We start from the raw sequence: 115,343 nt of genomic DNA, 5'->3' as shown, positions 1-115,343 counted from the left end.
GTGATGGATTCAGTGCAGCGCCTGCGCGCTATTGCCCAGCAGACCGGGACCCTGAAATCCACGCCACAGCAGAAAGTGATTGTCACCCCTGCCGCACCGGTTTCCGCCAGCAGCACGGCAGCAACGTCCACCACCCACTCGGCGGCGCCTGCGCCCACGCAGGTTATTAAAATAGAACCGACCAATCCGCAGGTGGTCTATGTTCCCAGCTATAACCCCTCCACCGTCTATGGTACCTGGCCAAACAGCGCCTATCCGCCGGTCTACCTGCCGCCGCCTCCCGGGGAGCAGTTTACCGATAGCTTCGTCAAAGGCTTCGGTTACAGCCTGGGCGTGGCCACTACCTGGGCGCTGTTTAGCAGCATCGACTGGGATGATGATGACCACCACCATCACGATGACGACTATCACCACGGCGATTACTCGCATAATGGCGATAACATCAATATTAATGTAAATAATTTCAATCATATAACGGGAGAAAACCTGCCGGGCAACCACGTTAACTGGCAGCATAATCCTGCCTATCGCGGTCACACACCGTATCCCGATAATACGGTTGCTCAACGCTTCCATCAGACCAACGTTTCCGGCGGACTGAGCGCTACCCAACATGCGCCAGTCGATCGCGAAGCGCAGCGCCAGGCAGCGATGACCCAGCTGCAGCATAACGTACCGGCGGCGACAGCGGGCAACCTGGCGGCAAACAACGCCTCACGCGATGCCCAGCGTCAGGCAGCTTCGGCGCAATTGAAACAAGCCACCCAGCGCAGCAACTATCGCGGTTACGACAGCACACCAACCTCGACCCAGCAGCAGCATCGCGAGGCGGCGAAAACGCAGTTGAAAAATCCCACGCCGCAACAACAGCAGCGTCGGGAAACCGTTAAGAGCCGCGAGCAGAACCTGACACCTCAGCAGCAACAGCATCGGCAGCAGATCCAGTCCGCCACGCCCGCGCAGCGTCAGCAGCAGGTTAGTCATTTACGCGCCAGCGCTCTTAGCGGCAACGAAAGCCGCGCCCCCTCCTGGCAAGCGCAGCAGGAACGGGGACTGCAAAGTCGGCAGTTTTCCGCTGTAAACCGCGAGGAGCGTGGCGGCGCCAGAGAACGTCTTTCCGAACACCATGAACTGCGCCGCCGCTGAGGATGAGCAGAATGAGAAACCTATTACCTATTGCCCTGTTCACATTGATACTGTCACCGTTAGCCGCCTTCGCCCAGCAGCAGTTTTCTACACCGGAACAGGCCGCGAGCGCGCTGGCTGAGGCGCTCAGCCAGCAAAATGAAGCGGCGCTGAGCAAGGTGCTCGGCGATAACTGGCAGCAATTTTTACCTACCGATGGGATCGACCCCAGCGCCGTCGACCGTTTTCAGCGCGACTGGCAGGTAAAACATGTCATCGTGCAGCAGGGTGATAACGCCTGGCTCGACGTCGGCAGCGAGGCATGGCGGTTGCCGGTGCCTATCGTAAAAACGTCTCAGGGCTGGCGCTTTGATATGGCCGCAGGCGAAGAGGAGATCCTCACCCGCGCCATCGGTCGCAATGAACTGTCAGCGATAGCCGCCATGCACGCTTACGTTGACGCCCAGCAGGATTACTACCAGCTTAATCACCGCTGGGCGCAGAAAATCATCAGCAGTGAAGGCAAAAAAGATGGGTTGTACTGGCCGACGTCGCCGGGTGAGACGCCCAGCCCGCTGGGGCCGGCATTCAGCCCGACGGAGCCCGGCGCCGGTTATCATGGCTATCGTTTCCGCATTATCGCAGGCCGCGATGACCAGGATGCGGCCTTGCTTGCCTGGCCTGTGGAATGGGGTGAAACCGGAGTGATGAGCTTTATGATCGATCTGCACGATACCGTTTATCAGGCTAATCTCGGCGAAGAGAGCGCCGCAAAAGCGCAGGCCATCACGCGCTTTGCCCCCGATGCTGACGCCGGCTGGCAGGTTGTCAAACCATAAAAAAACGCCAGGTTGCCCTCAAGCAACCTGGCGTTTCTATTCGCTTAGCCCTGATGGGGCATCAGAGACGGATCGCCAGCAAAAGTCGGCTTTGTGCTGGATAATGACGCTTCATCAGCGCTGATGCTTCCGGAGTTCGCTGCCCATACCCCTTCATTCGTCTTCGTCACCTGCTGATGCTGGGCATTCAGATCCTGCCCCATCGCCGCGATATGGGTCGTTTCCGTGCCACCGCTGTTGTCCGCCCAGGGGATGGTGGCGTCAGCCGCGCAGGCCACACCGGATAGGCACGTTGCAGCGACCAGCGCTGCGGTTAAAAAGCGTTTCATCTCACACCTCAACTATATCGTTAACTGCCTATAAGTTTATGGCGTGATTATTTTCAAAGTATGTATGAGGTGTAGCGGTTTATGAACGGAGACATAGTTCTAAACATCAGGCATAAAAAAAGCGGCTCCGGGAGCCGCTTATGCTTTTAGCCTGAAAGAAAAAGTTACTTTTTCTTCGCTTTGGCGTTTGGCAGATCGGTGATGCTGCCTTCGAAGACTTCTGCCGCCAGGCCAACAGACTCGTGCAGAGTCGGGTGAGCATGGATGGTCAGCGCGATGTCTTCAGCGTCGCAGCCCATTTCGATAGCCAGGCCGATCTCGCCCAGCAGCTCGCCGCCGTTGGTGCCGACAATCGCACCGCCGATAACACGGTGGGTCTCTTTGTCGAAGATCAGTTTGGTCATACCGTCTGCGCAGTCGGAAGCGATAGCACGGCCGGAAGCCGCCCACGGGAAGGTGGCGGTTTCGTAGCTGATGCCTTTCTCTTTCGCTTCTTTCTCAGTCAGACCAACCCATGCCACTTCTGGCTCAGTGTAGGCGATGGACGGGATCACTTTCGGATCGAAGTAGTGTTTCAGGCCGGAGATAACTTCTGCGGCAACGTGACCTTCGTGTACGCCTTTGTGCGCCAGCATCGGCTGACCGACGATATCGCCGATAGCAAAGATGTGCGGCACGTTGGTGCGCATTTGTTTGTCAACGCGGATAAAGCCGCGATCGTCCACTTCCACGCCCGCTTTACCTGCGTCGAGGTTTTTGCCGTTCGGTACGCGACCGATAGCGACCAGCACGGCGTCGTAACGCTGCGCTTCAGCCGGCGCTTTTTTGCCTTCCATGGAAACGTAAATACCGTCTTCTTTCGCTTCAACGGCAGTCACTTTGGTTTCCAGCATCAGGTTGAATTTCTTGCTGATGCGTTTAGTGAAGACTTTCACCACGTCTTTATCGGCCGCCGGGATAACCTGGTCGAACATTTCAACCACGTCAATCTCTGAACCCAGCGCATGGTATACGGTACCCATTTCCAGACCGATGATACCGCCACCCATGACCAGCATACGTTTCGGTACGGATTTCAGTTCCAGGGCGTCGGTGGAGTCCCATACGCGCGGATCTTCATGCGGGATAAACGGCAGCTGAATCGGACGGGAGCCCGCCGCGATGATGGCGTTGTCGAAGTTGATCACGGTTTTACCGTTTTCGCCTTCCACTTCCAGGGTGTTGGCGCCGGTAAATTTACCCAGACCGTTGACCACTTTCACTTTACGGCCTTTAGCCATGCCAGCCAGGCCGCCGGTCAGCTGAGTGATAACTTTTTCTTTCCAGGTGCGGATCTTGTCAATGTCGGTTTTCGGTTCGCCGAAAACGATGCCGTGTTCGGCCAGCGCTTTCGCTTCTTCGATAACTTTTGCCACGTGCAGCAGCGCTTTAGACGGGATACAACCCACGTTCAGGCAAACGCCACCGAGGGTGCTGTAACGTTCTACGATGACGGTTTCCAGACCTAAATCAGCGCAACGGAAGGCTGCAGAGTAACCTGCGGGGCCTGCCCCAAGTACCACGACCTGAGTTTTGATTTCAGTACTCATCATGACCTCTGTAATTTATATCCGGCGGGTCTGACGCTATTATTCTTACGCCCAAGTCCACCGGGACGTTCTATCCGCGTGTATTTTACAAAATTGTTAACAATTTTTAAACAACAAACGGCAAACGATTTTGTCCTTTGTTGCTGATAATCCCCAACAGCCTGAGGTTATCAGAAAAAAGCCGGCCGTCAGGCCGGCTTTTTCGATTACATCACCAGGCGGCGAATGTCGCTCAAGGTGTTGTTAATGATGGTAATGAAGCGGGCACCATCAGCACCGTCGATGACGCGGTGGTCGAAGGACAGAGAGATCGGCATCATCAGACGCGGAACGAACTCTTTACCATTCCATACCGGCTCCATCGCGGACTTAGACACGCCCAGGATGGCCACTTCCGGCGCGTTAACAATCGGCGCGAAGTGGGTAGTGCCCAGGCCGCCGATGCTGGAGATGGTGAAGCAACCGCCCTGCATTTCGCCAGCCGTCAGTTTGCCATCACGCGCTTTCTTCGAGATGGTGGTCAGTTCACGAGACAGCTCGGTGATGCTCTTCTTGTTCACGTCTTTAAAGACCGGAACCACCAGACCGTTCGGGGTATCCACCGCCACACCGATGTTGATGTATTTCTTCAGCGTCAGGCGCTGACCATCTTCGGACAGCGAGCTGTTGAAGCGCGGCATCTGCTCAAGCGCAGCGGCAACGGCTTTCATGATGAAGACCACTGGGGTGAATTTCACGTCCAGTTTACGCTTCTCAGCTTCGGCGTTCTGCTGCTTACGGAACGCTTCCAGATCGGTGATATCGGTTTTGTCGAAGTGGGTAACGTGCGGGATCATCACCCAGTTACGGCTCAGGTTAGCCCCAGAGATTTTCTGGATACGACCCAGTTCCACTTCTTCGATTTCACCAAACTTGCTGAAGTCAACCTTCGGCCATGGCAGCATGCCCGGGATACCGCCGCCAGCGGCAGCCGCCGGTGCGGATTCAGCGCGTTTAACCGCGTCTTTCACATAAGCCTGAACGTCTTCGCGCAGGATACGACCTTTACGGCCGGTGCCTTTCACTTTTGCCAGGTTAACGCCGAACTCGCGCGCCAGGCGGCGAATCAGCGGCGTCGCGTGAACGTAAGCATCGTTTTCAGCGAATTCAGTTTTGCCTTCTGCTTTCGCAGCCGGTGCAGCGGCAGGCTTAGCGGCCTGAGCCGGTGCAGCAGCCGGTGCCGGAGCAGCAGCCTGAGCCGGCGCGGCGGCAGGCGCAGCGCCTTCCACTTCGAAGACCATGATCAGGGAACCGGTTTTGACTTTATCGCCGGTGCTGATTTTGATCTCTTTGACGGTACCTGCGAATGGCGCCGGCACTTCCATAGACGCTTTGTCGCCTTCGACGGTGATCAGGGACTGCTCAGCAGCCACTTTATCGCCGACTTTAACCATCACTTCAGTGACTTCAACTTCGTCGCCGCCGATGTCCGGTACGTTAACGTCTTTCGCACCGCCAGCCGCAGCTGGAGCAGCCGCCGCCGGAGCAGCAGCCTGAGCAGGTGCGGCGGCAGGCGCAGCGCCCGCCACTTCGAAGATCATGATCAGGGAGCCGGTGGACACTTTGTCACCGGTGTTGATTTTGATCTCTTTCACGGTACCCGCGAACGGCGCCGGCACTTCCATAGAGGCTTTATCGCCTTCTACGGTGATCAGGGATTGCTCAGCGGCGATGGTGTCGCCCACTTTAACCATGATCTCGGTGACTTCAACTTCATCGCCGCCGATATCCGGGACGTGAACTTCTTTCGCTGCCGCGGCAGCTGCTGGCGCAGCCGCAGCCGGCGCGGCTTCTTTCTTCTCTTCCTGCGCAGGTGCAGCGGCTGCTGCACCCTCGGCGGAATCGAAAATCATAATCAGTTTGCCAGTCTCGGTTTTGTCGCCGACGGAGACTTTAATCTCTTTCACGACGCCAGCCTGCGGAGACGGGACTTCCATAGAGGCTTTATCGCCTTCTACGGTGATCAGCGACTGTTCAGCTTCTACTTTGTCGCCCACTTTGACCAGGATCTCGGTGATTTCAACTTCATCAGCCCCGATGTCCGGTACTTTGATTTCGATAGCCATTATTCTTTTACCTCTTACGCCAGACGCGGGTTAACTTTTTCTGCATCGATGTCGAATTTCGCGATAGCGTCAGCCACCACTTTCTTATCGATTTCACCACGTTTAGCCAGTTCGCCCAGCGCTGCAACGACCACATAGGAAGCATCGACTTCGAAGTGGTGACGCAGGTTTTCACGGCTGTCGGAACGACCGAAGCCATCGGTACCCAGTACGCGGTAATCATCAGCCGGTACATAAGTACGAACCTGCTCAGCGAACAGTTTCATATAGTCAGTGGATGCCACGGCCGGAGCGTCGTTCATTACCTGAGCGATATACGGCACGCGCGGGGTTTCCAGCGGGTGCAGCATGTTCCAGCGTTCGCAATCCTGGCCATCACGCGCCAGTTCGGTGAAGGAGGTGACGCTATACACGTCAGAGCCCACGCCGTAGTCTTTCGCCAGGATCTGCGCTGCTTCACGAACGTGACGCAGGATAGAACCGGAGCCCAGCAGCTGAACTTTACCTTTGCTACCTTCAATGGTTTCGAGTTTGTAGATACCTTTACGGATACCTTCCTCGGCGCCTTCCGGCATGGCCGGCATGTGGTAGTTTTCGTTCAGCGTAGTGATGTAGTAGTAAACGTTCTCTTGTTTCTCACCGTACATACGCTCCAGGCCATCATGCATGATGACCGCCACTTCGTATGCATAGGACGGATCGTAAGAGATACAGTTCGGGATAGTCAGCGACTGAATATGGCTGTGGCCATCTTCGTGCTGCAGACCTTCGCCGTTCAGCGTTGTACGACCGGAAGTACCACCGATCAGGAAGCCGCGAGCCTGCTGGTCGCCTGCCTGCCAGCACAGGTCGCCGATACGCTGGAACCCGAACATCGAGTAGTAGATGTAGAACGGGATCATCGGCAGGTTGTTGGTGCTGTAAGAAGTCGCCGCAGCCAGCCAGGATGCGCCTGCGCCCAGCTCGTTGATCCCTTCCTGCAGGATCTGGCCTTTCTCGTCTTCTTTGTAGTAAGCAACCTGCTCACGGTCCTGCGGGGTGTACTGCTGGCCGTTCGGGCTGTAAATACCGATCTGACGGAACAGACCTTCCATACCGAAAGTACGCGCTTCGTCGGCGATAATCGGCACGAGGCGGTCTTTGATGGATTTGTTCTTCAGCATCACGTTCAGGGCACGAACAAATGCGATAGTGGTAGAGATCTCTTTATTCTGCTCTTCCAGCAGCGGAGCGAAATCTTCCAGCGTCGGCAGCTCCAGCTTCTCAGAGAAGTTCGGCTGACGGCTCGGCAGATAGCCGTGCAGTTTCTGGCGCTGAGCGTGCAGATAGGTGTGCTCTTCGGAACCTTCCGGGAAGGTGACGTACGGCAGTTTTTCGAGATCGGCATCGGCAACCGGCACGTTGAAACGATCGCGGACGTAACGAACGCCGTCCATGTTCATTTTCTTAACCTGGTGGGCGATGTTCTTACCTTCAGCGGTGTCACCCATGCCGTAACCTTTAATGGTATGGGCGAGGATTACGGTCGCTTTGCCTTTGGTTTCCTGCGCTTTTTTCAGTGCAGCGTAAACTTTCTTCGGATCGTGGCCGCCGCGGTTCAGGGCCCAAATCTGCTCGTCAGTCCAGTCGGCAACCAGCGCCGCGGTCTCCGGATATTTACCGAAGAAGTGCTCGCGCACATATGCACCGTCTTTGGATTTGAAGGTCTGGTAATCGCCGTCAACGGTTTCTTCCATCAGCTGGATCAGCTTACCGCTGGTGTCTTTACGCAGCAGCTCATCCCAACGACCGCCCCAGATAACCTTGATAACGTTCCAGCCTGCGCCCGCGAAGATGCCTTCCAGTTCGTTGATGATTTTGCCGTTACCCGTTACCGGGCCATCAAGACGCTGCAGGTTACAGTTGATAACGAAGACCAGGTTGTCCAGCTTCTCGCGGGTGGCGATGGTGATCGCACCTTTAGATTCCGGCTCGTCCATCTCACCGTCGCCCAGGAAAGCATAAACGGTTTGTTTGGAGGTGTCTTTCAGACCACGGTGTTCCAGATATTTCAGGAATTTAGCCTGATAAATTGCCCCGATTGGGCCCAGACCCATAGAAACGGTCGGGAACTGCCAGAATTCCGGCATCAGTTTCGGGTGCGGATAAGAGGACAGACCTTTACCGTGAACTTCCTGACGGAAATTGTTCATCTGCTCTTCAGTCAGACGACCTTCCAGGAAAGCACGTGCATACACGCCCGGAGAGATGTGGCCCTGGAAGTACACCAGATCGCCGCCATCCTGCTCGTTGCGTGCGCGGAAGAAGTGGTTGAAGCACACTTCGTAGAAGGTTGCGGAAGACTGGAAGGAAGCCATGTGGCCGCCCAGTTCGAGATCTTTTTTCGATGCGCGCAGAACGGTCATGATCGCGTTCCAGCGGATCGCAGAACGGATACGACGTTCCAGATCCAGATTACCCGGGTATTCCGGTTCATCTTCAACGGCAATAGTGTTGACGTAACCGCCGGTCGATGCGCCAGCAGCCACTTTCACCCCGCCTTTGCGGGCTTCAGAAAGGAGTTGGTCAATAAGATACTGAGCACGCTCAACACCTTCTTCACGGATGACCGATTCGATCGCCTGTAGCCAGTCGCGAGTTTCGATCGGATCCACGTCATTTGGTAAACGTTCTGACATGGGGGGTATTCCTTATCTATCTAATCGTTGATTAATCTGGAACCTGTCCCATTGAACTCTTCGTTCTTCACCTTTGAACAACCAAAAATTCAATAAGACAGGTTCTGCGTTTAGTTGCCGCGCTCTAAAAATGGCGCTTAAGAACCGGAGTTCTCGTCCTTTCGTTGCTGTAAACGACGCAGTGAGCGCTCTCTACGACTCTGCTCACGGCTACGGTCCAGCAAAATTTCCTCAATGAACGCCAGGTGACGGTGCGACGCCTCACGCGCCTGCTCCGGCTCCCCGGCCATTATCGCCTCGAAAATGCGAGTACGATGGTTGCTGACCAACGGGAGCATTTCCCGGCGGGCATACAGCAATTCAAAGTTCTGACGAACGTTTTGTGCCAGCATCGGCTCCATACACCTTAGCAGATGGAGCAAAACCACATTGTGTGCCGCCTCGGTGACGGCGATTTGATACTGGACGACGGCGCCGGACTCAGCGTCCAGATCGCCCGACTGCTGCGCCCGTTCAATGGCCTGATGCAGCTCGCGGATACGATCGCGATCTTCATCATTGCTGCGCAGCGCCGCGTAATAAGCCGCGATGCCTTCCAGCGCGTGACGGGTCTCAAGCAGATCGAATTGGGATTCAGGGTGATCGGACAGCAGCTCGACCAGCGGATCGCTGAAGCTCTGCCACAGGCGGCTCTGAACAAACGTTCCACCTCCCTGACGACGAAGCAACAAGCCCTTGGCTTCGAGGCGTTGAATCGCCTCACGCAGCGAGGGGCGGGAAACGTCGAACTGCTTAGCCAGTTCGCGTTCGGGCGGAAGTTTTTCACCGGGGCGCAAGGTCCCCTCAAGGATCAGAAACTCCAGCTGCTGCTCTATCACATCGGATAATTTTGGTTGGCGGATTTTGCTGTAGGCCATATTCCCTGTCTCTGCCATTAGCCCGGAGTCAATTGGTCTTACCAATTTAAAGTTCGTAGCGCTAAAGTAACAAAGTATTCACCTTCTGTCCATACAGGTTTTGATTGAAATCAGTAAACCGCGGACATTTTAACAACCTTACAGAAATAACATTTCAGAAATGTAACCTTGCACAAATGTTACGTTTACTCACAAAGGGGTAGCGTTAACTTTATGGAAACGAAAAATTACGCTATCTGAACCGATTCAACTGCGCCATAGATGAATAAAAAATCAAATTAACAGAATAAATAACCACTCATGGGTAATACGATGGAATAATACTGAATGTGTCTATTGATGTCTTTTTAGACACATCGTCATCATCCCTTCATAAAGCAGGTGCATTCGGTCGCGCTTAACACTATTCTCCCTCAGACGAAAGGCTTTTTTTTGAATTACCACACCGCCTTCCGTAAACAAAACAATACAGAAACGGAAGTCGCTAAATACACAAACACAACAATATGTGCGCGCCATCACTCAGGTAAAAAGTGGGCCACTTCGCCCAAATTTTCGCTGGCTATGCTTTCTGGCAGGGACAGCAGAGAAGCAGCAACCTGACGGATGACGTACACAAAAAATAACCACACACGAGGTTTCATATGGAAGGTCAACAGCACGGCGATCGGCTGAAGCGCGGCCTGAAAAACCGCCACATTCAGCTTATCGCGCTGGGCGGGGCTATCGGCACCGGCCTGTTTCTGGGAAGCGCGTCCGTCATTCAGTCCGCCGGCCCGGGTATCATTCTTGGTTACGCTATCGCCGGCTTTATCGCCTTTCTGATCATGCGTCAGTTGGGTGAGATGGTGGTGGAAGAGCCGGTAGCGGGTTCGTTCAGCCACTTCGCATATAAATATTGGGGCGGCTTTGCCGGCTTCGCTTCCGGCTGGAACTACTGGGTGCTGTATGTCCTGGTGGCCATGGCGGAACTCACCGCCGTCGGCAAATATATCCAGTTCTGGTGGCCGGAAATCCCGACCTGGGCCTCGGCGGCGGTCTTCTTCATCGCTATCAACGCCATTAACCTGACCAACGTGAAAGTGTTCGGGGAAATGGAGTTCTGGTTCGCGATTATCAAAGTGGTCGCCGTGGTGGCGATGATTCTGTTCGGCGGCTGGCTGCTGTTCAGCGGCAACGGCGGCCCGCAGGCGACGGTACGTAACCTGTGGGATCAGGGTGGCTTCCTGCCGCACGGCTTTACCGGACTGGTAATGATGATGGCGATCATCATGTTCTCCTTCGGCGGTCTGGAGCTGGTGGGGATCACCGCGGCGGAAGCGGATAATCCGGAGCAAAGCATTCCGAAAGCCACCAACCAGGTTATCTACCGTATCCTGATCTTCTATGTTGGCTCGCTGGCGGTGCTGCTCTCCCTGCTGCCGTGGACCCGCGTGACCGCGGACACCAGCCCATTCGTCCTGATTTTCCATGAGCTTGGCGATACGCTGGTGGCAAATGCCCTTAACGTCGTGGTGCTGACGGCGGCTCTGTCGGTTTATAACAGCTGCGTCTACTGCAACAGCCGTATGCTGTTCGGCCTTGCCCAGCAGGGTAACGCGCCGAAAGCGCTGCTCAGCGTCGACAAACGCGGCGTGCCGGTGAATACCATCCTCGTCTCAGCCCTGGTGACCGCGCTGTGCGTACTGATCAACTACCTGGCGCCGGAATCCGCCTTCGGCCTGTTGATGGCGCTGGTGGTCTCGGCCCTGGTTATCAACTGGGCGATGATCAGCCTGGCGCATATGAAATTCCGTCGCGCCAAACAGCAGCAGGGGGTCACCACTCGCTTCCCTGCCCTCTTCTACCCGCTGGGTAACTGGGTGTGCCTGCTGTTTATGGCGGCAGTGCTGGTGATTATGCTGATGACCCCGGGGATGGCGATTTCCGTTTGGCTGATCCCGGTATGGATTGCGGTGCTGGGCGTGGGCTATCTGTTTAAACAGAAAGCCGCCGCCACCATAAAAGCACAATAATACATCTCATAAATATTTCTCTTTGCTCTGCGCCCCTCCCTGAATAACGGGCGCAGAGCATTGTTATCTGCTTCACACTTTCCCCTCCATAGCTGATATATCCATATCATTAACGAGTTCCTGCAACGTATTTCCCTCGATAGCAGCCAATAATTCTCTCCATACTGCAACGGAGAGACCGCACATGGCAGACAATAGACTATCAATAAAGGAAAAGATTGGTTACGGGATGGGTGATGCCGGATGCAATATCATATTTGGCGCCATCATGCTGTTTGTTAACTATTTTTATACCGATATCTTCGGCCTGGCGCCGGCGCTGGTCGGCGTACTGCTGTTGTCGGTGCGCGTCATCGATGCGGTGACCGATCCGATTATGGGCGCCCTTGCCGACCGTACCCGCAGTAAATATGGCCGCTTTCGTCCATGGCTACTGTGGATTGCCTTCCCCTACGCCCTGTTCAGCGTGCTGATGTTCACTACTCCTGAGTGGACCTATAACAGCAAAGTTATCTATGCGTTCGTGACCTACTTTCTGCTGTCGGTGACCTATACCGCGATTAACATCCCCTACTGCTCGCTGGGAACGGTGATGACCGCTGATCCGAAAGAACGCGTTGCCTGCCAGTCCTATCGTTTTGTGATGGTGGGTATCGCCACGCTGCTGCTGTCATTGACGCTGCTGCCAATGGCCGACTGGTTCGGCGGCGCCGATAAAGCGAAGGGCTACCAGATGGCGATGACCGTGCTGGCCTTTATCGGCATGTGTATGTTCCTGTTCTGCTTCGCTACCGTGCGTGAACGCATACACCCGGCGGTGCAGACGAATGATGAACTGAAAAAAGACCTCAAAGACGTGTGGAAAAATGACCAGTGGGTGCGCATCCTGCTGCTCACGCTGTGCAACGTCTGCCCGGGCTTTATTCGCATGGCCGCCACCATGTATTACGTCACCTGGGTGATGGGACAAAGCACCCATTTTGCCACCCTGTTTATCAGCCTCGGCGTGGTCGGGATGATGATTGGCAGCATGCTGGCGAAAGTCCTCACCGACCGCTGGTGCAAACTGCAGGTTTTCTTCTGGACCAACATCGTGCTGGCGATTTTCTCCTGCGCCTTCTATTTCTTTAATCCGCACGCCACCACGCTGATTATGGTGCTCTACTTCCTGCTCAACATCCTGCATCAGATCCCCTCTCCGCTGCACTGGTCGCTGATGTCCGACGTTGACGACTATGGCGAGTGGAAAACCGGTAAGCGCATCACCGGCATTAGCTTCTCCGGTAATCTGTTCTTCCTCAAGGTCGGCCTGGCTGTCGCCGGAGCAATGGTAGGTTTCCTGCTGTCATGGTACGGCTACGACGCCGGCGCGAAAGCGCAAAGCGCCTCCGCCCTCAACGGCATCGTGCTCCTATTCTCGGTCATCCCCGGCGTCGGCTATCTGATCACCGCCGGCGTGGTGCGCCTGCTGAAGGTTGACCGCACCCTGATGCGCCAGATTCAAAGCGATTTAGAGAAGCGCCGCAGCAACTACAGCGAGCTGAACGAATACCAGGAACTGAAAACCAGTGAACACGTAAGGAAAGCCTGATGAACAACTGGCCAAACCCCTTTATTGAACAGCGCGCAGACCCCTTTATTCTGCGCCACCTTAATCACTACTACTTTATTGCCTCGGTACCGGAATATGACCGGCTGGAGATCCGGCGCGCGGCCACCCTTGAAGGATTGCGCGATGCTGAGCCGGTAGTGGTCTGGCGCGCGCCACAAAGCGGGCCGATGAGCCAGCTGATTTGGGCGCCGGAGCTGCATGAAATAGACGGTAAGTGGTATATCTATTTTGCCGCCACCCATACTCACGATCTGGATGCGCTGGGGATGTTCCAGCATCGCATGTTCGTTCTCGAGTGCGCCGACAACGATCCGCTGACCGGTCGCTGGCAGGAAAAAGGCCAGGTGGTCACGCCTTTCGATACCTTCGCCCTCGATGCCACTACTTTTATCCATCAGGGCAAACGCTGGTATCTGTGGGCGCAAAAATCCCCGCATATCGAAGGCAACTCAAACTTATATCTTGCTGAAATGGCCAACCCGTGGACGCTAAAAGGCGAGCCGGTCATGCTGAGCAAGCCGGAGTTCGACTGGGAGTGCCGGGGATTTAAGGTCAACGAAGGTCCTGCGGTGCTGGTGCATGGCGATAAGCTGTTCATCAGCTATTCCGCCAGCGCCACCGATGAAAACTACTGCATGGGGTTACTCTGGATCGATCTGCAGGCCGATCCGCTGCAGCCGACGAACTGGCATAAAGCCCCGCAGCCGGTCTTTCGTACCAGCTATGAAAACCGCCAGTATGGCCCGGGCCATAATAGTTTTACCCAAACGCCGGCAGGGGAAGATGTGCTGGTGTATCACGCGCGGAATTACACCGAGATAGAAGGCGATCCACTGTATGACCCCAATCGCCATACGCGGTTAAAACTCGTCAGCTGGAGGGAGGACGGGATGCCCGACTTCGGCATCCCGCCGGCGGATACGCTGTAGCGGTTCGGAATGAAGCCCGCTGACGCGGTTCTGCAGGCCGGGTCAGGCGAAGCCGCCACCCGGCAGCAAGAGTCCCGCAGGTGCATGCATCGTGGCAGGCTGAGCGCGGGCTCAGGCCGTTAAACCAGGGTGCCGTAAATCGTCAGCAGCGCCATGATCACCACCACCACCAGCGAGGTTTTCTTGGCCATCGACACCGCGGCCTTCGGGGTCGCCACTTTATCCACGTGCGGTTCACGAGCCAGGGAATACTGCGCCAGGCGGGTCAATACCTGATACTGCGATGAATGGCGGTCGCCTAACGATGCAAACCACGCCGGGAGCGCTTTCTCTCCATGCCCCACCAGAGCATAGACAACCCCCACCAGACGCACCGGCAGCCAGTCCACGATATGCAAGAGACCATCGATTCCAGACTGCAAACGATGATGCGGCGTCTGGTAGCGCGCCAGCCACGTCTGCCAGGCACGCAGGACGCTATAAGCGATAAGCGTCAGCGGCCCCCACGCGCCCCCCACCACAAACCAGAAAAGCGGCGCCAGGTAATATCGATAGTTAATCCACAGCAGCGCATTTTGCAGCTCACTCAGATATTCACGCTCATCGCAGCCCGGCGGTACGCCGTGGATCAGCGTCAGCTCGCTGGCCATGGCATCGCAGGCGCGACTGTCATTGCGCGACGCCGCTTTCAGATAGGCATGATAATGCAGCCGAACCTTGCCTGCCCCGATGCACAACAGGCCCAGCAAGATCCAGAACACCAGCAGAGGTACGTTAAATAGCTGCCCCTGCAGCAGGCGCTGAATGAGATACACCACCGCGACAGCCACCACCGTCATCAGCAGCGTGCCCAGCAGCGAAAAATGTTTTATCCGGCGGAACACCACCTCCAGCCGATGATCAAGCTGCCAGTGTTCGCCCAGCTTAAACAGCCGTTCGGCGATAAGCACCAGCAGCGTCGTAAACAGCGTCATGATGTCTCCTTATCTGACGGCGCACTGAGTAGCGCCCGGAATTTTATCCAGTCAAAGGCCGGTCCTGGATCGGTTTTCCGCACGGGCGCGATATCGCTGTGGCCCGCGATGTTTTCGGCGATAGCCGGGTAAATCGTGATCAGTAGTTCCGTCACCGCCGCCAGCTGCTGGTACTGCGCATCGGTATACGCCAGGGTATCCGTGCCTTCCAGCTCAATGCCAATGGAAAAGTCATTGCAGCGTTCTCGCCCCTGATAGCAGGAGACCCCCGCATGCCACGCACGCTTATCGAAAGGCACATACTGCACGATTTCGCCATCACGGCGAATCAGACAATGTGCCGAAACGCGCAGATGAGCAATCTCGGCAAAGAAAGGATGCGCATGGGGATCCAGGGTGCCAGTGAACAGCGCATCAATCCACGGACCACCAAATTCACCCGGTGGCAGGCTAATGTTATGCACCACCAGTAAGGAAGGGGCTTCTTCATCCGGACGGCAGTCATGGTGCGGCGAGGGAACCCGACGCGCGCCGACCAGCCATCCCTCGTTCAACTGCATGCGGGATCTCCTTTCGCGAACTCATGCTTCCGGGCCACACGCCGGCCCAAAGGATGAAGTGTGTATGGTACTGAAACGTCGTTCAGGTTAGCATGTTTCCCACTTCTGAATCTTATCTATCTGGAGCTTTATCATGTCGCCTCGTCGTTACAACCCCGACCGCCGCCGTGACGTGCTGCTGGAACGTATTAACCTCGATATTACCGATGCTGTCGCACACTCCCTGCGGGAAGATTTGGGCGGCGAAGTCGACGCCAACAACGATATTAGCGCGCAATTATTGCCGCAGGATGCACGCTCCCATGCGGTGGTCATTACCCGCGAAGATGGCGTCTTCTGTGGCAAACGCTGGGTGGAAGAGGTCTTTATTCAGCTCGCCGGTGACGACGTGAATATCACCTGGCACGTGGCCGACGGCGATGCGGTCAAAGCCGACCAGCCGCTGTTCGAGCTGGAAGGCCCGTCGCGTATTCTGCTCACCGGCGAACGCACGGCGCTGAACTTTGTGCAAACTCTCTCCGGCGTCGCCAGCGTCGTCCGTCGCTACGTCGACCTGCTGGCCGGCACCAAAACCCAACTTCTGGATACCCGTAAAACGCTGCCAGGGCTGCGTACCGCGCTGAAATACGCGGTACTCTGCGGCGGCGGCGCCAACCACCGCCTGGGCCTGTTCGACGCTTTCCTGATTAAAGAAAACCATATCATCGCCTCCGGCTCGATCCGTCAGGCGGTGGAAAAGGCGTTCTGGCTACATCCTGATGTGCCGGTGGAAGTGGAAGTGGAAACCCTGGATGAGCTGGAGCAGGCGTTAAAAGCCGGGGCGGACATCATTATGCTCGATAACTTCACCACCGACCTGATGCGCGAGGCGGTGAAAATCACCGCAGGCCAGGCGGCGCTGGAGGTCTCCGGTAACGTCACCTTCGACACCATCCGCGAATTTGCCGACACCGGCGTCGACTATATCTCCGTCGGCGCCCTGACCAAACATGTGCAGGCGCTCGACCTGTCGATGCGTTTTCGCTAAGAAATTGGCCTTCACGCTTCCGGGCGTGAGGGCCTGAATTTGCGAGCCGACTCGCAGCCGTTCATGCCCACCATGTAAGCAAAGTAAAAACCCTGGAATCTGGTTTCCCGGATCGTTTTCGCCTTCTCGCCTGACATCCCGAATCCCGTCACAGTGCTCCTGTCACAACAAGGAGCGACTTATGGATAAACAACGTGGTTTCACCCTGATTGAACTGATGGTGGTCATTGGGATCATCGCTATTCTCAGCGCCATTGGCATCCCGGCCTACCAGAACTACCTGCGTAAAGCCGCCCTCACCGACCTGCTGCAGACCTTTGTCCCCTATCGGACGGCCATCGAACTTTGCGCGCTCGATCATGGCGGCCTGACGCCATGCGACGGCGGCAGCAACGGCATTCCCTCGCCGACAACCACACGCTACCTCTCCGCTATGAGCGTGGCCAAAGGGGTCGTCACCCTCACCGGCCAGGAAAGCCTGAACGGACTGGGCGTCACCCTGACGCCGACCTGGGATAACGCCGAGGGCGTCACTGGCTGGCAGCGCGTCTGCACTATCACCGGCAACAGCGCCCTTCAGCAGGCCTGCGAAGACGTCTTCCGGGTGAAGTAAGGGCAAACACATGAAAACAGAACAGCTGATCCCTCTCTGTCGCCGCTATCACGCCATGTTGCTGCATAGCGACGAGCAGACGATATCCATTGCGGTGGTCGATACCCCACCGGCGGAGCTGATGGAGGCGCTGCGCTTCGCGACACAAAAGCGAATCGATATTGAATGCTGGAGCCAGGAACAGATGGACAAGCGTCTGCAGGCCCAGGAAAAGCAGGCGCAACTGGCGCAAAACGCGGGGCCAGAGAATATCGCCGAACGGGTCAACCAGATCCTCGAACAGGCTCTGCGTCAGCGGGCGTCCGATATTCATATCGAACCCACGGAAACGCATTTACGCATCCGCCTGCGGGTCGATGGCGTCCTCCATGCCCTGCCGTTGCTGGCCCCCGAGCTGGCGGCACCGGTTATCGCGCGACTCAAGGTCATGGCCAGTCTCGATATCGCCGAGCATCGTTTACCACAGGATGGTCAGTTCGCGCTGAACCTCGGCGGACGACCGCTCTCCTTTCGCATCGCCACTCTACCCTGCCGCTATGGCGAAAAAATTGTCCTGCGTCTTCTGCATCAGGTTGACCAGGCCCTGGATCTGGAGGCCCTCGGACTCTCCTCTTCCCAGCTGGCGGCTTTTCGCCAGGCGCTTAATCAGCCGCAGGGTCTACTGCTGGTCACCGGCCCGACCGGAAGCGGTAAAACGGTGACCCTCTACAGCGCCCTGCAGGCCAGAAACCGGGAGCAAGTGAACATCTGTAGCGTCGAGGATCCGCTGGAGATCCCCATCGCCGGGATGAATCAGACGCAAATTAATCCGCGTTCCGGGCTCACCTTTCACAGCGTACTCCGCGCCCTGTTACGCCAGGATCCGGATATTGTCATGGTAGGCGAGATTCGTGACGCCGAGACCGCTGAAATAGCCCTGAAAGCCGCCCAGACCGGCCATCTGGTGCTTTCCACCCTGCACACCAACTCCACCAGCGAAACCCTCACCCGCCTGCAGCAGATGGGCATCGCCCGCTGGATGATATCTTCAGCGCTCTCGCTGGTTATCGCCCAGCGCCTGGTCCGCAAGCTGTGCCCCCACTGTCGGCGCAATGTCGGTAGCGCCGCCGACCTGCCGCACAGCCTGTGGCCACGCCCGCTGCCGCGCTGGCAGGCGGCTGGCTGCGATCACTGTTATCACGGTTATCACGGCAGGCTGGCGCTGTTTGAGGTCATGCCTGTCACCCCCGGGTTACGCCAGGGAATAGTCCAGGGGCTGAATGCCATTGAAATTGAATCTCTGGCGCGAGCCGCGGGGATGATGACGCTTTTTGAAAGCGGTTGTCAGGCTATCGAACAGGGGCTGACCAGCCTTGAAGAGGTGGTGCGGGTGCTGGGGATCCCCCATGGCGACTAAGCGTCTCTGGCGCTGGCGCGGTATCGATGCGCACGGCGCCCCTTGCCAGGGGATGCTATGGCAAGCCAGTCGTCTGGAGGTGCTGCACGACCTTCAGCAGCAGCGCGTCATGCCGCTGGCCGTGCGCCGCTGTGCAGTGAAGCTGAATCTCTGGCACCCACGCTACAGTAGCGAAACGATCCGTCAGCTCGCCACCCTGCTGCAGGCCGGCCTGCCGCTGGCGGACGGTTTATCTCTGCTGGCGCAGCAGCAACCACACCCGCAATGGCAAGCGCTGCTTGAGTCCCTGGGCCGCGAGCTGGCTCAGGGCGTAGCTTTCTCTACCGCGCTGGCGCAGTGGCCGCAAGCCTTTCCGCCGCTTTATCTGGCGATGATTAGCACCGGCGAACTGACAGGCAAGCTTGATATCTGCTGCCTGCAGCTGGCCAACCAACAGCAGGAGCAGCAGCGGCTCGCCGGCAAGGTCAAAAAAGCGCTGCGTTACCCGCTGATCGTACTCGCCCTGGCGCTGCTGGTGGTGCTGGGAATGCTCTATTTTGTCCTGCCCGAGTTCACCGCCATCTACCAGACGTTCAGTACGCCGCTGCCGCTGTTGACGCGGATGGTCGTTGCGGCAGGCGACATGCTAAGTCGCGGCTGGCCGCTACTGCTGGCCCTTTTCCTGAGCCCGCTGCTGCTCAACCAGCTGGTCCGGCGGCGTAGCGACTGGTTGCTGCGTCGCCAGCGATTGCTGAACGCGCTCCCTCTCATCGGCCCCCTGATCGGCGGCCAACAGCTGAGCCTGATCTTTACCATCCTGGCGTTAACCCAAAGCGCCGGTATTAGCTTTCTGCAGGGTTTGCAAAGTGTTGAAGCAACTCTGTCGTGCCCACTCTGGCGCCAGCGCCTGGCGCAAGCCCGTACGCTGATAGCCCAGGGGGAACCGATTTGGCAGGCGTTAAGCCGGTGCGGCGGTTTTACTCCGCTGTGCCTGCAGCTCATCCGTACGGGTGAAAGCGCGGGGGCGCTGGATCAAATGCTGGAAAATCTGGCGCACCATCATCGAGAGCAAACGCATCAGCGAGCCGACAGTCTGGCTGCGCATCTCGAACCCATCATGCTGGTGATAACCGGTTCACTGGTCGGCATTCTGGTGGTGGCGATGTATTTGCCCGTTTTTCATCTGGGCGATGCCATTGGCGGGGCGGGAGGGTGAGAAACGCTGGCGCAGCACAGGCGCCAGCGAAGCCGCTTACAGGCTATTGAATATCCGGTTCTCTTGTTCCTGAACGCGGATAAAGGTCGTCCGTTTGGTCAGCTCTTTCAGACGCGACGCGCCAACATAGGTGCAGGCTGAACGCAGGCCGCCAAGGATATCGCGAGCAGTATTATCCACCGGGCCACGCAGCGGTAGCTTAACGGTTTTACCTTCCGCCGCGCGGTATTTCGCGACACCGCCAACATGGCGCGTCATCGCCGACTCGGAGCTCATGCCATAGAACAGCATGAATTTTTCCCCGTTCTCTTCAACGATGGTTCCGCCGCTCTCTTCATGGCCCGCCAGCATGCCGCCGAGCATCACGAAATCGGCGCCGCCGCCGAAAGCTTTCGCCACATCACCCGGCATGGTGCATCCCCCGTCGCTGATGATCTGGCCGCCCAGGCCGTGCGCCGCATCAGCGCACTCGATCACGGCGGAGAGCTGCGGATAGCCGACGCCAGTTTTGACGCGGGTAGTGCAGACGGAACCCGGGCCAATCCCGACTTTCACAATATCGGCGCCGGAGAGGATCAGCTCTTCGCACATTTCACCAGTGACCACGTTTCCGGCGATAATGGTTTTCTGCGGCCAGGCTTCACGGGCTTTCGCCACAAACTGCACGAAGTGCTCAGAGTAGCCGTTAGCCACGTCGATGCACACAAATTTCAGTTGCGGATTCTGAGAGAGGATCTGTTGCGTCTTTTCGAAATCCGCATCGGAAGTGCCGGTGGAAACCATCACATGCTTGAGGACATCTGCGGACGCGCCCTGTACAAACGCCTGCCATTCCTCAACGGTGTAGTGCTTGTGTACCGCAGTCAGAATACCAAAAGTGGCCAGCGCTTTCGCCATACTGAAGGTGCCGACGGTATCCATGTTGGCCGCAATAATTGGCACACCGGACCAGGTCTGGCCTGAATGTTTGAAAGTGAATTCACGTTCCAGCTCAACATCAGAACGGCTTTTGAGAGTAGAGCGTTTCGGGCGGATAAGAACGTCTTTGAAACCAAGCTTCAGATCTTCTTCAATACGCATGTGCGAATTCCTGGGGTTAATTGCATTATTGTGAGAGCACAACTCCAGTGACGTTATCATACGCACGAATCAGGCCTGCGCAAGACTGCGATTTTCACTTTTTTTACGCTACAATCGTATAAATTTACCTGGTGAATGGAGAAAAAAGCACTTATGCCTTTCCCCGCCAGCGTATTATTTTTAACCATTTGATTTGCTTAATTAAAAGAAACAGAATAGCGGGCGGCGATCCCGGTTGACACGTGACTATCACGATATGATCACTATCACCTCTCCGACGTGCGGCCAGTCATCGCTGTCTGAATGCAAAAAATACGAGCAATCCGTTTCAGGGTCAGAAGATATGGGGTACACAGTCGCGTTAACAGGTGGGATCGGCAGCGGTAAAAGCACGGTCGCCGACGCCTTCGCGCAGCTCGGGGTTAACGTTGTTGATGCCGATGTTATCGCCCGCCAGGTAGTCGAACCTGGCACCCCGGCGCTCCAGGCTATCGCCGGCCACTTTGGGCCGCAGATGATTGCCCCCGACGGCGCGCTGAACCGCCGCCTGCTGCGGGAAAAAATTTTTGCTCACGTGGAGGATAAAGCCTGGCTTAACGCGCTGTTGCATCCGCTGATCCAGCAGGAAACGCGCCGCCAGATGCAGGCTGCTACCTCCCCTTATCTCCTCTGGGTCGTACCTTTGCTGGTCGAAAACCGCCTGTCCGGTCAGGCCGATCGCGTACTGGTCGTCGATGTGCCAAAAGAAACGCAGATCGAACGCACCATGCTGCGTGACAAGGTCAGCCGCGAACATGCTGAACATATTCTTGCCGCTCAGGCCACGCGCGAGCAGCGCCTGGCCGCCGCGGACGATGTTATTGAAAACACTGGCACGCCGGATGCAGTGGCATCGGATGTTGCCCGCCTGCACGAAAAGTATTTAATGCTGGCATCGCAGGCCGCCTCACAGGAAAACTCGTAATGCATACCCCCGTTCTGTTTGAACATCCTCTTAATGAGAAAATGCGTACCTGGCTGCGCATCGAATTTCTGATCCAGCAAATGGCTTTCCATCCGATGATTGCCACTCATGCCGATGCGCTCCATTTTTTCCGTAACGCCGGCGATCTGTTGGATGTGCTGGAGCGTGGCGAGGTGCGTACCGACCTGGTTAAAGAACTGGAGCGCCAGCAGCGCAAGCTCCAGTCCTGGGCTGAAGTACCGGGCGTCGATCAGGAGCGCATTAACGAACTGCGCCAGCAGCTGAAGCAATCCTCCAGCACCCTGATGGCCGCGCCGCGTATTGGCCAGTTTCTGCGTGAAGATCGCCTGATTGCGCTGGTGCGTCAGCGCCTGAGTATTCCAGGCGGCTGCTGCAGCTTCGATTTACCGACCCTGCATATCTGGCTCCATATGCCACAGGCGCATCGGGACGAGCAGGTGGCCAGCTGGCTCGCCAGCCTCGATCCGCTGATCCAGTCCCTGAACCTGATCCTCGACCTGATCCGTAACTCTGCGCTGTTTCGCAAACAGACCAGCCTCAACGGCTTTTACCAGGATAATGGCGAAGATGCCGATCTGCTACGTCTGCGTCTCGATCTGGCTCACCAGCTGTATCCGCAGATCTCCGGCCATAAGAGCCGTTTCGCTATCCGTTTCCTGCCGCTGGACAGTGAGTATGGGATCGTGCCGGAGCGCTTTGATTTTGAACTGGCCTGCTGCTAAGGAGATAACATGTCTGAAGAGACCATCGTCAACTGCCCGACCTGCGGCAAAAACGTGGTGTGGGGTGAGCAGAGTCCCTTTCGTCCATTCTGCAGCAAGCGCTGTCAGCTGATCGATCTGGGAGAATGGGCCGCAGAAGAGAAACGCATCCCCAGCGCGGGCGATCTCTCCGACAGCGATGACTGGAGCGAGCAGCAGCCCTGATTTACCGGCACGCTAACCCGATAATTATCGGGTTAGCGTTGTAGCCTGACGCTCAGCCCAGGCCGATAAGTTTGTTGATAACCGGTTCATTCGCCGGGGGGAACGCCTCTGGATCCAGTGTCTGACCCGCCATCCACCGTCCCGGTTGCCCTTCTTTACCCCATGGCTCGCCTTGCCAACTTTCCACAAGGAAAAACCACAGCGTTATATGGCGGTCAGGGAACTGATACTCCAGCTTATCAAATAGCGTTGCAGACCTTACCGTAATTCCAACCTCTTCCTGCAGCTCGCGAATTAGCGCCTGCTCCGGCGTCTCATCAGATTCAATCTTCCCGCCCGGGAACTCCAGCTTATTCGCCATATGGGCATCAGCGGCGCGCTGGGTAATAAAGATTTCGCCTTGCGGATTGCGAATTATCCCGACGGCGATTTGCAGTTTTTTCATTGAATCAGCTCCATAAAAAAGGCGCAGAACTCTGCGCCTTTGTTTTTTTATCAGGCCTTAGCTCAGACGGCCGTGGCACTGTTTATATTTTTTACCGGAACCGCACGGACAGGGATCGTTACGCCCCACTTTACGCTCGCCGGTTTGTGCCGCCAGATCCTCGGCAGCGGCCTCATCGTCGCTCTGATGGCTGAGCTGCTGCATCTGCGCCAGGCGCTCGGCTTCTTCACGACGCTGTTGCTCCATCGCTTCGACTTCTTCCGGCATACGCACCTGGACTTTGCTCAGGGTGCTAATCACTTCATACTTCAGTGACTCCAGCATCGCAGCAAACATAGAGAACGATTCGCGCTTGTACTCCTGCTTCGGATCTTTCTGCGCATAGCCACGCAGATGGATACCCTGACGCAGATAGTCCATCGCTGCCAGGTGCTCTTTCCACAGGGAGTCCAGGGTCTGCAGCATCACGCCTTTCTCAAAGTGACGCATCATCTCGGCACCGACCACTTCTTCTTTACGCTGGTAAGTTTCTACCGCGCTCTGCAGAATACGTTCACGCAGGGTCTCTTCATGCAGCTCTGGCTCTTTATCCAGCCACTCTTTGATCGGCAGCTCGAGGTCGAAGTCGTTTTTCAGACGCTCCTGCAGGCCTTCAATATCCCACATCTCTTCCAGAGACTGCGGCGGAATATGCGCATCGATAGTCGCTTTAAAGACGTCTTCGCGGATGCTGTTGATGGTTTCGCTGACATCAGACACGTCCAGCAGTTCGTTACGCTGAGTGTAGATCGCGCGGCGCTGGTCGTTAGCCACATCATCATATTCCAGCAGCTGCTTACGAATATCGAAGTTACGGCTTTCCACTTTACGCTGAGCGTTGGCGATAGCCTTAGTTACCCACGGGTGCTCGATGGCTTCACCCGGCTTCATCCCCAGTTTGCGCATCATGCCGGACACACGATCGGAGGCGAAGATACGCATCAGAGCATCTTCCATCGACAGGTAGAAGCGAGACGAACCGGCATCACCCTGACGACCCGCACGGCCACGCAGCTGGTTATCGATACGGCGTGATTCATGACGCTCAGTACCGATAATGTGTAGACCGCCTGCGGCCAGAACCGCATCATGGCGCACCTGCCAGTCCGCTTTGATTTTTTCAATCTGTTCCGGCGTCGGATTTTCCAGCGCGGCGACTTCCGCCTGCCAGCTACCGCCGAGCATAATATCGGTACCACGACCCGCCATGTTGGTGGCAATGGTCACCGCTGCCGGATAACCCGCCTGGGCGACGATATCCGCTTCGCTGGCGTGGAACTTGGCGTTCAGTACGTTGTGCTTGATGCCGGCTTTGGTCAGCTCGCGCGAAACTACTTCGGATTTTTCGATCGAGATAGTCCCCACCAGCACCGGCTGGCCGGCAGCGGTGCGGGTTTTAATATCTTCGATAATCGCCTGAATTTTTTCCGCTTCGGTCATATAGACCAGATCCGCCATGTCCTTACGGATCATCGGACGGTTGGTCGGCACGACAACGGTATCCAGCTTATAGATAGAGCTGAATTCGAAGGCTTCGGTATCCGCTGTACCGGTCATCCCCGCCAGTTTCTCGTACAGGCGGAAGTAGTTCTGGAAGGTGATAGAGGCCAGCGTCTGGTTCTCGTTCTGGATCTCCACGCCTTCTTTGGCTTCTACCGCCTGGTGCAGACCATCGGACCAACGGCGGCCTTGCATCGTACGGCCAGTGTGCTCATCGACGATGATAACTTCGCCATCTTTAACGATGTAGTCAACGTCGCGGGTGAACAACGCATGGGCGCGCAGCGCGGCGGTCACATGGTGCATCAGCATGATGTTGGTCGGGGAGTACAGCGACTCACCTTCTTCCATAATGCCTTCCTGCACCAGCAGCTCTTCGATGAGCACCAGACCGCGTTCGGTCAGGTTAACCTGGCGGGCTTTCTCATCAACAGAGAAGTGGCCTTCACCGGTAAAGGTATCCGAATCCTCTTTTTCCTGACGGATCAGGTGCGGGATGATTTTGTTTACCTTACGGTACATTTCAGAGCTGTCTTCCGCCGGACCGGAAATGATCAGCGGGGTACGCGCTTCGTCGATCAGGATGGAGTCCACCTCATCCACCAGCGCATAGTGCAGTTTACGTTGAACGCGCTCTTCCGGGCTGAAGGCCATGTTGTCGCGCAGATAGTCGAAGCCGTATTCGTTGTTGGTGCCGTAGGTAATATCGGCAGCGTAGGCTTCACGCTTCGCCGGCGCCGGCAGACCGGACATATTGATGCCCACGCTCATACCAAGGAATTCGAACAGCGGACGGTTGTTTTCGGCGTCACGCTGCGCCAGATAGTCGTTGACGGTCACCACGTGGACGCCTTTACCGGTCAGCGCGTTGAGGTACGCCGGCAGGGTCGCGGTCAGCGTTTTACCTTCACCAGTACGCATCTCGGCGATGCAGCGATCGTTAAGCACCATACCGCCCAGCAGCTGGACGTCGAAGTGGCGCATGCCGAACACACGCTTACTGGCTTCGCGAACGACGGCAAAGGCTTCCGGGATCAGGTTTTCCAGCACTTCGCCTTTTTCCAGGCGCGCGCGGAATTCAGCAGTTTTCGCTTTCAGCTCGTCATCAGAGAGTTTTTCCATCGCCGGTTCCATACCGTTGATGATATTGACAACTTTGCGCATACGACGCAGCGTACGGTCGTTACGGCTGCCGAAAACCTTAGTTAACATTTTAATAAGCATAATAAAATCTCAAACGCCCCGCGGTGCGGAGTCACAAAAAATAGGATGGTCCGTGGTTATTTTCAGCTGAGACGTTGAGGTCCTGCGCGGATCCCCGCCACCTGGCTAATCCAGGCGCTCACGCGGAAGGCAGAATATGAGGAAGAGATGTAAGCCACCTGGCGGATCACCACCGGCGGCGTGCTGTCCTGGGTCAGCAGCGCGCTGAGCGTATCAAGCAGCGCCAGATGTTGGGCCTGCAGCGGAGAAGTTTCTTCCGCCACTGGCAATGCCTGTGGCGCCATCGCGAAGGAGAGATGACGAATAACGGTGCGAATGGCGTGCTGATGCCAGTAGTCGACGGTAAAGTTCGGCCGACGATTACTCTCCAGCAGCGCCAGCTGAGAGAAGTTAACTTTGCTCGGATTATGGTTGCTGGACGTTGCCTTCGCCGGCGTCGCGGTTTCGTGGCTGTTGCTAAGCGCGGGCAGGCCGAAGCTGGCCGCGACCATCCCCAACAGGAGATGCGGCCAAAAATACCGTCTGCCAAACTGTCGCCAGCGCGTCAGCAATCCACTCACTTTCATTACCTTTCGTTGGTATACCCGTCGTCGTTCAGGCTGCCTCTTAATTAGCGTTTTTTGCAGGACACCCTGACATCCACGGGGTAAAGCAACCCGGAGAAATAATTTTGCGCTCAAATACTAACATTATTACCGCGCTGAGGCAGCATGAATGAAGGCGATTGCCCGGGGAAAACGCTTAATAAAACAGCGAACGCGCGCTAATTATTGCCCGACAATCACTGCGAAAAATAACTGGAAGGGGTTATAAAAGAAAAACGACTGGTTCCCTGGTCGGAGAGAGTACCAGGTTACCAGTCGAATTTACTGAATGGTCAGGCTTACGCCAGAACCATCGACGGTGCGCGGAACGCCATAGGCAGTTTTGCGTCGTCTTCGAAGGTCACATACTCCCAGGCTTCCTGTTTTGCCAGGACCGCCTGCAGCAGTTTGTTATTCAACGCGTGACCCGATTTGTACGCCGTGAATGCGCCGATAATGTTGTGACCACACATAAACAGGTCACCGATCGCATCCAGCATTTTGTGGCGAACAAATTCGTCTTCAAAGCGCAGACCGTCTTCGTTCAGTACGCGATAATCGTCAACAACGATGGCACAATCGAAGCTGCCGCCCAGGCACAGGCCGCGGGACTGCAGATATTCGATATCGCGCATAAAACCGAAGGTACGCGCACGGCTAATCTGACGCATGAACGCATCGGCCGAGAAGTTCAGCGTATAGCGCTGGGTGCTGGCATCAATCGCCGGATGGTTAAAATCGATGGTGAAATCCAGCGAAAAACCATTGTACGGTTTGAATTCAGCCCATTTGTCGCCATCTTCGACGCGAACCGTCTCTTTGATACGAACAAATTTCTTGGCGCAATTCAGTTCATCGATGCCGGCGTCCAGCAACAGATAAACGAACGGAGCCGCACTGCCGTCCATAATCGGGATTTCCGGTGCGTCGACTTCAACAATAATGTTGTCGATACCCAGGCCAGCCAATGCGGCGTTCAGGTGTTCAACCGTAGAAATCCGCACGTCATGCTCATTAACCAGGCAAGTACAGAGCATGGTATCACGCACAGATTTGGCATCAGCCGGAAAATCTACCGGTGGATTCAAGTCGGTGCGACGATAGATGACCCCGGTATTTGCCGGCGCAGGGCGTAACGTCAGTGTGACTTTCTTGCCGGTATGCAAACCGACACCAGTCGCCTGAACGATACGTTTAAGAGTCCTTTGTTTGATCATCGTATAATCTCGCCAATTTACCTATCCAACCGAAGTGTACACCACTATCGGGAGGCCAGTTTAGCACAAAGAGCGCAGATGCCCAACTTCCAGTCGATTCTTAATCGGCTTGCTTACGCAGGAAGGCTGGGATATCCAGATAATCCGGCTCTTTCGCGGTTTGCGGCGTATTGTCGTTCACCACTTTTGCTGCCGGCTTCTGCTCTTGCGTCAGCGGCGACATACCGTGCTGCTGGTAGCGATCCATCACCGGCTGCTGAACCTGTTTGTTGGTCACCAGGGTAATTTCCGGACGCTTGTCCATGCCGATACCAGTCGCCACCACGGTCACGCGCAGCTCGTCGTTCATATCCGGGTCCAGAGAAGTACCGATAACCACGGTCGCGTTATCCGACGCAAAGGCACGGATGGTGTTACCCACGGTTTCGAACTCATCCAGACGCAGGTCGAAGCCCGCAGTAATGTTAACCAGTACGCCGCGCGCGCCGGACAGGTCGATATCTTCCAGCAGCGGAGAAGAGATAGCCATTTCAGCCGCTTCTTCCGCACGGTCTTCACCACTCGCCACGCCGGAGCCCATCATCGCGTAGCCCATTTCTGACATCACGGTACGGACGTCCGCGAAGTCGACGTTCATCAGGCCCGGACGCGTAATCAGTTCGGCGATACCCTGCACCGCGCCTTTCAGTACATCGTTTGCCGCGCCGAACGCGTCGAGCAGAGAAATACCACGGCCGAGTACTTTCAGCAGCTTGTCGTTCGGGATGGTGATCAGTGAGTCAACGTGCTTGGACAGCTCGGTGATCCCCTGCTCAGCAAACGCCATGCGCTTCTTGCCTTCGAAATTAAACGGCTTCGTGACCACCGCAACGGTGAGGATACCCAGATCCTTCGCCACTTCCGCAACCACTGGCGCCGCACCGGTACCGGTACCGCCGCCCATACCTGCCGCGATGAACACCATGTCTGCGCCATCAAGGGCCGCACGCAGCGCTTCGCGGTCTTCGTCCGCCGCATTGCGGCCGACTTCCGGGTTCGCGCCCGCACCCAGACCTTTGGTAATACCGCTACCGATCTGGATAGTCTGGCCAACAGCCGTTTTACGCAGCGCCTGCGCATCGGTGTTCACCGCGAAGAATTCAACACCCTCAATGCGCTCGCGCACCATGTGTTCAACGGCGTTACCGCCGCCGCCACCGACGCCGATGACTTTAATCACCGCGTCGTTGGTCAGTTCCATAGGTTCAAACATAGTTTCTCTCCGTCTTGTGCCTGTCGCCTGAGAACGCTAATTGTCTGCGTTCTCTTAAAAAATTAAAACTCTTTTCGCAGCCAGCTGTTGAGTCGTTTAATCCACGAGCCCACTGACGCCGTCACGCGTTTTTCGACTTCCGCTTCACCACTCAAATGTGACTCTTTGCCGTAGTGCAGCAGCCCAACCGCCGTCGAATAATACGGCTCCTGGGCGTAATCCGTTAAACCAGTAATGTTCAGCGGCGCGCCAATACGCACCTGGGTATGGAATACCCGCTGCGCACAGGCCGCCAGGCCTTCAATTTGCGCCGCGCCGCCGGTTAACACAATCCCTGCCGCCAGATGATGTTTGACACCCTGCTGGCGAAGCTGTTCCTGCAGCTGCAGGATCTCTTCGTTGACCAGATTAAGCAGCTCGGTATAGCGCGGTTCAATCACCTCTGCCAGCGTCTGACGCTGCAGGCTGCGCGGCGGACGTCCGCCTACGCTCGGGACTTCGACGTTTTCGTCTTTACCGACGATGGAACCTAATGCGCAACCGTGACGAACCTTAATCGCTTCGGCATCGCTCGGCGGCGTACCAAAGGCATAGGCGATATCGCTGGTCACCACGTTCCCGGCGTACGGGATCACTTTGGTGTGACGCAATGCGCCGCCGGTGTAGACGGCGATATCCATTGTACCACCGCCGATGTCCACGACGCAGACGCCCAGCTCACGTTCGTCTTCTGTTAATACCGAATAACTGGCCGCTAACCCGGCGAAAATAAGTTGGTCAACTTTCAGACCGCAACGTTCCACCGCTTTAACAATGTTTTTCGCCATATCGTTATGGCAGGTAATCAGATGCACCTTCGCCTGCATACGCACACCAGACAGCCCTACCGGATTTTTAATCCCTTCCTGGTAGTCGATGGCATATTCCTGCGGAATCACGTGCAGGACGCGATGTTCATCGCGGACGCGAACCGACTTCGCGGTGTGGACCACGTTCTCAACGTCATCCAGCGTCACTTCTTCTTCCGAAATCGGTACCATCCCGATTTCATTCTGACAGCTTATATGTTTACCCGAAAGTGCCAAATAAACTGATGAAATCTGGCAATCCGCCATCAGTTCGGCCTGGTCGATGGCGCGCTGTACGCATTTCACCACCGACTCGAGGTCGTTCACACCGCCTTTATCCATACCACGTGATGGGCAACTGCCCACGCCGATGATATTAATCATGCCGTCGGGCAGAACTTCCCCTACTAAAGCGGCCACCTTAGCGGTGCCAATCTCCAGTCCAACTACCAGTTTTCTGTCCGTCGCCTTGATCATTGTTGTTCTGCCTGTGCCTGATTCTGTTGTTGATTAGTTTCCTCTACGGGAGCAGGTACCCAGCCCACTGCCGCACCCGAGTCATAACGCAAATCAACGTAGCTAATCCGTTTGCCGTCGGTCTGCGCCTGCTGCTGGAGAACCGGGTAGAGTTCCATAAAGCGCTGAAGCCGTTTCATGGTATCGCCACGGCCAAGGTTGAGCTTAATGTCATTATTAAGCGTCAACTGCCAGGAGCGACGGGCGGTCATCGCCGCCACTTTCAACGTGAATTTATCCTTTGCCAGCACCTGCCCCATGTCACGATACCCTTGCAGCACTTCGTTCTCGCTGCCTTCCGGGCCGTATAACATCGGTAAATTCTGTTTGCTGGTGCGATCCGCCGGTACGCTGAAGGCATTTCCTTCTGCATCCACCATATGTTGATCATTCCAGCGCGCAATCGGCACATATTCAACCAGATGAATCTTCAATTCATCGGGCCACTGCTTACGGACGCTCGCCTGCTTAATCCACGGCAAGCGTTCAATTTGACTCTGAATAATGTTCACATCCTGAGTCATGAAAGTACCCGGTGAACCCAACGCCAGAATCGCCTGGCGGATGTCATCATTGCGCGTATAGTGACGCTCGCCGGTCACCACCATCTTCGACAGCGGCAAGCGCTGCGCATCTTCCATCCAGCCAAGAACCATCCACCCGCTGACCAGCACGGTAAACAGCACCGCCAGCAGGAAAACGATCCCTGCCAGCCGCGTTCCATTACTCCGACGCGAAGAAGAAACGTCCTCTTCATGGTTCCGCGTATTCAGCGCAGCCTGCGACATATCACCCCGCCAGGTCCAGAATTCGTACAACAAGCTGGGAGAAGCTCATTCCTGCCTGACGCGCCGCCATCGGTACAAGGCTATGGCTGGTCATGCCCGGGGAAGTATTTGCTTCCAGCAGATAAAACTGGCCATCGCTGTCCAGCATCACGTCAATACGGCCCCAGCCTTTACACCCCAGAACATTCCAGGCTTTAAGCACCAGGCTCTGGATGTCTGACTCACGCGCGGGATCTTCAAATCCAGGGCAGAAATATTGCGTCTCATCAGACAGATACTTCGCCTCATAATCATAGAAGGTTCCCGCGGCCTGGATACGTATTGACGGTAAAATTTCTTCACCGACGATGGCGACGGTAAATTCCGGCCCACTAAGCCATTTTTCGACCAAAACTTCATCATCATGCTGAAAAGCCAGCGCCAATGCACTCGGTAAATCACAGCTTTCGCTGACTTTCGACATCCCGACGCTGGAGCCTTCACGGCTCGGCTTGATGATGACCGGCAGGCCCAGCGCCGCAATCTGTTGTTCAACGGCAGCAGAAAGTCCTGCAGTAAACTGGGCGCGGGTCAGCGCGACCCACGGCGCGACCGGCAATCCCGCCCCCTGCCACAGCCATTTGCTGCGCAGTTTATCCATCGACAGCGCAGAGGCCATCACCCCGCTGCCGGTATAAGGCAACTGGATCAGATCCAGCAGCCCCTGCAATGTGCCATCTTCCCCGCCGCGGCCATGGAGGGCAATAAACGCTTTCTTAAAGCCCAGATTTTTTAACTGGGTAATATCGATGTCGCGCGGGTCGACCGGATGGGCATCCACCCCGCCTTCACGCAGCCCGGCCAGCACCGCGGCGCCTGAATTCAGCGACACTTCACGTTCAGCGGAGGTTCCACCGAAAAGCACCGCGATTTTATCAGCCATGGCGCTCTTCCTCCGTTTTTTGCGGAGCCAGTTTGATTTCAGCCAGGTGACGGGCAATTTTTCCGATATTGCCCGCGCCCTGCACCAGCACTAAATCGTTACCGGTCAGCACCGACGCCAGCATCTCCGCGGCCTGGGCCGGGTCAGAGACCAGGATTGGGTCAACTTTACCGCGACCGCGGATCGTACGGCACAGTGAGCGGCTATCGGCGCCCGGGATCGGCGCTTCGCCCGCCGGATAGACATCCAGCATCAGCAGCGCATCGACCTGGGTCAGCACGTTGGCGAAATCGTCATACAGATCGCGGGTACGGGTATAACGGTGCGGTTGGAACAGCATCACCAGATTTTTATCCGGCCAGCCAGCGCGCGCGGCTTTGATGGTGGCGTCCACTTCCGTCGGGTGGTGGCCGTAGTCATCGATCAGCATCGCGCTGCCCGGCTTGCCGTTGACTTCCGCCAGCGGAAACTCGCCAAGAAAATCAAAGCGGCGTCCGGTTCCCTGGAAACTTTCCAGCGCGCGCAGGATCGCCTGGTCGTCAATTCCCTCTTCCGTCGCCACGGCCACCGCCGCCGCCGCGTTCAGCGCGTTATGGCGACCCGGGGCATTGAGCGTGACCTGCAGGATCTCTTTATCCTGACGCACCAGGCGAAAATGGCCTTGAGCCCCAAGCTGACGGTAGTCCTCGACGCGAACGTCGGCGTCGTCGCTAAAACCGTAGGTGGTGATCTGCCGGCCTACGCGCGGCAGCAGTTCACGAATAACCGGATCATCCACGCACATCACCGCGCGTCCGTAGAACGGCAGGTTGTGCAGGAAGTTAATAAAGGTCTGCTTCAGATTTTCGAAGTCGCCATGGTAGGTATCCATATGGTCGGCTTCGATGTTGGTCACAATCGCGACCATCGGCTGCAGATGCAGGAACGACGCATCGCTCTCATCCGCTTCCGCAATCAAATAACGGCTATGGCCGAGACGGGCATGCACGCCCGCCGCTTTCACCAGCCCGCCGTTGACGAAGGTCGGGTCGAGCCCGGCTTCGGCGTAAATACTGGACACCATCGCGGTGGTAGTGGTTTTGCCGTGAGTTCCGGCAATCGCAATCCCGTGGCGGAAGCGCATCAGCTCCGCCAGCATTTCCGCACGGCGGATCACCGGAATGCGCGCTTCGTGTGCGGCAACGATTTCCGGGTTATCCGCGGAAATCGCGCTGGAAACGACCACAACGCTGGCATCGCGCACGTTTTCCGGGCGATGGTTGAAATAAATAGTGGCGCCAAGCTGCGACAGCTGTTGGGTCACCGGATTCGGCGCCAGGTCGGAGCCGCTGATCTGGTAACCTTCATTAGCCAACACTTCGGCAATACCGCCCATACCGGCACCGCCGATGCCGACAAAGTGAATGTGCCGGACGCGACGCATCTCGGGCACTATGGAACGCAGTTTTGCCAAATCTTGTGTATTCATTCTTTACGCCATCAACTTCTGTCATTCGGGCGGTGAAAATCACCGCAATTAGCGCGCCAAAGCTACGGCGCTGACCTCTTCTGCTACTCGCTCGGTAGCGTCCGGAATCGAAGCGCCACGCGCTCGTTCCGCCATATCCAGCAACGTTTCCCGATCCCAGCTCGCCAGGGTAGAGGCAACCGCCTCTACCGTGAACTCAGGCTGTTCAAGAATTTTCGCCGCGCCGGCTTTCTCCAGCGGCAGCGCATTCCAGTACTGCTGACGATCTTTGTGCTGGAAGGGTACAAACAGCGCCGGTAAACCTGCAGCCGCGATTTCGCTGACCGTCAGCGCGCCGGAACGGCAAACCACGACATCAGCCCAGGCATAGGCAGCGGCCATGTCATCAATAAATTCCGTCACTTTATGCTGCGGCTGCCCCGCAGCGGCATAGGCCTGTTGCACGGTTTGCTGGCCACCTTTGCCGCTCTGATGCCAGATGGTCACCGCATCGCCGAGCTTCGCCGCCACCTGCGGCATAGTCTGGTTCAGGACGCGCGCGCCCTGAGAGCCACCGACCACCAGCACGCGAATCGGTCCATGACGCCCCACCAGACGCTGACCCGGCAGCGGCAGCGCCAGTACATCGGTACGCACCGGGTTTCCGACCACGTCCGCATGCGGGAACGCGCCGGGAAACGCCTGCATCACTTTCTTCGCAATCTTCGCCAGCCATTTGTTAGTCAGACCGGCAATACCGTTTTGTTCGTGGAGGACCACCGGGATCCCCAACGACCACGCCGCCAGACCGCCAGGCCCGGAGACATAGCCGCCCATGCCCAGCACCACATCCGGCTGGAAACGCTTCATGATCGCTCGCGCCTGACGCCAGGCGTTGAAGATACGCACCGGCGCCAACAGTTGCGCTTTTATCCCTTTGCCACGCAGGCCGGAGATACGGATAAAATCAATCTCGATGCCGTTTTTCGGCACTAAATCCGCTTCCATACGATCGGCGGTACCCAGCCAGCGAACCTGCCAGCCCTGGTCCATTAAATGGTGCGCGACCGCCAGCCCCGGGAACACATGCCCGCCGGTACCGCCCGCCATCACCATCAACCGCTTTTCCTGACCGCTCATCGAACACCCCGTGTAAACGCCTGGGCTTTTTCCAGACGCGTTTCATAATCTATTCGCAACAACAACATGATGGCCGTCGACATAATCAGCAGACTGGAACCACCATAACTGATCAGCGGCAGCGTCAGACCTTTCGTCGGCAGCATCCCCGCCGCCGCCCCGACGTTAACTAACGCCTGGAAGCTAAACCAGATACCAATCGCACAGGCGAGGAAGCCGGAGAAGCGATGATCGATCTCCAGCGCTTTACGGCCAATCGACATGGCGCGGAAAGCGACGAAGAATACCATTAAAAGCGCCAGTACCACACCGATATAACCGAGTTCTTCGCCGATAATGGCGAAGATAAAGTCAGTGTGCGCTTCCGGCAAATACTCCAGTTTTTGCACTGAGTTGCCGAGGCCCTGCCCCCACATCTCGCCGCGGCCAAAGGCCATCAGCGACTGGGTCAGCTGGTAACCACTGCCGAACGGGTCTTCCCATGGGTTCCAGAAGGAGGTCACGCGGCGAATACGGTACGGTTCGGCGAGGATCAGCAGGACCACCGCCGAGATACCCATGCCGATAATGGCGATGAACTGCCACAGCTTCGCGCCAGCAAGGAAGAGCATCGCCAGCGTGGTGACGAACAGCACTACCACGGTACCGAGGTCAGGCTGCGCCAGCAGCAGGATCGCCAGCACGAAAATCACGCCCATCGGTTTTAAGAACCCGCGCAGGTTGTTACGCACTTCATCCGCTTTACGCACCAGATAGTTGGCGATATAGCAGAACAGCGACAGCTTGGTGAACTCCGCCGGCTGAATACGCAGCGGGCCAAGGGCGATCCAGCGCGATGCCCCGTTTACCGAGCTGCCCACCACCAGTACGATCAGCAGCATCACAATTGAGGCAATCAGCATCGCGGTACTGTGGCGCTGCCAGAAATCCATCGGCAGGCGCAGCGTCACCAGCGCGAGGACAAAGGCCAGCACAATGTACAGGCCGTCACGCTTGGCAAAGAGGAAAGGATCGTTCGCCAGGCGCTGCCCCACCGGCATCGACGCCGAGGTCACCATGATAAAGCCGATCGCCGCCAGGCCGAAGGTCAGCCATAGCAGCATCCGGTCATACATCACCAGACTGTCGTTATCTTTCGGGCGCGAGCCCATCACCCAGCCTTTTAGCGCGGCGAACAGCCAGGCGAAGATAAACATCCCCGGCAGTCGCGGCAGTCTCAACCGAGGCAAGCTCAGCTGCGGCATTCTCAGGCGTGGGAGAGAGAAACGCATCAACCTAACTCCTTCGCCAGACGGGCAAACATATCGCCCCGTTGTTCAAAATTCTTAAACTGATCCAGGCTGGCGCACGCCGGCGACAGGAGCACCATGTCGCCCGCTTTCACCAGGGGCGCTATCTGACGCATCGCCTGTTCCATGGTTTCAGTTTGTACCGCCACGTCAGGACGCAGCTCGGCGAGCTCGGCGCCGTCGCGACCAAAGCAGTACAGACGGATACGATCGCCGCCGAGGTAGCGCTTCAGCGGGGTGAAATCAGCGGACTTGCCGTCGCCGCCCAGCAGAAGATACAGCGTGCCATCCAGCTGCAGGCCGTTCAGCGCCGCCTCGGTGCTGCCGACGTTGGTTGCCTTCGAGTCGTTAATCCAGCGTACGCCGTTGTGATCCAGCACCAGCTGAAAGCGATGGGCCAGGCCAGTAAAGGTGGTTAATGCCTTGAGGCTACTGGCCCGCGGCAGGCCCGCGGCATCGGCCAGCGCCAGTGCCGCCAGGGCGTTGCTGTAGTTATGCTGACCGGTGAGAGGCATCTCTTTCACATTGAGGACTTTCTCACCTTTAACGCGCAGCCAGGTTTCGCCCTGCTGACGGTTAAGGTGGTAGTCACCGACATCGACACCAAAGCTGATGCAGCGATCGTCCGCCCCGCGTACCGGCATCGTGAGCGCATCGTCCGCGTTCACCACGCAGGTTTTTGCATTCTCGTAAATCCGCAGCTTCGCCGCGCGATACTGCTGCAGCCCCAGCGGGTAGCGGTCCATATGGTCCTCAGTCACGTTGAGGATGGTTGCCGCCACCGCCTGCAGGCTGGAGGTCGTTTCCAGCTGGAAGCTGGAGAGCTCCAGCACATACAGCTCACGATCGGTGTCCAGCAGCATCAGCGCCGGCAGGCCGATATTACCGCCCACGCCGACGTTAACCCCGGCCGCTTTCGCCATCTCGCCCACCAGAGTAGTGACAGTGCTTTTGCCGTTAGAGCCGGTAATGGCGATAATCGGCGCCTGCGCCTCGCGGCAGAACAGTTCGATATCACCAACGATCTCTACGCCTGCATCGGCTGCCGCGCTCAGTGAAGGATGGGCCAGCGCGATGCCGGGACTGGCGACAATCAGATCCGCCGCCAGCAGCCAGGTATCATTGAGTCCACCGACATGGCATTCGACCGATTCGGGTAATTTATCCAGCCCCGGAGGCGCGACGCGGGTGTCCATCACGCGCGGCGTCACGCCGCGCGCCATGAAAAAGTCCACGCATGACAGGCCGGTCATACCCAGCCCAATAATGACGACTTTTTTACCCTGATAATCTGCCATGATTAACGTACCTTCAGCGTCGCCAGGCCAATCAGCACCAGCATCAGCGAAATAATCCAGAAGCGCACGATAACGCGCGGCTCCGGCCAGCCCTTCAGTTCATAGTGATGGTGAATCGGCGCCATACGGAAGATGCGCTGACCGCGCAGCTTAAAGGAGCCAACCTGCAGGATCACCGACAGAGTCTCCACGACGAAAACGCCGCCCATAATCACCAGCAGGAATTCCTGACGCAGCAGCACGGCGATAATGCCCAGCGCGCCACCGAGCGCCAGCGAACCGACGTCGCCCATAAAGACCTGCGCCGGATAGGTGTTAAACCACAGGAAGCCCAGACCCGCGCCGACAATCGCCGTACAGACGATCACCAGCTCGCCAGCATGGCGCAGATAGGGAATGTGCAGGTAGTTGGCGAAGTTCATGTTGCCGGTAGCCCATGCCACCAGCGCAAAGCCGGCAGCGACGAAGACGGTCGGCATAATCGCCAGGCCGTCGAGGCCATCGGTCAGGTTGACGGCGTTGCCGGTACCGACGATAACGAAGTAAGCCAGCAGGATATAGAGCAGGCCCAGCTGCGGCATCACGTCTTTAAAGAATGGCACCACCAGCTCGGTCGCCGGGGTGTCTTTCCCGGCCAGATAGAGCGCGAACGCCACGCCCAGCGCGATCACCGACATCCAGAAATACTTCCAGCGGGCGATCAGGCCTTTGGTATCTTTGCGCACGACTTTACGGTAATCATCAACAAAGCCGATGATCCCGTAGCCGATTAATACCGTCAGTACGCACCAGACGTACGGGTTGGAGGGGTAAGCCCACAGCAGAACGGAGACGGTGATCGCAGTGAGGATCATGATCCCCCCCATGGTCGGCGTGCCGCGTTTGCTGAAATGGGACTCCGGACCGTCGTTACGTACGACCTGGCCGAAGGAGAGTTTTTGCAGACGGGCGATCATGCGCGGGCCCATCCACAACGAGATGAACAGCGCGGTCAGCAGGCTGACGATGGCGCGAAACGTCAGATAAGAAAAGACGTTAAAGCCGGAATAATATTTGACCAAATGTTCGGCCAGCCATACTAACATGTCCCAGTCTCCTGTAATGCGCGTACTACCTCTTCCATGGCGGCACTACGTGAACCCTTCACTAAAATGGTCATTATCTTGTGCTCCGCCAGCAGCTCGCGCAGGCGAGCCACTACTGCGGCTTTATCATTAAAATGTTCGCCCACGCCGCTGGCGCGGCTGATATCCGCGCTCAAGGTGCCGACGCTGAGGACGCAATCCAGCCCCGCCGCTTTCGCTGCCTCGCCGACTTCGCGATGGCAGGCCGCGCTTTCCGCGCCAAGCTCCGCCATATCGCCGACCACCATCGCCCGGAAGCCGGGCATCTCTGACAGTACCTGCACTGCCGCGGTCATCGAACCAACGTTGGCGTTGTAGGAGTCATCCAGCAGCAGCTGGCTCTCCGTCAGCCGGATCGGGAACAGACGCCCCGGAACGGCCTTCAGCTGCGCCAGACCGGCTTTTACCGCCGCCAGATCGGCGCCTACCGCCATCGCCAGCGAGGTCGCCGCCAGCGCGTTAGCGATGTTATGGCGTCCCGGCAGCGGCAGCAGGACGTCAACGTTGCCGGTTGGGGTCTGCAGCGTAAATTCGGTACCGTGGCTGGTGATCTGCACGTTGGTCGCCGTGAAGTCGCTGTTGGCCGCATTCGGTGAGAAGCGCCACACTTTGCGATCGCCAATCACCGCCTGCCAGTTCAGCCAGTCGTTGTTATCAGCATTGAGAATGGCGATGCCGTTTTCCGGCAGACCGGTATAGATTTCGCCCTTCGCCTTCGCCACGCCCGCCAGCGAGCCGAAACCTTCGAGGTGCGCCGCAGCAAGGTTGTTGACCAGCGCGGCTTCCGGACGCGTCAGGCTGACGGTCCAGGCGATTTCGCCCTGGTGGTTGGCGCCGAGTTCGATCACCGCGTACTGATGCTCTTTAGTCAGGCGCAGCAGCGTCATCGGTACACCGATATCGTTGTTCAGGTTGCCAGCGGTATACAGTGTGTTGCCGCACTGGCTAAGGATCGCCGCGGTCATCTCTTTGACCGAGGTTTTACCGGACGAGCCGGTCAGAGCGACGACGCGGGTCGGTACCTGCTGACGCACCCAGGCGGCTAACTCGCCGAAAGCCTGGCGGGTATCTTTCACGATCACCTGCGGGAGATCGCAGGCCAGCGGACGGCTCACCAGCAGCGCGCCGGCGCCAGCTGCTTTCGCCTGTTCGGCAAAATCATGAGCGTCGAAACGCTCGCCTTTCAGCGCCACAAACAGGCAGCCCGCCGTCACTTTACGGGTATCGGAGGTCACCTCGTCGATAGCGATGTCGCTACCCTGCCGTTCGCCATGGGCGATCGCGGCGAGCTGGCTTAACGTAAAGCGAATCATGCTACCGCTCCCAGCAGACGCGCGACGGTGACGCGGTCGGAATAATCCAGACGGCGATTGCCGACGATCTGGTAATCTTCATGGCCTTTACCCGCCACCAGCACCACGTCGTTCTCTTTCGCCTGCATCACGGCGTTGGTGACCGCTTCCGCGCGGCCTTCCATCACCTTCGCATGACCCGCATCGAGCATGCCGGCCAGAATATCGTTGATAATCGCCCGCGGCTCTTCGGTGCGCGGGTTGTCATCAGTGACCACCACGATGTCGGCAAATTCTTCAGCGATAGCGCCCATCAGCGGACGCTTGCCTTTGTCACGGTCGCCGCCGCAGCCGAAAACGCACCACAGCTTGCCGCTGCAGTGCAGGCGCGCGGCCTGCAGCGCTTTTTCCAGCGCGTCAGGCGTATGGGCGTAATCCACCACCACGGCCGGTTTACCGGGCGCGCTGAACACTTCCATACGGCCGCATACCGGCTGTAAACGCGCTGCGGTTTTCAGCAGATCGGCCAGCGGATAGCCCAGCGCCAGCAGCGTCGCCAGCGCCAGCAGCAGGTTGCTGACGTTAAAGGCGCCCATCAGGCGGCTTTCGATTTCACCGTTGCCCCAGCTGGAGTCAAACTGAATGGTCGCGCCGCTGTCGTGATAGTTGACCGCGGTGGCCTTCAGCCAGCGGCCGTGGCAGTTCGGATTGATATGATCTTCCATCGACACCGCCACCGCATCCGGCAGCTTCGCCAGCCAGCGACGCCCCACTTCATCGTCAGCGTTGACGATGGCCTGGCCGCAATGGTGGGTCGAGTACAGCAGCCATTTCGCCGCTTCGTAGTGCTCCATGTCGCCATGGTAGTCGAGGTGGTCGCGGCTCAGATTGGTAAACACCGAGGCGGCAAACTGCAGCGCCGCCACGCGGTGTTGCACCAGACCGTGGGAAGAGACTTCCATCGCGCCGAAGGTTGCCCCCTGCCCGACCAGACTGGAGAGCACATGCTGAACATCTACCGCAGAACCGGTGGTATTTTCGGTCGGCACGACTTTATCCAGCAGGCCGTTGCCAACGGTCCCCATCACTGCGCTGGTTTCGCCGAGCAGCTTCGCCCACTGCGCCAGCAGTTGAGTGGTGGTCGTTTTACCGTTAGTACCGGTGACGCCCACCAGACGCAGCTGCTGCGACGGCTGATGATAAAAACGCCCGGCCAGCGCCGATAAGCGTTCGTTAAGCTGGCTCAGGTAAATAACCGGCACGCCGTGCATTTCACGGATCTCACCGTCTTCAGCCTCGCCCTGCGCTTCAGCAATAATGGCAGCCACACCTTGCGCTATCGCCTGCGGGATATAACGACGCCCGTCCGCCTGATGACCCTGTACCGCGATAAAGAGATCGCCGGAAGCAGCCACCCGGCTGTCCAGCGTCATCTCTCGCAGAATGCGCTCCGGTGCGTTTGGCACCCACGGAGCGAGTAGGTCGCGCAAATTACGATCTGCCACCTGTTCCCTCGCCTTGATTAATTACAAATTCACTTTTTTCGCCCGTTGCCAGCGCATCCGGCTCAATGTTCATGGTGCGCAATACGCCGCCCATGATGGCACCGAAGACCGGCGCGGAAACGGCGCCACCGTAGTATTTACCTGCCTGCGGGTCGTTGATCACCACCACCAGCGCGAAGCGCGGATGGCTGGCGGGCGCAACGCCTGCGGTGTAAGCAATATATTTGTTGATATAGCGGCCATCCGGCCCCACTTTTTTCGCCGTACCGGTTTTAATCGCGATGCGATAGCCTTTGATCGCCGCTTTCACGCCGCCGCCGCCGGGCAGCGCCACGCTTTCCATCATATGAACGACGGTACGAACGAGTGATTCCGGGAAGACGCGCTCGCCCGGAACCGGTGGATCAACCTTGGTAATTGACAGCGGGCGATAGATGCCATAGCTGCCAATCGTTGCGTAGACTCGCGCTAACTGTAACGGGGTTACCATTAGCCCGTAGCCGAAAGAAAAGGTGGCCCTCTCTATGTCAGACCACCGTTGTTTTTGAGGATATAAGCCACTGCGTTCTCCGACCAACCCCAAATTGGTCGCCTTTCCAAGCCCAAAACGTGAGTAAGTATCTACTAACGCTGAGGACGGCATCGCTAACGCCAGTTTAGAAACACCGACGTTACTCGACTTCTGTAGCACCCCGGTCAGGGTCAATTCGCTATAACGCGCCACGTCTTTGATTTCGTGGCCGTTAATTCGATAGGGAATGGTATTCAGCACGGTATTTTCGTTGACGATACCGCGTTGCAGCGCCGTCATCACCACCATCGGTTTCACCGTCGAACCCGGTTCGAATACGTCGGTGATAGCGCGGTTACGCATGGTGTCTTTCGCCGTACCGGCGAAGTTGTTCGGGTTATAGGAGGGGCTGTTGGCCATCGCCAGCACTTCCCCGGTGTTAACGTCCACTAACACGGCGCTGCCCGACTCGGCTTTGTTAAAGGCCACGGCGTTGTTCAGCTCGCGATAGACCAGCGCCTGCAGACGTTCGTCGATGCTCAGCGCCAGGTTGTGCGCCGCCTGGCTGTCGGTAGAAGAGATATCTTCAATGACCCGGCCATAGCGGTCTTTACGCACGATACGCTCGCCCGGCTGGCCGGTAAGCCATTTATCAAAGCTTTTTTCGACCCCTTCAATCCCCTGGCTGTCGACGTTGGTAAAGCCAATGAGGTGAGCAGTCACTTCTCCGGAAGGGTAATAACGACGGGACTCTTCACGCAGATGAATGCCCGGCAGCTTTAGCTTTTTGATGTAGTCGGCCATGTCAGGGTTTACCTGACGCGCCAGATAGATAAAACGCATCCGCGGATTGGTATTGATGCGCGTTGCCAGCTGATCCAGCGGCATATTGAGGGCGTCCGCCAGCGCCTTCCAGCGCGTATCCAGGGTGACCCCCCCGGCATCATGCAGCTCCTTCGGATCGGCCCAGATAGCCTTCACCGGTACGCTGACCGCCAGCGGCCGCCCGGAGCGGTCGGTAATCATCCCGCGCGCGGTAGACACTTCCTGGACGCGCAGCGAGCGCATATCGCCCTGACGCACCAGCATGTCGGGGCTGACCACCTGGAGCCAGGCGACACGACCCAGCAGGAAAGTCAGCGCCAGCAGAATACAGCCGCACAGCAACGCAAAACGCCAACTGATAAAGTTGGCCTGTTCTTCCTGACGCTTTGCTTTTGGCGTTTTTGGCGCTGCTTTCATCCGTCGCAATAATCCTTATTTCTGTACAACGATATTTTCTTGTGATGGATCGACGTGTTGCATCTGCAACTTCTCGGTCGCGATCCGCTCAACCCGACTGTGATCGCCGAGCGCGTTCTCTTCGAGGATCAGGTTGCGCCACTCGATATCCAGGGCGTCGCGTTCCAGAACCAGTTGTTCACGCTGCGCGGTCAGCAGGCGCGTATGGTGCGCGGTGGTGACCACGGTAATCGCCGTAATAATGATGCAAATGAACAGGCAGAGTGGCAGTTTCCCAAACCGCAGAAGGTCGTCCCCGATCACGCCAGGCAAAGCATGGCGCTCGTTGCTTCCAATCGACCCTTTAACCTTGCTTAAGGCCTCTGTCACTCTGCCGATCATGCGTTCGTCCTCTCTGCAATACGCAGCACTGAACTACGGGCACGTGGATTCTCTGCCACCTCTTCTTCGCCCGGCATCAACTTGCCTAGTGCTCGTAACTCACGGCCGCCCAGTTTTTTGAGCTGCGCTTCGGTCATCGGTATTCCCGCCGGAACCTGCGGACCGCGGCTTTGTTCACGCATAAAGCGCTTCACAATGCGATCTTCAAGCGAATGAAAACTAATGATCGATAGCCGCCCACCCGGGGCCAGCACGCTGAGCGAGCTTTTTAGCGCCTGCTCTATCTCCTCCAGTTCACTGTTTACCCATATGCGCACCGCCTGGAAGGTACGGGTCGCGGGATGTTTATGCTTATCTTTTACCGGCATCGCCGCAGCAATGACCTCCGCCAGCTCTTTGGTGCGGGTCATCGGTTCAATACGGTTACGTTCGACGATCGCGCGGGCGATACGTTTACCGAAACGCTCTTCGCCGAAGGTTTTAATCACCCAGGCGATATCGGCTTCTTCTGCCGTCTGCAGCCACTCGGCCGCGGACTGACCGCGCGTCGGATCCATGCGCATGTCCAGCGGCCCGTCGCGCATAAAGGAAAAGCCGCGTTCCGCATCGTCAAGCTGCGGGGAAGAGACGCCGAGATCGAGCAGAATGCCGTCGATCTTACCGGTAAGATCACGCTCGTCGACGTAGTCAGCGAGCTGTGAAAAAGGACCATGTACGATGGAAAAGCGGGGATCATCGATGGTTTTCGCGACGGCAATCGCCTGTGGATCGCGATCGATTGCCAGCAAGCGTCCTTCCGCTCCCAGCCGGGAGAGGATCAGGCGCGAGTGACCACCGCGGCCAAAAGTACCATCAATATAGATACCGTCTGGACGAATATTGAGGCCGTTGACGGCTTCATCCAGAAGTACCGTAGTATGTTTATAATTTTCCATCATTTTTATAAGGACAAATCCTGCAGGCGCTCCGACAGTTCACCGGTCGCGGACTGCTCAGCGTCGATATCTTCCTTGACCCGTTGATACCAGGTCGTTTCATCCCACAGTTCAAACTTATTAAACTGCCCGACCAGCATCACTTCTTTTGTCAGCCCGGCATGCTGCCGTAACACCGGCGCAATGAGCAATCGTCCGGCATTATCCATCTGACATTCGCTGGCATGACCCAGAAGCAAACGCTGTACGCGCCGCTCAACGGGATTCATGCTCGATAAACGCGACAATTTCTGCTCGATGATTTCCCATTCAGGCAATGGATAAAGCAGCAGGCACGGGTGATGAATGTCAATGGTGCATACCAATTGACCGGCAGCGTCCTCGATCAGCCCATCGCGATAGCGCGTTGGCACGGCCAGGCGGCCTTTGCTGTCGAGATTGACCAACGTTGCTCCACGGAACATGCCAGCCTCACCCCTTTTCGCCACTTTATCCCACAAATTCCCACCAGAAGGAGTTTACGGAGCGGAGGAAAAGCTTGTCAAGCCAGCACGGATGCCAACAGAGCTCAAAAACCCATTATTTACAGCCGACATTAGCCCTGATGAAAAAATCATCAACAGGCGAGGCAAATTAACGTTATGAATACGTGTAAGAAAATAACCAACAAACTCGTAACAGTTATAAACAACAAAATATCTTCGGCGGGAAAATATAAAGTGTCAGTTTGCGACGCGAGCGGCATTTTAGGCCATTATGCCGGTCGTTAACAGTACCTGTTGCTGGCTGAGGGGCGGACCAGACGCGGGATAGGGCAGAAGAGAAAGGCTGGGGCGTACAAAATGAGTGTTAATTCAGCAATTAACCTGGTGAATGTAACAAAATAATACAATTAAAGCCTGCGCAATCATTTTTTGTGTCCCGTTTTGAGTAACAAAACGATTGCCAGCGAATTAAACAAAATAACACGTAAAGAAGTTTAGGGATTTGTCTGAAATATATTCAGTTTTGCATTTTGGACGTCAATTGCCTGATTAATCGCCAAAGGCCTGCTTTCCGGCAGGCCCGCCAGGAATATTCCTGGGCTCTGGCGATATTGCGCGCTTAGCGGCGATTCAGGCTACCACGACGATAGAGATTACGGCGAATACGGCTCAGGCCCGGCTTTGGCTTGCGCGGTTCATCGAGGCTGGCGAGGACGATCTCCAGCACCCGCTCAGCGACATCGCGATGGCGCTGAGCCACCGCCAGCACCGGGCACTGCAGAAAATCGAGCAGCTCATTATCGCCGAAGGTGGCGATCGCCAGCTCGGAGGGCAGTTTGCCCTCACGGCGCAGCGTCACATCCATCACGCCCTGCAGCAACGGGAAAGAGGTAGTAAACAGCGCCTGAGGCATCGGATGGGTTTCAAGCCATTTCTCAAACAGCTGAGCCGCCGCTTCGCGCTCATAGCTGTTGGCATAGAGATAATGCACCTCGCGCGGATCGTCCTGCCAGGCTTTGCGGAAGCCCTGCTCGCGCAGGAAGCTCACCGACAGTTCCGGCAGCGCGCCGAGATAAAGTACCGTTTCGCCAGGGAAGGTCCGCAGCTCGGCAGCGAGCATTTCAGCGTCATCCTGATCAGCGCCGACCACACTGGTGAAATGCTCGCGGTCAAGGGCGCGGTCAAGCGCGACAATCGGAAACGGATCGTTAGCCCAGCGTTGATAGAAAGGGTGCTCCGGCGGCAGCGAGGTAGAGACAATGATAGCGTCCACCTGGCGCTGCAGCAGATGCTCAATGCAGCGCATCTCGTTATCGGGTTGATCCTCAGAACAGGCAATCAGCAGCTGATAGCCGCGCTGACGCGCCTGACGTTCGAGATAATTTGCAATGCGGGTATAGCTGGTATTTTCGAGATCCGGGATCACCAGACCGATAGATCGTGTGCGTCCTGCACGCAGGCCAGCGGCGACCGCATTCGGATGATAGTTGTACTCTCGCACCACAGCCATCACCTTTTCGACCGTTTTATCGCTTACGCGGTACTGCTTCGCTTTGCCATTAATCACATAGCTCGCGGTGGTTCTTGAAACACCGGCCAGCCGGGCGATTTCATCCAGTTTCACAATTGCCCCTTGGGTAAGAAGTGCCAAACATAACCATTATTCAGGTATGGAACCCTTTTTATAACATCTAAGCGCAGAATAGTTAGCGCAGCAACCGCTTTCGCTTACAGTTCCTACTGATTTCGCAAAAAAAAAGCCCGACAGTCGCTGCCGGGCTATTTTTGCATCAGTTCCCGATCCTCAGCGCATGATTTTATCACCGCGAGACAGGCCGACCACTCCGGAGCGAGCCACTTCCACGATCCGAGCGACATCGCGCAGCGAAGCCAGGAAAGCATCAAGCTTATCACTGGTTCCGGCGAGCTGAACGGTATAGATAGAAGGCGTCACATCGATAATCTGTCCGCGAAAAATTTCGGTGTTGCGTTTCACTTCTTCACGGCCATAGCCGCTGGCCTGAACCTTCACCAGCATGATTTCGCGTTCGACATGGGCCCCCTGCCCCAATTCGCTGACCCGCAGCACATCCACCAGCTTGTGCAGCTGCTTTTCAATCTGCTCGATCGCTTTTTCATCGCCCACGGTCTGGATGGTCATTCTGGAGAGCGTAGGGTCGTCCGTCGGCGCCACAGTCAGGCTTTCTATATTATAGCCACGCTGGGAAAAGAGGCCGATAACGCGGGACAATGCGCCCGATTCGTTTTCCAGTAATACCGATAATATCCGGCGCATAATCAGGTCCTCTCCGTTTTGCTCAACCACATCTCATCCATGCCGCCGCCGCGGATCTGCATGGGGTACACATGCTCACTGCCGTCGACGGTGACATCGACAAACACCAGCCGGCGCTGACGCACCTGCTCCAGCGCTTCAGCAAGCTTTGACTCCAGCTCCTGCGGCTCGCTGATGCGGATCCCGACGTGACCGTAGGCTTCCGCCAGACGCACAAAGTCCGGCAGCGATTCCATATAGGACTGGGAGTGGCGCCCGGAATAGAGCATATCCTGCCACTGCTTCACCATCCCGAGATAGCGGTTGTTGAGGTTAAGCACCAGGACCGGTAACTCATACTGCAGCGCAGTAGAGAGTTCCTGAATGTTCATCTGGATACTGCCGTCACCGGTCACGCAGACCACCATTTCGTCCGGCAGAGCCATTTTGACCCCCAGCGCAGCCGGTAGGCCAAAGCCCATGGTGCCGAGACCACCGGAGTTAATCCAGCGCCGTGGTTTGTCGAAGGGGTAATACAGGGCGGCGAACATCTGGTGCTGGCCCACATCGGAAGTGACGTAGGCATCGCCCTGGGTCAACCGCCAGATAGTTTCAATCACCGCCTGCGGTTTGATTTTATCGCTCTGGTCGTCGTAGCGCAGACAATGGCGGGCACGCCACTGCTCGATCTGTTGCCACCAGTCGCGAATGTCGTCCAGCGGCTGCTGCGTCTCTTCCTGGTCCAGTAGCTCCAGCATCTGCTCCAGTACCAGCCGGGCATCGCCGACGATCGGCACATCTGCCGGCACGGTTTTCGAGATCGAGGTCGGATCGATATCAATATGCAGCACCGTCGCGTTCGGACAGTACTTGGCCAGATTGTTGGTGGTCCGATCGTCAAAGCGGACGCCGACGGCGAAAATGACGTCCGAATGGTGCATGGTCATGTTGGCTTCATAGGTGCCGTGCATACCCAGCATCCCCAGCGCCTGCGGGTGCGTCGCCGGGAAAGCGCCAAGCCCCATCAGGGAGGAAGCAACCGGCAGCTTCAGCTTTTCCACCAGTTCACGCAGCTGGGGTTCGCAATGCGCATTGATCGCCCCGCCGCCGACGTAAACGACCGGCTTACTCGCCGCCACCAGGGTCTGCAGGGCGCGTTTAATCTGTCCCTTATGACCGCTGGTGGTCGGGTTATACGAACGCATACTCACCGCCTCCGGCCAGGCGTACGGCAGCTTTTTCGCCGGATTGAGAATATCTTTCGGTAGATCGACCACCACCGGTCCGGGGCGACCGCTGGCCGCCAGCCAGAAGGCTTTCTTCAGGACACCGGGAATATCTTCGGTCTGCTTCACCAGGAAACTGTGCTTCACCACCGGACGGGAAATCCCCACCATGTCGCACTCCTGGAAGGCATCGTAGCCGATCAGCGATGTCGCCACCTGCCCGGAGAGGATCACCAGCGGAATGGAATCCATATAGGCCGTCGCGATACCGGTGATGGCGTTCGTCGCCCCTGGTCCAGAGGTGACCAGCACGACGCCAACCTCGCCGGTCGCCCGCGCCAGGCCATCCGCCATATGCACTGCCGCCTGCTCGTGGCGAACCAGCACATGATCGATACCGCCAAGGGTATGTAACGCATCATAGATATCGAGGACTGCGCCTCCGGGATAGCCGAATACTTGCTTGACGCCCTGATCGACAAGCGATTGGACGACCATCTCGGCTCCTGACAACATCTCCATGGTTTGCCTCCAGGCTTATTGTTTTACGACAGCGGAACTCAATTTCCGCGCGCTCGCACGATGCGGAGGAGAGACCCTCCGCACTGAGGTGAATGGACTGCATGCCACTACCATAACTGCTCGCCAGCAGGCAGGCAATTCGCCGCAGGGGATGTGTTATCCCCGTAATAAGAAGAAAAGAAAGCGGAGAAGTGAAAATATGGTGGATTGCTTCAGAGATAAGAAAAGGGAATGGTAAATACTCGGAGAAAAGGCGTGATAGCAGGAATTGATCCATTTTTCACGAACCCAACGAATGCCTCGAACAGGTCAAACAGAACAAAATTCTGCATTATCGAATTTACATCATATAAAAAAAGGAGCCGAAGCTCCTTTTACCCTCGTTGCCATCGGCTCAGCGCTTGCAAATATCCACCAGCAGCTCTTCCATCCACTGATGGCCTTTATCGCGGCCAGCCGCTTCATGCCACGAGAGATAGCAGGTCCGGCTGTTAACCTTCAACGGCAAAGGTAATATTTGCAGGGCTAATTTATCGGCAAACTCATTGGCCAGCCAGCGCGGGGCAATCGCCACCATCTGAGTTTGCGATACCACGTTTAATACGCTGACCATCGCATTACCCTGATAGGCGATACGCGCCTGTTTATCGGCCGTGTCATACCACGGTAAACTGAATGAGGCATACCGATCGAGAGCCACCGTAGCATGCTCCTCACGATAAATATCCGCCTCCATCACCGGCCCGGAAATACGGGGATGGTTGCGACTGGCCACCAAAACCATTTCGTCTTTGAATAACGGGACGCAGGCAAACTCAGGGCGACGGAACTCTTCATAACCGATCACAAATTCCGTTTCCTGATAACGTAACTGATGTTCCGTATTTTGATTCAGCGCGGATTTAAAGACCAAATGAATATTGGGTGCGATCTCCGCAACTTTATTAAAAATAACCGACGTCAGGATGTTATCCAGCGGGCTGCAGACGCACAGATGGAAAACGCGCTCACTGCTTAGCGGTTCAAAACCGGAGCCCGGCAATTCGTTTTGGACCAGCTGCAGCGCCTGGCGCACAGAACCAAAAAGCTGATAGGCCCGCGCCGTCGGCTGAATACCGCGGCCATAGCGCACAAACAGCTCATCATTAAACATCACTTTCAGACGTGAAACCGCGTTACTCACCGCGGGTTGAGACATGCCGAGCGTATGGGCGGCACGGGTGATATTCTGCTCTTGCATAACCGCATCAAAAACGGTGAGCAGATTGAGATCAACCATCCGTAGTTGAGGTTTAACGACTTCCTGTCCGGGGGCTGATTTATATTCTGGAGTGTCAATTAACATATCTAATTCCGCCGTCACGATGAATTCCCTTTACTAAACCGCTATAATTAGCGTCGAAAATATCATTTATCATGCAAATGACATTTGCAAAATAGCAAAGGAGATTTTTAGGAATATATCAAGGCTATGAGTGGCAGTGAAAAAGCGGGACTACCAGGAAAATGAACCGCTCAAACCATACCGGTTACTTAATGATGATGAGTGTACCCATAATCCGTAAAAATAAAAACAACACCACTAGTTAACTGTAACTTAAGCAATAATAAAGTATTTTATTTTTAACCTCATAAAATTAACAACTGCTTATCATTGAAAAATAATCCGCTAATGAGCAAATACATTCATAAGGAAAATAAATATAATATTTTCATTCAGATAGCTTTTTTTGCCGCCTCGTTCACGGTTCATCGTGGCCGATGCGTTGAATGCAAAGCACTTTTTCAAATGAAACAATTGAGGACGCGCCTCCCTTTGTCCAAAATAGGATCTTCGGCAAAACAGGGCTTGCATCAGCACAATTTGCTAATTCACATCGAGAGCCAATAACGCTTTTTCCGTGCCAGGGGTTGACTTTAAAACGGCTATCCAGTAACTCTAAAAGCATAACGATTTCATCTGGAGTTTGACGCAATGATTCGCACCGCTCGTATCACCAGCCTACTACTACTAAACGCATGCCATTTGCGCGGTAGGCTGTTGGGCGACGTTCAGCGTTAAGTCATCTTCCAGCAAGACTATAAAACCCGCGCCTTGGCGCGGGTTTTTTTATGCTCGTCAACAAGGCGCCAGGACACAGACTAAGGATCCAAACCATGAGCCAGCAAGTCATTATTTTCGATACGACCTTACGTGATGGCGAACAAGCGTTACAGGCAAGCCTGAGTGTCAAAGAGAAGCTGCAGATCGCTCTGGCCCTTGAGCGTATGGGGGTCGACGTAATGGAAGTCGGTTTCCCGGTCTCTTCCCCGGGCGATTTTGAATCGGTGCAAAGTATCGCGCGCACCATCAAAAACAGTCGTGTTTGCGCTCTGGCGCGCTGCGTTGAGAAAGATATCGATGTGGCAGCAGAATCCTTAAAGGTGGCTGAAGCTTTCCGCATCCATACCTTTATTGCAACCTCGCCGATGCATATCGCCACCAAACTGCGCAGCACGCTGGATGAAGTGATTGAGCGCGCGATCTATATGGTGAAGCGGGCGCGCAACTACACTGACGATGTCGAATTCTCTTGTGAAGACGCCGGCCGCACGCCGATTGCCGATCTGGCTCGCGTCGTCGAAGCGGCGATCAACGCTGGCGCCACCACCATTAATATCCCGGACACCGTCGGCTACACCATGCCGTTCGAATACGCCAACATTATCAGCGGCCTGTATGATCGCGTGCCGAATATCGACAAAGCGATTATTTCCGTCCACACCCATGATGACCTGGGCATCGCCGTCGGTAACGCCCTCGCCGCGGTCCACGCCGGTGCGCGCCAGGTAGAAGGCGCGATGAACGGTATCGGCGAACGCGCTGGCAACTGTGCGCTGGAAGAAGTGATCATGGCGATCAAAGTGCGCAAAGACATCATGAACGTGCACACCAACATTAATCATCATGAAATCTGGCGCACCAGCCAGACCGTCAGCCAGATCTGCAATATGCCTATCCCGGCCAACAAAGCCATCGTCGGCACCGGCGCCTTCGCCCACTCCTCCGGCATCCACCAGGACGGCGTACTGAAGAACCGCGAAAACTACGAAATCATGACTCCGGAATCCATCGGCCTGAACCAGGTACAGCTGAACCTGACTTCCCGCTCCGGTCGCGCGGCGGTGAAACACCGGATGGAAGAGATGGGTTACCAGGAGAGCGATTACAACCTGGATCATCTGTACGACGCGTTCCTGAAGCTGGCGGACAAAAAAGGCCAGGTCTTCGATTACGATCTGGAAGCGCTGGCGTTTATCAACAAGCAGCAGGAAGAGCCGGAGCATTTCCGCCTGGACTACTTCAGCGTCCAGTCTGGCTCCAGCGATATCGCCACTGCTTCAATCAAGCTGGTCTGCGGGGATGAAATCAAAACCGAAGCCGCTAATGGCAACGGTCCGGTCGACGCCATCTACCAGGCTATTAACCGCGTGACAAACTACAACATTGATTTAGTGAAGTATGGCTTAAGTGCGAAAGGCCACGGCAAAGACGCCCTGGGCCAGGTGGATATCGTCGTTGACTACAACGGCCGCCGTTTCCACGGTGTTGGTCTGGCCACAGATATCGTTGAGTCGTCAGCAAAAGCCATGGTTCACGTGCTGAACAACATCTGGCGCGCCGCCGAAGTCGAAAAAGAATTGCAACGCAAAGCTCAGAATAAAGAGAACAATAAGGAAACCGTGTAATGTCGAAGAATTACCATATTGCCGTTTTGCCGGGTGATGGCATTGGCCCGGAAGTGATGAACCAGGCGATGAAAGTACTGGAAGCCGTGCGCCAACGTTTTGCCATGCACATTACCACCAGCCAGTATGACGTCGGTGGGGCGGCTATTGACCGTCAGGGGACTCCCCTGCCGCAGGCGACCGTCGCCGGATGCGAACAGGCGGATGCGATCCTGTTCGGCTCCGTCGGTGGTCCGAAATGGGAACACCTGCCGCCCGCCGAGCAGCCAGAGCGCGGTGCGCTGCTGCCGCTGCGTAAGCACTTCAAACTGTTCAGCAACCTGCGTCCGGCCAAACTGTACCAGGGGCTGGAGGAGTTCTGCCCGCTGCGCGCCGACATCGCTGCCAACGGCTTCGACATTCTCTGCGTTCGCGAACTGACCGGCGGCATCTACTTCGGCCAGCCAAAAGGCCGCGAAGGCAGCGGTCAGCATGAGAAAGCCTTTGATACCGAGGTGTATCACCGCTTTGAAATCGAACGTATCGCGCGCATCGCTTTTGAATCCGCTCGTAAGCGTCGTCACAAAGTGACCTCCATCGATAAGGCCAACGTCCTGCAGTCGTCCATTCTGTGGCGCGAAATCGTCACCGAGATCGGCAAGGAGTATCCGGACGTTGAGCTGGCGCATATGTATATCGATAACGCCACCATGCAACTGATTAAAGATCCGTCCCAGTTCGACGTGCTGCTGTGCTCCAACCTGTTTGGCGACATCCTCTCCGACGAGTGCGCGATGATCACCGGCTCGATGGGTATGCTGCCATCCGCGAGCCTTAACGAACAAGGTTTTGGCCTGTATGAACCAGCGGGCGGCTCGGCGCCGGACATCGCGGGCAAAAATATCGCTAACCCGATCGCGCAGATCCTCTCTCTGGCCCTGCTGCTGCGCTACAGCCTCGACGCTGACGAAGCGGCGACCGCCATTGAAAGCGCCATCAACCGTGCCTTAGAGGAAGGGGTTCGTACTGGCGACCTGGCGCGCGGAACGGCGGCGGTCAGTACTGATGAAATGGGCGATATCATTGCCCGCTATGTCGCAGAAGGGGTGTAATCATGGCGAAGACGTTATACGAAAAATTATTTGATGCGCACGTAGTGTATGAGGCGCAGAACGAAACCCCGCTGCTGTACATCGACCGCCATCTGGTGCACGAAGTGACCTCCCCGCAGGCGTTTGACGGCCTGCGCGCGCATGGCCGCCAGGTGCGCCAGCCGGGTAAAACCTTCGCGACCATGGATCACAACGTCTCGACGCAGACCAAAGATATCAACGCGTCCGGCGAGATGGCCCGTATCCAGATGCAGGAGCTGATTAAGAACTGTAAAGAGTTTGGCGTTGAGCTGTATGACTTAAATCACCCATACCAGGGTATCGTCCACGTCATGGGCCCGGAGCAGGGCGTCACCCTGCCGGGGATGACCATTGTTTGCGGTGACTCCCATACCGCCACCCACGGCGCGTTCGGGGCCCTGGCGTTCGGTATCGGCACCTCCGAAGTGGAGCATGTGCTGGCGACCCAGACCCTGAAACAGGGCCGCGCGAAGACCATGAAAATCGACGTGCAAGGCAAAGCGGCGCCGGGTATTACCGCTAAAGATATCGTGCTGGCCATCATTGGTAAAACCGGTAGCGCCGGCGGCACCGGCCATGTGGTTGAGTTCTGCGGCGAAGCGATCCGCGATCTGAGCATGGAAGGGCGTATGACCCTGTGCAACATGGCGATCGAGATGGGCGCCAAAGCGGGCCTGGTCGCGCCGGACGAAACCACCTTCAATTACGTACGCGGCCGTCTGCATGCGCCGAAAGGCAAAGATTTTGACGATGCCGTCGCGTACTGGAAAACCCTGAAAACCGACGATGGCGCGACGTATGATACCGTGGTGACGCTGCAGGCGGCGGAGATTGCCCCGCAGGTGACCTGGGGCACCAACCCGGGCCAGGTGATCTCAGTGACGGATAATATCCCCGATCCGGCGTCATTCAGCGATCCAGTGGAACGCGCCAGCGCCGAAAAAGCGCTGGCCTACATGGGCCTGAAATCCGGGATCCCGCTGACGGATGTGGCTATCGATAAAGTGTTTATCGGCTCCTGCACCAACTCGCGAATCGAAGATTTACGCGCCGCGGCGGAAATCGCTAAAGGGCGTAAAGTGGCGCCGGGTGTCCAGGCGCTGGTGGTGCCGGGTTCCGGTCCGGTGAAAGCGCAGGCGGAAGCGGAAGGCCTGGATAAGATCTTCATCGAAGCCGGCTTTGAGTGGCGCTTACCGGGTTGCTCGATGTGTCTGGCAATGAACAATGACCGCCTGAATCCGGGCGAGCGCTGTGCCTCCACCAGCAACCGTAATTTTGAAGGCCGTCAGGGCCGCGGCGGACGCACGCACCTGGTGAGCCCGGCAATGGCCGCAGCGGCAGCTGTTACCGGTCATTTCGCCGATATCCGTAATCTGAAGTAAGGAGACCATCATGGCAGAGAAATTTACCCAACATACCGGCCTGGTGGTTCCGCTGGATGCTGCAAACGTCGATACCGACGCGATTATTCCCAAGCAGTTTTTGCAGAAAGTGACTCGCACCGGCTTCGGCGCCCACCTGTTTAACGACTGGCGCTTTCTCGACGATAAAGGCCAGCAGCCGAACCCGGATTTTGTGCTGAATTTCCCGCAATACAAAGGGGCGTCAATCCTGCTGGCACGTGAAAACTTCGGCTGCGGCTCCTCGCGCGAGCACGCGCCGTGGGCGTTGACCGATTACGGCTTTAAGGTCGTGATTGCGCCAAGCTTTGCCGATATCTTTTACGGCAACAGCTTCAATAACCAGCTGCTGCCGGTGACCCTGAGCGACGAGCAGGTCGACGAGCTGTTCAAGCTGGTGCAGGCCAACCCGGGCATGACGTTTGAAGTGGATCTGGAAGCGCAGGTGGTTAAAGCTGGGGATAAAACCTACAGCTTTAAGATCGACGACTTCCGCCGCCACTGTATGCTCAACGGCCTGGATAGCATCGGCCTGACGCTGCAGCACGGAGAGGCGATTTCCGACTATGAACGCAAGCTGCCGGCGTTTATGAATTAACCTTCGGGCCCGGTCATTTGACCGGGCTTTTTAATTTTATCGCGGCGGAAATTGCGATCTCACGCACAAAAACCAATATTGATTCGCTGATTGTCAGGCCTTGACCCCACCCTGCCCCACACCATAAAGAAGAATCATTCCGCTTTCCTTCTCTTCCTCTTCGTTGTTTATGTATTATCCCTTCACTGCAAGTAAAAATAAGGCACGAGTGTTTAATATAAAAATATAAGAATGTGAAAGAAGCGTTAATCTCATAGAGAACCCCTATAGCTCAGAACAAAAAAAAACATTATTTTTCGATTTTTCCCCTCGCTATCTTTGCCCACAGAGAAATATTAACTAAGGACACGCCCGGGCCCCCGCATATCGGCCTCCCGGCCTCCTGTGGAGAGAAGAGATGAGCCACTATCCGCACCTTTTCAGTCCGTTGACCATCAACGGCATGACGCTAAAAAACCGCATTATCATGCCCCCTATGGGCACCAATATGGCCACGCTCAACGGCGAGGTCTCGCAGGAACAGCTGGAATACTATGAACTGCGGGCCAAAGGCGGCACCGGACTTATCACCATCGAAAACATCTGTATTGATTTTCCCTTTGCTTCCAACGGCACCACGCAGTTACGCATCGATAACGATCAATATATTCCGCGACTGTTTAAATTAACCGAGACCCTGCATAAACATGGCGCCTGCGTATCCATTCAGTTAAATCATGCCGGCGCTTCGGCGTACGCCTACCGCCTTGACGGCCAGACGCCACTCTCTTCCTCCACGACGCCCTCGAAAAAGCACGGAAATATTCCACGCCCGATGACGCATGAGGAAATTTATCATGCGGTAGAAAAATTTGGTGATGCCGCGGAGCGCGTTCGTCGCGCGGGTTTTGACAGCGTTGAAATTCATGCCGGTCATTCCTATTTAATTAGCCAGTTTTTATCGCCATTATTTAATAAGCGCACCGATGAATTTGGCGGCAGCGTCGAAAACCGCACCCGGATATTAAGTCTGATTATCGATAAAGTGCGCGCCTGCGTGGGGCCGCGTTTTCCGGTCAGCCTGCGCATCAGCGCCGACGACTTCCTCAAGGGGGGCAATACCCTCGAAGATTCCCTGCGCATCCTTGAACTCTGCCAGGATAAGGTCGATATCATCAACGTCTCTGCGGCGCAGAATGACAACCTGAATCTGCAAATCGACCAGATGTCGCTGGAGGATGGCTGGAAGCGCTACCTCTCCCGCGCGGTGCGCGATAAATTCCATAAGCCCACGGTCATCGCCGGCAATATTCGCTCACCACAGGTGGCCGAGGATATTCTCGCCAGCGGCGATGCCGACCTTATTGCCATTGGCCGCGGCCTGATTGCCGAGCCGGAGTGGGTGCAGAAGGTGCAAGGCGGTAAAGAGCGCCTGATGCGCAAATGCATCTCCTGCAATATCGGTTGCGCTGACCATCGTATCGCCCGCTCGCGCCCGCTGCGCTGTTCGATTAACCCGGACATCATCCACGGCGATGCCTACAAAATGCGCCGCGTCAGTCGCGAAACGAACGTGGTGGTCATCGGCGCTGGCACCGCCGGGATGGAAGCCGCCTGCACGGCGGCGGAAGTCGGTTGCCATACCTGGCTGCTGGAGGCGAAAAACCACGTCGGCGGCCTCGCCAGCGAAATCTCCCGCCTGCCGGAGAAAAAACGCATCGCTGATTTCCCGCAGTTTATGAAAAATCGCATCGCCTCGCTGGACAACCTGATGCTGCAGGTCGGCAAATGTGCCGACGTGGCCTCAGTTTCCGCCCTGCATCCGCATCTGATTGTCAACGCCACCGGCTCAACGCCGCTGCTGCCGCCCATTGAGGGCTTGCGGGAAAACATTGATACCGCGGACGGCAAAGTCTTTTCCATTACCGGCATGATCGACAACCTGGCGAAATTTACCGATATCGAGGGTAAACGTATCGCCGTCGTCGGCGCAGGCGCCGTTGGCCTCGACGTTATCGAATACTTTACGGCGCGCGGCGCGCAGGCGGTATTAATCGAAATGCAGGACGCCGCCGGTCGCGACCTCGACATCATTACCAAAAATGCCATGTTGACCATGCTCGACGAGCACCAGGTCGAACAGCACATGAATACCCAACTGATGGCAGTCGCTGCCGACCATTTCCGGGTGAAAAATACACAGCAAACCTTCGATATCCCCTTTGACTACGGCTTTGTCTGCCTGGGGATGCGCGCCAACCGGACGGGTCTCGACGAGATCGAGCGCTGGGCCAATGCCAATAACGTCAAAATCATGAATATCGGCGACAGCCTGATGGCGCGGCGCATTATCGACGGCATCCGCGAAGGCCGCAACGTGCTGGATACCCTGGAAGACATGGGTGCGCTGGGCAGTCGCGAAGCACAACGAATTCCCTTTCTAACTTATTGAGGATTTTTGTCATGGCAGAACGTATTACTGGACACACTGAGCTGATTGGCCTGATCGCCACCCCGATTCGCCACAGCATGTCACCCACCATGCATAACGAGGCTTTCGCCCATCTCGGGCTGGACTATGTTTATCTGGCTTTTGAAGTCGGTAATCAGGAGTTGAAGGACGTTGTGCAGGGCTTTCGGGCAATGAAGCTGCGCGGCTTTAATGTCTCTATGCCGAACAAAACCGAAATTTGCCAGTATCTCGATAAGCTGTCGCCGGCGGCGCAGCTGGTCGGGGCGGTCAACACCGTGGTCAACGACGATGGCGTACTGACCGGACATATCACCGACGGCACCGGCTATATGCGCGCCCTTAGCGAAGCGGGTATCGATATCATCGGCAAGAAGATGACCGTCCTCGGCGCCGGCGGCGCGGCGACCGCGCTCTGCGTCCAGGCGGCTCTGGATGGCGTGAAGGCGATCTCCATCTTTAACCGCCGCGATAAATTCTTCGCCAACGCCGAAGAAACGGTAGCTAAGATCCGCAACAACACCAACTGCGAGATCCATCTGTTCGATCTCGACGATCATGACAAGCTGCGCGCCGAAATCGACAGCAGCGTGATCCTGACCAATGCCACCGGCGTTGGCATGAAGCCGTTCGAAGGCCAAATGTTGCTGCCGAACGACAGCTTCCTGCGCCCGGATCTGATCGTCTCTGACGTCGTCTACAACCCGCGTAAAACCCACCTGCTGGAAGTGGCGGAGAAAAAAGGCTGCCGCACCCTGAACGGTCTGGGGATGATGCTGTGGCAAGGCGCGCGCGCGTTCGAAATCTGGACGGGTAAACAGATGCCGGTTGATTACATCAAGAGCATTCTGTTCTAAGAGGCGAATGATGAAAAATAAATACATCCCTACTGCGGCAGGGCTGTATCTCAACTACCTGATTCACGGCATGGGGGTGCTCTTAATCACCCTCAACATGGCCCATCTTCAGGAACAGTGGGGAACAGACGCTGCTGGCGTATCCATCGTTATCTCCTCGTTAGGTATCGGCAAGCTGGCGACCATTGTGACCGGCTTTTTGTCGGATCGCTTTGGCCGTAAGCCTTTTATTTATCTGGGGATCCTCAGCTATCTGATCTTCTTCGTCGGCATCCTGCTGACTAAAAATATCTATCTGGCCTACGCCTTCGGCATTATGGCGGGCCTGGCGAATAGCTTCCTCGACTCCGGAACCTATCCGGCGCTAATGGAGTCTTTCCCGCACTCCGCCAGCCGGGCCAACGTGCTGATCAAAGCCTTCGTTTCCGCCGGGCAGTTCCTGCTGCCGTTCATTATCAGCTTCCTGATCTGGGCGAATCTGTGGTTCGGCTGGTCGTTCGTCATTGCGGCGGGACTGTTTGTCCTGAGCGGCATCTACCTGCTCAAAATGCCATTCCCGGATAGCCAGTCGGCGAAAAAAGAGGAGGCCCCTACGGCGCAGGCGGAAGCAACTGCCCGGCCGCAGGCTAATAAGCTGGATATGGTGATCTTCACCCTGTACGGCTACATTGGCATGGCAACCTTCTATCTGGTCAGCCAGTGGCTGGCGCAGTACGGTCAATTCGTGGTCGGCCTGCCCTACGCCTCGGCGATTAAACTGCTTAGCATCTATACCGTCGGTTCGCTGGTCTGCGTCTTCGTGACCGCCGCCTTCGTCAAAGAGGTGTTCAGCTCAGCCATCGCCATGATCATCTATACTGGCCTGTCGATGATTTCGCTGCTGCTGGTGTGCCTGTTCCCGACGCCGATGATGGTCACCGGCTTCGCCTTTATCATCGGCTTTGCCGCCGCCGGCGGGGTACTGCAGTTGGGAGCAACAATCATGGCAATGAGTTTCCCGAACGGAAAAGGCAAAGCAACCGGGATCTTCTACACCGCCGGCAGTATCGCCAGCTTCACGATCCCCCTGATCACCGCAAAGCTTTCGCAGATCAGTATTGCCAGCATTATGTGGTTTGATTTTGCAATCGCCGTGATCGGCTTTGTGATCGCCCTGTACATCGGCTATCGTCAACTGCAGGCTCGGGCGGCGCAAAAAGTGTCCCGCACCGCAGTCACCGCCTGAGGTTCAACGCGAACAATAATGGATACCTACATGACAAATGCAGTAACCGTAAAGAACATCACCTTTCAGGAAGGGGAAACCCTCATTTGTGTACCGCTGATCGGCAAAACCCTCGATGAGATACTGGGTAACGCCCATGGTCTGGTCGATGCCGGCGCCGATATTATCGAATGGCGCGTTGACCACTTTACCCAGGTCAGAGACATGACCCAGGTGATGGCCGCGCTGGCGGAAATCCGTGGCGCGCTGAAAGCGCTCCCGCTGCTGTTCACCTTCCGCAGCAAGAAAGAAGGTGGCGAAACCGAGATCAGCGACGAAGCGTACTTCGCGCTCAATCGCGAAGCCGCGCGCAGCGGACTGGTTGATGTTATCGATATCGAGCTATTCAATGATGAAGCGCAGATCCGCGCGCTGGTTGACGATGCGCATGCCGCGGGCGTCAAGGTGATCATGAGTAATCATGATTTCCACAAGACTCCCGCTCAGGAAGATATTATCTATCGCCTGCGCCGCATGCAGGATCTGGGCGCCGACCTGCCGAAGATCGCGGTGATGCCGCAGTCGCCGCAGGACGTTCTGACCTTGCTTGCCGCTACGCTGACCATGAAAGAAAAATATGCCACTCGCCCGCTGATTACCATGTCGATGGGCAAATCCGGTGGCGTTAGCCGGGTTACCGGGCGCTTATTCGGCTCGGCGATGACCTTCGGTACCGTAGGACAGGCTTCTGCGCCAGGACAGATCGCCATCGCCAAACTACGTGAAGTGATGGATATTCTCTCCTGATGCCCGAATGGCCCGGAGGCGATCTCCGGGCCATCCGCTAACAGAGATTCTGGCTGTCGTGGATAACCACATTTTTAAATGACTGTAGCGCCGGGGAAAGTAACCGATCTTTCATTGTCGCCAGATAGATATAGCGTGGGGGGATGGTGTTTTTAATCTTCAGGATGTGAACGTTGTAATAGGAGAGCGCGGAGATCCGCGGCATAATCGCGATCCCATAGTCAATACTGACCAACCCGGCCATCGCGGTATCCTCATCCACGTAGCAGGCGATCTCCGGCACCAGCTTTTGCTGCATAAACACATTATCGATAAATGGACGTAAACCGCTATTCTCTGAAAAATAGATATAGGGATAATGAATCGTCTCTACCAGATCGACCTCATGTTCATACAGGCGGGCCAACGGATGATCCTTCGCCGTGACCACCACCAGCTCCTGCTGAATAACAGGAATAAAATCGATATCCGGCTCATCCGCAATATAAGAGCAAATCGCCAGATCGACTTTGCCAGCTTTCAGCTCCTGCAATAGGGTCAGCGATGTCCCCTGAGTAAAAGAAAAAGTAACGTTGTGACATTCAGGTGAAAGAGAATATTGATTAATTAACTGCGGAACAACATATTCGCCCATCGTGTAAATAAAGGCGATGCGAATATTCTCTTTATTCTCGGCGCCATTTTTTTGTAATGTCATCCGGCCATTCTCCAGCGAAGCCAGCGCATCTTCGACATACGGCAAAAAACGCTTGCCGTTTTGCGTAATTTTAACGTTCCGTCCCTGTCTGGCGAACAGCGCGACCCCTAACTCCTTCTCCAGCTCCGATATCGCATGGCTTAGCGAGGGCTGGGTGATGCACAGACTGGAGGCGGCTTCGGTGTAATGTTCGGTTTCAGACAGACGTTTAAAATAATAAAGTTGCTTTAGGTTCATTATTTTTGCCCGTATAATATAAGAATAAATGCACTGACGCTAATATACCATGCAAGCCACCAATAATGTGCGGGAGCGGGTAAATATCGGCGTTACATCAAATATTCTTTTGTGAAGCGTATGAATGTGCAACAAAGCGTTGCCATTCATAGATACTATCTATAGTTCCTGGAGATGTTTTTGCATGTGCGAATATATGCAAAAATATTTTAAACTTTAAAGGAACTCGCTATGAGTATGTCAAACTCTCAGGAAGTCCTCACTTCCTCATCGGGGACGAAAAAAAGAAGCCGCGTTCGGATAGTTATTTTACTGCTGTTGTCCGTCGGAACGATGATCAATTATCTCGATCGCACCATCCTGGGTATTGTCGCCCCACAATTAACCCAGGAAATTCATATCGATCCAGCGATGATGGGCATCATTTTCTCCGCCTTTGCCTGGACCTATGCGCTGGCGCAGATCCCTGGCGGGGTATTTTTAGACCGTTTTGGTAACAAGCTCACCTATGCCCTGTCTATTTTCTTCTGGTCGCTGTTTACTCTGCTGCAAAGTTTTACCCTCGGGCTGAAAACCCTGCTCCTCCTGCGCCTGGGGCTTGGCGTCAGCGAAGCGCCCTGCTTTCCGGCCAACAGCCGCATCGTCAGCACCTGGTTTCCCCAGCATGAGCGCGCGCGGGCGACGGCAACATATACAGTTGGCGAATATATAGGGCTGGCCGCTTTCTCGCCGCTGTTATTTTTAATCCTCGAACACCATGGCTGGAGAACGCTGTTTTTTCTCACCGGCGGATTAGGTATTTTATTTACGTTGGTGTGGTGGCGTTTTTATCACGAACCGCATGAATCACGCACGGCTAATAAATCAGAGTTGGATTACATCGGCGCAAACAACATTAACAATAAAATCCAGAACGTTCCATTTAACTGGCGTGACGCCAGGCGTCTGCTGGGCTGTCGTCAGATCGTAGGCGCCAGTCTGGGCCAGTTTGCCGGGAACACCACGCTGGTGTTTTTTCTGACGTGGTTTCCCAGCTATCTTGCCAACGAGCGCCATCTTCCCTGGCTTCACGTCGGATTTTTCGCCACCTGGCCCTTCCTCGCCGCCGCGATCGGCATCCTCTTCGGCGGCTGGATCTCGGACCGGTTGCTGAAGCGAACCGGCTCCGTCAACATCAGTCGAAAGTTACCAATAATTTCCGGTTTACTACTGTCCAGCTGTATTATTGCGGCAAACTGGGTAAGCGCTAACAGCACCGTAATCATTATTATGTCGGTGGCGTTTTTTGGCCAGGGAATGGTCGGTCTGGGCTGGACCTTAATTTCTGATATTGCCCCGGAAAATATGGCAGGCCTCACCGGCGGCATATTTAATTTTTGCGCCAATATGGCATCCATTATTGCGCCACTGATAATTGGCGTGATTATCTCCGCAACGGGTAATTTCTTTTACGCGCTGATCTACGTCGGCCTGACGGCGCTGATCGGCGTGATTGCCTACATTTTTATCATCGGCGATATCAAGCGTATCGTCCTGGAGTAGTCAGCTTGCCCCGGCGACGCGGCTCGCCGGGGCAAGGCAGATTGTCAGTTATCCTTCACCTTGCTGGTCAAAAACAGCGTCACCAGCGAAATCGCGGCGATCGTCCAGTAGACGCTGGCGTGGCCATAACTTTGCGACAGCGCCCCCTGCATCACGCCGGCGAGGATCACGCCGGTGGAAATACTGTTGGTGAACAGGGTGGTCGCCGCCCCCGCCCGACCCGGCATTAAGTCCTGGAACCACAGCATACCGATCCCGGCGATAATACCGATAAAGACCGCGTTAAATAGCTGCAGGGCCAGCAGCGCCGTACGGCCATGAAACAGAATCAACCCGGCATAAAACAGCACACCGGCCGCGACCGCCGCCACCATCATTTTACGTTTACCAAAGCGCTTCACGTAGTAACCGGCGAGGATCATCGCCGGTATCTCCAGTCCGGCGGCAGTGCCCATCAGGATCCCGGCCAGGCTATCGGGAAGGCCGAGATCGCTACTGATCCACAGCGGCATATCAATGATATACATCGTGTTGCAGGTCCACATCAGCGTGGAGGCGATAAACAGCATGCGCACGTTCTTATCCTGCCAGCCGCCGGCCTGCACCAGCGCTGCCGCCTCTTCCGAAGGCTGTTCCACCCGCGGGACCGAGGGCAGCTTGATGGCAATCAGCGCCAGGCTAATGACAAAGATGCCCGCCGCAATGGAAAACATGGTGGTAAAGCCATAATTGAGGGCCAGCATAAAGGCCAGCGGCGGGCCAATCACCCACGCCAGCGACAGCTGGGCACGCATGATCGAACTGAACATCACCACTTCCCGCGCCGAGCTGTCGGCATACTCCCGCGCCAGGGCGAAGAGCTGCGGCATGGCGGCATTGGCGATGGACGCCAGCATCACCCCGCAGGTAATTAACGTCAGGTAGTGACGGTTGAAGGCAAACAGCAGCGCATTGCCCACCGCCATCAGGCAGCAGAGCATAATTAACCGCCGCCGATCGCCGCGGCTATCAGAGCGCTTAGCCAACGCCAGACTCACCAGGATCCCGGCAATGGCATTTACCGTGTAGAACAGGCCCACCCAGAACGGCTGCGCCCCTACTTCGCGGCTGAGAAACAAACTCAACGTCGGCGCCTGCAACGCGCCCGCCACGCCCATCATAAAAGCAACCAGCATAAAGGCGGCATACACGCCGTTTAGCCGTCGTCCCATCGTCATCAACCACAGCATGGAATGTCCTTAACACACGCGAAGTAAACGAAAAAAGCCAGCAGAGGATTTCTGCTGGCGGGTGATTCTATACTCTATGGGTTTCATGTTGCAGGACAAAACGGTTAACCGTTTTGCACAGCGCTTGTGCTGGCCCTGAAAGGGTGAGCGTGGCCAGAACGTCAGGCCCTGAGCGCATCGACAGCGAAACGAGCGGTCGCGGCCAACGCCCCTGCAGCGTGAAAAACGACGAGTATAACACCAATACTCAGTCACACATGATGTCTGCAAGTCAATGATCAGAGGCCTTTGACGTCACTCCCCACTGCATCAGTTCTCCCAGGATTTCCTGTTGTCGTCCTGCCATCAGGCGGGCCAGCCAGGACGCATCCTGCGTCGCAGAAAAATAGCGCTGGTAGAACGATTTTGCGGTAGACCTCATCATATTCACCTCCTCGCTTCATCGGGATTCATTATTGGCTTAATATGGGGAGTAATAAATTGCTGAGTTTTGCGCAGGAGTTCCCCTTTTATGTCTTCCAGCCGTCTGCAACAACAGTTCATCCGCTTATGGCAGTGCTGCGACGGCAAGTCGCAGGAGACCACCCTCAACGAGCTGGCGGAAATGCTGAGCTGCTCGCGTCGCCATATGCGCACCCTGCTCAATATGATGGAGTCCCGCGGCTGGCTGGCCTGGGAGGCGGAGGCAGGCCGCGGCAAGCGTTCACGGCTAACCTTTCTCTATACCGGCCTCGCCCTGCAGCAGCAGCGTGCCGAAGATCTCCTCGAGCAGGATCGCATCGATCAGCTGGTGCAGCTGGTCGGCGATAAGGCCGCCGTCCGCCAGATGCTGATCTCTCATCTTGGCCGCAGCTTTCGCCAGGGACGCCATATCCTGCGCGTGCTCTACTATCGTCCGATGAAGAATTTACTGCCCGGCAGTGCGCTGCGGCGTTCGGAAACGCATATTGCCCGGCAAATTTTCAGCGCCCTGACGCGGGTAAATGAGGAAAATGGGGAACTGGAAGCCGATATTGCCCACCATTGGCAGCAGCTGACCCCCACCCACTGGCGCTTTTTCCTCCGCCCGGGCATCCATTTTCACCACGGCCGTGAGCTGGAGATGGCGGATGTGATCGCCTCTCTGCAGCGCAGCAATGCCCTGCCGCTCTATTCACATATCGAACGCATCGAATCGCCCACCGCCTGGACCCTGGATATTCATCTGCGCCAGCCCGACCGCTGGCTGCCCTGGCTGCTGGGCCAGGTGCCGGCGATGGTGCTGCCGCAGGAGTGGCAGACCATGAACCACTTTTCCTCCATGCCGGTCGGCACCGGCCCTTATGCTGTGGTGCGTAACAATCAGAACCAGCTCAAGATCCATGCCTTTGAAGACTATTTTGGCTACCGGGCGCTGATCGATGAGGTGAACGTCTGGGTGCTGCCGGAAATTAGTGAAGAGCCCAATGGCGGCCTGACGCTGCAGGGCAATACCGAAAGCGAAAAAGCGGTGGAGAGTCGCCTGGAAGAGGGCTGCTATTACCTGCTGTTCGACTCGCGAAGCCCGCTGGGGGCCAACGACGCGGTGCGTCGCTGGTTAAGCTATCTGTTTCAGCCCGCCAACCTGCTCTACCATGCGGGCGAACACTACCAGGGCAACTGGTTTCCCGCCTACGGCCTGCTGCCGCGCTGGCATCACGCCAGCAACCACGCCTGCGAGAAGCCGGCGGGGCTGGAGACCGTCACCCTCACCTATTACCGCGATCACGTCGAACATCGGGTGATCGGCGGGATTATGCGCGACCTGCTGGCAGCGCATCAGGTAAAACTGGAGATCCAGGAGCTGGAGTATGATGCCTGGCATCGCGGCGAGGTGGTCAGCGATATCTGGCTTAACAGCGTTAACTTCACCTTACCGATCGAATTCTCACTCTTCGCCTATCTGTACGAAGTCCCGCTCATTCAGCGCTGCATCCCCATTGACTGGCAGGCAGACGCCTGCCGCTGGCGCGCGGGAGAGTTTAATCCGGCCACCTGGAGCCAGCGGCTGCTGGCCGGGCAACATATCGTGCCGCTGATCCACCACTGGCTGATGATTCAGGGGCAGCGCAGTATGCGCGGCGTACGGATGAACACCCTCGGCTGGTTCGACTTTAAATCCGCGTGGTTTGCGCCGCCGGAGCCGTAAGCGCTTTCCGTCATCTGACAAAATCATTACACTAAGGCCGTTCTCAACGGGGTGCTAATAAACATACGCAATATCATTCACGTTGCATCAAGGCAGCAAGCGGGTGAATCCCCTGGAGCATAGATAACTATGTGACTGGGGTGAACGCGCGAAGCTAACGCAGATGCGGCTTGAAGGATGAAGCGTATGGGCTGAGAAAATACCCGTCGAACCTGATCCGGATAACGCCGGCGAAGGGATTTGAGGCTCACTCAAAATCCTTTGCCACCCCTTTTTTCTGAGGTGCAAAGTGTTGAAAAAATTACTCCCGCTGCTGGCGCTGGTCGCCATGCCCGCTCTGGCTAAGCCTGTCCTCACCGTCTATACCTATGACTCCTTCTCTGCCGACTGGGGCCCCGGCCCGGCGGTCAAAAAAGCCTTTGAAGCGGACTGCGGCTGCGAACTGAAGTTCGTCGCCCTGGAAGATGGCGTTTCGCTACTGAATCGCCTGCGCATGGAAGGCAAGAACAGCAAGGCCGACATCGTGCTTGGCCTGGATAACAACCTGCTGGAAGCCGCGGCGCAGAGTAAACTGTTCGCCAAAAGCCACGTACCTGCCAGCGCGGTCAGCGTGCCAGGCGGATGGGATAATGACACCTTTGTCCCCTACGATTACGGCTATTTCGCCTTCGTCTATGACAAAAATAAACTGGCTAACCCGCCGAAAAGCCTGAAAGAGCTGGTTGAGAGCCCGCAGAAATGGCGCGTCATCTACGAAGATCCCCGCACCAGTACCCCGGGGCTGGGCCTGCTGCTGTGGATGCAAAAGGTCTATGGCGATAAAGCACCCGAGGCCTGGCAGAAGCTGGCGGCGAAAACGGTCACCGTCACCAAGGGCTGGAGTGAAGCCTACGGTCTGTTCCTGAAAGGGGAAAGCGACCTGGTCTTAAGCTACACCACCTCGCCGGCTTACCACATTATTGAAGAGAAGAAAGACAACTATGCGGCGGCGAGCTTCGCCGAAGGCCATTATCTGCAGGTCGAAGTTGCCGCGCGTACCGCCGCCAGCAAGCAGCCGGCACTGGCGGAGAAGTTCCTCAAATTTATGGTCTCGCCTGGCTTCCAGAACGCCATCCCCACCGGGAACTGGATGTATCCGGTGACTCAGGTCGCGCTGCCGGCCGGGTTTGATACCCTGGTGAAGCCGCAGACCACCCTGGCGTTTACCCCGCAGCAGGTCGCCAGCGAGCGTCAGACCTGGATTAGCGCATGGCAACGCGCCGTCAGCCGCTAAACCTTCGCGGGCTATTGCCGGGCCTTTTTGCCGCCACCCTGCTCTGCGCCGTCGCGCTGGCGGCGTTTCTGGCGCTGTGGTTTAGCGCCCCCGGCGCGGGCTGGCAATCGGTCTTCAGCGATAGCTACCTGTGGCACGTGGTGCGCTTCTCCTTCTGGCAGGCGTCGCTGTCAGCGCTGTTCTCGGTGGTGCCGGCCATCTTTCTCGCCCGCGCCCTTTACCGGCGTCGCTTCCCGGGCCGCACACTGCTGCTGCGCCTGTGCGCGATGACCCTGATCCTGCCGGTGCTGGTGGCGGTGTTCGGCATCCTCAGCGTCTATGGCCGCCAGGGCTGGCTGGCCTCGCTGTTTCACGCGCTCGGCTGGCAGTGGGATTTCTCGCCCTACGGTCTGCAGGGCATCCTGCTGGCGCACGTCTTTTTCAATATGCCGATGGCCACCCGCCTGCTGCTGCAGGCGCTGGAGAGTATCCCTGGTGAACAGCGGCAAATTGCCGCCCAGCTTGGCATGCGCGGCTATGCCTTCTTCCGTCTCGTCGAATGGCCGTGGATGCGCCGGCACATTCCCGCCGTCGCTGCGCTGATTTTTATGCTCTGCTTCGCCAGCTTCGCCACCGTGCTGTCGCTGGGCGGCGGCCCGAAGGCCACCACGATTGAGCTGGCTATCTACCAGGCGCTGAGCTTTGACTACGATCCGGCGCGAGCGGCAATGCTGGCGCTGATCCAGATGCTTTGCTGCCTCGCGCTGGTGCTGCTCAGCCAGCGCCTCAGTAAAGCGGTGGCTATCGGCGTCAGCCATGTCCGCGGCTGGCGCGACCCTGACGATCGTCTGCACAGCCGCCTGAGCGACGGACTCTTGATCGGCGCCGCCCTGCTGCTGCTGCTCCCGCCTCTGCTGGCGGTCATCGTCGACGGGATCAACCGCAACATGCTGAACGTGCTGGCGCAGCCGGCGCTCTGGCAGGCATTGAGTACCTCTCTGCGCATCGCCATCGCCGCCGGGCTGTTGAGCGTAACCCTGACGATGATGCTGCTGTGGAGCAGCCGGGAGCTGCGCGCCCGCCAGCGGCCGCTGGCCGGGCAGGCGATGGAGCTGAGCGGCATGTTAATCCTTGCCATGCCGGGGATTGTGCTGGCCACTGGCTTTTTTCTGCTGCTCAGTAACAGCGTCGGACTGCCGGAGTCCGCCGACGGCATCGTCATCTTCACCAATGCCCTGATGGCGATCCCCTACGCGCTCAAAGTGCTGGAAAACCCGATGCGCGACGTGACCGCTCGCTACAGTATGCTGTGCCAGTCGTTGGGGATTGAAGGCTTCACGCGGCTGCGGGTGGTTGAGCTTCGCGCCCTCCGGCGCCCGCTGGCCCAGGCGCTCGCCTTTGCCTGCGTGCTGTCGATTGGTGACTTCGGCGTGGTGGCCCTGTTCGGCAACGAGGCGTTCCGCACCCTGCCTTTCTATCTCTACCAGCAGATAGGCGCCTACCGCAGCCAGGACGGGGCCGTCACCGCCCTACTCCTGCTGCTGCTCTGTTTCTTATTATTTACGCTGATTGAAAAACTTCCGGGGCGTGATGCTAAAACTCAATGATGTGACCTGGCTGTACCAGCATCTGCCGATGCGTTTTACCCTCGACGTCGCGCGCGGCGAGCGTATCGCGGTGCTCGGCCCCAGCGGCGCCGGAAAGAGCACCCTGCTGAATCTGATCGCCGGTTTTCTACCGCCCGCCAGCGGCAGCCTGCGGATCAATGGCGAGGCGCATAACGCGACGCCGCCGGCGCAGCGTCCGGTCTCGATGCTGTTCCAGGAGAATAACCTGTTTAACCATCTCACGGTTCGGCAGAATATCAGCCTCGGGATCCACCCGGGCCTGAAACTGAGCCGCGAGCAGCAGGCGCAGGTGGCGGCGATGGCCGGACAGATGGGAATTGATGCGCTGCTGGAACGCCTGCCGGGCGAGCTTTCCGGCGGTCAGCGGCAGCGCGCGGCGCTGGCCCGCTGTCTGGTGCGCCAGCAGCCGGTGCTGTTACTGGATGAACCCTTCTCAGCGCTTGACCCGGCGCTGCGTCAGGAGATGCTGTCCCTGGTCGCCGATGTCTGCGAGCAGCAGCAGCTCACTCTGCTGATGGTCTCCCACAGCGTGGAAGATGCCGCGCGCATCGCGCCGCGCTCGATAGTGGTCGCCGAAGGGCGGATTGTCTGGGATGGCGCCACCGCCGAGCTGTTAAGCGGCAACAGCAGCGCCTCGCATCTGATGGGCATCAGCGCGCAATAACCTTGTGCAGGATCGCCAGATAGACCGGCATCAGCGGATGGCGGCAGACCAGAGTCAGCGCCGTCGCGGCGACCACCACCATCAGCGGTGACAGCCACAGTAGTCGGCCGCGCGGCAGCCAGCGGGTCAGGCGATCGCCTGAGGTTTTCGCGCTCCGCCACAGCCGCCAGCACAGCCACCCTGCCAGCCAGGCCAGCAGCGCCGCCCCCAACAGCAGCCATTTAAAGCTGGCGCTGTTTTCATCGGCCGGAATATCAATCGCCGCCCCGGCGAGAATGCCGGGCAGGAAATAGAGCGGCGGCCAGAGCAGGCAGCCGATAATATTCGGTAGCACAAACTTCGCCACCGGCAGATCGAGCATCCCGGCGACCATCGGCACCAGCGGTCGCGTCGGCCCAACAAAGCGGCCGATCAGAATGGTGATCATGCTGTGCTGATGCAACGCATGCTCGGTCTTCTCCAACAGGGCACGGTTTTTCTTCATAAACGACCAGCGGTGCAGCGGCTTTTTAAAGCGCCAGCCGAGCCAGAATGAGATCCAGTCGCCCAGCAGACAGCCGACAATCCCCGCCAGCCACGCCTGCCAGAAGTTAACCTCACCGCTGCCGATAAGCGCCCCAAGGCCGGCCATCATCACCGTTCCGGGTAAGATAAGCCCCACCAGCGCCAGCGACTCGAGAAAGGCCACCAGCATCACGGCTAACAACGAGTAGACCGTGGATTGGGTGATAAAGTGTTCCAGCAATGCTTGCATAATGTACCCGGTTAAAAAACGAAGCCCGGATTCTCCGGAGCCATCGCGCCCTCGTCAAGCCACCAATTGTCTTAATAGTTTACTGGCTGTGATATTTAAGCGGGTCATCATTTCACTTTCTTTACTTTTTATTCACATCCTGCACGGAATTCGCTCGGGCTGGCGCCGGTGCATTTTTTAAATACGCGCGAAAAATAGAGCTGATCTTCAAAGCCAACGTTGCGCCCGACGGTGGCGATCGGCATCCGTGTCGTGCTCAGCAGCAGTTTGGCCTGGCTGATGCGCTGATCTTCCCGCCAGCCGAGCACACTGATCCCCAACTGCTGGCGGAACAGGTGCGACAGACGCGAGGGCGACAGGCAGACGTGCTGGGCGACGCTGGCAATATCAAAATGGCTGTCCGCCAGATGGTCGCTGATGTACTGGCAGGCGTCGCGCACCCGGTTATCCAGCGGCGGATGCAGCGATTCGTTGATCGCCTCCATGCGCCGCAGCAGCAGCTGTTCCAGCAGATTTATCGCCAGCAGTTCGGAATAGCGCCCCGCCCCCTGCCCGGCATCGACGATCTGGCCGAACAGTTCGCCAAAGCGCGCCTGCCACTGTTCATCCGGACGGAAAAAGCCGGTCTGGGCGAAGATCGTCGGCCAGTTGAGCCACTCGTGCCAGTAGGCGCGTGGCCGGAAGTAGACCCACTGGTGATACCACTCGCTGGCGTCGGGATGGCGGCCGTAGTGATGGATTTCCCCTGGCGGGAACAGCAGCATATCACCCGGCCGGCAGACGAACTGCTCGCCGTGGTTGTTGATAACACCCTCGCCGCGGATCGTCAGGTTGAGAATATAGCCTTTCATGCCCAGCGGGCGGTCGATAAAGAAATCCAGGTATCCCTGCGCCTCAATCGGCGTGAGGCCGGTGACCAGATGAGCGTTAAAAGAGTAGCCCGGCAGCAGCGGATCGTTTTGCGTTTCGGCCATACGCGTGGTTCTCCCCGAAGGTATTAGTGACACCAATTGTCCATATTCATCATTTTATCGCTCTCGGCCCTGTCGCGACTGCGACGGCGGTGGGAATTTCGCTAAAAAGCCGCACGGTAAGCGAAAAAGCGCCAGCAGCGTGCATTCCACCGTGATATACCGGGTAACAAAAGTGTCTATAAATACGGCAGGAAAGTCCACATCGAATATTTGCACGGCGTCACACTTTGCGAGGTGACAGCAAAATAATCCATAAGATTAGCGAATCCGGCCTGACGGATTTTGCCGGGGATATCTACTGTTGCTGCATGAATGATTTCTGCATGGAGTAACAAGATGGCAATTGCGATTGGCCTCGACTTTGGTAGTGACTCAGTCCGCGCCCTGGCGGTGGAATGCGCGTCCGGCGCAGAGCTGGCGGCAAGCGTAGAGTGGTATCCGCGCTGGCGGGAAGGACAGTATTGCGATGGGGCTAACAACCGGTTCCGCCACCACCCGCGAGATTACATCGAGTCCATGGAAGCGGCGCTGAAAAGCGTGCTCGCTTCGCTGAGCGCCGAACAGCGCGCCGACGTCGTGGGCATTGGCGTCGACAGCACCGGCTCAACCCCGGCTCCCGTTGATGCCGAGGGCAACGTGCTTGCGCTGCGCGAAGAATTCGCTGACAACCCTAACGCCATGTTTGTCCTGTGGAAGGATCACACCGCGGTCGAGGAAGCCGAGGCGATCACCCGCCTGTGTCACCAGCCGGGCAAAGAGGATTACTCGCGCTATATCGGCGGTATCTACTCCAGCGAATGGTTCTGGGCCAAAATCCTTCACGTCACCCGCGAAGATAGCGCCGTCGCCCAGGCTGCCGCCTCGTGGGTAGAGCTTTGCGACTGGGTACCCGCCCTGCTCTCCGGCACCACCCGTCCGCAGGATCTGCGCCGCGGCCGCTGCAGCGCCGGACATAAATCGCTGTGGCACGAAAGCTGGGGCGGTCTGCCGCCGGCCAGCTTCTTCGATGAGCTTGATCCCATCATTAACCAGCATCTGGCCTGGCCGCTGTTCACCGATACCTGGACGGCCGATGTGCCGGTCGGCACGCTGAACGCAGAGTGGGCCCAGCGTCTGGGTCTGTCGCAGACCGTGGCCATCTCCGGCGGCGCCTTCGACTGCCATATGGGCGCCGTTGGCGCCGGGGCGCAACCTAACGCGCTGGTGAAAGTCATCGGCACCTCCACCTGCGACATCCTGATTGCCGATAAAGAGAGCGTCGGCGAGCGCACGGTAAAAGGCATCTGCGGGCAGGTTGACGGCAGCGTGGTTCCGCACTTTATCGGCATGGAGGCAGGCCAGTCCGCCTTCGGCGATATTTACGCCTGGTTTGGCCGCATTCTCGGCTGGCCGCTGGAACAACTGGCTCAGCAGCAGCCGGCGTTGCGCGAGCAAATCAAAGCCAGCCAAAAACAGTTACTGCCGGCGCTCACCGAAGCCTGGGCCAATAATCCGTCCCTCGATCACCTGCCGGTGGTGCTCGACTGGTTCAACGGCCGCCGCACGCCGAATGCCAACCAGCGTCTGAAAGGGGTGATCACCGATCTTAACCTGGCGACCGACGCGCCGGCGCTGTTCGGTGGCCTCATCGCCGCCACCGCCTTTGGCGCCCGCGCCATTATGGAGTGCTTCACCGAGCAGGGGATCCCGGTTAACAACGTGATGGCCCTCGGCGGTATCGCACGGAAAAACCAGGTCATCATGCAGGCCTGCTGCGATGTGCTGAACCGCCCGCTGCAGATTGTCGCCTCCGATCAGTGCTGTGCGCTGGGGGCGGCTATCTTCGCCGCCGTCGCCGCCGGCGTCTATGACGATATTCCCGCCGCCCAGCAGCGGATGGCAAGCCAGGTGGAAACCACCCTGCAGCCACGCCCGGCGCAGGCACAACGTTTCGAACAACTCTATCAGCGCTACCAGCAGTGGTCGGTCAGCGCTGAACAACACTATCTCCCTTCGGCTGCAAAGGCGGAAAAAGCCCCGCAATCTCAGGCAGCGCTCACCCATTAAGGATACGAAAATGACGATTTTTGATAACTATGAAGTATGGTTCGTTATTGGCAGCCAACATCTGTACGGCCCGGAAGCCCTGCGCCAGGTGACGAAGCATGCCGAACATGTGGTGAACAGCCTGAATGCGGAAGCCAAACTGCCTTGCAAACTGGTCCTTAAGCCGCTGGGCACCACCCCGGACGAGATCACTCATATCTGCCGCGACGCCAACTACGATGACAAATGCGCCGGGTTAGTGGTCTGGTTGCATACCTTCTCGCCGGCAAAAATGTGGATCAACGGCCTGACCATCCTCAACAAGCCGCTGCTGCAGTTCCATACGCAATACAATGCCGCGCTGCCGTGGGACAGCATCGATATGGACTTTATGAACCTGAACCAGACCGCGCACGGCGGCCGCGAGTTCGGTTTCATCGGCGCCCGTATGCGCCAGCAACACAGCGTGGTCACCGGCCACTGGCAGGATAAAGAAGCCCACCAGCGCATCGGCGGCTGGATGCGCCAGGCGGTCTCCAAACAGGATACTCGCCATCTGAAAGTGTGCCGTTTCGGCGATAACATGCGCGAAGTGGCGGTGACCGACGGCGATAAAGTCGCGGCGCAGATCAAGTTTGGCTTCTCAGTGAACACCTGGGCGGTCGGCGATCTGGTGCAGGTGGTCAACAGCATCAGCGACGGCGATATCAGCGCGCTGGTCGATGAATATGAAAGCAGCTACCGTCTGACCCCGGCGGCGCAGGTTCACGGCGAGAAGCGCCAGAACGTGCTGGACGCCGCGCGCATTGAGCTGGGGATGAAACGCTTTCTCGAGCAGGGCGGGTTCCACGCCTTTACCACCACCTTTGAAGATCTCCACGGCCTGAAACAGCTTCCGGGTCTCGCCGTGCAGCGCCTGATGCAGCAGGGCTACGGCTTTGCCGGTGAAGGCGACTGGAAAACCGCCGCTCTGCTTCGCATCATGAAGGTGATGTCAACCGGTCTGCAGGGCGGCACCTCCTTTATGGAGGATTACACCTACCACTTCGACAACGGCAACGATCTGGTGCTCGGTTCGCATATGCTGGAAGTGTGCCCGACGATCGCTACCGCTGAGAAACCGATCCTCGACGTCCAGCCGCTGGGTATCGGCGGCAAAGCGGATCCGGCGCGTTTGATCTTCAATACCCAGACCGGCCCGGCGATTGTCGCCAGCCTGATCGATCTGGGAGATCGCTTCCGTCTGCTGGTCAATACCATTGAAACCGTCCCGACGCCGCACGATCTGCCGAAGCTGCCGGTGGCCAACGCTCTGTGGAAAGCGCAGCCGGATCTGCGTACCGCTTCGGAAGCCTGGATCATCGCCGGTGGCGCGCACCATACCGTCTTCAGCCATGCGCTGAACCTCGACGATATGCGCCAGTTCGCCGAGCTGCACAATATCGAGCTGACGGTCATCGACAACGATACCCGTCTGCCGTCCTTCAAGGACGCGCTGCGCTGGAATGAAGTGTATTACGGTTCAAAACGCTAAGAGGCCGTCCCCTCACCCTTTCCCTCTCCCCGTTGGGGAGAGGATACCGTCAGGGCGCCATGCCGCCTTTTTCCCTCTCCCGCCGGGAGAGGGTCGGGGTGAGGGATACCCGACTCGCCTGCTATTCGGAGCACACTATGTTAGAAGATCTTAAACGCCAGGTTCTGGAAGCCAACTTAGCGCTGCCGCAGCATAATCTGGTGACCTTAACCTGGGGCAACGTCAGCGCCGTCGACCGCGACCAGGGCGTTCTGGTTATCAAACCCTCCGGCGTGGATTACCGCGTGATGACCGCCGACGATATGGTGGTGGTCAGTCTGGAGACTGGCGAGGTGGTGGAAGGCAACAAGAAGCCCTCGTCGGATACCCCTACTCATCGCCTGCTGTATCAGGCCTTCCCGACGCTGGGCGGTATTGTGCATACCCATTCGCGCCACGCCACCATCTGGGCGCAGGCCGGGCAATCCATTCCAGCGACCGGCACCACCCACGCTGACTATTTCTATGGCCCGGTTCCCTGCACCCGGTTGATGACCGATGCGGAGATCAACGGCGAATATGAGTGGGAAACCGGCAACGTGATTGTCGAAACTTTCCGTCAGCAGGGAATCGACCCGGCGCAGATGCCCGGCGTGCTGGTGCATTCCCACGGCCCGTTTGCCTGGGGTAAGAATGCCGAAGACGCGGTGCATAACGCCATCGTGCTGGAAGAGATCGCCTATATGGGCATCTTCTGTCGCCAGCTGGCGCCGCAGCTGCCGGATATGCAGCAGACGCTGCTAGATAAGCATTATCTGCGTAAGCACGGGGCCAAAGCCTACTACGGCCAATAATCACCCTGCTCGCCACCGTCTGGTAGCCCGGATAAGGCGCAAGCCGCAATCCGGGGCCACCTTAGCGCCGAATACCTGTATAAAACCCCAGCATCCATCATGAAACCAGGCTATAATCAGGCCTGGTTTTTTATCGGCGAGAATACCCGTGACCCAGCCACGAGCAGGTTTTTTACTCACCCGTCACTGGCGGGACACCCCGCAGGGCAGCGAGCTCTCCTTCTGGCTGGCCACCGACGACGGCCCGCTGCAGGTCACGCTGCCGCCGCAGGAGTCCGTTGCCTTTATCCCCGAAGCGCAGCAGGCGCAGGCTGAACGGCTGCTGCAGGGGGAGAAAGGCTTCCGCTTCGCTCCACTGACCCTGAGAGATTTCCACCGGCAGCCGGTTGTCGGCCTTTACTGTCGCGCCCATCGTCAATTGATGCGTCTGGAGAAGATGCTCCGCGACAGCGGCGTCACCGTCTACGAGGGTGATATCCGTCCGCCGGAGCGCTACCTGATGGAGCGCTTTATCACCGCCCCGGTGTGGGTAGAAGGCGAAACGCGCGGCTCACAGCTGGTCAACGCGCGCATGAAACCGAACCCTGACTATCGCCCGCCGCTGAAATGGGTGTCGCTGGATATCGAAACCAGCCGCCACGGCGAGCTGTACTGCATCGGTCTGGAAGGCTGCGGCCAGCGGGTGGTCTACATGCTGGGCCCCGAACCGGAAACGCCGCCAGACGTCGACTTCGAGCTGGTCTTCATCGCCAGCCGTCCCCTGCTGCTGGAAAAGCTCAACGCCTGGTTTGCCGAACACGACCCTGACGTGCTGATCGGCTGGAACGTGGTGCAGTTCGATCTGCGGGTCCTGCAAAAGCACGCCGAGCGCTATCGTATCCCGCTGCGTCTCGGCCGCGGCAACAGCGAGCTGGAGTGGCGTGAGCACGGTTTTAAGAACGGCGTCTTTTTCGCCCAAGCCAACGGGCGGCTAATTATCGACGGCATCGACGCGCTAAAATCCGCGTTCTGGAACTTCTCCTCCTTTTCACTGGAGGCCGTGGCCCGCGAACTGCTGGGTGAAGGTAAAGCCATTGACAACCCGTGGGATCGGATGGACGAGATCGATCGCCGCTTCCATGAAGACAAACCGGCGCTGGCGATCTATAACCTGCAGGATTGCGAGCTGGTCACGCGGATCTTCCACAAAACGGAGATCATGCCGTTTCTGCTCGAACGGGCGACGGTTAACGGTCTGCCCGCCGATCGCCACGGCGGATCGGTGGCCGCCTTCAGCCATCTCTATTTCCCACGCATGCACCGCCTGGGCTACGTGGCGCCGAACCTCGGCGACGTCCCCCCGCAGGCCAGCCCCGGCGGCTACGTGATGGACTCCCGCCCCGGTCTGTATGACTCGGTGCTGGTGCTGGACTACAAAAGCCTGTATCCGTCGATTATTCGTACCTTTCTAATCGATCCGGTCGGCCTGGTGGAAGGCCTGGCGCAGCCCGATGATCAGCACAGCATCGAGGGCTTCCTCGGCGCCCGCTTTTCGCGCGACAAACACTGCCTGCCCGGCATTGTCAGCCAGATCTGGCACGGCCGCGATGAAGCCAAACGCCAGCATAATAAGCCGCTCTCCCAGGCGCTGAAGATTATCATGAACGCCTTCTACGGCGTGCTGGGCACCAGCGCCTGCCGCTTCTTCGACCCGCGTCTCGCCTCGTCGATTACCATGCGCGGTCACGCGATCATGCGCCAGACCAAAGCGCTAATTGAAGCCAAAGGCTACGACGTTATCTACGGCGATACCGATTCCACCTTCGTCTGGCTGAAACGCCCGCATAGCGAAGCACAGGCAGCGGAGATCGGCCGCGAGCTGGTCAGCGACGTCAATGCCTGGTGGGCGCAGGAGCTTGGTAAAAGCCAGCTGACCAGCGCCCTGGAGCTGGAGTATGAAACCCACTTCTGCCGCTTTTTAATGCCGACGATCCGCGGCGCCGATACCGGCAGCAAGAAGCGCTATGCCGGGATGATTCAGGAGGGCGATGCCCAGCGCATGGTGTTCAAGGGGCTGGAGACGGTACGCACCGACTGGACGCCGCTAGCCCAGCAGTTTCAACAGGAGCTGTACCTGCGCATCTTCCGCAACCAGCCGTATCAGGATTATGTGCGGGAGACTATCGCCAGACTGATGAATGGCGAACTCGACAAGCAGCTGGTTTATCGCAAGCGCCTGCGCCGACCGCTGGCCGAGTATCAACGTAACGTGCCGCCGCACGTGCGCGCCGCGAGGCTGGCGGATGAACACAACGTGAAGCTTGGGCGGGCGCAGCAGTATCAGCAGCGCGGCACCATCAAATACGTCTGGACCACCAGCGGCCCGGAGCCGGTGGATTACCAGCAGTCGCCGCTCGATTACGATCACTATTTAACAAAGCAGTTGCAGCCGGTGGCGGAAGGGATACTGCCCTTCGTCAACGATGACTTTGCTACAATAGTGACAGGACAGCTGGGGCTATTTTAATTTTTTCTCACTCATTCCGCAGGCACAAAAGCCGAAAAATGAAGGGTGCGGAGGAGGTGACGAACGTTCCTCCATCCAGTAATATAGCGCCCTTTCCATTCCTGGCCCCAATTTTGACGCATCTCCGATTATTCATGGAGATGATCAACTATTGCCTGCAATTAAAGAACAAAGAGCCGAACACATATGCCTTTTACACTTGGTCAACGCTGGATTAGCGACACAGAGAGCGAACTAGGATTAGGGACGGTGGTAGCGCTGGATGCGCGCATGGTCACTCTCCTTTTCCCCGCCATCGGCGAAAACCGTCTGTACTCTCGCAACGATTCCCCGATCACCCGCGTGATGTTTAACCCGGGCGACACCATTACCAGCCATGAAGGCTGGCAGCTCCACGTTGACAAAGTGAATGAAGAGAACGGGCTGCTGTCCTACACCGGTACTCGCCTGGACACCCAGGAAGCGAACGTGACTCTGCGTGAAGTGCTGCTCGACAGCAAACTGGTGTTCAGCAAGCCGCAGGACCGCCTGTTTGCCGGTCAAATTGACCGTATGGACCGCTTTGCCCTGCGCTACCGTGCGCGTAAGTTCCAGAGCGAGCAGTACCGCATGCCGTGGAGCGGCCTGCGCGGCCAGCGCACCAGCCTGATCCCGCATCAGCTGAACATCGCCCATGACGTGGGCCGTCGTCACGCGCCGCGCGTACTGCTGGCCGATGAAGTGGGCTTAGGTAAAACCATCGAAGCCGGGATGATCCTCCACCAGCAGCTGCTCTCCGGCGCCGCCGAGCGCGTGCTGATTGTGGTCCCGGAAACCCTCCAGCACCAGTGGCTGGTGGAAATGCTGCGCCGCTTCAACCTGCGCTTCTCGCTGTTCGACGACGAACGCTATGCCGAAGCGCAGCACGATGCCTACAACCCGTTCGAAACCGAACAGCTGGTGATCTGCTCCTTAGACTTCGTACGTCGCAGCAAGCAGCGCCTGGAGCATCTGTGCGATGCCGAATGGGACCTGATGGTGGTCGACGAAGCGCACCACCTGGTGTGGAGCGAAGAGGCGCCGAGCCGTGAATATCAGGCCATTGAACAGCTGGCCGAGCGCGTGCCGGGCATCCTGCTGCTGACCGCGACGCCGGAACAGTTGGGGATGGAGAGCCACTTTGCGCGCCTGCGTCTGCTGGATCCAAACCGCTTCCACGATTTTGCCCAGTTTGTTGAAGAACAACAAAACTACCGCCCGGTCGCCGATGCCGTCGCCCTGCTGCTGGCGGGCAACACGCTGAGCGATAGCGAACTCAATACCCTTGGCGATCTGATCGGCGAGCAGGATATCGAGCCGCTGCTGCAGGCTGCCAACAGCGACCGCGAAGACGCTCAGGCCGCGCGCCAGGAGCTGGTCTCGATGCTGATGGACCGCCACGGCACCAGCCGCGTGCTGTTCCGAAACACCCGTAACGGCGTGAAAGGCTTCCCGAAGCGCGAGCTGCACACCATTCGTCTGCCGCTGCCGACCCAGTACCAGACGGCCATCAAGGTCTCTGGCATCATGGGCGCCCGCAAAACCGCGGAAGAGCGCGCGCGCGACATGCTCTATCCGGAGCAGATCTATCAGGAATTTGAAGGCGATACCGGCACCTGGTGGAACTTCGACCCGCGCGTCGAGTGGCTGATGGGCTACCTGACCAGCCATCGCTCGCAGAAGGTCCTGGTGATTTGCGCCAAAGCCGCCACCGCGCTACAGCTGGAGCAGGTGCTGCGCGAGCGCGAAGGCATCCGCGCCGCGGTGTTCCATGAAGGGATGTCGATTATCGAACGCGACCGCGCCGCGGCGTGGTTTGCCGAAGAAGACACCGGCGCGCAGGTGTTGCTGTGCTCCGAAATCGGCTCCGAAGGACGTAACTTCCAGTTCGCCAGCAACCTGGTGATGTTCGACCTGCCGTTTAACCCGGATCTGCTGGAGCAGCGTATCGGCCGTCTCGACCGTATCGGTCAGGCGCACGATATCCAGATCCACGTTCCATACCTGGAAAAGACCGCGCAGTCGGTGCTGGTGCGCTGGTATCACGAAGGGCTCGATGCCTTCGAACATACCTGCCCGACCGGCCGCACCGTCTACGACAGCGTCCATGATGAACTGATCAACTATCTTGCGGCGCCAGAATCCACCGACGGCTTTGACGATCTGATCAAATCCTGCCGCCAACAGCATGACGCCCTGAAGGTGCAGCTGGAGCAGGGCCGCGACCGTCTGCTGGAGATCCACTCCAACGGCGGCGAGAAAGCGCAGGCGCTGGCGGAGAGCATCGAAGAGCAGGATGACGACACCAGTCTGATCGCCTTCTCGATGAACCTGTTCGATATCGTCGGCATCAACCAGGACGACCGCGGTGAAAACCTGATCGTCCTCACCCCGTCCGACCATATGCTGGTCCCGGATTTCCCGGGCCTGCCGGAAGACGGCTGCACCATCACCTTCGAGCGTGACGTGGCGCTGTCGCGTGAAGATGCGCAGTTCATCACCTGGGAACATCCGCTGATCCGCAACGGTCTGGATCTGATCCTCTCCGGCGATACCGGCAGCAGCACCATTTCCCTGCTGAAGAATAAGGCGCTGCCGGTCGGCACCCTGCTGCTGGAGCTGATCTACGTCGTCGAAGCGCAGGCGCCGAAGCAGCTGCAGCTTAACCGCTTCCTGCCGGCGACCCCGGTTCGCCTGCTGCTGGATAAAAACGGCAACAACCTCGCCGGCCAGGTGGAATTTGAAAGCTTCAACCGCCAGCTGAGCGCGGTCAACCGCCACACCGGCAGCAAACTGGTCAACGCGGTGCAGCAGGACGTTCACGCCATTCTGCAACAGGGCGAAGCGCAGATCGCCAAAGCGGCGCAGGGGCTGATCGACGCAGCGCGTAACGAAGCCGATGAAAAGCTGACGGCGGAGCTGTCGCGTCTGGAAGCGCTGAAGGCGGTGAACCCGAACATCCGTGACGACGAACTGGCGGCGATCGAAAGCAACCGTCAGCAGGTGATGGATGCGCTGGCGCAGGCCGGATGGCGTCTGGACGCGCTGCGTCTGATCGTCGTCACCCACCAGTAACGGAACGCGAACATGGCGATGGAAAACTACAATCCGCCGCAGGATCCCTGGCTGGTGATCCTGTATCAGGATGAGCACATCATGGTGGTCAACAAGCCGAGCGGCTTGTTGTCCGTACCCGGTCGTCTTGAGGAGCATAAAGACAGCGTGATGACGCGCATTCAGCGCGACTTCCCGCAGGCCGAATCGGTGCATCGCCTGGATATGGCCACCAGCGGCGTGATTGTGGTGGCGCTGAATAAAGCCGCGGAGCGTGAGCTGAAACGTCAGTTCCGCGAGCGCGAGCCGAAAAAACAGTACGTCGCCCGCGTCTGGGGCCATCCGCAGCCGGCGGAAGGTCTGGTGGATTTACCGCTGATTTGCGACTGGCCGAACCGGCCAAAGCAGAAGGTGTGCTACGAAACCGGCAAAGCGGCGCAAACCGAGTATGAGGTGCTGGAGTACGCGGAGGACAACACCGCCCGCGTACGCCTGAAGCCGATTACCGGGCGCTCGCATCAGCTGCGCGTGCATATGCTGGCGCTGGGGCATCCGATCCTTGGCGACCGCTTTTACGCCACGCCGGAGGCGCTGGCGATGGCCCCGCGTCTGCTGCTGCACGCCGAGACGCTCACCATCACCCACCCTGCCTACGGCAACGCGATGACCTTTCGCGCGCCGGTCGACTTTTAGGATGTCCCCGGTAGCGCCTTGCCGCCGGGGAATACTGACCCGTTAGTCGCGGGCAAACCACGCATCAATCATCTGCTCAACGCGCGCCACGACGAGATCGGTGTCGTGGCGACGGCTGCGCGCGCAGGCGTGCGCCGGCTCATCACACAGCAGACAGCGGCGCTGCGACTCACCCAGCGACTGACGTCCCACCTGCCCGTTCTGTGGACAGATCACATCGATATCCCACAGGCGTCCCAGCGGATGGCTCTGCTCCAGCGTGCTGCACATCGCTTTGATTTCGCTGGCCGGGTGCGCCACGCACCACAGCGCTTCGGGCCCGGTCGGCAACCACAGCACCTGACGATCCAGCGCTTGCCAGCGGTGCTTCCACAGCAGCTGGTCGCAGGCCTGGAGGGCAACGCCCATCATGTTGCGATAGCGAATGCTGTCTTTCACCGCCCCCGGGGTCACCAGGGTCAGGGAAATAACAGGCTGCTGATAATGGGCCAGCCAGTCAGCCTGGCGGGCTGCACGCTGCTCTTTCGCCGCCAGCAATGCATCGATGCTGACGCCCGCCTGGGCGGGAGTATCCACTGACATTAATTCCTCTCCTACATATGATAAATGCGACAGCGCCTGGGCTGTCATGATGATGGATGCGATAGCCGATCGCGCGCTGATTGTAACGCTAAATGCGGAGCATTTAGGATACAGAACGCAGATATTTTCTGCGTTCTGTAGCGGAAAATGGCAGATTTATCGCTTAGCGCAGCGTTTAATCACGCCAGATAGTGGCTGAGGAACAGCAGTCCCAGCGAGACATTTATCGCCCCGCCGATGCGGGTAGCGATCTGCGCGAACGGCATCAGGCTCATGCGGTTACCGGCGGTCAGGATCGCCACATCGCCGGTGCCGCCCTGCCCGCTCTGGCAACAGGAGACAATCGCCACATCGATCGGGTGCATCCCTATTTTTTTACCCACAAAGAACCCGGTCGCCACCAGCGCCGAGACGGTACTGACGATCACCAGAAGGTTGGTCAGCGTGAAGGCGTTTACCAGTTCCTGCCACGGGGTGATCGCCACGCCGACGGCAAAGAGGATCGGGTAAGTCACCGCGGTGCGGAAGAATTTATACACCATCTGCGATCCCTCCTGCAGGCGTGGAGAAACCACGTTAGCCAGCTTTAACAGCACCGCGAGGAACAGCATGCCCACCGGCGCCGGCAGGCCAATCAGTTTGTGGCCAAGCATCCCCATCATATACAGCAGCACCGCCAGCAGCGCGCCGGAGGCCAGGGTCCCGACGTCGGTTTTGCCGCTCACGCCTTCGCTCTCGCCAAGGCTACGGGTTTCATTGCTGCGGTTCGGCATCAGTTGCCCTTCACCGGTGAGATGCGGGGAGCGCTTGCCGAGCTGGTTGAGGCAGCCGGAGATAACGATCGCCGTCAGACTGCCGAGCATCACCATCGGCAATATCCGGCCCAGCGCCACGCCCTGCTCCATATGCATCAGCGCGGCGTAACCCATTGACAGCGGGATCGCCCCTTCCCCCACGCCACCGGCCATGATCGGCAGCACGATAAAGAAGAACACCTGGAACGGCTCCATGCCCAGCAGCGTGCCGACGCCGATGCCCACCAGCATGCCAACCACTTCGCCACACAGCATCGGGAAGAAGATCTTCAGAAAGCCCTGAATCAGCGTGGTGCGGTTCATACTCATGATGCTGCCGACGATGATGCAGCAGATGTAGAGATAGAGGATATTGGTGGATTTATAGAATTTGGTGGTGGATTCCACGACCACATCCGGCAGCAGACCGTAGTGGACCAGCGCGGAAGGAATAAAAGTGGCGCAGATCGCCGCCGCGCCGAGTTTTCCCAGCACCGGCAGGCGCTTACCAAACTCGCCGCAGGCGAAGCCAAAGAAAGCCAGGGTGGCCACCATCACCACGATATCGCTCGGCAGTTTACCGCCAAGGCAGTCGAGGGCAATCAGCCCCCCGGCCAGCAAAAATAGCGGCAGCGGGACGATCCCTACCTTCCAGTTATCCATGATGTGCCACCAGCGCTGCTTCAGCGTGGTTTTCGGCGTATTGATCGGTTCAAGGGTTGCAGAGAATGCATTGTCTGTGGTGCTCATAAATTCAGCCCTGTCGTTATTATTCATTTTCAGCGTAAAGGGACAGCGGCGTCGTTAATGTGAAGCTCCCCAGATTAAAAAAGAAGTTTTAATGGTCACTATGGTTTTTATGGTTTCTATTCACGGAACCGCTAAGGGGTGATATATCTCTGATTTATTATTGTGGTTTTTATGGTTTTTATTCTCCCTGACGCGTTATTTCCACTGAGTCCCCCGCCGACAGCCAGCGCCTGCGCAGGCGATCACAACTTCTTCTTAACATTTACGTCACGTGACAGAAAAATGATAGAGTGCCGGTATGGTGAATACGCAGTACGGGACCTATGAAGCTCTCTTTTCAATATAAGCTGTTTATTTCGCTGGTCGCCTTTTTCTCGGTCCTCTTTATAGCGCTGGGCATTTATTATTATTTTGACGCCAGCCGCCAGCTGTATCAGGAGATGAGTGGCCGGGCCAAAATTCAGGCTGAAGAGATAGCCCTGATGCCAAATTTGCGTCAGCAGGTCAGCCAGCACGATCCGCAGGCGATCCGGGCGTTTATGCAGCAAATCGCCGCCCATAGCGACGCCAGTTTTATCGTCATCGGCGATCGGCAGGGCGTGCATCTGTTTCACTCCGTCCATCCGGAGTGGGTTGGTACGCGGCTGGTCGGCGGCGACAATCAGGCGGTGCTGGAGGGGCACTCCATCACCACCATTCGCAAAGGCGGCCTCGGCGTCTCGCTGCGCAGCAAAACGCCCATCGTCGATGACGAGGGGCAGGTGATCGGCATTGTCTCCGTTGGCTACCTCACCAGCTATCTCGACAGCATCACGCTGACCAAAGTGATCAATATTTTTATCGCCGCCATCCTGCTGCTCATCGCCCTGTTTATCTTCTCCTGGTACTTTACCCGCAGCATCAAGAAGCAGATTTTTTCGCTCGAGCCGCGGGAGATAGGCCTGCTGGTACGTCAGCAAAAGGCAATGATGGAGTCGATCTTTGAAGGGGTGATCGTCATCGATCACCAGCGGCGCATTGAGGTGATTAACCATGCCGCCCGCAGCCTGCTGGGGCTCAGCCAGCCTGCCCGTCAGCTGCGCGGCCAGTCAATCGACAGCGTCATTTCGCCGCAGCCGTTTTTCGCCAGCGGCGACATGCTCGAGCGTGACACTCATGACGAGCTGTGCCGCTTCAACCAGCTGACCGTGCTCGCCAGCCGGGTGCGCATTATGCTGGAGAATACGCTGCAGGGCTGGGTGATCACCTTCCGCGACCGCAACGAAATCAATGCCCTCACCGCCCAGCTCAGCCAGGTGAAGCGCTATGTCGACAACCTGCGCATCATGCGCCACGAGCAGCTCAACCGGATGACCACCCTCTCCGGTCTGCTGCATATGGGTCACTATGACGAAGCGATCCGCTATATTCAGGCCCAGTCGGAGCATGCCCAGGAGCTGCTGGACTTCATCTCCTCGCACTTCCACTCGCCGACGCTGTGCGGCCTGCTGTTGGGCAAAGCGACCCGCGCCCGCGAAAAAGGCGTGGTCCTGAGCTTCGACCCGGCCTGTCGTATCGATCGTCCGCTGCCGTCGCTAAAGGAATCCGAACTGATCTCCATCATCGGCAACCTGCTGGATAACGCCATCGAAGCCACGCAGCGCGCCGAGCTGCCGCACGAGCCGGTGGAAGTGCTGATTCAGCTCAACGCCCGGGAACTGATCATCGAAGTGGCTGACCGCGGCGTCGGCATTCGTCCCGATATTCGCGACCGCATTTTTGAACGCGGCGTGACCACCAAAACCCGTGGCGATCACGGCATTGGTCTGTATCTTATTGAACATTATGTCACTCAGGCGGGCGGCACCATCGAAGTCGCCGACAACGCGCCGCGGGGAACCATCTTCACCCTGTTTATCCCGGCCGACGCCCCCGCCTGTCCGCAAACGGAGGCCCACAATGCATCATGACCTGGTCGATGTGCTGATCATTGAAGATGAGAGCGAGCTGGCGCGCCTGCACGCCGAGCTTGTGCAAAAACACCCGCGACTGCGGCTGGCAGGCATGGCGGCCTCCCTCGCTCAGGCGCGGCAGTTGCTCCACGCCAGTCCGCCGCAGCTGGTGCTGCTGGATAACTATTTACCGGACGGCAAAGGCGTCACGCTGATGACCGACCCGGTGCTGGCAACCACCCATTGCTCAGTGATCTTTATCACCGCCGCCAGCGATATGGAAACCTGCAGCCTGGCCATCCGCAACGGCGCCTTCGACTATATCCTTAAGCCCGTCTCCTGGAAGCGGCTGAGCCAGTCGCTTGAGCGCTTTATCCAGTTTTACGATCAGCAGCGGGAATGGAAAATCGTCGATCAGCAGAACGTCGATTCTCTCTACCAACTGCAGGCGAAGAACTTCCGCGTGGATAGCGGTAGTAAGGGCATTGAAGAGAAGACGCTGGCGCTGGTGCAGGGATTGTTTAGCGGCCGGGAAGCACACTGTTTTTCCGTCGATGAGGTGGTCAGCGCCGCCGGGCTCAGCAAAACCACCGCCCGGCGCTATCTGGAACACGGTGTCGAGACCGGCTTTCTGGAAGTGGAGATGCTGTATGGAAAAATCGGCCATCCGCGGCGGCTGTACCGACGCGCACAGCCTAAAAACTAAAACCCCTCGCCGGACGGGAGGGGCGGGAAAACTCAGAAGCCGCGCTGCTCTTTGATCAGCTCCCAGGCCTTCTGGATCTCCTGAGCTTTCTGTTTGGCCATCTCCATCATCTCCGGCGGCAGCCCTTTCGCCACCAGCTTGTCCGGATGATGTTCGTTCATCAGCTTACGATAGGCGCGCTTCACCGTCGCCGCGTCATCGGTCGGTTTCACCCCCAGCACATTGCAGGCATCTTCGAGGGTTGGCCCGCGCTGCGCCTGCTGCCAGCCGGCATTGCCGCCGTGCTGACCATACGATTGCTGCTGCGAACCGCCGCCAAACTGGGCGCCGCCCTGCATCATCCGCAGGAATTGATCGAACTGGGCGCGGGAGATGCCAAGCTCGTCAGCGATGACGAACAGCACTTCACGTTCGTTGGGGTGCAATTCGCCGTCAGCGAACGCCGCCTGCAGCTGAATTTCCAGAAACATCCGAATCAGATCGAAGCGCCCAAAGCAGACGCTGCGCAGCTGACGCATCTTCTCGCGCAGCGGATAGTTGTCGGCCTTGCCGTCGCGAAACGCCTGCTGCGCCGCCGTACGCGATGCGCCGTGCAGGTTCATGCGATCCATCAGCACATTGGCGACATGAATATCAGCTTCGGTGACGCGACCCTTGGATTTGGTCAGATGCCCCATCACTTCAAAGGTGGTGGAAAAGAAGAGCGACTGGCGTTCCTGTTGATTGGCGAAGAGATTCAACCGGCGACTGCGCGCCCGGTCAAACATATGGCCCACCAGGAAGCCGAGCACGACACCCCAAAACCCACCGCCCATCAGCAAAGCCACTGCCACGCCAATCACTTTACCCAAATACTGCATAGACTCCCCAACTGTTTATCGCCGTTAAGCTCGAATATGACCGCACGTTACCCGGCACTCGCGCCTCGGTCAATTGTGGGACATAGCCTATAATTTGCTTTATCATACTCGTCATTCAACAGGGTGCCTAACGCTCGGGCTCGAAACGGGCAGGATTAACACTAGCGTGATAATGTTGAGTAAGTTAGGCTCTGACCGTTTGCAAGCCGCTGCCACAAGATGATGGAACAATAAATACAACGTATGAAAAAACGTATTCCCAGCCTCCTGGCTACGATGATTGCCAGCGCCTTGTATAGCCAACAAGGCCTCGCTGCCGATCTCGCAACGCAATGTATGCTTGGCGTGCCAAGCTTTGATCGTCCGCTCGTGGAAGGGCGGCCTGGCGATCTGCCGGTGACGATTAACGCCGATCATGCGAAGGGCAACTACCCGGATAATGCCGTCTTCACCGGCAACGTCGATATTAACCAGGGGAACAGCCGCCTGCGTGCCGACGAAGTGCAGCTGCATCAGCAGCAGGCCGCGGGCCAGGCGCAACCGGTGCGAACGGTGGATGCGCTGGGCAACGTCCATTACGACGATAACCAGGTGATCCTCAAAGGGCCTAAAGCCTGGTCAAACCTGAACACCAAAGATACCAACGTCTGGCAGGGCGATTATCAAATGGTCGGACGCCAGGGACGCGGCACGGCGGACCTGATGAAACAGCGCGGCGAAAACCGCTATACCATTCTGGAAAACGGCAGCTTTACCTCCTGTCTGCCGGGCTCCGACACCTGGAGCGTCGTGGGCAGCGAAGTCATCCACGACCGTGAAGAGCAGGTTGCCGAGATCTGGAACGCCCGCTTTAAGCTGGGCTCAGTACCGATTTTCTACAGCCCTTACCTGCAGTTGCCGGTGGGCGACAAACGTCGTTCCGGTTTCCTGATCCCAAACGCCAAATACAGTACCAAAAACGGTGTGGAATTCTCCCTGCCGTACTACTGGAACATTGCGCCGAACTTCGATGCCACTATCACCCCGCACTATATGAACAAACGCGGCGGCGTGATGTGGGAAAACGAATTCCGCTACCTGACCCAGCTCGGCAGCGGCTTAACTGAATTCGACTACCTGCCATCGGATAAAGTCTACGAAGACGATCACTCGAGCGACAGCAACAGCCGCCGCTGGCTGTTCTACTGGAACCACTCCGGGGTTATCGATCAGGTATGGCGTCTGAACGCTGACTACACCAAGGTCAGCGATCCTGACTACTTCAACGATTTCAGCTCGAAATATGGTTCCAGTACCGACGGCTATGCGACGCAGAAATTCAGCGCCGGTTACGTCAATCAGAACTTTGACGCGACGGTATCGACCAAGCAGTTCCAGGTCTTTGACCGGGAATCGAGCAACTCCTACTCGGCTGAGCCGCAGCTCGACATCAACTACTACCAGAACGATGTCGGTCCGTTCGATACCCATCTGTACGGTCAGGTCGCCCATTTTGTTAACTCGAATAACAACATGCCGGAAGCGACCCGCGTTCACCTCGAACCGACGATCAACCTGCCGCTGTCCAACGCCTGGGGCAGTCTGAATACTGAAGCCAAGCTGCTGGCGACCCACTACCAGCAGAGCAACCTCGATAAGTACAACGCCGCCAACGGCACTGACTACAAAGAGTCTGTCAGCCGCGTAATGCCGCAGTTTAAAATCGACGGTAAAATGGTCTTTGAACGCGACCTGCAGGAGGGATTCACCCAAACGCTGGAACCGCGCATGCAGTATCTGTACGTGCCGTACCGCGATCAGAGTGAAATCGGTAGCTACGACTCCACGCTATTGCAGTCGGACTACACCGGCCTGTTCCGCGACCGTACCTATAGCGGTCTGGACCGCATCGCGTCAGCCAACCAGGTCACTACCGGCATCACCTCTCGCGTGTATGATGCCGCCGCCGTGGAACGTTTTAATATTTCCGTTGGTCAAATCTACTATTTCACCGAGTCACGCACCGGTGATGACAACATCAACTGGGAGAACAACGACACCACGGGTTCACTGGTATGGGCCGGCGATACCTACTGGCGCATCGCCGATGACTGGGGTTTACGCGGGGGGATCCAGTACGACACCCGTCTGGATAACGTCGCCACCGGTAACGGCACCATTGAATACCGTCGCGATGAAAACCGCTTAGTCCAGCTTAACTATCGTTACGCCAGCCCGGAATATATTCAGGCTACACTGCCTTCATATTCCACGGCGGCACAATATAAACAGGGTATTTCGCAGGTGGGGATGACCGCCAGTTGGCCGATCGTCGATCGCTGGTCCGTGGTCGGGGCATACTACTTCGATACCAATACCCGGAAAGCAGCAAACCAGATGTTGGGTGTTCAGTATAACTCCTGCTGCTACGCCATCCGTCTTGGCTACGAACGTAAAGTCAACGGCTGGGATAGCAACAACAACGGCGGCGAGAGCAAATACGACAACACCTTCGGAATCAATATTGAATTGCGCGGTCTGAGCTCTAACTACGGCCTCGGCACCCAGCAGATGCTGCGTTCGAACATTTTACCGTACCAGAGCTCCCTGTGATGCGGCTGGTTTACAACATCGTCCGCATTTGCGGTTAATTGAAATGGAAAAAGTATGAAGAACTGGAAAACGCTGCTTCTCGGTATCGCCATGATCGCGAATACCAGTTTCGCTGCCCCTCAGGTGGTCGATAAAGTAGCGGCCGTCGTCAATAATGGCGTCGTGCTGGAAAGCGACGTCGATGGTTTGATGCAATCAGTTAAGCTCAATGCGGGTCAGGCTGGCCAACAGCTGCCGGATGACGCGACACTGCGCCATCAAATCCTCGAAAGACTGATCATGGACCAGATCGTATTGCAGTTGGGGCAGAAGATGGGCGTGAAGGTCTCTGATGACCAGCTCGATCAGGCCATCGCCAACATCGCCAAACAAAACAACATGACCATGGATCAGATGCGCAGCCGTCTGGCCTATGAAGGCATCAACTACAACACCTACCGTAGCCAGATCCGCAAAGAGATGCTGATTTCGGAAGTGCGTAACAATGAAGTGCGTCGCCGTATCACCGTGCTGCCGCAGGAAGTCGAAGCGCTGGCAAAACAGATTGGCGACCAGAACGATGCCAGCACCGAGCTTAACCTGAGCCACATCCTGATCCCGCTGGCGGAAAACCCGACCGCGGATGAAGTTGCCGCAGCTCAGGAGCAAGCGAATGCCATCGTTGAACAAGCGCGCAACGGCGCTAACTTCGGTAAACTGGCCATCACCTACTCCGCTGACCAACAGGCGCTGAAGGGAGGCCAGATGGGCTGGGGTCGTATCCAGGAGCTGCCAGGTATTTTCGCCCAGGCATTAAGCACCGCCAAAAAAGGGGATATCGTCGGCCCGATCCGCTCTGGCGTCGGCTTCCACATTCTGAAAGTCAACGACCTGCGCGGCGGGACTCAGAACATCTCCGTCACCGAAGTGCATGCCCGTCATATTCTGCTTAAGCCGTCGCCGATCATGAATGATGCCCAGGCCCAGGCCAAACTGGAACAAATCGCGGCTGACATTAAGAGCGGGAAAACCACCTTCGCCAAAGCGGCGAAAGCGTTCTCTGAAGATCCGGGTTCAGCAAACCAGGGCGGTGATTTAGGTTGGGCGACGCCGGACATCTTCGATCCGGCATTCCGCGATGCGCTGATGCGTTTGAACAAAGGGCAGACCAGCGGACCGGTGCACTCCTCCTTCGGCTGGCATCTGATCGAACTGCTGGATAGCCGTCAGGTCGACAGAACCGACGCCGCGCAGAAAGATCGTGCATACCGCATGCTGATGAACCGCAAATTCTCTGAAGAAGCGGCAACCTGGATGCAGGAACAGCGCGCCAGTGCGTATGTTAAAATTCTGAGCAACTAATATCGATGCCTGAAATCCGTAAAGTTGTCATCACTCCCGGCGAACCCGCCGGGATTGGCCCTGACCTGGTCGTGCAGCTTGCCCAGCGCGACTGGCCAGTTGAGCTGGTGATCTGCGCCGACGGCGCCCTGTTAACTGACCGAGCCCAGCGGCTCGGTCTTCCTTTATCTCTCCTCCCATACGATCCTGCGCAACCGCCCGTTCCGCAGCGCGCCGGTACGCTGACGCTGCTTAACGTACCGCTGAACGTTCCGGCGGAACCCGGCGTGCTGAACGTGCAAAACGGCGCCTATGTCGTGGAAACGCTGGCGCGCGCTTGCGACGGCTGCCTTAGCGGCGAATTTGCGGCGTTAGTGACCGGCCCGGTGCACAAAGGCAACATCAACGACGCCGGCATCGCCTTCACCGGTCATACCGAGTTCTTCGAAGAGCGCGCGAAGGCCAGCAAAGTGGTGATGATGCTGGCGACCGAGGAGCTGCGGGTGGCGCTGGTGACGACCCATCTGCCGTTGAAAGCCATCAGCGAAGCGATAACGCCCGAGCTGCTGCGCGAGATCATCACCATTCTCGATCACGACCTGCGCACGAAATTTGGCATTGCCCAGCCGCATGTACTGGTTTGCGGGCTTAACCCGCACGCTGGCGAAGGCGGCCATATGGGAACAGAAGAGATAGACACCATCATTCCGGTGCTGGAAGAGATGCGTGCTAAGGGGATGAACCTCAGCGGTCCGCTGCCGGCAGACACCCTCTTTCAGCCCAAATACCTTGACCATGCCGATGCGGTACTCGCGATGTACCACGATCAGGGCCTGCCCGTGCTAAAATACCAGGGCTTTGGCCGTGGCGTGAACATTACGCTCGGTTTACCTTTTATTCGTACCTCCGTCGACCACGGCACCGCACTGGAATTAGCGGGTCAGGGAAAAGCGGACGTCGGCAGTTTTATCACGGCGCTTAATCTCGCCATCAAAATGATTGTTAATACCCAATGAATAATCGAGTCCATCAGGGCCATTTAGCCCGTAAACGCTTCGGGCAGAACTTCCTCAACGATCAGTTTGTGATCGACAGCATCGTCTCGGCGATTAATCCGCAGAAAGGCCAGGCGATGGTTGAAATCGGCCCGGGTCTCGCCGCGCTGACCGAACCGGTCGGCGAACGTCTTGACCAGCTGACCGTTATCGAACTGGACCGCGATCTGGCGGCTCGCCTGCAGACGCACCCGTTCCTCGGACCGAAGCTGACCATCTATCAGCAGGATGCGATGACCATGAACTTCGGCGAACTGGCGGAGAAAATGGGCCAGCCGCTGCGCGTCTTCGGCAACCTGCCGTACAATATCTCGACGCCGCTAATGTTCCATCTGTTCAGCTATACTGATGCCATTGCCGATATGCACTTTATGCTGCAGAAAGAAGTGGTCAATCGTCTGGTTGCCGGGCCGAACAGTAAGGCGTATGGTCGGTTAAGCGTGATGGCGCAATATTATTGCCAGGTGATCCCGGTACTCGAAGTGCCGCCGAGCGCGTTTACCCCGCCGCCTAAGGTTGACTCCGCGGTGGTTCGCCTGGTGCCGCACCGCACCATGCCGTATCCGGTAAAAGAGGTCCGGGTACTGAGCCGCATCACCACCGAAGCCTTCAACCAGCGCCGTAAGACCATCCGCAATAGTCTCGGCAATCTGTTTAGCGTTGAAGTGTTGACCGAGCTGGGCGTCGACCCGGCAGTGCGTGCGGAAAATATTTCTGTAGAGCAGTACTGTAAGATGGCCAACTGGTTATCCAACAATCTGCCTTCGAAGGAGAGCTAACCATGATTAATTCGCCTCGTGTTTGCGTTCAGGTGCAAAGCGTCTATATCGAATCGCAGTCTTCTCCGGAAGAAGAGCGTTACGTCTTCGCTTATACCGTCACCATTCGCAATCTGGGGCGGAGTCAGGTTCAGCTGCTTGGCCGCTACTGGCTCATCACTAACGGCCACGGTCGTGAGACTGAAGTTCAGGGTGAAGGGGTGGTCGGCGAGCAACCACATATTCCCGCTGGCGGTGAATATCAATATACCAGCGGCGCGGTCATCGAAACGCCGCTGGGAACCATGCAGGGTCATTATGAGATGATCGATATCGACGGCTCGCCGTTCCGTATCGAGATCCCTGTGTTCCGTCTCGCAGTTCCAACGCTCATTCATTAAAACAATGTCAACATACCTTATTGGCGACGTTCACGGTTGCTACGATGAACTGATCGCATTATTAGCGCAGGTTGAATTCGACCCGAGCACCGATACGCTATGGCTGACCGGCGATCTGGTGGCCCGTGGCCCGGGGTCGCTGGAGGTCCTGCGCTATGTCAAATCTCTGGGCGACAGTGTGCGACTGGTGCTGGGCAACCATGATCTCCACCTGCTGGCCGTCTTCGCCGGTATCAGCCGTAACAAGCCGAAGGATCGTCTGAAATCCCTGCTGGAAGCCCCGGATGCCGACGAGCTGCTCAACTGGTTGCGTCGCCAGCCGCTGCTGCAGGTGGATGAAGAGAAAAAGCTGGTGATGGCCCACGCGGGCATCACGCCGCAGTGGGATCTGGAGACCGCCCAGCAGTGCGCACGCGATGTAGAAGCAGTGCTCTCCAGCGACTCCTACCCTTTCTTCCTCGATGCCATGTATGGCGATATGCCGAATCACTGGAGCAACGAGCTGAGCGGTCTGGCGCGCCTGCGCTTTATCTCTAATGCTTTTACCCGCATGCGCTACTGCTTCCCCAACGGCCAGCTGGATATGTATTCGAAAGAGGCGCCCGAGGACGCCCCAGCGCCGCTGAAGCCGTGGTTTGCCATTCCTGGCCCGGTCAGCAATGCCTACAGCATTGCCTTTGGCCACTGGGCTTCACTGGAGGGACGCGGTACGCCGGAGGGGATTTACGCCCTGGATACGGGCTGCTGCTGGGGCGGGGAACTCACCTGCCTGCGCTGGGAAGATAAGCAGTACTTCACCCAGCCGTCGAACCGCCAGAAAAGCCTCGACGAAGGCGAAGCCGTCGCGTCCTGAGTCTTCCCGGATGGCGGCGCGTTGCGCCTTATCCGGGCTACATTGCCTTGCGATTTGTCGCCCCGGGCAAGAACGGCGGGCGCGGAGCCACTTTTGTGTCGGGTGGCGGCTAACGCCTTACCCGACCTACATTACCGTGCGATTTGTCGCCCGGACAGCGCTCCCGAAAGACGAGGCCCGCGACGGGGAACATGACGAGATACTGATTGCGCCTTCGTCGCGGAATTCACGCAAAAGAAAACCCCGGTCACGCCAGGCGCGACCGGGGTTTTTTCATTGCTATCCTTCCCGCTTAACGGCGTTCGAGGATCTCAAAGCAGTAGCTGTGGGAGTTCTGCGCGTCAGCGTCATGAAACTCGCTGAACACCGACTCCCACTCGTCCGGGTCGTAATCCGGGAAATGGGTATCGCCTTCCACTTCCGCATCAATGTGCGTCAGATAGAGCTTATGCGCTTTCGGCAGGAACTGCTCATAAACGCGGCCGCCGCCAATCACCATAATCTCTTCCACATCGCCGCAGGCAGCAATCGCTTCCTCCACTGAGGAGACCCACTGCACGCGATCGTCGCTGCCGGGTTTGCTGCTGATCACGATATTTTTACGCCCCGGCAACGGGCGCCCAATGGATTCCCAGGTCAGACGCCCCATCACCACCGGCTTATTTAACGTGTTGCGTTTGAACCAGGCGAGATCGGCAGGCAGGTTCCATGGCATGGCGTTTTCCATACCAATGACGCGATCTACCGCTAACGCCGCAATCAGACTGATCATTCATTCATTCCCGAGTGCAAAAAATTGTCGCCACTATACGGAAAGCGTACTACTTCGTCGACTGGCCGGAAGGTAAAGAATAAGAAAATTTTCTGATTTGCTGGCAAGCCCACGTTCACACCGTGGGCCGCCAGAACCGGTTCTAAACGGAAAACAAAATGTTACTGACGAGCGTCAGGCTGAGGGCTTATTTTCCGGCTCATCGGCAATATCCCCGGTGTGCCTGCCCTCTTCCGTCCCCTGCCAGCCGTGACGCTGCACCAGCGACAGATGATGACGATCTTCGTTGATGATGCCGGTGAGCATATCGCTGGTCCGCTTGAAGACCGCCACCCGCGACGCCGCGTCGTTTTCCGCCATCGCCACCATCTCTTCGACCATCTGCAGGTTGAAGCGACGGAACAGATCGGCCCGCTCGCGGGCTTCATAGGCGCCGAGTCCCAGCGCCTCCAGCGTCATTCGGCCGGACTTCAGCGCCGCCTCGAAGGTTTCACGCTCCGGCGCCTCGACGCCAGCCTGGCGCAGCTTAATGTAATGATCGACATCGCGGGCGCGGGAGATGATCTGCAGATGCGGAAAATGCTCTTTTACCCTCTCCACCAGCTCAAGGCTGACGTGCGGATCGTCGATGGCATTGATCAGTACTTCCGCCTTTTCGGCGCCAGCCGATTCCAGCAGGTCGACCCGGGTGGCATCGCCGTAGAAAACCTTCATATCAAATTTGCGCAGGGTATCAACATGATCCGGGTCGTGATCGAGGATCACCATCTTCACCCCGCTGGAGAGCAACAGTCGCCCGGCAATCTGTCCGAAGCGGCCAAAGCCGGCAACAATCACCCGCGGCTGCTCTTCATCAATCTCATCAGCATCCCGCGCCTGGCCGCTGGCCGATTTCTCCAGACGGGTCAGCAGGACCAGCAAGACCGGCGTCGCCGCCATCGACAGCGCCACCGCCAGGGTCAGCGCCTTAGCCCATTCGCCGTCCAGTACATCCGCCATCCGCGCGGCGCCAAAGACCACAAACGCAAACTCGCTTCCCTGCCCCAGCAACACTGCAAACCAGCGGCGCTGGGCGCGCGGCACGCCCAGCGGCCTGGCGATAAGCCACAGCATCAGCATTTTTATCGCCAGGAAACCGACCAGCAAAATAACGATACGCAACGGATGAGTCACGAGAGTGCCGAAGTCAATCGACATGCCGACGCCGATAAAGAACAGCCCCAGCAGCAGCCCTTTAAACGGCTCGATATCGCTCTCCAGCGCATGACGATACTCGGAGCTGGCCAGCAGCACCCCGGCGAGAAACGCCCCCATCGCCATCGACAGCCCGACTTCCTCCAGCAGCAATCCAAAGCCGAAGACCAGGAACAGCGCCACGGCGCTGAACACTTCGCGCAGGCCGGAACGGGCGACAAAGCGCAGCAGCGGACGGGTCAGATAGCGCCCCAGGGCCACCACCAGCGCCAGCGCCGCGGCCACCTTCAGCGCGGAGAGGGCAAACGCCACCAGCGAGGTGGCGCCGCCGCTGGCCGCCAGCAGGGGGATCATCGCCACCAATGGGATCGCCGCGATATCCTGGAACAGCAGCACCGCGAAGGCGCTCCGCCCCATCTGCGACACCGTCAGATTGCGCTCATTCATCGCCTGCATCGCAATGGCTGTGGAAGAGAGCGCCAGGGTCATGCCTATCAGCTCGGCCACCTGCCAGCGCAGGCCCAGCAGCATGCAGAACAGACCGATCAATACCCCGCAGGCTACCATCTGCAGCGCGCCGCCGCCGAACACCGAGGCGCGTAGCTTCCACAGCCGCTGCGGATCCAGCTCCAGACCAATCACGAACAGCATCAGCACCACGCCGATCTCGGCAAAGTGCAGAATCGCCTCGGCGTCAGTCACCAGCCGCAGCCCCCACGGGCCGATAATACAGCCAGCGATCAGATAGCCCAGCACCGACCCCAGCCCCAGGCGGACGGCGATGGGCACAATCAGCGCCGCGGCGCCCAGGTAAATCAGCGCTTGTATCAGCGTATGGCTATCCATTCTGGTGTGCCTCCTGCCAGTCGATTAAGCGTTGACGATAATGGCGGGCCTGCGCCTGCAGCGTTTCGTCATCGCAGATAAAAGTGCAGTGCATGGCGAACGGCGGCAGCCATTTCATTCCGCAGTAAAGCGCGGTTGCCTGCAACGGCTGCGCCAGCACCGGAAAACCGGGGAATGAGCCGATGTCGAAGTGGCTTTCACCGCCGCCGGTGGTCACCGCCCACATCAGCGATTTACCGCGCAGGGCAATACCGTTGTGACCATAGGCCCAGCCGTGCGCCAGCACTTTGTCCATCCACAGCTTCAGCAGCGGCGGTACGCTATACCACTGCATAGGATGCTGCCAGATAACCAGATCGGCACGGGCCAGCGCCGCCTGCTCGGCGGCGACATCGATATTAAAGTCGGGATAGAGTTGATAGAGGGAGCGTATCTCTACGCCTTCAAGCGTCCCTGCCTGTTCAAGCATTCGCTTATTCGCATGAGAATGCTGCGGATAAGGATGCGCATAAATTATCAGAATCATTGATTGGCCTGCGTTTGCTCTTGTCGTAATCAGCAAGAGTGTAGACAGTTAAGCCAACCGCTTACAATGATAACTGTGATTTATGTCGCGGGGGTTTACGCATTTCGGGGTTGCTTCTTGATCGCCACATCAGAATCGCTGTCGACCAGATCGCATTGCTTCGGTAGCAGAAAGGTCATTGTGCCGGCGATAATCAACGAACCGGCCAGGGCGCAGACCGCCACATTCTGGCCGTAGAGATACATCATCACGCCCACCAGATAGGGGCCACAGAATCCGCCGAGATTGCCCAGACCATTGATCACCCCGCGTGCGCTGCCCGCCACCTCCGGCGAAGCGATACGCCCCGGCATCGACCAGAACGGACTGGTAGCCGATTTGAGAAAGAAGCCGCAGATCACCAGCGCGATATAGGCCGCCACCATCTGGTCGCGCAGCACTACCGACGCCACCAGCGCTGCCGCAAAACTGTAGAGCGAGAAGCGAACCCACAGACGACGCTTACCGCTGTGGTCGCTGAACAACGAAATCACATAGATCCCGGCCAGCGTGGCGACAAACGGCAGCACCGCCAGGAAGCCAACGCTGGCCATGTTGCCGCCGGTTAACCCCTTCAGAATGGTCGGCAGCCACAGCGTGTAGCCATAATCCCCGGTCTGGTAGAAAAAATTGAGGATCACCAGCTTCATCAGTCCGGCATTACCAAACACATCCTTCACCGGGGCCTTGCTGACAGGGGCTTCTGCCTGCTTCGCCGCACGCTCGGCGGCCAGGGTGGTCACCAGATAGTCACGCTCGCGGGCGGGCAACCAGTGGGCCTCTTGCGGACGGTCGCTGATCATAAACCACCACACGACCAGCACCACCAGCGACAACAGCCCTTCGATGATAAACAGCCAGCGCCAGTCAAGCGCCGCAATAATGGCCCCGGAGACCGGCGCGGTGAGCATGCCGCCGAGCGGGGCAAACATCATCACAAACGCGTTCGCGCGACCCAGCTCTTTTTCCGGAAACCAATTGCTGACCATGGTCAGCACTACCGGCAGCATTCCCCCTTCCGAAACCCCGAGAATAAATCGCAGCACCAGCAGTTGATATTGATGAGTCACAAACCCTGTCGCCACGGAAACGATAGCCCAGGCTACCAGCGACCAGGCAATAAATTTTTTACCGCTGCCGTTAACCGCAATTCGCCCACCGGGAATTTGCAAAAATAAATAACCAATAAAAAAGATACCGCTGGCCACGCCAGCCATTTGGCTGGTAATGCCTAAATCGGCCTCCATGCCGCCCGGCAGGGCAAAGCTAATATTAACCCGGTCCATAAATGACATAATGCAGGCAATTAACACCGGCACAATGATACGCAGCCAACGGGTGCTGGGAATTTTCTCGTTCATATATTTGCACTCTCTATGCAGAGGTTATTGTTTTGATTGAGATCGCGCGGGTACAGAAATAAAAAGCTAATTAATCGATAGCGTTTGGCAGCGCTGCGCCGGCAAACCAGGCGGCGACGTTAGCAAAAACCACTTCGCTCATTTTCTGTCGTGTTTCCTGCGTGGCGCTGGCGACATGCGGCTGCAGCACCACGTTATCGAGGGCGATCAGCGCCGCCGGGACCTGGGGTTCCTGTTCGAAAACATCGAGCCCGGCCCCGGCGATAACGCCGTTTTGTAACGCGTGGATCAACGCCTTTTCATCCACCAGCGAACCGCGGGCAATATTGATAAGCCAGGCATGCGCCGGCATCACGTTAAACACCGAGGCGTCGATGATGCCGCGGTTCGCCTCGCCGCCGGATGCGGCAATCACCAGAAAATCGCTCTCATGCGCCAGGGTATGCAGGTCGGCACACCACTGATAATCGAGGCCCGCTATCTTTTTACGGTCGGTATACAGCACCTGCATATCAAAACCCCGCGCCCGGCGGGCGATCGCCTGGCCAATATTCCCCATACCCAGCAGGCCGATACGCTTCCCGCTGACCTGAGTCGCCAACGGCATACCACCGCTCAGCCAGCGTCCCTCGCGGACAAAGCGATCGCCCTGACAGAGCTGACGGGAACCGGCCAGCAGCAGCCCCATCGCCAGGTCAGCGACATCATTCGTCAACACCCCGGAGGTGATGGTGACGGCAATTTGCCGCGAGCGGGCATACGCCAGATCCACCGCATCGGTACCGACGCCGAAGATGGCAATCAGCCCAGCCTGAGGCAGCAACTCAAGGACGCTGTTTGCTACGCCGACGTCGCCGCGAGTGACCACGACGGCAATGTTCTCTCCTTGTTCACGCAGAAAGGCGATCGGATCGTCCTGCTCGTAGAGACGCAGCAGCGGGAAATGCTCCGCCAGCTGCAGCTGCAGGGTTTCAATTACGGGGGCCACTAAAAGGACGGCGCGGGGAATAACACTCTTCATCAGATCACCTGTTTGACGTTTGGTTACGACGGTAGCCACTATCAAACGGGTTTTTATCGGGGGATTTTGCGATCTGTATCACGCTGAATCGTGTTAAAAATGCATGTTACCGGACGCGTGATCGTGAAGACAAAACGGCGACCAGACAGGCGATGGACTGCGCGCGCATTAACCTTTCGCTAACACACGACAGGCGCTGGCTGGTGGCCGTTAAATCGTTTCGCCCATCGACAGGCGGTAGTGGAGATCCACCTTTTCAATGGTGGGCAGTCCTTTGATTTTCTTTATTAAAATCTCTGTCGCCACCTTACCCATCTCGAAGCGCGGCGTCAGGACGCTGGCCAGCCGGGGAGAGACGATCTGGCCAATCTCCAGGCCATGAAAGCCCGCGATAGCCAGCTCCTGGGGCACGCTGATACCGGATGCCAGGCACTCCTGTAACACGCCCACCGCCAGGTCGTCATTAGTGCACAGGATACCGTCCATATCGGCGTACATTTGCCGCGCCAGGGTCATCATGCCGGTGCCAATGGAAACCGACGAGACTTTATTCGGCGCAATGCGCCCCACCGCCAGCCCGGCATTCTCCATCGCCCGACAGTAGCCCAGATAACGCTGCTCGTCGCGGACGTCGGACATCGAGCCGAAGTAGATGATCCGTCGTTTACCGCTGGCCAGCAGCATGGTGGTCATATCGAAGCCGGCCTGGAAGTTATCGAATCCGACGTTGATGCGTCCTGGATTCTCCGCCAGCCCCATCACTTCGGCGATCGGGATCTTCGCGGCATTCAGATACTTGTCCGCCCGCAGGGAGTGCACCGACTCGGTCAGCAGCAGTCCTTTCACATTAAACGCCAGCACGGCGGCAATCTGCTCCTCTTCACGCTGGCGATCGTAGTCGTAATTCACCACCAGCGTCTGGTAACCATGCCCGGCGGCGACAGATTCGATGCCGGCCAGCAGATCGGCAAAAATTTGATTATGAAAGGAGGGAATGAGTACGCCAATCCGCGGCACGGCGACGCTGGTCATCGCCGGATTATCCGGGTCGGGCTGATAGCCGATCTCCGCTATCACGCTAGCAATACGCTCCGCCGTCTCCGGTTTCACCTTTTCCGGGGTGCGCAAATAGCGGCTAACGGTCATCTTGGTTACGCCAGCCAGCTCGGCAATATCATGGAGAGTAATGCGTTGTGCTTTCATCTGTGTGTCCGCCAAATACCTGACTGCTTCAGGCCATTATGCCTGTCGGGGGGGCAAAAGAGAATGCCAGTCCGTAGCCGTTAACCTGTTGAGTCAGCGAGATTTACCGGCAGCGTCACGTTTAAAGTAACCCCTTTTTGTAACACGGTTCCGAGTGATCTTCATCACAGTTTCCCCCGGTAAAAATCCGTGAGATAGGGCACAGGTTTTCTTCAGCCGCTAATCAGGATATCGAGATGAACGATCTTTTCAGCTTACAAGGTAAACGCATTTTAATTACGGGCGCAGGACAGGGGATCGGTTTTGTCATGGCTCAGGGTCTGGCGCAATATGGCGCAGAAATCATTATTAATGACCTTTCTGCCCCGCGAGCGGACGATGCGGTGATGAAGCTCCGCGACGAAGGCGCCACCGCCCATGCTGCGGTATTTAACGTGACCGATGCCGAGGCCGTTGAAGAAGCCATTGCCAATATCGAAGCGCATCTTGGCCCGATTGACGTGTTATTCAATAACGCCGGGATCCAGCGCCGCCACCCGTTTACCGAATTCCCGGTGCAGGAATGGAATGACGTGATTTCAGTTAACCAGACGGCGGTATTTCTCGTCTCTCAGGCCGTCGCGAAGCGCATGGTTGACCGCCAGCAGGGAAAAATCATCAATATCTGCTCCATGCAGAGCGAGCTGGGGCGCGACACCATCACCCCCTACGCCGCCGCCAAAGGCGCGGTGAAGATGCTAACCCGCGGAATGTGCGTTGAGCTGGCGCGGCACAACATTCAGGTCAACGGCATTGCCCCGGGCTACTTTAATACGGCGATGACCCGGACGCTGGTTGAGGATAAGGCGTTTACCGACTGGTTATGCAAACGCACCCCTGCCGCCCGCTGGGGCGATCCGCAGGAGCTGGTCGGCGCTGCCGTCTTTTTATCGTCAAACGCGTCGAATTTCGTCAACGGCCATCTGCTGTTCGTTGACGGCGGCATGCTGGTCGCGGTCTGAGAGAAGGAGCGCATGATGGCAGGACAATGCATTATTTTGATGGGCGTCTCCGGAACCGGCAAATCCACCGTCGGTCAGGCATTGGCCCACGCGCTGGGAGCGAAATTTATCGACGGCGACGACCTTCATCCACGCAACAATATCGTCAAAATGGCCACCAGCCAGCCGCTGAATGATGAGGATCGTCAGCCGTGGCTGACGCGTATCGCCGACGTCATTTTCAGTCTTGAGCAGAAAAACGAGTCAGGTGTATTGGTCTGTTCCGCATTAAAAAAGCGCTATCGCGACCGCCTGCGTGAGGGGAACGCGAAGCTACGCTTCCTGTGGTTGACCGGGGATTATGACTGCATTTTGCAGCGAATGCGCCAGCGTAAAGGCCACTTTATGCCAGAAGCGTTACTGCGTAGCCAGTTTGCCGCCCTGGAGACGCCAGACGCCAGTGAAAGCGATGTTCTGGCCGTCGATATTACCCCCGACGTCGCCAGTATTGTCGCTCACTCATTAACGTTACTTCATTCGCAACAACCGCAGAGGATCCCGGCATGATTATCGATACCTTAACCGCCGCCGCCGAAAATGAGCTCTATCCGCCGGTGATCCGCCAGGCGCTGCAGGCCGTGTTACAGCAACAACCGCACGCGCTGCCGCCGGGGAAATATACCGTCGAGAGTGATAATGTGTTTTTTACCGTCGTCGAAGGCCATACCCGGCCGCTGAGCGAGCAACGCCCGGAATATCATCGTCAATATCTCGACATTCACATTGTGCTGAAAGGTGAAGAGATCATCGGTGCCGGGAATAAAGGGCTGCCGGTCGTTGAAGATGGTCACTTCAACACGACGCAGGATATCGGTTTCTGTCAGGCTATCGACAGCGAAACGCTGATTCATCTCTACCCGGAAGAGCTGGCGATCCTCTTCCCTGGCGAATTACACCGCCCGATGGCCTGCCTCGAACAAGGCGCAGCGTTGCGTAAAATCGTGGTTAAAATCGATCGCGCGCTACTGTAACGCGCTCGTTCGGCCCCGCACACTCCCCGCGGGGCCTGGGATAACCATTAGTTATCCAGCTCATCCATGGACTTCACCTGGTCGCGGTTAATCTGCTCCACGCGGCCGGTTTCGGCATTTTTGTATGAGACGAGGCCGGTGTGATCATCCACCTGCGGTTTGCCGCTGGTGACAATGGTCTTGCCATCGGTGGTTTTGATCGACTGATTCGATGAGCAGCCGGCCACGAACATGATTGCCGTCGCTGCCAGTGCGGATGCCACCAGAATATTGTTCCGCATTGTATCCTCCTGTCTTTTCATCAATAGGTATCGTTATGGTGCTCACTATAGTTAGCCTGACCCGACAGGTGGTTAAAAGCAGAACTCTCCGAAGATGACTGCAGCCCAAAAAAAGGGCTGACGATGTCGTCAGCCCTGGTTTGTTGCTCTCCGGCCAGGCCGGCGCGCTTATTTGGTGATTTGCGCGTGCATTTCCTGAACCGAAATCACCTTCTCGGTGGCGTCAGCGTTCAGCGCCATCGCGGTGGCAAAGCCGCCGTTCAGGGTGGTGTCGTAATGCACCTTGTACTGCAGCGCGCTGCGGCGAATCAGCTTGGAGTCTTCAATCGCCTGGCGACCTGCGGTGGTGTTGATGATGTAGGTGTATTCGCCATTCTTGATACGGTCCTGAATGTGCGGACGACCTTCATGCACCTTGTTCACCAGACGCGGGTTGATACCGGCTTCGCCCAGCACAATCGCCGTACCGTGGGTCGCATCCAGCTCAAAGCCAAACTTCAGCAGCTTCGCCGCCAGGTCGACCACGCGCTCTTTGTCGCCTTCGCGAACGGAGAGCAGCGCGCGGCCCTGTTTCTTCATGGTCGAGTTGCTGCCCAGCTGCGCTTTGGCGAATGCTTCCGCGAAGGTACGGCCCACGCCCATCACTTCCCCGGTAGAGCGCATTTCTGGCCCTAACAGCGGGTCAACGCCCGGGAATTTGTTGAACGGCAGAACCACCTCTTTCACCGAGTAGTACGGCGGGATGATCTCTTTGGTCACGCCCTGCTGCGCCAGCGTCTTACCGGCCATTACGCGCGCCGCGACTTTCGCCAGCGGAACGCCGGTGGCTTTGGAGACGAACGGCACGGTACGCGCCGCACGCGGGTTCACTTCAATCAGATAAACTTCGTTATCTTTCACCGCGAACTGGACGTTCATCAGACCACGAACCTGCAGCTCGAAAGCCAGCTTCTGCACCTGCTCGCGCATCACATCCTGAATTTCCTGGCTCAGCGTATACGCTGGCAGGGAACAGGCTGAGTCGCCGGAGTGTACGCCCGCCTGCTCGATATGCTCCATGATGCCGCCAATCAGCACCATTTCGCCGTCGCAGATGGCATCGACATCCACTTCAATCGCGTCGTCGAGGAAGCGATCCAGCAGTACCGGTGCATCGTTGGAGACGCTAACCGCGGTCTGGAAGTAGCGGCGCAGATCCTGCTCGTCGTAAACAATTTCCATCGCCCGGCCGCCAAGCACGTAAGATGGACGAACCACCAGCGGGTAGCCAATCTCTTTCGCTCTCTCTACCGCCTGCTCAATGGCAGTGACGGTGGCGTTCGCCGGCTGCTTCAGCTTCAGACGGTCAACCGCATGCTGGAAGCGCTCACGGTCTTCCGCGCGGTCGATAGCGTCCGGGCTGGTGCCGATAACCGGTACGCCTGCGGCTTCCAGGGCGCGCGCCAGCTTCAGCGGCGTCTGGCCGCCGTACTGCACGATAACGCCCTTCGGCTTCTCGATGCGCACGATTTCCAGCACGTCTTCCAGGGTCACCGGCTCGAAGTACAGACGGTCGGAGGTGTCATAGTCGGTAGACACGGTTTCCGGGTTACAGTTGACCATGATGGTCTCGTAACCGTCTTCGCGCAGCGCCAGAGAGGCGTGTACGCAGCAGTAGTCAAATTCGATACCCTGGCCGATACGGTTCGGGCCGCCGCCGAGGACCATGATTTTATCGCGGTCAACGGACGGGTTGGACTCACACTCTTCTTCATAAGTGGAGTACATGTAGGCGGTATCGGTGGCGAATTCGGCGGCGCAGGTGTCCACGCGCTTGTAGACCGGATGCAGGTCATACTGGTCGCGCAGCTTGCGAATTTCCGCTTCCCGCACGCCCGCCAGTTTCGCCAGACGCGCATCGGCAAAGCCTTTACGCTTCAGGGTACGCAGGAAGTCGGCGTCGAGGCCGTTGATGCCCACTTCCACCACTTTCTCTTCCAGACGCACCAGCTCTTCAATCTGCACCAGGAACCAGCGGTCGATATTGGTCAGGTTGAAGACGCCGTCTACCGAGAGGCCGGCGCGGAAGGCATCCGCGATGTACCAGATACGCTCGGCGCCAGCGTCTTTCAGCTCGCGGCGAATTTTAGTCAGCGCTTCCGGGTCGTCGAGGCTCACTTTCGGGTCGAAGCCGGTGGCGCCCACTTCCAGGCCGCGCAGCGCTTTCTGCAGCGATTCCTGCTGGGTGCGGCCAATGGCCATCACTTCGCCGACGGATTTCATCTGGGTGGTCAGACGGTCGTTCGCGCCAGCGAATTTTTCGAAGTTGAAGCGTGGAATTTTGGTGACCACGTAGTCGATGGACGGCTCGAAGGAAGCCGGAGTGCGGCCGCCGGTGATGTCGTTCATCAGCTCGTCAAGGGTGTAGCCCACTGCCAGCTTGGCCGCCACTTTAGCAATCGGGAAGCCGGTGGCTTTCGAGGCCAGCGCCGAAGAGCGGGAAACGCGCGGGTTCATTTCGATAACGATCAGGCGACCGTCTTTCGGGTTCACCGAGAACTGCACGTTAGAGCCGCCGGTTTCCACACCGATTTCACGCAGGACCGCCATCGAGGCGTTACGCATGATTTGGTATTCTTTGTCGGTCAGGGTCTGCGCCGGGGCAACGGTGATGGAGTCGCCGGTATGGATCCCCATGGCATCGAAGTTTTCAATCGAGCAGACGATGATGCAGTTGTCGTTCTTATCGCGCACCACTTCCATCTCGTACTCTTTCCAGCCGATCAGCGATTCATCGATCAGCAGTTCGTTGGTCGGAGAGAGATCCAGGCCGCGTTCGCAGATTTCTTCGAACTCTTCGCGGTTATAGGCGATACCGCCGCCGGTGCCGCCCATCGTAAAGGACGGACGGATAATGCACGGGAAGCCAACGTCGGCGGCAACCGCCAGCGCTTCTTCCATGGTGTGGGCGATGCCGGAGCGCGCGGTGTCGAGGCCGATTTTCTTCATCGCCACGTCGAAGCGACGACGGTCTTCCGCTTTATCAATCGCGTCCGCAGTGGCGCCGATCATGGTCACGCCGAACTCTGCCAGCACGCCCTGACGTTCCAGCTCCAGCGCACAGTTCAGCGCGGTCTGGCCGCCCATGGTCGGCAGCACGGCATCCGGGCGCTCTTTTTCGATAATTTTACGTACCACTTCCCAGTGAATCGGCTCGATGTAGGTCGCATCAGCCATTTCCGGGTCGGTCATGATGGTCGCCGGGTTGGAGTTCACCAGAATAACGCGGTAGCCCTCTTCACGCAGGGCTTTACAGGCCTGCGCGCCGGAGTAGTCAAACTCACACGCCTGACCGATAACAATCGGGCCCGCGCCCAGAATCAGGATACTTTTTATGTCTGTACGTTTTGGCATTGCTCTTTTACTCCTGATTATTTCGCGGACTGACGGTAGAGCTCAATTAACTCGATAAAGTGGTCGAACAGCGGCGCGGCATCGTGCGGCCCCGGGCTCGCTTCAGGGTGCCCCTGGAAGCTAAACGCCGGTTTGTCGGTACGATGAATGCCCTGCAGGGTGCCGTCGAACAGCGACTTGTGGGTCACGCGCAGGTTGGCCGGCAAGGTGGCTTCGTCAACCGCAAAACCGTGGTTCTGCGCGGTGATCATCACCACATTGTTATCAATATCTTTCACCGGATGGTTGCCGCCGTGGTGGCCGAACTTCATCTTAATGGTCTTCGCACCACTCGCCAGCGCCAGCAGCTGATGGCCAAGGCAGATACCGAATACCGGAATATCGGTCTCAAGGAATTTTTCAATCGCGTCGATAGCGTAATCGCACGGCGCCGGGTCGCCTGGGCCGTTAGAGAGGAAAATACCGTCCGGATTCATTTTCAGCACGTCTTCGGCAGAGGTCTGCGCCGGCACCACCGTCAGGCGGCAGCCGCGGTCCACCAGCATGCGCAGGATGTTGCGTTTCGCGCCGAAGTCATACGCCACAACGTGGAACGGCAGCTCGCTTTCCGCTTTCGCTTCCGGCAGGTCGCCCGCCAGAGTCCAGCTGCCCTGCGTCCAGCTGTAGGTTTCTGCGGTGGTCACTTCCTTCGCCAGATCCATGCCGTTCAGACCCGGGAACGCTTTCGCTTTCTCCAGCGCCAGCTGAGCATCCGGGCTGTCGCCCGCGATGATGCAGCCGTTCTGCGCCCCTTTCTCACGCAGCAGACGCGTCAGCTTGCGGGTATCGATATCGGCAATCGCCACGATGTTATGGCGCTTCAGATAAGAAGAAAGATCTTCAGTATTGCGGAAGTTGCTGGCAATCAGCGGCAGATCGCGGATCACCAGACCCTGCGCGTGTACCTGAGAAGATTCTTCATCGGCGGCGTTGGTGCCGACATTACCAATATGAGGATAAGTAAGAGTGACGATTTGGCGGGAATAGGAAGGATCAGTGAGGATTTCTTGATAACCGGTCATTGAAGTATTGAAAACGACTTCCCCAACCGCCGTGCCGGTTGCCCCGATGGCCCGACCGTGAAACTGGGTTCCGTCTTCCAGAACCAATAGCGCTGACTTAATCAAAACACCCTCCAGAGAATATCCACTCACTTTATTTGCATATTAATTCATAAACACGATCTGAATCAATGCAAATCTGTTGCCCGCAGATTTTTGGCAAACGGCGGCATTCTGGAGAGATGTCGGATAAAAGTCAACTTAAAGCGGAGATTTTTAATGTCATTTTACGCCACTGGCGCATAACATGTGATTTTTACGCCAAAAAGATCAACAAACCTGGCTGAGAAAACGCTTGCGGACGGGAAAGAGTGTAAAACCTGGCGACGAAGCGCTAAAAAGTGGACCAAATGGTCAAAATTTACATTTCATTCACCAAAAACATCATTAATATTATTATTTATATCTATCACAACGTAAAACACACACCAAACCCATAAAAATAAAAAAGGGCAACAATATATTGCCCCTTGCATCAATAACTTATTGATTGCAATAACCACATCACGATGGGTAATAATCGTTATAAACTGTTCAAATCCAGCACATCACGCATGTCAAACAGACCATTTTTCTTGTCTTTCAGCCATAATGCAGAGCGAACCGCGCCATTAGCAAAGGTCATCCGGCTGGAGGCTTTATGGGTGATTTCAATACGCTCACCGATATCAGCAAACATCGCCGTATGTTCGCCGACGATATCGCCCGCACGGACGGTGGCGAAGCCAATGGTGCCCGGAACGCGTTCGCCGGTATGACCTTCACGACTGTAGACGGCGCATTCCTTCAGATCTTTGTTCAATGCTCCGGCGATCGCTTCGCCCATCGCCAGCGCGGTGCCTGACGGCGCATCCACTTTATGCCGGTGGTGCGCTTCGATAATTTCGATGTCGGTGTAGTCGCCCATCACCTTTGCCGCCTTCTCCAGCAGCTTTAACAGGACGTTGACGCCGACGCTAAAGTTAGCGGCGAAGACAATGGCAATCTCCTGCGCGGCGTCGCGAATCGCCTGCTTGCCAGCGTCGTCAAAACCGGTGGTGCCGATGACCATCCCTTTGCCGTGCTCGCGGCAAAACGCCAGATGATTCAGCGTGCCTTCCGGGCGGGTAAAATCGATCAACACGTCGAAATCATCTTTTACCGCCGTCAGGCTGCTCTGCACCGCGACGCCCGCTTTGCCGGCGCCCGCCAGCTCCCCGGCGTCGCTGCCCACCAGGCTTGACCCTTCGCGCTCCAGCGCCGCGCCCAGCGCCACGCCTTCCATCTGCAATGCAGCCTGAATTAACTGGCGTCCCATCCGGCCGCCCGCGCCGGCGATGGCCACGCGGATTTGTGCATCATGCATAGCTATTCTCTTTTGTTAACATTACGTAAATTGTTTTCAGAGTAACCAGCCCGTCAGCGGGCCGCTACTCAAAAACGCCGATAATTAGAAATTTATGACAAACGGCGGACGATATCAGTAAAAACTATACGATTGTGCTGAAATGCGTGCTTTGCGGGTGCTCTCTCGGAGACAATAATCGACGTTTTCGTCATCTGTCGGTTTCAAGAAATAAGATGCACTAAATCTGGCAAACTCGACCGACCAGCATTGAAATGCTGTGGAAACATTATACTTTCGGTAGAGCAGAAAGCCTTATGCCAGGATATAGCTGACCACCAGCTGCCCCTTCTTCATCTTTATCTGACTGATAACAATGTCGCCCAGCTCCGCCAGACGGGCGACGTGGGTGCCACCGCAGGGATAAGCGGGCAGTTCGCCGAAGCCCACCTGGCGCAAGCCATCAGCGAACGTCACCTGACGCGGTAAGTCCTGCGCCTGCCAGGCCTTCACCGGCGCCAGTAGCGCACTGGCGTCCGGCAGCGCGGCATTGTTCCTGCTGGTAAAGGTTATCCGCCCTTCGCCGGGCCAGTGGTGCGCTTTCACCGGTTGCCAGCCAAGCTGTTCGCCCGCCAGGCCAAGCAGGTGGCCGGCAGAATGCAGACGGGCATGCAGCTGTCTCGCGGAGGCATCAATTTTCATCTCCACGTCACCGAGGGGAAGCGGTTGCGACAGGATATGCAGCACGCTGTCGCCGCGCACAATAACCGTCTCAACCACCTGCCCGGCTATCCAGCCGCGGTCTGCCGGTTGACCGCCTCCTTGCGGGTGAAACAACGTCCGATCCAGTTCGATGGCGTAACGGCCATCCGCTTCTGCGGTGCAGGCGATGATCTGGGCGCGCCCGTCGGTAGCATCGCTGGTGTAATAAACTCGTTCAGTCATGGTGATTCTCCTCTCTGTCCGACCAGTATATTGATAATATCGACAGCGATAATCCCACCACCCGCCAATGCACTTTTGCCCCGGGAGCACAAATGAATCTGAACCTCCTGCCCGACCTCGCTCTTTTCGTTCAGATAGTCGACCAGGGCAGCTTCTCCGCCGTCGCCCGCCAGAACGGCATTACCCCTTCAGCCGTTAGCCGCAGCGTGTCACGGCTGGAGCGAGAGATGGGCTGCAAACTGCTGCAGCGTACCACCCGCAAGCTGCGTCTTAGCGATGCCGGGGAAACGATATATCAGCATGCCCAGCAGATGCTGGAAGCGGCGCGACAGGCAATGGATTCCGCAGGCAGTCGCCAAACGGTCGCCCAGGGAAAGCTGACGCTCAGCGTCCCGAAAGCCGTCGGCCGCTTTGTGATCCACCCGCTGATGATGGCGTTTTTCCACCGCTACCCGCAGGTGGACGTCTGCCTGCGGCTGGAAGATCGCCCTCTCGATTTTATCGATGACGGTATTGATCTGGCGCTACGCATCACCGATACCCCCTCCCCCGGCCTGCATGGCAAACCGCTGATGCCAATCAGGCACGTTATCTGCACCACTGAGGCCTATTTACAGCAGCACGGTACGCCGTACACCCCGCAGGATCTGCGCGCGCATTGCTGCATTAGTCTTGGCGAAACGCCCGCCGACGCGCGCTGGAAGTTCCGCCGGGAAGGGAAAAGCGAAACAGTGCAAACCTACGGGCGGTACGCCGCCAACCATACCGCCGTCCGCCTCGACGCGGTTAAGCAGCATCTGGGCATTGGCAGCCTGCCGCTGTTTACCGCTCGCGAGGCGCTGGCGAAGGGCGATATCGTGCAGGTGCTGCCCGAGTGGGAATTCATCAGCAGCTACTCCGGCGACCTGTGGCTACTGTGGGCGGGAGATAAGCATATGCCCGCCAGGATGCGGGTGATGATTGATTATCTCAGCGAGACGGTGCCGGCGTTGAACGCAGGCAGCACAGAGCCAGCGAAATAATTGCAAACCACGGAATGATAACCCCCAACACAAACCAGATCCCGGAGCGGCCGATATCATGCATTCGCCGGCAGCCAACAGCCAGCAAGGGGAGCGCCATCAGCAGCAGCCAGAGCGCGGCAAAGGGAATGACAACAAAACTGAGGATACCGTATTGAGGGTTAACGCTGGTTGCCAGACACCAGGCCGCCAGCGGCATGGTGGCGATCAATACATTGATGAGAAAAAACGTCCAGAACTGCTGCCGGCTGGCGCGGCCACTAAAATTAAAGGTCTCTTTCCAGCCGCTCAAATACGCCTGTCCATAGGTCATTGCTTCTTTCCTTGAAAATCGAGTGATTTATCACGGCGCCAGGGCAATCACCTCCGCTGCCCAGCGCTGAAACCCTTCCACGTCGATATCGAGCGCCACCAGGGCGTTCGCCGGCTGACCCAGTCGTCCTTCGATATCCACCACCGTGGTGCCGGCGGTCCAGGTCCCCTGCGTCTCCACCGCCACAAAACACGGCTGGAGAGTGAACAGTTCCGGGCGCGCCAGCCACGCAATAGCGCAGAGATCGTGCATTCGCAAACCACTGCTCATGCTGCCGCTGCGATAGTGGCTAAACAGAGCATGAAGCATTTTACCGGTCTGGTTCAGCGTCGGTAGGGTCGCCAGGTAATCTGCCGCCAGCAGCGCCCGGTTGGTGACGTCCAGCCCGCACATCACAATCTCCAGCCCGCTGTGGAAGACTTTCGCGGCGGCTTCCGGGTCGATAGCAATATTGAATTCCGCATTCGGCGTGAAGTTGCCGCGGCCCGCCGAGCCGCCCATGATCACCAGCCGGCGAATGTTGAACACGCATTCCGGGTACTGGGTCAGCAGCAGCGCTATATTGGTCAGCGGGCCAATCGCCACCAGAGTAATCGGCTCGGCAGCGTGCATCAATGCATCGCGGATCGCCTGGAAGGCCGGCTTCGCCAGCGGCTGACGTTGATGCTCAACAAAGTCATACCCCTCCATGCCGGATTCGCCATGCACCGAGGCGGCGTCGCGCAACGGACGCACCAGCGGCATCGACGCCCCCTGCGCCAGCGGCACATCGGCATTCCAGAAGTGCAGCAGCTGCAGCGCGTTACGGGTCGTCTTCTCCACCGAAACGTTGCCCGCCACGGTGGTCATCAGTTGCAGATCCAGCTCGGGCGCGAACAGCGCCGCGGCAATGGCGGCAGCATCGTCGATGCCCGGGTCAGTATCAAGAATGATCGGTAAGCGCATGGTTTCTCCCTAAAAAAAATGCCAGACGTTAAGTCTGGCATCTTCTCATACTGCTGGAGGAAAGAACTTACTCTACTTCACGGACATCCACACGCAGCTCTTTCGGCACTTCAAAGACGATATTCTCTTCCCGGCCTTCCAGTGGCACGGCTTCGCCGCCGCCCAGCTCCTGCAGGCGGGTAATGACGTTCTGCACCAGAATATCCGGCGCCGATGCGCCCGCCGTCACGCCGACACAGGCCGCATCCTTGACCCAGGCTTCCTGGATATCGGAGGCGTCGTCAATCAGGTAAGCCGCTTTGCCCATTCGCTGCGCCAGCTCGGCGAGGCGGTTAGAGTTGGAGGAGTTTTTCGACCCGACCACCAGCACCACGTCAGCCTGCTCCGCCAGCGCGCGCACGGCTTCCTGACGGTTAGTGGTGGCATAGCAAATGTCGTCTTTGCGCGGGCCGACGATTTTCGGGAAACGCGCGCGCAGGGCGTCAATAACGTCAGACGTATCGTCGACGGAGAGCGTGGTCTGGGTCATAAACGACAGCCGGGCGTCGTTTTTGACTTCCAGCTTGAGAACGTCTTCCGGCGACTCGACCAGGTACATGCCCCCTTGCGGGTTGTTGTACTGTCCCATGGTACCTTCGACTTCCGGGTGGCCGGCATGGCCAATCAGAATCGACTCTTCGCCGCGGCGGCTGGCGCGGGCGACTTCCATATGGACTTTGGTCACCAGCGGACAGGTGGCATCGAACACCGTCAGGTCGCGGCTCTTCGCTTCGTTGCGTACCGCCTGCGAAACACCGTGGGCGGAGAAAATCAGGATCGCGCCGTCCGGCACTTCGCTGATCTGTTCGATAAAAATGGCGCCGCGCTTGCGCAGGCTATCCACCACATAGCGGTTGTGCACCACTTCATGGCGAACATAGATCGGTGCGCCATACAGCGTCAGCGCGTTTTCTACAATGCTGATAGCGCGGTCAACGCCAGCGCAAAAACCGCGCGGGTTAGCCAACAGGATCTGCATGTTACTCCTCCAGCGCCGGATCGATCTCCAGCACTTCAATATCAAAATGAACGGTGCGCCCGGCCAGCGGATGGTTGAAGTCGACGGTGATGGAATCGCCGTTCACTTCGCGGATCACGCCAGGCATTTCGCTGCCATCCATTGCGGTAAAGAGCATAATCGCGCCGATTTCCGGTTCGCCAGCGTCGATAAACTCACGGCGAGAGAAATACTGAATCAGGTCCGGGCTGGGTACGCCAAAGGCGGCGTCAGGCTCCAGCGAAAAGGCCTTTTTCTCCCCCTCTTTCAAACCGAGAAGCTGTTGCTCCAGCCCTTCAGACAGAGAGGTGTCGCCGAGGCGAAACAGCGCCGGTTTGCCGTTGCTGCGGGTGGACTCGGCGGTGGAGCCGTCGTCCAGTTTCAGTGTGAAGTGCACCAGTACCGCGCTGTTGCTCTGTACGGATTTAGACATGCAAATTGCTCGCTTGTTTTAGGTCACCGGTTGCCCGGTGGCGCTATGCTAACCGGACCGACGGGCGGCCACAAATTCTGTAGGCCGGGTAAGCGTAGCGCCACCCGGCATT

Annotated in this window: 98 protein-coding genes and 1 riboswitch (1 of these 99 running past the window's edge); of the genes, 44 read left to right on the top strand and 54 right to left on the bottom strand. The window is 57.4% G+C overall.

Going from position 1 to position 115,343, the window contains the following annotated elements; all coding sequences use genetic code 11:
* Positions 1–1,146 carry the 3' portion of a DUF3300 domain-containing protein gene (locus tag HMPREF3142_RS08975; protein ID WP_070612003.1) on the top strand. 459 nt of this gene lie to the left of the window's left edge, so only the last 1,146 of its 1,605 coding nucleotides appear in the window; the start codon falls outside the window, past its left edge; it ends in the stop codon at positions 1,144–1,146.
* An 11-nt stretch (positions 1,147–1,157) separates the two neighbouring features.
* On the top strand, positions 1,158–1,964 hold the full coding sequence (locus HMPREF3142_RS08970) for a DUF2950 family protein (protein ID WP_012542842.1): 807 nt from the start codon (positions 1,158–1,160) through the stop codon (positions 1,962–1,964).
* A 44-nt stretch (positions 1,965–2,008) separates the two neighbouring features.
* On the opposite strand, the gene HMPREF3142_RS08965 is transcribed toward HMPREF3142_RS08970, so the two are convergent.
* From HMPREF3142_RS08965 to pdhR, 5 genes are all read right to left on the bottom strand, one after another.
* A complete protein-coding gene (locus HMPREF3142_RS08965) occupies positions 2,009–2,293 on the bottom strand; it encodes a hypothetical protein (protein ID WP_048267456.1) in 285 nt (94 codons plus the stop codon).
* 164 nt (positions 2,294–2,457) lie between these two features.
* Entirely contained in the window at positions 2,458–3,882 is a 1,425-nt protein-coding gene (gene lpdA, locus HMPREF3142_RS08960; RefSeq protein WP_002888731.1) for a dihydrolipoyl dehydrogenase, read from the bottom strand.
* A gap of 206 nt (positions 3,883–4,088) precedes the next feature.
* Positions 4,089–5,987, bottom strand: coding sequence for a pyruvate dehydrogenase complex dihydrolipoyllysine-residue acetyltransferase (aceF, locus tag HMPREF3142_RS08955; RefSeq protein ID WP_032731619.1), 1,899 nt, complete (start codon positions 5,985–5,987; stop codon positions 4,089–4,091).
* A gap of 14 nt (positions 5,988–6,001) precedes the next feature.
* Positions 6,002–8,665, bottom strand: a complete 2,664-nt coding sequence (gene aceE / locus HMPREF3142_RS08950) for a pyruvate dehydrogenase (acetyl-transferring), homodimeric type (protein ID WP_008807412.1) — start codon at positions 8,663–8,665, stop codon at positions 6,002–6,004.
* Between the two features lie 137 nt (positions 8,666–8,802).
* Complete coding sequence (gene pdhR, locus HMPREF3142_RS08945; protein ID WP_002888699.1) at positions 8,803–9,582, bottom strand: pyruvate dehydrogenase complex transcriptional repressor PdhR; 780 nt, start codon at positions 9,580–9,582, stop codon at positions 8,803–8,805.
* Between the two features lie 644 nt (positions 9,583–10,226).
* Here pdhR and aroP point away from each other — a divergent pair.
* The 3 genes from aroP (at position 10,227) to HMPREF3142_RS08930 (ending at position 14,138) form a co-directional block, all read left to right on the top strand.
* Positions 10,227–11,597 carry an aromatic amino acid transporter AroP gene (gene aroP / locus HMPREF3142_RS08940; RefSeq protein ID WP_008807413.1) on the top strand — a complete coding sequence of 457 codons (1,371 nt, stop codon included), beginning with the start codon at positions 10,227–10,229 and terminating at the stop codon, positions 11,595–11,597.
* Positions 11,598–11,781: 184 nt separating this feature from the next.
* Positions 11,782–13,188, top strand: coding sequence for a glycoside-pentoside-hexuronide (GPH):cation symporter (locus HMPREF3142_RS08935; RefSeq protein WP_008807414.1), 1,407 nt, complete (start codon positions 11,782–11,784; stop codon positions 13,186–13,188).
* Positions 13,188–14,138, top strand: a complete 951-nt coding sequence (locus HMPREF3142_RS08930; protein WP_044649833.1) for a glycoside hydrolase family 43 protein — start codon at positions 13,188–13,190, stop codon at positions 14,136–14,138. The genes HMPREF3142_RS08935 and HMPREF3142_RS08930 overlap by 1 nt, the downstream gene beginning before the upstream one ends.
* A gap of 119 nt (positions 14,139–14,257) precedes the next feature.
* On the opposite strand, the gene ampE is transcribed toward HMPREF3142_RS08930, so the two are convergent.
* Complete coding sequence (ampE, locus tag HMPREF3142_RS08925; RefSeq protein WP_012542846.1) at positions 14,258–15,112, bottom strand: beta-lactamase regulator AmpE; 855 nt, start codon at positions 15,110–15,112, stop codon at positions 14,258–14,260.
* A complete protein-coding gene (ampD, locus tag HMPREF3142_RS08920; RefSeq protein WP_008807417.1) occupies positions 15,109–15,672 on the bottom strand; it encodes a 1,6-anhydro-N-acetylmuramyl-L-alanine amidase AmpD in 564 nt (187 codons plus the stop codon). The genes ampE and ampD overlap by 4 nt, the downstream gene beginning before the upstream one ends.
* 133 nt (positions 15,673–15,805) lie before the next feature.
* Here ampD and nadC point away from each other — a divergent pair, with 133 nt between their 5' ends.
* The 4 genes from nadC (at position 15,806) to hofC (ending at position 19,903) form a co-directional block, all read left to right on the top strand.
* The gene (gene nadC / locus HMPREF3142_RS08915; RefSeq protein ID WP_002888684.1) at positions 15,806–16,699 is read left to right on the top strand and encodes a carboxylating nicotinate-nucleotide diphosphorylase; all 894 of its coding nucleotides are present in this window, start codon (positions 15,806–15,808) and stop codon (positions 16,697–16,699) included.
* A gap of 181 nt (positions 16,700–16,880) precedes the next feature.
* Entirely contained in the window at positions 16,881–17,312 is a 432-nt protein-coding gene (gene ppdD / locus HMPREF3142_RS08910; protein WP_002888683.1) for a prepilin peptidase-dependent pilin, read from the top strand.
* Positions 17,313–17,322: 10 nt separating this feature from the next.
* Complete coding sequence (gspE, locus tag HMPREF3142_RS08905) at positions 17,323–18,708, top strand: type II secretion system protein GspE (protein WP_064171248.1); 1,386 nt, start codon at positions 17,323–17,325, stop codon at positions 18,706–18,708.
* On the top strand, positions 18,698–19,903 hold the full coding sequence (gene hofC, locus HMPREF3142_RS08900) for a protein transport protein HofC (protein WP_016160297.1): 1,206 nt from the start codon (positions 18,698–18,700) through the stop codon (positions 19,901–19,903). Before gspE ends, hofC begins: the two co-directional genes overlap by 11 nt.
* Before the next feature lie 36 nt (positions 19,904–19,939).
* Here the strand turns inward: hofC and HMPREF3142_RS08895 are convergent, their stop codons facing one another.
* Positions 19,940–20,983 (bottom strand): GMP reductase, encoded by a 1,044-nt coding sequence (locus tag HMPREF3142_RS08895; protein ID WP_012542849.1) that lies wholly within the window; start codon positions 20,981–20,983, stop codon positions 19,940–19,942.
* Positions 20,984–21,326: 343 nt separating this feature from the next.
* Between HMPREF3142_RS08895 and coaE the strand changes: the two genes are divergently transcribed.
* From coaE to yacG, 3 genes are read left to right on the top strand one after another with little or no spacing between them, the layout of a single operon-like run.
* Positions 21,327–21,947, top strand: a complete 621-nt coding sequence (gene coaE, locus HMPREF3142_RS08890; protein ID WP_049152097.1) for a dephospho-CoA kinase — start codon at positions 21,327–21,329, stop codon at positions 21,945–21,947.
* Positions 21,947–22,690, top strand: a complete 744-nt coding sequence (gene zapD / locus HMPREF3142_RS08885) for a cell division protein ZapD (protein WP_008807424.1) — start codon at positions 21,947–21,949, stop codon at positions 22,688–22,690. Before coaE ends, zapD begins: the two co-directional genes overlap by 1 nt.
* Positions 22,691–22,699: 9 nt before the next feature.
* Positions 22,700–22,894, top strand: a complete 195-nt coding sequence (gene yacG / locus HMPREF3142_RS08880) for a DNA gyrase inhibitor YacG (protein ID WP_008807425.1) — start codon at positions 22,700–22,702, stop codon at positions 22,892–22,894.
* 52 nt (positions 22,895–22,946) lie between these two features.
* Here the strand turns inward: yacG and mutT are convergent, their stop codons facing one another.
* The 23 genes from mutT to leuO all read right to left on the bottom strand — a co-directional run bounded on the left by mutT (position 22,947) and on the right by leuO (position 50,264).
* Positions 22,947–23,339 (bottom strand): 8-oxo-dGTP diphosphatase MutT, encoded by a 393-nt coding sequence (gene mutT / locus HMPREF3142_RS08875; RefSeq protein ID WP_012968936.1) that lies wholly within the window; start codon positions 23,337–23,339, stop codon positions 22,947–22,949.
* A 57-nt stretch (positions 23,340–23,396) separates the two neighbouring features.
* Complete coding sequence (gene secA, locus HMPREF3142_RS08870; protein ID WP_008807427.1) at positions 23,397–26,102, bottom strand: preprotein translocase subunit SecA; 2,706 nt, start codon at positions 26,100–26,102, stop codon at positions 23,397–23,399.
* 62 nt (positions 26,103–26,164) lie between these two features.
* On the bottom strand, positions 26,165–26,662 hold the full coding sequence (gene secM / locus HMPREF3142_RS08865) for a secA translation cis-regulator SecM (RefSeq protein WP_049245540.1): 498 nt from the start codon (positions 26,660–26,662) through the stop codon (positions 26,165–26,167).
* Between the two features lie 323 nt (positions 26,663–26,985).
* Positions 26,986–27,903, bottom strand: coding sequence for a UDP-3-O-acyl-N-acetylglucosamine deacetylase (lpxC, locus tag HMPREF3142_RS08860; protein ID WP_002888632.1), 918 nt, complete (start codon positions 27,901–27,903; stop codon positions 26,986–26,988).
* A gap of 100 nt (positions 27,904–28,003) precedes the next feature.
* The gene (gene ftsZ, locus HMPREF3142_RS08855; protein ID WP_002888628.1) at positions 28,004–29,155 is read right to left on the bottom strand and encodes a cell division protein FtsZ; all 1,152 of its coding nucleotides are present in this window, start codon (positions 29,153–29,155) and stop codon (positions 28,004–28,006) included.
* Positions 29,156–29,217: 62 nt separating this feature from the next.
* Positions 29,218–30,480 (bottom strand): cell division protein FtsA, encoded by a 1,263-nt coding sequence (gene ftsA / locus HMPREF3142_RS08850; RefSeq protein ID WP_004204343.1) that lies wholly within the window; start codon positions 30,478–30,480, stop codon positions 29,218–29,220.
* Entirely contained in the window at positions 30,477–31,307 is an 831-nt protein-coding gene (gene ftsQ / locus HMPREF3142_RS08845; protein ID WP_008807429.1) for a cell division protein FtsQ, read from the bottom strand. The genes ftsA and ftsQ overlap by 4 nt, the downstream gene beginning before the upstream one ends.
* Before the next feature lies 1 nt (position 31,308).
* Positions 31,309–32,229 (bottom strand): D-alanine--D-alanine ligase, encoded by a 921-nt coding sequence (locus HMPREF3142_RS08840; RefSeq protein WP_008807430.1) that lies wholly within the window; start codon positions 32,227–32,229, stop codon positions 31,309–31,311.
* Positions 32,222–33,697 carry a UDP-N-acetylmuramate--L-alanine ligase gene (gene murC / locus HMPREF3142_RS08835; protein WP_008807431.1) on the bottom strand — a complete coding sequence of 492 codons (1,476 nt, stop codon included), beginning with the start codon at positions 33,695–33,697 and terminating at the stop codon, positions 32,222–32,224. Before murC ends, HMPREF3142_RS08840 begins: the two co-directional genes overlap by 8 nt.
* 48 nt (positions 33,698–33,745) lie before the next feature.
* Positions 33,746–34,816: an undecaprenyldiphospho-muramoylpentapeptide beta-N-acetylglucosaminyltransferase gene (gene murG, locus HMPREF3142_RS08830; protein WP_008807432.1), complete on the bottom strand. Its 1,071-nt coding sequence runs from the start codon at positions 34,814–34,816 to the stop codon at positions 33,746–33,748.
* Positions 34,813–36,087 (bottom strand): cell division protein FtsW, encoded by a 1,275-nt coding sequence (gene ftsW / locus HMPREF3142_RS08825; RefSeq protein ID WP_004204337.1) that lies wholly within the window; start codon positions 36,085–36,087, stop codon positions 34,813–34,815. Before ftsW ends, murG begins: the two co-directional genes overlap by 4 nt.
* On the bottom strand, positions 36,087–37,403 hold the full coding sequence (gene murD, locus HMPREF3142_RS08820; RefSeq protein WP_008807433.1) for a UDP-N-acetylmuramoyl-L-alanine--D-glutamate ligase: 1,317 nt from the start codon (positions 37,401–37,403) through the stop codon (positions 36,087–36,089). The genes ftsW and murD overlap by 1 nt, the downstream gene beginning before the upstream one ends.
* Before the next feature lie 2 nt (positions 37,404–37,405).
* A complete protein-coding gene (mraY, locus tag HMPREF3142_RS08815; protein WP_008807434.1) occupies positions 37,406–38,488 on the bottom strand; it encodes a phospho-N-acetylmuramoyl-pentapeptide-transferase in 1,083 nt (360 codons plus the stop codon).
* Positions 38,482–39,840 carry a UDP-N-acetylmuramoyl-tripeptide--D-alanyl-D-alanine ligase gene (gene murF, locus HMPREF3142_RS08810; protein ID WP_012968939.1) on the bottom strand — a complete coding sequence of 453 codons (1,359 nt, stop codon included), beginning with the start codon at positions 39,838–39,840 and terminating at the stop codon, positions 38,482–38,484. Before murF ends, mraY begins: the two co-directional genes overlap by 7 nt.
* On the bottom strand, positions 39,837–41,324 hold the full coding sequence (murE, locus tag HMPREF3142_RS08805) for a UDP-N-acetylmuramoyl-L-alanyl-D-glutamate--2,6-diaminopimelate ligase (protein WP_008807436.1): 1,488 nt from the start codon (positions 41,322–41,324) through the stop codon (positions 39,837–39,839). Before murE ends, murF begins: the two co-directional genes overlap by 4 nt.
* Positions 41,311–43,077 carry a peptidoglycan glycosyltransferase FtsI gene (locus HMPREF3142_RS08800; RefSeq protein ID WP_008807437.1) on the bottom strand — a complete coding sequence of 589 codons (1,767 nt, stop codon included), beginning with the start codon at positions 43,075–43,077 and terminating at the stop codon, positions 41,311–41,313. The genes murE and HMPREF3142_RS08800 overlap by 14 nt, the downstream gene beginning before the upstream one ends.
* 15 nt (positions 43,078–43,092) lie before the next feature.
* Positions 43,093–43,458 carry a cell division protein FtsL gene (gene ftsL / locus HMPREF3142_RS08795; RefSeq protein ID WP_002888550.1) on the bottom strand — a complete coding sequence of 122 codons (366 nt, stop codon included), beginning with the start codon at positions 43,456–43,458 and terminating at the stop codon, positions 43,093–43,095.
* A complete protein-coding gene (gene rsmH / locus HMPREF3142_RS08790; RefSeq protein ID WP_023297066.1) occupies positions 43,455–44,396 on the bottom strand; it encodes a 16S rRNA (cytosine(1402)-N(4))-methyltransferase RsmH in 942 nt (313 codons plus the stop codon). Before rsmH ends, ftsL begins: the two co-directional genes overlap by 4 nt.
* Positions 44,397–44,398: 2 nt before the next feature.
* Positions 44,399–44,857, bottom strand: a complete 459-nt coding sequence (gene mraZ, locus HMPREF3142_RS08785) for a division/cell wall cluster transcriptional repressor MraZ (RefSeq protein WP_012542858.1) — start codon at positions 44,855–44,857, stop codon at positions 44,399–44,401.
* Positions 44,858–45,497: 640 nt separating this feature from the next.
* Positions 45,498–46,502: a catabolite repressor/activator gene (gene cra / locus HMPREF3142_RS08780; RefSeq protein WP_070611999.1), complete on the bottom strand. Its 1,005-nt coding sequence runs from the start codon at positions 46,500–46,502 to the stop codon at positions 45,498–45,500.
* A gap of 180 nt (positions 46,503–46,682) precedes the next feature.
* Positions 46,683–47,174 (bottom strand): acetolactate synthase small subunit, encoded by a 492-nt coding sequence (gene ilvN, locus HMPREF3142_RS08775; protein ID WP_002888536.1) that lies wholly within the window; start codon positions 47,172–47,174, stop codon positions 46,683–46,685.
* A 2-nt stretch (positions 47,175–47,176) separates the two neighbouring features.
* Positions 47,177–48,901, bottom strand: coding sequence for an acetolactate synthase 3 large subunit (ilvI, locus tag HMPREF3142_RS08770; RefSeq protein WP_008807441.1), 1,725 nt, complete (start codon positions 48,899–48,901; stop codon positions 47,177–47,179).
* Positions 48,902–49,295: 394 nt separating this feature from the next.
* Entirely contained in the window at positions 49,296–50,264 is a 969-nt protein-coding gene (gene leuO / locus HMPREF3142_RS08765; protein ID WP_072121929.1) for a transcriptional regulator LeuO, read from the bottom strand.
* 612 nt (positions 50,265–50,876) lie between these two features.
* On the opposite strand from leuO, the gene leuL reads away from it, so the two are divergent.
* The 9 genes from leuL to aroD all read left to right on the top strand — a co-directional run bounded on the left by leuL (position 50,877) and on the right by aroD (position 61,057).
* On the top strand, positions 50,877–50,963 hold the full coding sequence (gene leuL / locus HMPREF3142_RS27645; RefSeq protein ID WP_004222662.1) for a leu operon leader peptide: 87 nt from the start codon (positions 50,877–50,879) through the stop codon (positions 50,961–50,963).
* A 95-nt stretch (positions 50,964–51,058) separates the two neighbouring features.
* A complete protein-coding gene (leuA, locus tag HMPREF3142_RS08760; RefSeq protein WP_008807443.1) occupies positions 51,059–52,630 on the top strand; it encodes a 2-isopropylmalate synthase in 1,572 nt (523 codons plus the stop codon).
* Positions 52,630–53,721 (top strand): 3-isopropylmalate dehydrogenase, encoded by a 1,092-nt coding sequence (leuB, locus tag HMPREF3142_RS08755; protein ID WP_008807444.1) that lies wholly within the window; start codon positions 52,630–52,632, stop codon positions 53,719–53,721. The genes leuA and leuB overlap by 1 nt, the downstream gene beginning before the upstream one ends.
* 2 nt (positions 53,722–53,723) lie before the next feature.
* Positions 53,724–55,124, top strand: a complete 1,401-nt coding sequence (gene leuC, locus HMPREF3142_RS08750; RefSeq protein WP_064166841.1) for a 3-isopropylmalate dehydratase large subunit — start codon at positions 53,724–53,726, stop codon at positions 55,122–55,124.
* A gap of 10 nt (positions 55,125–55,134) precedes the next feature.
* Positions 55,135–55,740 (top strand): 3-isopropylmalate dehydratase small subunit, encoded by a 606-nt coding sequence (leuD, locus tag HMPREF3142_RS08745; protein WP_008807446.1) that lies wholly within the window; start codon positions 55,135–55,137, stop codon positions 55,738–55,740.
* A 397-nt stretch (positions 55,741–56,137) separates the two neighbouring features.
* Entirely contained in the window at positions 56,138–58,171 is a 2,034-nt protein-coding gene (locus HMPREF3142_RS08740; RefSeq protein ID WP_016160290.1) for an oxidoreductase, read from the top strand.
* 11 nt (positions 58,172–58,182) lie between these two features.
* Positions 58,183–59,046, top strand: coding sequence for a shikimate dehydrogenase (locus HMPREF3142_RS08735; RefSeq protein ID WP_008807448.1), 864 nt, complete (start codon positions 58,183–58,185; stop codon positions 59,044–59,046).
* A 10-nt stretch (positions 59,047–59,056) separates the two neighbouring features.
* Positions 59,057–60,271: an MFS transporter gene (locus HMPREF3142_RS08730; RefSeq protein ID WP_064171252.1), complete on the top strand. Its 1,215-nt coding sequence runs from the start codon at positions 59,057–59,059 to the stop codon at positions 60,269–60,271.
* Between the two features lie 30 nt (positions 60,272–60,301).
* On the top strand, positions 60,302–61,057 hold the full coding sequence (gene aroD / locus HMPREF3142_RS08725) for a type I 3-dehydroquinate dehydratase (protein ID WP_012968942.1): 756 nt from the start codon (positions 60,302–60,304) through the stop codon (positions 61,055–61,057).
* 37 nt (positions 61,058–61,094) lie between these two features.
* Here the strand turns inward: aroD and HMPREF3142_RS08720 are convergent, their stop codons facing one another.
* Entirely contained in the window at positions 61,095–61,991 is an 897-nt protein-coding gene (locus HMPREF3142_RS08720) for a LysR family transcriptional regulator (protein ID WP_012542863.1), read from the bottom strand.
* A gap of 231 nt (positions 61,992–62,222) precedes the next feature.
* Here HMPREF3142_RS08720 and HMPREF3142_RS08715 point away from each other — a divergent pair, with 231 nt between their 5' ends.
* Complete coding sequence (locus HMPREF3142_RS08715) at positions 62,223–63,533, top strand: MFS transporter (RefSeq protein ID WP_064171253.1); 1,311 nt, start codon at positions 62,223–62,225, stop codon at positions 63,531–63,533.
* A 44-nt stretch (positions 63,534–63,577) separates the two neighbouring features.
* On the opposite strand, the gene HMPREF3142_RS08710 is transcribed toward HMPREF3142_RS08715, so the two are convergent.
* Both HMPREF3142_RS08710 and sgrT read right to left on the bottom strand, forming a co-directional pair.
* Positions 63,578–64,762 (bottom strand): sugar efflux transporter, encoded by a 1,185-nt coding sequence (locus HMPREF3142_RS08710; RefSeq protein ID WP_070611996.1) that lies wholly within the window; start codon positions 64,760–64,762, stop codon positions 63,578–63,580.
* A 271-nt stretch (positions 64,763–65,033) separates the two neighbouring features.
* The gene (sgrT, locus tag HMPREF3142_RS27635) at positions 65,034–65,186 is read right to left on the bottom strand and encodes a glucose uptake inhibitor SgrT (RefSeq protein WP_012542866.1); all 153 of its coding nucleotides are present in this window, start codon (positions 65,184–65,186) and stop codon (positions 65,034–65,036) included.
* An 87-nt stretch (positions 65,187–65,273) separates the two neighbouring features.
* Here sgrT and sgrR point away from each other — a divergent pair, with 87 nt between their 5' ends.
* From sgrR to thiQ, 4 genes are all read left to right on the top strand, one after another.
* Positions 65,274–66,929, top strand: a complete 1,656-nt coding sequence (gene sgrR, locus HMPREF3142_RS08705) for an HTH-type transcriptional regulator SgrR (RefSeq protein WP_008807454.1) — start codon at positions 65,274–65,276, stop codon at positions 66,927–66,929.
* 37 nt (positions 66,930–66,966) lie between these two features.
* A riboswitch (TPP riboswitch) is annotated at positions 66,967–67,186 on the top strand.
* 32 nt (positions 67,187–67,218) lie between these two features.
* Positions 67,219–68,202: a thiamine ABC transporter substrate binding subunit gene (gene thiB / locus HMPREF3142_RS08700; protein WP_012968944.1), complete on the top strand. Its 984-nt coding sequence runs from the start codon at positions 67,219–67,221 to the stop codon at positions 68,200–68,202.
* Positions 68,178–69,788, top strand: coding sequence for a thiamine/thiamine pyrophosphate ABC transporter permease ThiP (gene thiP / locus HMPREF3142_RS08695; RefSeq protein ID WP_012968945.1), 1,611 nt, complete (start codon positions 68,178–68,180; stop codon positions 69,786–69,788). Before thiB ends, thiP begins: the two co-directional genes overlap by 25 nt.
* On the top strand, positions 69,772–70,473 hold the full coding sequence (gene thiQ / locus HMPREF3142_RS08690) for a thiamine ABC transporter ATP-binding protein ThiQ (protein WP_023322058.1): 702 nt from the start codon (positions 69,772–69,774) through the stop codon (positions 70,471–70,473). Before thiP ends, thiQ begins: the two co-directional genes overlap by 17 nt.
* Here the strand turns inward: thiQ and HMPREF3142_RS08685 are convergent.
* Positions 70,460–71,227 (bottom strand): DedA family protein, encoded by a 768-nt coding sequence (locus tag HMPREF3142_RS08685; RefSeq protein WP_008807458.1) that lies wholly within the window; start codon positions 71,225–71,227, stop codon positions 70,460–70,462. The two genes, thiQ and HMPREF3142_RS08685, sit on opposite strands and share 14 nt — an antisense overlap.
* Before the next feature lie 128 nt (positions 71,228–71,355).
* The gene (araC, locus tag HMPREF3142_RS08680; protein ID WP_004204301.1) at positions 71,356–72,201 is read right to left on the bottom strand and encodes an arabinose operon transcriptional regulator AraC; all 846 of its coding nucleotides are present in this window, start codon (positions 72,199–72,201) and stop codon (positions 71,356–71,358) included.
* Positions 72,202–72,537: 336 nt separating this feature from the next.
* Between araC and araB the strand changes: the two genes are divergently transcribed.
* The 6 genes from araB (at position 72,538) to rluA (ending at position 82,864) form a co-directional block, all read left to right on the top strand.
* Positions 72,538–74,247, top strand: a complete 1,710-nt coding sequence (gene araB / locus HMPREF3142_RS08675) for a ribulokinase (protein WP_016160288.1) — start codon at positions 72,538–72,540, stop codon at positions 74,245–74,247.
* Positions 74,248–74,257: 10 nt separating this feature from the next.
* Positions 74,258–75,760 carry an L-arabinose isomerase gene (araA, locus tag HMPREF3142_RS08670; protein WP_008807461.1) on the top strand — a complete coding sequence of 501 codons (1,503 nt, stop codon included), beginning with the start codon at positions 74,258–74,260 and terminating at the stop codon, positions 75,758–75,760.
* A gap of 137 nt (positions 75,761–75,897) precedes the next feature.
* A complete protein-coding gene (araD, locus tag HMPREF3142_RS08665; protein WP_012968949.1) occupies positions 75,898–76,593 on the top strand; it encodes an L-ribulose-5-phosphate 4-epimerase in 696 nt (231 codons plus the stop codon).
* A gap of 148 nt (positions 76,594–76,741) precedes the next feature.
* On the top strand, positions 76,742–79,099 hold the full coding sequence (gene polB / locus HMPREF3142_RS08660; protein ID WP_012968950.1) for a DNA polymerase II: 2,358 nt from the start codon (positions 76,742–76,744) through the stop codon (positions 79,097–79,099).
* Positions 79,100–79,285: 186 nt separating this feature from the next.
* Positions 79,286–82,192 (top strand): RNA polymerase-associated protein RapA, encoded by a 2,907-nt coding sequence (gene rapA / locus HMPREF3142_RS08650; RefSeq protein ID WP_070611994.1) that lies wholly within the window; start codon positions 79,286–79,288, stop codon positions 82,190–82,192.
* Between the two features lie 12 nt (positions 82,193–82,204).
* A complete protein-coding gene (gene rluA / locus HMPREF3142_RS08645; protein ID WP_008807465.1) occupies positions 82,205–82,864 on the top strand; it encodes a bifunctional tRNA pseudouridine(32) synthase/23S rRNA pseudouridine(746) synthase RluA in 660 nt (219 codons plus the stop codon).
* Between the two features lie 42 nt (positions 82,865–82,906).
* Here rluA and citX read toward each other — a convergent pair whose 3' ends face one another.
* Together citX and HMPREF3142_RS08635 are read right to left on the bottom strand one after the other, a co-directional pair.
* On the bottom strand, positions 82,907–83,446 hold the full coding sequence (gene citX, locus HMPREF3142_RS08640; protein WP_008807466.1) for a citrate lyase holo-[acyl-carrier protein] synthase: 540 nt from the start codon (positions 83,444–83,446) through the stop codon (positions 82,907–82,909).
* 179 nt (positions 83,447–83,625) lie between these two features.
* Positions 83,626–84,990, bottom strand: coding sequence for a 2-hydroxycarboxylate transporter family protein (locus HMPREF3142_RS08635; protein ID WP_008807467.1), 1,365 nt, complete (start codon positions 84,988–84,990; stop codon positions 83,626–83,628).
* 323 nt (positions 84,991–85,313) lie between these two features.
* Here HMPREF3142_RS08635 and HMPREF3142_RS08630 point away from each other — a divergent pair, with 323 nt between their 5' ends.
* Positions 85,314–86,939: an ATP-binding protein gene (locus HMPREF3142_RS08630; protein ID WP_012542874.1), complete on the top strand. Its 1,626-nt coding sequence runs from the start codon at positions 85,314–85,316 to the stop codon at positions 86,937–86,939.
* Positions 86,929–87,627 carry a response regulator gene (locus HMPREF3142_RS08625; protein ID WP_008807469.1) on the top strand — a complete coding sequence of 233 codons (699 nt, stop codon included), beginning with the start codon at positions 86,929–86,931 and terminating at the stop codon, positions 87,625–87,627. Before HMPREF3142_RS08630 ends, HMPREF3142_RS08625 begins: the two co-directional genes overlap by 11 nt.
* Positions 87,628–87,659: 32 nt before the next feature.
* On the opposite strand, the gene djlA is transcribed toward HMPREF3142_RS08625, so the two are convergent.
* On the bottom strand, positions 87,660–88,487 hold the full coding sequence (djlA, locus tag HMPREF3142_RS08620; RefSeq protein WP_008807470.1) for a co-chaperone DjlA: 828 nt from the start codon (positions 88,485–88,487) through the stop codon (positions 87,660–87,662).
* Positions 88,488–88,730: 243 nt separating this feature from the next.
* On the opposite strand from djlA, the gene lptD reads away from it, so the two are divergent.
* From lptD to apaH, 6 genes are read left to right on the top strand one after another with little or no spacing between them, the layout of a single operon-like run.
* Positions 88,731–91,079: an LPS assembly protein LptD gene (gene lptD, locus HMPREF3142_RS08615; RefSeq protein WP_008807471.1), complete on the top strand. Its 2,349-nt coding sequence runs from the start codon at positions 88,731–88,733 to the stop codon at positions 91,077–91,079.
* A gap of 54 nt (positions 91,080–91,133) precedes the next feature.
* The gene (gene surA, locus HMPREF3142_RS08610) at positions 91,134–92,420 is read left to right on the top strand and encodes a peptidylprolyl isomerase SurA (RefSeq protein ID WP_008807472.1); all 1,287 of its coding nucleotides are present in this window, start codon (positions 91,134–91,136) and stop codon (positions 92,418–92,420) included.
* 5 nt (positions 92,421–92,425) lie between these two features.
* Entirely contained in the window at positions 92,426–93,415 is a 990-nt protein-coding gene (gene pdxA / locus HMPREF3142_RS08605; RefSeq protein WP_012542876.1) for a 4-hydroxythreonine-4-phosphate dehydrogenase PdxA, read from the top strand.
* Complete coding sequence (rsmA, locus tag HMPREF3142_RS08600; protein WP_008807474.1) at positions 93,412–94,233, top strand: 16S rRNA (adenine(1518)-N(6)/adenine(1519)-N(6))-dimethyltransferase RsmA; 822 nt, start codon at positions 93,412–93,414, stop codon at positions 94,231–94,233. Before pdxA ends, rsmA begins: the two co-directional genes overlap by 4 nt.
* A 2-nt stretch (positions 94,234–94,235) precedes the next feature.
* Positions 94,236–94,613 carry a Co2+/Mg2+ efflux protein ApaG gene (gene apaG / locus HMPREF3142_RS08595; RefSeq protein WP_016160282.1) on the top strand — a complete coding sequence of 126 codons (378 nt, stop codon included), beginning with the start codon at positions 94,236–94,238 and terminating at the stop codon, positions 94,611–94,613.
* A gap of 4 nt (positions 94,614–94,617) precedes the next feature.
* On the top strand, positions 94,618–95,466 hold the full coding sequence (gene apaH / locus HMPREF3142_RS08590; RefSeq protein WP_008807475.1) for a bis(5'-nucleosyl)-tetraphosphatase (symmetrical) ApaH: 849 nt from the start codon (positions 94,618–94,620) through the stop codon (positions 95,464–95,466).
* A 292-nt stretch (positions 95,467–95,758) separates the two neighbouring features.
* Here apaH and folA read toward each other — a convergent pair whose 3' ends face one another.
* The 6 genes from folA to HMPREF3142_RS08560 form a co-directional block, all read right to left on the bottom strand.
* Entirely contained in the window at positions 95,759–96,238 is a 480-nt protein-coding gene (folA, locus tag HMPREF3142_RS08585; RefSeq protein WP_008807476.1) for a type 3 dihydrofolate reductase, read from the bottom strand.
* A gap of 174 nt (positions 96,239–96,412) precedes the next feature.
* Positions 96,413–98,278, bottom strand: coding sequence for a glutathione-regulated potassium-efflux system protein KefC (gene kefC / locus HMPREF3142_RS08580; RefSeq protein ID WP_012542877.1), 1,866 nt, complete (start codon positions 98,276–98,278; stop codon positions 96,413–96,415).
* On the bottom strand, positions 98,271–98,804 hold the full coding sequence (gene kefF / locus HMPREF3142_RS08575; protein WP_008807478.1) for a glutathione-regulated potassium-efflux system oxidoreductase KefF: 534 nt from the start codon (positions 98,802–98,804) through the stop codon (positions 98,271–98,273). Before kefF ends, kefC begins: the two co-directional genes overlap by 8 nt.
* A 95-nt stretch (positions 98,805–98,899) precedes the next feature.
* Positions 98,900–100,204, bottom strand: a complete 1,305-nt coding sequence (locus HMPREF3142_RS08570; protein WP_023297059.1) for an MFS transporter — start codon at positions 100,202–100,204, stop codon at positions 98,900–98,902.
* A gap of 70 nt (positions 100,205–100,274) precedes the next feature.
* Positions 100,275–101,225, bottom strand: a complete 951-nt coding sequence (locus HMPREF3142_RS08565) for a 2-hydroxyacid dehydrogenase (protein WP_012542880.1) — start codon at positions 101,223–101,225, stop codon at positions 100,275–100,277.
* 210 nt (positions 101,226–101,435) lie between these two features.
* Positions 101,436–102,428 (bottom strand): LacI family DNA-binding transcriptional regulator, encoded by a 993-nt coding sequence (locus HMPREF3142_RS08560; RefSeq protein ID WP_008807481.1) that lies wholly within the window; start codon positions 102,426–102,428, stop codon positions 101,436–101,438.
* Positions 102,429–102,664: 236 nt separating this feature from the next.
* Here HMPREF3142_RS08560 and idnO point away from each other — a divergent pair, with 236 nt between their 5' ends.
* Genes idnO through HMPREF3142_RS08545 form a run of 3 tightly spaced genes read left to right on the top strand, consistent with a single transcriptional unit; the run spans position 102,665 to position 104,439 of the window.
* A complete protein-coding gene (gene idnO / locus HMPREF3142_RS08555; protein ID WP_008807482.1) occupies positions 102,665–103,429 on the top strand; it encodes a gluconate 5-dehydrogenase in 765 nt (254 codons plus the stop codon).
* 15 nt (positions 103,430–103,444) lie between these two features.
* Entirely contained in the window at positions 103,445–103,975 is a 531-nt protein-coding gene (locus HMPREF3142_RS08550; RefSeq protein ID WP_008807483.1) for a gluconokinase, read from the top strand.
* Positions 103,972–104,439: a NanQ anomerase/TabA/YiaL family protein gene (locus HMPREF3142_RS08545; protein WP_008807484.1), complete on the top strand. Its 468-nt coding sequence runs from the start codon at positions 103,972–103,974 to the stop codon at positions 104,437–104,439. Before HMPREF3142_RS08550 ends, HMPREF3142_RS08545 begins: the two co-directional genes overlap by 4 nt.
* 47 nt (positions 104,440–104,486) lie before the next feature.
* On the opposite strand, the gene HMPREF3142_RS08540 is transcribed toward HMPREF3142_RS08545, so the two are convergent.
* The 5 genes from HMPREF3142_RS08540 to HMPREF3142_RS08520 all read right to left on the bottom strand — a co-directional run bounded on the left by HMPREF3142_RS08540 (position 104,487) and on the right by HMPREF3142_RS08520 (position 111,482).
* The gene (locus HMPREF3142_RS08540; protein ID WP_070611991.1) at positions 104,487–104,720 is read right to left on the bottom strand and encodes a YgdI/YgdR family lipoprotein; all 234 of its coding nucleotides are present in this window, start codon (positions 104,718–104,720) and stop codon (positions 104,487–104,489) included.
* A gap of 168 nt (positions 104,721–104,888) precedes the next feature.
* Positions 104,889–108,113 carry a carbamoyl-phosphate synthase large subunit gene (gene carB / locus HMPREF3142_RS08535; RefSeq protein WP_008807485.1) on the bottom strand — a complete coding sequence of 1,075 codons (3,225 nt, stop codon included), beginning with the start codon at positions 108,111–108,113 and terminating at the stop codon, positions 104,889–104,891.
* Positions 108,114–108,130: 17 nt separating this feature from the next.
* Positions 108,131–109,279 carry a glutamine-hydrolyzing carbamoyl-phosphate synthase small subunit gene (carA, locus tag HMPREF3142_RS08530; RefSeq protein ID WP_012542883.1) on the bottom strand — a complete coding sequence of 383 codons (1,149 nt, stop codon included), beginning with the start codon at positions 109,277–109,279 and terminating at the stop codon, positions 108,131–108,133.
* Between the two features lie 457 nt (positions 109,280–109,736).
* On the bottom strand, positions 109,737–110,558 hold the full coding sequence (gene dapB, locus HMPREF3142_RS08525; protein WP_008807487.1) for a 4-hydroxy-tetrahydrodipicolinate reductase: 822 nt from the start codon (positions 110,556–110,558) through the stop codon (positions 109,737–109,739).
* A gap of 294 nt (positions 110,559–110,852) precedes the next feature.
* On the bottom strand, positions 110,853–111,482 hold the full coding sequence (locus tag HMPREF3142_RS08520) for an alanyl-tRNA editing protein (protein ID WP_049011164.1): 630 nt from the start codon (positions 111,480–111,482) through the stop codon (positions 110,853–110,855).
* Between the two features lie 92 nt (positions 111,483–111,574).
* On the opposite strand from HMPREF3142_RS08520, the gene HMPREF3142_RS08515 reads away from it, so the two are divergent.
* Positions 111,575–112,504: a LysR family transcriptional regulator gene (locus tag HMPREF3142_RS08515; protein WP_070611989.1), complete on the top strand. Its 930-nt coding sequence runs from the start codon at positions 111,575–111,577 to the stop codon at positions 112,502–112,504.
* Here the strand turns inward: HMPREF3142_RS08515 and HMPREF3142_RS08510 are convergent.
* The 4 genes from HMPREF3142_RS08510 to fkpB all read right to left on the bottom strand — a co-directional run bounded on the left by HMPREF3142_RS08510 (position 112,452) and on the right by fkpB (position 115,231).
* The gene (locus tag HMPREF3142_RS08510) at positions 112,452–112,817 is read right to left on the bottom strand and encodes a DUF805 domain-containing protein (protein WP_016160277.1); all 366 of its coding nucleotides are present in this window, start codon (positions 112,815–112,817) and stop codon (positions 112,452–112,454) included. The genes HMPREF3142_RS08515 and HMPREF3142_RS08510 overlap by 53 nt on opposite strands.
* A 30-nt stretch (positions 112,818–112,847) precedes the next feature.
* The gene (gene rihC, locus HMPREF3142_RS08505; protein WP_070611986.1) at positions 112,848–113,762 is read right to left on the bottom strand and encodes a ribonucleoside hydrolase RihC; all 915 of its coding nucleotides are present in this window, start codon (positions 113,760–113,762) and stop codon (positions 112,848–112,850) included.
* A gap of 67 nt (positions 113,763–113,829) precedes the next feature.
* A complete protein-coding gene (gene ispH, locus HMPREF3142_RS08500) occupies positions 113,830–114,780 on the bottom strand; it encodes a 4-hydroxy-3-methylbut-2-enyl diphosphate reductase (protein ID WP_002887979.1) in 951 nt (316 codons plus the stop codon).
* 1 nt (position 114,781) lies between these two features.
* Entirely contained in the window at positions 114,782–115,231 is a 450-nt protein-coding gene (gene fkpB, locus HMPREF3142_RS08495; RefSeq protein ID WP_002887976.1) for an FKBP-type peptidyl-prolyl cis-trans isomerase, read from the bottom strand.
* Between the last annotated feature and the right edge of the window lie 112 nt (positions 115,232–115,343).

The organism is Klebsiella sp. HMSC16C06, assembly GCF_001808325.1.
Taxonomy (GTDB): domain Bacteria; phylum Pseudomonadota; class Gammaproteobacteria; order Enterobacterales; family Enterobacteriaceae; genus Klebsiella; species Klebsiella variicola.
Note: the sequence above shows the minus strand (reverse complement) of the source record. Positions and strands in the feature narration are given on the sequence as shown.

What these genes read in the sequence shown, in the direction of transcription:
- HMPREF3142_RS08970 (WP_012542842.1), top strand. Translation starts at nt 1,158, where the DNA reads ATGAGAAACCTATTACCTATTGCCCTGTTCACATTGATACTGTCACCG.
- HMPREF3142_RS08965 (WP_048267456.1), bottom strand. Translation starts at nt 2,293, where the DNA reads ATGAAACGCTTTTTAACCGCAGCGCTGGTCGCTGCAACGTGCCTATCC.
- lpdA (WP_002888731.1), bottom strand. Translation starts at nt 3,882, where the DNA reads ATGAGTACTGAAATCAAAACTCAGGTCGTGGTACTTGGGGCAGGCCCC.
- aceF (WP_032731619.1), bottom strand. Translation starts at nt 5,987, where the DNA reads ATGGCTATCGAAATCAAAGTACCGGACATCGGGGCTGATGAAGTTGAA.
- aceE (WP_008807412.1), bottom strand. Translation starts at nt 8,665, where the DNA reads ATGTCAGAACGTTTACCAAATGACGTGGATCCGATCGAAACTCGCGAC.
- pdhR (WP_002888699.1), bottom strand. Translation starts at nt 9,582, where the DNA reads ATGGCCTACAGCAAAATCCGCCAACCAAAATTATCCGATGTGATAGAG.
- aroP (WP_008807413.1), top strand. Translation starts at nt 10,227, where the DNA reads ATGGAAGGTCAACAGCACGGCGATCGGCTGAAGCGCGGCCTGAAAAAC.
- HMPREF3142_RS08935 (WP_008807414.1), top strand. Translation starts at nt 11,782, where the DNA reads ATGGCAGACAATAGACTATCAATAAAGGAAAAGATTGGTTACGGGATG.
- HMPREF3142_RS08930 (WP_044649833.1), top strand. Translation starts at nt 13,188, where the DNA reads ATGAACAACTGGCCAAACCCCTTTATTGAACAGCGCGCAGACCCCTTT.
- ampE (WP_012542846.1), bottom strand. Translation starts at nt 15,112, where the DNA reads ATGACGCTGTTTACGACGCTGCTGGTGCTTATCGCCGAACGGCTGTTT.
- ampD (WP_008807417.1), bottom strand. Translation starts at nt 15,672, where the DNA reads ATGCAGTTGAACGAGGGATGGCTGGTCGGCGCGCGTCGGGTTCCCTCG.
- nadC (WP_002888684.1), top strand. Translation starts at nt 15,806, where the DNA reads ATGTCGCCTCGTCGTTACAACCCCGACCGCCGCCGTGACGTGCTGCTG.
- ppdD (WP_002888683.1), top strand. Translation starts at nt 16,881, where the DNA reads ATGGATAAACAACGTGGTTTCACCCTGATTGAACTGATGGTGGTCATT.
- gspE (WP_064171248.1), top strand. Translation starts at nt 17,323, where the DNA reads ATGAAAACAGAACAGCTGATCCCTCTCTGTCGCCGCTATCACGCCATG.
- hofC (WP_016160297.1), top strand. Translation starts at nt 18,698, where the DNA reads ATGGCGACTAAGCGTCTCTGGCGCTGGCGCGGTATCGATGCGCACGGC.
- HMPREF3142_RS08895 (WP_012542849.1), bottom strand. Translation starts at nt 20,983, where the DNA reads ATGCGTATTGAAGAAGATCTGAAGCTTGGTTTCAAAGACGTTCTTATC.
- coaE (WP_049152097.1), top strand. Translation starts at nt 21,327, where the DNA reads ATGGGGTACACAGTCGCGTTAACAGGTGGGATCGGCAGCGGTAAAAGC.
- zapD (WP_008807424.1), top strand. Translation starts at nt 21,947, where the DNA reads ATGCATACCCCCGTTCTGTTTGAACATCCTCTTAATGAGAAAATGCGT.
- yacG (WP_008807425.1), top strand. Translation starts at nt 22,700, where the DNA reads ATGTCTGAAGAGACCATCGTCAACTGCCCGACCTGCGGCAAAAACGTG.
- mutT (WP_012968936.1), bottom strand. Translation starts at nt 23,339, where the DNA reads ATGAAAAAACTGCAAATCGCCGTCGGGATAATTCGCAATCCGCAAGGC.
- secA (WP_008807427.1), bottom strand. Translation starts at nt 26,102, where the DNA reads ATGCTTATTAAAATGTTAACTAAGGTTTTCGGCAGCCGTAACGACCGT.
- lpxC (WP_002888632.1), bottom strand. Translation starts at nt 27,903, where the DNA reads ATGATCAAACAAAGGACTCTTAAACGTATCGTTCAGGCGACTGGTGTC.
- ftsZ (WP_002888628.1), bottom strand. Translation starts at nt 29,155, where the DNA reads ATGTTTGAACCTATGGAACTGACCAACGACGCGGTGATTAAAGTCATC.
- ftsA (WP_004204343.1), bottom strand. Translation starts at nt 30,480, where the DNA reads ATGATCAAGGCGACGGACAGAAAACTGGTAGTTGGACTGGAGATTGGC.
- ftsQ (WP_008807429.1), bottom strand. Translation starts at nt 31,307, where the DNA reads ATGTCGCAGGCTGCGCTGAATACGCGGAACCATGAAGAGGACGTTTCT.
- HMPREF3142_RS08840 (WP_008807430.1), bottom strand. Translation starts at nt 32,229, where the DNA reads ATGGCTGATAAAATCGCGGTGCTTTTCGGTGGAACCTCCGCTGAACGT.
- murC (WP_008807431.1), bottom strand. Translation starts at nt 33,697, where the DNA reads ATGAATACACAAGATTTGGCAAAACTGCGTTCCATAGTGCCCGAGATG.
- murG (WP_008807432.1), bottom strand. Translation starts at nt 34,816, where the DNA reads ATGAGCGGTCAGGAAAAGCGGTTGATGGTGATGGCGGGCGGTACCGGC.
- ftsW (WP_004204337.1), bottom strand. Translation starts at nt 36,087, where the DNA reads ATGCGTTTCTCTCTCCCACGCCTGAGAATGCCGCAGCTGAGCTTGCCT.
- murD (WP_008807433.1), bottom strand. Translation starts at nt 37,403, where the DNA reads ATGGCAGATTATCAGGGTAAAAAAGTCGTCATTATTGGGCTGGGTATG.
- mraY (WP_008807434.1), bottom strand. Translation starts at nt 38,488, where the DNA reads ATGTTAGTATGGCTGGCCGAACATTTGGTCAAATATTATTCCGGCTTT.
- murF (WP_012968939.1), bottom strand. Translation starts at nt 39,840, where the DNA reads ATGATTCGCTTTACGTTAAGCCAGCTCGCCGCGATCGCCCATGGCGAA.
- HMPREF3142_RS08800 (WP_008807437.1), bottom strand. Translation starts at nt 43,077, where the DNA reads ATGAAAGCAGCGCCAAAAACGCCAAAAGCAAAGCGTCAGGAAGAACAG.
- ftsL (WP_002888550.1), bottom strand. Translation starts at nt 43,458, where the DNA reads ATGATCGGCAGAGTGACAGAGGCCTTAAGCAAGGTTAAAGGGTCGATT.
- rsmH (WP_023297066.1), bottom strand. Translation starts at nt 44,396, where the DNA reads ATGATGGAAAATTATAAACATACTACGGTACTTCTGGATGAAGCCGTC.
- mraZ (WP_012542858.1), bottom strand. Translation starts at nt 44,857, where the DNA reads ATGTTCCGTGGAGCAACGTTGGTCAATCTCGACAGCAAAGGCCGCCTG.
- ilvN (WP_002888536.1), bottom strand. Translation starts at nt 47,174, where the DNA reads ATGCGCCGGATATTATCGGTATTACTGGAAAACGAATCGGGCGCATTG.
- ilvI (WP_008807441.1), bottom strand. Translation starts at nt 48,901, where the DNA reads ATGGAGATGTTGTCAGGAGCCGAGATGGTCGTCCAATCGCTTGTCGAT.
- leuL (WP_004222662.1), top strand. Translation starts at nt 50,877, where the DNA reads ATGATTCGCACCGCTCGTATCACCAGCCTACTACTACTAAACGCATGC.
- leuA (WP_008807443.1), top strand. Translation starts at nt 51,059, where the DNA reads ATGAGCCAGCAAGTCATTATTTTCGATACGACCTTACGTGATGGCGAA.
- leuB (WP_008807444.1), top strand. Translation starts at nt 52,630, where the DNA reads ATGTCGAAGAATTACCATATTGCCGTTTTGCCGGGTGATGGCATTGGC.
- leuC (WP_064166841.1), top strand. Translation starts at nt 53,724, where the DNA reads ATGGCGAAGACGTTATACGAAAAATTATTTGATGCGCACGTAGTGTAT.
- leuD (WP_008807446.1), top strand. Translation starts at nt 55,135, where the DNA reads ATGGCAGAGAAATTTACCCAACATACCGGCCTGGTGGTTCCGCTGGAT.
- HMPREF3142_RS08740 (WP_016160290.1), top strand. Translation starts at nt 56,138, where the DNA reads ATGAGCCACTATCCGCACCTTTTCAGTCCGTTGACCATCAACGGCATG.
- HMPREF3142_RS08735 (WP_008807448.1), top strand. Translation starts at nt 58,183, where the DNA reads ATGGCAGAACGTATTACTGGACACACTGAGCTGATTGGCCTGATCGCC.
- HMPREF3142_RS08730 (WP_064171252.1), top strand. Translation starts at nt 59,057, where the DNA reads ATGAAAAATAAATACATCCCTACTGCGGCAGGGCTGTATCTCAACTAC.
- aroD (WP_012968942.1), top strand. Translation starts at nt 60,302, where the DNA reads ATGACAAATGCAGTAACCGTAAAGAACATCACCTTTCAGGAAGGGGAA.
- HMPREF3142_RS08720 (WP_012542863.1), bottom strand. Translation starts at nt 61,991, where the DNA reads ATGAACCTAAAGCAACTTTATTATTTTAAACGTCTGTCTGAAACCGAA.
- HMPREF3142_RS08715 (WP_064171253.1), top strand. Translation starts at nt 62,223, where the DNA reads ATGAGTATGTCAAACTCTCAGGAAGTCCTCACTTCCTCATCGGGGACG.
- HMPREF3142_RS08710 (WP_070611996.1), bottom strand. Translation starts at nt 64,762, where the DNA reads ATGCTGTGGTTGATGACGATGGGACGACGGCTAAACGGCGTGTATGCC.
- sgrT (WP_012542866.1), bottom strand. Translation starts at nt 65,186, where the DNA reads ATGATGAGGTCTACCGCAAAATCGTTCTACCAGCGCTATTTTTCTGCG.
- sgrR (WP_008807454.1), top strand. Translation starts at nt 65,274, where the DNA reads ATGTCTTCCAGCCGTCTGCAACAACAGTTCATCCGCTTATGGCAGTGC.
- thiP (WP_012968945.1), top strand. Translation starts at nt 68,178, where the DNA reads ATGGCAACGCGCCGTCAGCCGCTAAACCTTCGCGGGCTATTGCCGGGC.
- thiQ (WP_023322058.1), top strand. Translation starts at nt 69,772, where the DNA reads ATGCTAAAACTCAATGATGTGACCTGGCTGTACCAGCATCTGCCGATG.
- HMPREF3142_RS08685 (WP_008807458.1), bottom strand. Translation starts at nt 71,227, where the DNA reads ATGCAAGCATTGCTGGAACACTTTATCACCCAATCCACGGTCTACTCG.
- araC (WP_004204301.1), bottom strand. Translation starts at nt 72,201, where the DNA reads ATGGCCGAAACGCAAAACGATCCGCTGCTGCCGGGCTACTCTTTTAAC.
- araB (WP_016160288.1), top strand. Translation starts at nt 72,538, where the DNA reads ATGGCAATTGCGATTGGCCTCGACTTTGGTAGTGACTCAGTCCGCGCC.
- araA (WP_008807461.1), top strand. Translation starts at nt 74,258, where the DNA reads ATGACGATTTTTGATAACTATGAAGTATGGTTCGTTATTGGCAGCCAA.
- araD (WP_012968949.1), top strand. Translation starts at nt 75,898, where the DNA reads ATGTTAGAAGATCTTAAACGCCAGGTTCTGGAAGCCAACTTAGCGCTG.
- rapA (WP_070611994.1), top strand. Translation starts at nt 79,286, where the DNA reads ATGCCTTTTACACTTGGTCAACGCTGGATTAGCGACACAGAGAGCGAA.
- rluA (WP_008807465.1), top strand. Translation starts at nt 82,205, where the DNA reads ATGGCGATGGAAAACTACAATCCGCCGCAGGATCCCTGGCTGGTGATC.
- citX (WP_008807466.1), bottom strand. Translation starts at nt 83,446, where the DNA reads ATGTCAGTGGATACTCCCGCCCAGGCGGGCGTCAGCATCGATGCATTG.
- HMPREF3142_RS08635 (WP_008807467.1), bottom strand. Translation starts at nt 84,990, where the DNA reads ATGAGCACCACAGACAATGCATTCTCTGCAACCCTTGAACCGATCAAT.
- HMPREF3142_RS08630 (WP_012542874.1), top strand. Translation starts at nt 85,314, where the DNA reads ATGAAGCTCTCTTTTCAATATAAGCTGTTTATTTCGCTGGTCGCCTTT.
- HMPREF3142_RS08625 (WP_008807469.1), top strand. Translation starts at nt 86,929, where the DNA reads ATGCATCATGACCTGGTCGATGTGCTGATCATTGAAGATGAGAGCGAG.
- djlA (WP_008807470.1), bottom strand. Translation starts at nt 88,487, where the DNA reads ATGCAGTATTTGGGTAAAGTGATTGGCGTGGCAGTGGCTTTGCTGATG.
- lptD (WP_008807471.1), top strand. Translation starts at nt 88,731, where the DNA reads ATGAAAAAACGTATTCCCAGCCTCCTGGCTACGATGATTGCCAGCGCC.
- surA (WP_008807472.1), top strand. Translation starts at nt 91,134, where the DNA reads ATGAAGAACTGGAAAACGCTGCTTCTCGGTATCGCCATGATCGCGAAT.
- pdxA (WP_012542876.1), top strand. Translation starts at nt 92,426, where the DNA reads ATGCCTGAAATCCGTAAAGTTGTCATCACTCCCGGCGAACCCGCCGGG.
- rsmA (WP_008807474.1), top strand. Translation starts at nt 93,412, where the DNA reads ATGAATAATCGAGTCCATCAGGGCCATTTAGCCCGTAAACGCTTCGGG.
- apaG (WP_016160282.1), top strand. Translation starts at nt 94,236, where the DNA reads ATGATTAATTCGCCTCGTGTTTGCGTTCAGGTGCAAAGCGTCTATATC.
- apaH (WP_008807475.1), top strand. Translation starts at nt 94,618, where the DNA reads ATGTCAACATACCTTATTGGCGACGTTCACGGTTGCTACGATGAACTG.
- folA (WP_008807476.1), bottom strand. Translation starts at nt 96,238, where the DNA reads ATGATCAGTCTGATTGCGGCGTTAGCGGTAGATCGCGTCATTGGTATG.
- kefC (WP_012542877.1), bottom strand. Translation starts at nt 98,278, where the DNA reads ATGGATAGCCATACGCTGATACAAGCGCTGATTTACCTGGGCGCCGCG.
- kefF (WP_008807478.1), bottom strand. Translation starts at nt 98,804, where the DNA reads ATGATTCTGATAATTTATGCGCATCCTTATCCGCAGCATTCTCATGCG.
- HMPREF3142_RS08570 (WP_023297059.1), bottom strand. Translation starts at nt 100,204, where the DNA reads ATGAACGAGAAAATTCCCAGCACCCGTTGGCTGCGTATCATTGTGCCG.
- HMPREF3142_RS08565 (WP_012542880.1), bottom strand. Translation starts at nt 101,225, where the DNA reads ATGAAGAGTGTTATTCCCCGCGCCGTCCTTTTAGTGGCCCCCGTAATT.
- HMPREF3142_RS08560 (WP_008807481.1), bottom strand. Translation starts at nt 102,428, where the DNA reads ATGAAAGCACAACGCATTACTCTCCATGATATTGCCGAGCTGGCTGGC.
- idnO (WP_008807482.1), top strand. Translation starts at nt 102,665, where the DNA reads ATGAACGATCTTTTCAGCTTACAAGGTAAACGCATTTTAATTACGGGC.
- HMPREF3142_RS08550 (WP_008807483.1), top strand. Translation starts at nt 103,445, where the DNA reads ATGGCAGGACAATGCATTATTTTGATGGGCGTCTCCGGAACCGGCAAA.
- HMPREF3142_RS08545 (WP_008807484.1), top strand. Translation starts at nt 103,972, where the DNA reads ATGATTATCGATACCTTAACCGCCGCCGCCGAAAATGAGCTCTATCCG.
- HMPREF3142_RS08540 (WP_070611991.1), bottom strand. Translation starts at nt 104,720, where the DNA reads ATGCGGAACAATATTCTGGTGGCATCCGCACTGGCAGCGACGGCAATC.
- carB (WP_008807485.1), bottom strand. Translation starts at nt 108,113, where the DNA reads ATGCCAAAACGTACAGACATAAAAAGTATCCTGATTCTGGGCGCGGGC.
- dapB (WP_008807487.1), bottom strand. Translation starts at nt 110,558, where the DNA reads ATGCATGATGCACAAATCCGCGTGGCCATCGCCGGCGCGGGCGGCCGG.
- HMPREF3142_RS08520 (WP_049011164.1), bottom strand. Translation starts at nt 111,482, where the DNA reads ATGACTGAACGAGTTTATTACACCAGCGATGCTACCGACGGGCGCGCC.
- HMPREF3142_RS08515 (WP_070611989.1), top strand. Translation starts at nt 111,575, where the DNA reads ATGAATCTGAACCTCCTGCCCGACCTCGCTCTTTTCGTTCAGATAGTC.
- HMPREF3142_RS08510 (WP_016160277.1), bottom strand. Translation starts at nt 112,817, where the DNA reads ATGACCTATGGACAGGCGTATTTGAGCGGCTGGAAAGAGACCTTTAAT.
- rihC (WP_070611986.1), bottom strand. Translation starts at nt 113,762, where the DNA reads ATGCGCTTACCGATCATTCTTGATACTGACCCGGGCATCGACGATGCT.
- ispH (WP_002887979.1), bottom strand. Translation starts at nt 114,780, where the DNA reads ATGCAGATCCTGTTGGCTAACCCGCGCGGTTTTTGCGCTGGCGTTGAC.
- fkpB (WP_002887976.1), bottom strand. Translation starts at nt 115,231, where the DNA reads ATGTCTAAATCCGTACAGAGCAACAGCGCGGTACTGGTGCACTTCACA.